Consider the following 115,343-nt stretch of genomic DNA (forward strand, 5'->3'; position numbering starts at 1 on the left):
GCGGGGAAGACGACGCGCCAGAACGTCTGCCAGGCTGACGCGCCGTCCATGAGCGCGGCCTCCCGCAGCGCCGGGTCCACCGCCTTCAGCCCGGCAAGGTAGAGGATCATGACGTAGCCGGCCTGTCGCCAGCTGGCCTCGACGAGGAGGGCCCAGAGGTTGAGTGACGGGTCGCCGAGCCAGTCGATGAGGTTGTCGTCGCCGGTACGGTGCAGCAGCGAGTTCACCAGGCCGAAGTTGGGTGAGTAGATGAGCTCCCAGATGATCCCGATGAGGGCGAGGGAGAGCATCACGGGCAGGAACAGGATGCTCTGGTAGATCCTGGAGCCGCGGATGCCGCGGTCGATGACGACGGCGAAGAGCATGCCCAGTGGGGTGGCGAAGCATGCGAAGACGAGCAGCCAGATGATGTTGTGCTGCACGGCCGGCCAGAAGTCGGGGTAGGTGGTGAACGCCTGCTCGTAGTTGCGGACACCGTTGAGGCAACCGGGCTGCGGGATGCCGGGCACGGACGGCAGCGAGTCGCAGGACTGCAACTGCACGCCGCCGACGCCGGTCCACTTCGTGAACGACAGCCCGACCGAGGCGAGGGCCGGGCCCCAGATGAAGACGACGTCGATCAGCAGCGGGATGCCGAGCATCGCCGCGACGACGAAGCCGTCGCGGCGGGCGAACGCGTTCACTTGGTGAAGATCGTCTTGGCCTGGTCCTCGGCGCTCTTCTGGATCGACGCGATCGTCTCAGACGTCGGACTGTCCACAAAGGTCTGGATGAGCTTGATGACGGCGGTGGCCATGTCGGGCACGGTGTCACGGTCCATGAACTGGGACACGTTCTTGCACTTGGCGATCTCCGCGACGGACTTCTTCTGGATCTCGTTGTAGGTCGGCGCGACGAGACCGTTGGCGAGCCCGACGTCCCAGTGATCGGTCTCCAGGAACTTGGTCTCGGCGGCGGCAGTGCCGATGTACTCCAGGACGGCCTTGGCAGCCGCCGTGTTCTTGCCCTTCTTCGGCAGCATGAAGCCGTCGGTCGGGGCGTCCATGTAGTACTGGCCGTGCTCGGGGTTGATCGCGGGGTAGGGGAAGAAGTCCAGGTCGGCGAGGTTCGCGGGGGAGTAGTTCGCGGCGACCTGGTTGGAGCCCTGGAACATCATGCCGGCCTGCTTGTTCTCCAGGGTCTTGGCCGCGTCCTGCCAGGTCCGGCCGTTGGCGCCGTTCTGCAGGTACGGCATCAGCTCCCGCCACTTGTCGAACACGGCGGTGACGCCCGGGTCGGTCCACGGCACCTCGTGCTTCATGAGCTTGATGTGGTAGTCGTAGCCGTTGACGCGCAGGTTGATGATGTCGAACGTGCCCAGCGCCGGCCAGCCGTCCTTCTCCGCGAACGCGAGCGGGATCAGCCCGTCGGTCTTCATCTTCTTGCACAGGTTGATGAAGTCGTCCCAGGTCGCGGGCACCTGGTAGCCCTTCGCGGCGAAGACGCTCTTGTTGTAGAAGACGACCCACGGGTAGTTGTACAGCGGCACGAGGTAGTGCTTGCCGTCAATGCCCTTGGAGAGGCTGCGGGCGGCGTCGTTGAAGTTGCCGCCGATCTTCTCCCACACGTCGTCGATCGGTGTGAGCAGGCCCTGCGCGGCGAAGAACTGCAGCCGGTAGCCGGCGAACCAGGTGGCCAGGGAGTCCGGCGTGCCCTGCAGGTAGCTGCTGATGTTGTTCTGGAACGTGTTGTGGTCGGTGGTGTTGACCGTGATCGGCACCTTCGTCGCCGACGTCGCGGCCGCGCACAGCGCCGCGAACGCCTGCTTGGTGGCGTCGTCGGAGTAGTTGGACCCGAACGTGATCGGGTCCGTGGAGGAGCCGGTGGCGGCGGGCGCGTCCGCGTCGTCGCCGCAGGCGGACAGCAGCGCGGAGGCGCCGAAGAACGCGGGTGCCGCGGCGAGCCCCCGCAGGGCGGCACGGCGGGACAGCCGGAAGTCGGTCATGGGACTTCTCCAGGGGGTGAGGGGGTGTTGGAACTTGAAACGGGCATTCAACAAGTTCCAACTCGGTGACTCAAAAGTCACCACAGCAAATCGACAACATGTCATCGTTGTCAAGCGGTCGGAGAAGATCGACTTCGACGAATTTGGCGTGGCAAAGCCGATCCTTGACACTGCCATGATCAAGATGTTCAATGTCCGCAGAGTCGCGCATGTATCAACGTAAGTCAACGCCGCCGTGGTTGACAACGTTGACATCCGATGCGACGCCCAGCTCGCCCCCGTCCGAGGTTCCGCCAACCCCTTCCGGAGGACGACCCCATGCGACATCACAAGTCCCTGCTCCGCGGCACGCTCGTGCTCGCGGTGCTGACCGCCGGCATCGCGTTCGCGATGAAGCCCGCGGCGGCCGCCACCAGCTGGACGGTCACCGGACCGTCCGCCGGCTCCCCGACGTCGGCCCAGGTCACGCTCAACGACAACGGGACCCTGAGCTTCTCCGTGGCCAACCAGGGCCGCACGATCCTGTCCCCGTCGGCGATCGGCATCGTGACCGGCGCCGCCGACCTGACGAAAGGCCTGACCTTCACGACCCGCACCAACCGGACCGTCACCGAGGCCTACTCGATGACCACCGGCAAGCAGCGCAACCGGTCGACGACCTACTCGGAGTCGACGCTGTCGTTCACCGGCGCCGGCGGTGCCCGGCTCGACGTGGTCGTCCGCGCCTCCGACACCGGCGCGGCGTACCGGTACGTGCTGCCCGGCAGCGGGACCGTGACCGTGCAACGCGAGGCGTCGTCCTGGACCGTGCCGACCAGCACCAACACGTGGCTGGTGCCGTCACATCGCGAGGACCAGGGCTACTGGTTCCAGACGACCGCCGGCGCGGCGGCGACCGCCACCTTCCGCAACCCGGCACTGTTCGACGTCGCCGGGACCTACGCGCTGGTCGCCGAGGCCAACCTCGACGGCCGGTACGCGGCGATGAGCCTGGCGCACCAGAGCGGCTCCGGCACCTACACCGCTTCGCTCGGCAGCGCGATCACCACCAGCCTGCCGCTGTCCACGCCGTGGCGCACCGCGGCCGTCGGCTCGCTGGCCAGCGTGACGACCTCGACCATCGTCGACGACCTCTCCGCGCCGTCCCGGGTGGCCAACCCGTCGTGGGTCAAGCCCGACACCGTCACCTGGTCCTGGCTGACCGAGCACGCCAGCCCGTCGGACGCCAACCGGCAGAAGCAGTACATCGACTTCGCCGCCCGCAACGGCTGGGGCTACGTGCTCATCGACGAGGGCTGGCAGTCCAGCTGGGCGCCGGACGTGGTGTCGTACGCCAGGGCCCGCAACGTGCAGGTGATCCTGTGGTTCAACTCCAACGCCCTGTGGACCTCCCAGCAGCGCGAGCAGTGGCTGCCGCTGATCAAGAGCTGGGGCGTGGCCGGCGTGAAGGTCGACTTCTCCTTCGAGTTCACGCAGCCGACCCTGCAGTGGTACGACGCGATCCTCGCCCGCACCGCGGAGCTCCAGCTGATGATCAACTTCCACGGGTCGGCGACCCCGCGCGGCATGCAGCGCACCTGGCCGCACGTCATGACGGCGGAAGCGGTGCACGGCGCCGAGCAGTACCTGCGCGCCGGGCTCAACACGATCCTGCCGTTCACCCGCAACGCGATCGCCAGCATGGACTTCACGCCGGTCATCTTCAGCCCCTACAACCGGGACACCACCAGGGCGCACGAGCTCGCGACCGCGATCGTCTTCGAGTCCGGCTGGCAGCACCTCGGCGACAACCCGGAGAGCTACGAGTCGCAGCCCGAGGCGATGCGGATCCTCAACCAGCTGCCGACCGCCTGGGACGAGACCCGCCTGCTCGGCGGCAGCCCCGGCCGGGAGGCGTACTTCGCCCGGCGCAACGGCGGCACGTGGTACCTCGGCGGCATCTCCGCCATCGCCGCCAAGACGTACCAGACGCCGCTGTCATTCCTCGGCGCCGGCCAGTGGTTCCTGGAGACCGTGCGGGACAACGGCGGCAACCTGCTGCGCGAGACCCGGACCGTCACCAGCGCCGACACCCTGTCGGTGCCGCTGCTGGAGCGGGGCGGGTTCGCGTCGGTCGTCTGCCCGTACACCGCCGGCATAACCACCTGCGGGACCCCGCTCAGCGGCTCCGTCATCCGCGGCGTGCAGTCCGGACGCTGCGTCGACGTGCCCAACAACACCACCACCAGCGGCACCCCCGTCGCGCTGTGGGACTGCAACGGCGGCGCCAACCAGCGATGGGTGGCGACGGGTTCGCGGCAGCTGCAGGTGTACGGGACCAAGTGCCTGGACGTGGTGGGCGCGTCGACCGATGACGGGGCGGCCGTGCAGATCTGGGACTGCAACGGCGGCGCCAACCAGCAGTGGACGCTCAACAGCAACGGCACCATCGTCGGCACCGGCTCCGGCAAGTGCCTCGACGCGTTCGACAACGGCACCACCAACGGCACCAAGCTGATCATCTGGCCGTGCAACGGCGGCACCAACCAGCAGTGGACGAGGAGCTGACCTCCCCGTCACGACCCCGGCCGGGCCACCACCGGCCCGGCCGGGATCGACGCGGGCCCGTCTGCCGGCCGGCTCAGCCGGTGTACGGCGGGCCGGCGGTCATGCGGACCGTGTAGCCGGTCGCGGCCCGGTGGAGCGTGATGTGGCTGCACGACTGGTGGGCGATCCACAGCCCGAGCCCGGCCGACGTGGTGCTGTTCGTCGGCAGCAGGCCGGCGAACGGGTTCCTGGGGCCGGGCCCGCCGTCCTCCACCGAGACGACCATGCGGCCCCGGCCCGCCCAGATCCGCATCCGGACCGGCGGCAGGCCGTGCACGAATGCGTTGGTGACGATTTCGCTGACCGACAGCACCAGCTCATCGACCGGCCGGCCGGCCAGGCCGTCGCCGGCCGAGGCCGCGGCGGTGCGGACCGCGGCGCGCGCCTCCAGGGGCCGCGGGTCGAACAGGTCCGCGACCGGCGGCGCGTGCTCGATCGGGTCGGTGACGGCCGGCCGGTCCTGCAGCAGGAACTCCTCTGGGGAGACGTACTGCGGGCTCGGCACGTGCCGGTCGTGCGGCAGCGCGGTGCGGGGGTGGGTGCGGGCGACGTCGGCGAGGACGGCCGGCGGGGTGGTGCGCTCGTCGTAGGCGCACATGCTCCACAGCGGGAACTCGTCGTAGGCGTGGTTGATCGCCGACTCGTACCGCGCCCATGCGTCCCAGGTGGCGCCGAACTGCGCCGCGGACAGCTCGCCGACGATGCGGATCTGGCCGGCGCCGGCGCCGGCGTGGTCGGCGAGGAGGTTGCGGTAGGAGCGGATCGCCCCGACCGGCCGGGCGTAGACGTCGCCGCCCTCCAGGAACGTCACCGGGCACCCGGCCGGCAGGGCAGCGCGGACCAGCTGGGCGTTGCGCTCGCCGAAGGCGACCATGGTCGGCTCGCCGGCCGCGACGCCCCCGAGCAGGAACGGCAGCACGACCGCCAGGAGGTGCTCGTCGGAGTCGTAGCGGATCGCCTCGTGGAAGTAGCCGGTGTGCCCGGCCGCCGCGCCGGTCCTCACTGGACCCGCTCCACCCGGACGCGGCCCGCGCCGACGATGGCGGCGAGCTCGGTGACGGTGCCCAGCGACGTGCGCAGGACCGCGTCGGCGCCGGCGCGCTCCGCGTAGCGGTGCAGGTGCAGCAGCGCGCGGTGGTCGATGAACCGCAGGCCGGCGGCGTCGAAGACGATGGTCCCGCCGGTCGGCTCGGGCCGGACGTGGGCCAGGGCGGCCGGGAACAGCTCCTCGGCGGCCACGTCGAGCTCGCCGGAGAGGATCGCGGCCGGCCCGTCGGGCGGTCCGGCTCGCAGCGTGAAGGACACGCCGCCGGCGTTGCTCGCCGGGTGGAGGCAGGCCAGCTCGGCGATCGCCCGGTCGCCGAGGACGCCGCGGTCGAACCCGCACACGGCGTGCACCGGGGCGGTCGCGATGAAGCGGTCGACGAGCGCCTCGTAGGCGGCGAACACGGACAACAGGTCGGGGGTGGCGACGAGCGGCGTGCAGTCGGCGACGACCCGCAGCCCGGCGAAGCCGTCGACCACCGCGGTGGCCGACGCGACCGTGAAGGTGCCGACCTGCGCCGGCGGGTCCAGCGGCTGCCCGACCTGGTACGTCTCCTCCAGCGGCACGAACCGGACCGCGCCGGGGTGCGCCAGCGCTGCCTCGTCCAGCCAGCCGCCCAGCCCACCCGGGCCGTCGGCCCGCGCGTACCAGATCCGCTCACCGGCGGCGAGACCCTCGGCGAGGAACGTCCTGGCGGACGCTTCGAACTGCCGCTGGTCCTCATACGACCAGCAGGAGTGCTTCGCCGTCGCCACCGCCGTCACCGGGTGCGCCGCCCAGGTCTCATTCCCGAAGCATAGCCGCTGATCAGTGACGCGCTCGCGGGCGATGAGCGACCGGCACCTTCGGCCGAGGCGCCACAGGTGATCGGCGGTGCCGCTGTCGTCCCACCGGGTGACCTGCCCGCCGTCCTGCGGCGACCCGCCGTCGACGGCCTGGTGGCGGATGGCTCACGGGCGGGCGTGGTGGGGGCAGGCGTGGTGCTTGATGCCGCCGACCTCGGCGAAGGTCTCGGTGCCCGGCAGCAGCAGGTCGCCGGCCGGCGCGCCGTTGAGCAGCAGGCGGGTCTGCTTGTCGCCGAACGGCGACCGGTACCGAACGCTCAGGTCGAACAGCCCGCCCGGTCCGCCGGGCACGGTGATGGTCACGGTGTCGGCCGGGTCGTCGAAGCCGGCCACGTATCCGGTGCCGGAGAACCCCGGCACGGCGACGGCGACGGTGGGCAGCACGAGGGCCGCGGCGAGCACGATCGAGATATGAGGCCGCACAGAACGCTCCCGAGATCCGACAGCACCGATCAGGATCGATCGGGGTCGAACCGTATGGGTGAGTTTTCCGGACGGTCAAGGTGGGCGGAAGGATGGTCCGAAACGCCGCACGGATCGCATGAAAGTCACAGCGATCGATACATTGCCGCCGTGGCGACAGCGGGTGGCTGCGGCCTTGATGTCGACGCGACTCGTCGCGTTCAACCGGTCCTCATCTCGCCGGCGCACTGTACGCGCATGTGGCTGCGGGAGTGGCGGCGTTGGCTGGGGGTCGCCCTTACCGTGGCCGCGGCGGCGGTGGCGTTCATGCTGCTGCGCGGGTCGCTGCCCGCTCCGGGCACCGTGCTGCGGTCGCTGCTGGCGGCCCAGTGGTGGTGGCTCGCGGCGGCACTGCTGGTCCAGGCCGGTTCGGTGCTCATGTACGCGGTGCAGCAGCGCCACCTCCTGGCCGCCTACGGCGGCGCGATGTCGACCGGCCGGGCGGTGGGCGTGTCACTCGCCCGCACCGCCCTGTCCACGGCGATGCCGGCCGGGGGCCCGGTGTCGACCGCGTTCGCCGTCCGCCAGTTCCGCGCGCACGGCCTGACGAGCGCGGCCGCCCTCGCCACCACGGTCCTGGCCAGCATCCAGGCGAGCGCGGCGATCGTCCTCGTCTACCTCGCCTGGTGCGCGGTGGCCGTGTCCACCAGCGCGACCGGCCTCCTGGCGGTGTCGGCCGCAGGGGCGCTGCTCGGCGCGGCCGCGGTCGTGCTCCGCCGCCGGCTCCGCGGCATCCGGCCACGCACCGTGCCGGAGCACCCCGGCGCCCCGCCGGCCGGGGGCAGGCGTGCCCTGATCCACACCCTGGTCCGCCTCGGCGTGGACACGACCCGGGCCTGCTGGTCGCTGCCGGCCAGGTGTTGGCTCACCGCCGGCGGCGCGGCCGCCGCGCGCAGGGTGTGCGACCTGGCGTGCTTCGTCGCGGTCGCCCAGGCGTTCCGCCTCGACACCGGCACGATGGCGCTCGTCGGCGCCTACCTGACCGGGCAGCTCGTCCGCCAGATCCCGCTCGTCGCCGGCGGCGCCGGCCTGGTCGAGGCGAGCCTGCTCGCGTCGCTGGTCGCCGCGGGCGCCGGCGACTCCGCGGCCGCCGCGGCCGCCGTCCTGACCTACCGGCTGCTGTCCTGCTGGCTCATCGCGCTCGTCGGGCTGCCGGTCGTGGTGGGCCTCAGCGCGACCGGGCAGCCCGCCGCCCTGCTCCAGCGCCCCCGCGGCCTGCGCTCCCGCCTGCCCGCGCCGCTGGCCGTGGGCGACGGCAGCGCCTAATTGGCGGCGGGCGGTGGGCGGCGGTAGTGCCTAGCGGCTCGGCGGCGGGCCGCTCGGGCGCGGGCCGCCCGAGCCGCCCGGGCCGCCGCCGGGAGGGGCTCCGGACGGGGCGCCGTCACCGCCGCCGCCGGGAGGGGCGCCGCCACCGGTCGGGGTCGTCGTGGTGTCGACCTTCGCCGTCAGGGAGACCGCGTAGCCGGCGGTGACGTCGCCGGTGACGGTGCCGAGCTGGAGGGCGCCGCCGTCGTTGCCGAAGACGTTGTCGTTCTGCAGGGTCACCTGGGACAGGTTCTGCACCGAGGCGGAGTAGCCGGTGGTGGCGTACACCTTGTCGCAGACGTCCTTCGGCAGGGCGACCTGGGAGGTGGCGATGGCCTTGGACGCGTCGGCGATGCTCGCCTGGTCCGGGTACACCTCGAAGTGGATGTGCGGCCAGCGGCCCGAGTAGCAGGCGGGGAAGACGCTGGTGAACTTCACCTTGCCCTGCGCGTCGGCGATCTGCACGCCGCGCAGGTAGTTCTGGTCGGTGACGCCCTCGGAGTACAGCGAGTACCGGCCCTCCCGGTCGCAGTGCCAGACGTACACCGCCACGCCGGCGAACGGCGTGCCCGCGCCCTTGGCGAGGTCGACGATGCTGAGCTCCAGCGTCATCGGCACGCCCGCCGCGGTGCCGCTCGCGGTGCCGAAGGACGAGCGGATGTCGCTGCGCACGACGCCGCTCGTGGTGAGCACGTTCGGCCCGTTGGAGCCGTCGCCCGGGTACGGGCCGGCGGTCTCGTCAGGGATCTCACCGGTGGTGGACGTCGCACCCGACGAGCTCGCGCCGGCGGTGGGCGTGCCACCGTCGCCGCCGGAGTCGCAGGCGGCGGTCAGGCCGATCGCCGCGGCGCCGAGGCCGAAGACCCGCAGCAGCTGCCGGCGCCGCACCATCGTGCCGAGGTCGAAGCCCAGCCCCTGGTCGTACAGGTCCTCCTCGGGCCGGGTGAACGCGCGTCCTTCGTATGACGGTGCCTGCTGTTCCACGATCGAAACCTCCCTGACGGTCGTCTGCCCCCACAACCTGACCGTCGAAGCTGGCAGCCACCTGGCAACCAGCTGCGACCGGCCTGTCTACCGTATTGGGTGATTTGCGAATTTCGTGTGGTACGGCGAATGCCGTCGCTCCGATGCGGGTCGGACGACTTGCAGGCGGCCCGAGTATGCGTCAGTTCCGTCAAGATTTGACATAGATGCTTGCGGATTTGATTGATACGCCTTCCGCGGTGTTGGAAAATGTTGCAATTGACGTATTGACTTGTACGGATCGTCACCGCGTAAACGCTTTTTGTGCCGATCTTCCAGGACTGCGGCGCATTCATCAGGCATTCCATCGGTCTTGACGGCGGTGAACGGTTCTGTGCAATCTTTACGGAACATGCGCGTTCATCGGCCGTCCGCCAACCCGCCGACACCCCCAGAGGTCTGACCATGTCGCAGCGCAGCCGTGCCCGGAGCTGGGTGGCCCTCGCCGCCCTGTCCGCGGGCCTGTTCACCGTCCTGTCCGCCGCGCCCCCGGCGACCGCCGCCGCCACCGGCTTCAGCTCCGGCTTCGAGGCCGGCGACCCGCAGCCCACCTGGACCAACAGCGTCGACAGCAGCGCCGGCGTCGGCGGGTACTGCTGCGGCCTCACCGGCATGGAGAGCGGCACCCGCAACGAGTCCGCGCACACCGGCACCGCCGCGCTGATGTACTCCGGCGCCGACACCAGCGCCACGACCAGCTACTCCTACAACCGGGTGTTCGACGTCGACATCGCCGTCGGCGCGGCCACCACGCTGTCCTACTGGGTGTTCCCGCAGAGCGGCGGCAACCTCGACGTCGCCGTGGACCTCGTGTTCACCGACGGCACCCGGCTGCGCGACTCGGGCGCCGTGGACCAGCACGGCGTCCGGATCCACCCGCACGACCAGGGCACCGGCTGGGTCCTCAACTTCGACACGTGGAACTACGTGACGTCCGACATCGGCGCGAAGGTCGCCGGCAGGACCATCGACCGGATCCTCGTCGGCTACGACAAGCCCGAGGGGACCGGCACGTTCCGCGGGTACTTCGACGACATCACGATCGCGGCCAACACCGCCGGGCGGCTGTCGGACCTCGTCGACACGCGCCGTGGCTCCGACTCCACCGGCGACTACTCGCGGGGCAACACGTTCCCGGGCGCGACCGTCCCGCACGGGTTCAACTTCTGGACGCCGGTGACCAACGGCAACAACGACGGATGGCTGTACGAGTACAAGGCCACCACCGTGCAGGGCTTCGCGATCAGCCACCAGCCGAGCCCGTGGATCGGCGACTACGGCCAGCTGCAGATCATGCCGATGACCGGCGCGCTGAAGACGACGCCGGACGCCCGCAAGTCCACGTTCAGCCACGCCAACGAGGTCGCGAAGGCGCACTACTACAAGACGCGCCTCGACACGTACGGCATCACCGCCGAGATCGCGCCGACCGACCACGCCGGCGTCATGCGCTTCACGTTCCCCACCGCGTCGGACTCGACGATCCTGTTCGACGTCGTCGACAGCGCCGCCGGCTCGTTCGCCGTCGACACCGCGAGCCGGACGATCTCCGGCTACGCCGACCACCGCGGCGCGAAGCTGTACTTCTCCGCGACCGTCGACACCGCGATCGCCGCGTCCGGCACCGGTGGCACCGGCTGGGTCCGCTTCGCCACCGGCGCGAACCAGCAGGTCACCCTGCGCGTCGGCACCAGCTGGATCAGCGTCGCGCAGGCCGCGGCGAACCTGAGCCAGGAGGTCGGCGGCAAGTCCCTGGACACCGTGCGGGACGAGGCGCAGGCCCAGTGGGACGCGACGCTGGGCAAGATCCGCCTCGAGGGCGCGTCCGGCGACCAGCTCGTCACGTTCTACTCCAACCTGTACCGGACGTTCATGTACCCGAACAACCGCGCCGAGATGGTCGGCGGCGTGCGGCGTTACCACAGCCCGTACGACAGCCAGCTCCACGACGGGCAGATGTACGTCAACAACGGCTTCTGGGACACCGCCCGCGCCGAGTGGCCGCTGCTGACGCTGCTGGAGCCCACCCGGGCCGGGGAGATGCTCGACGGGTTCGTCAACGTGTACAAGACCGTCGGCTGGACACCGAGCTGGTCGGGGCCGTGGAACCGGGCCGCGATGCCGGGCACCAACCAGGACCTCGCGTTCGCCGACGCGTACATGAAGGGCGTCCGCAACTTCGACGTGAACGCCGCTTACGCGTCGATGGTGAAGAACGCCACCGTGTACTCGCCGATGATCAACGGCCGGGTCGGGCTGGACGTGTCGACGTTCAAGGGCTACCTGCCCTCCGACGTCCGCGGCGACTCGGCGTCGTGGACCCTGGAGAGCGCCACCAACGACTTCGGCATCGCGCAGATGGCGCAGGCGCTCGGCCGCACCGACGACGCGGCCTACTTCCGCAACCGGGCCCTCGACTACACGAACCTGTACTCGCAGTCGGTCGGGTTCTTCCGCGGCAAGCAGAGCAACGGCGCGTGGCGCACCAGCGACGCCGACTTCAAACCCAACCTGTGGGGCTGCGAGTTCGTCGAGGGCGCGCCGTGGCACTACGCGACGCCGGCGCCGCAGGACCCGCAGGGCATGGCCAACCTGTACGGCGGCCGCGCCCAGCTCTCCGCGAAGCTCGACGGCATGCTCGCCGCGCCCCGCGACTACCTGCCGGGCTGCTACGGCGGCACCATCCACGAGATGCGCGAGACCTACGACGCGAACATGGGCCAGTACGCGCACGCCAACGAAGAGACGCACCACATGCTCTACATGTACAACTACGCCGGCACCCCGGCGAAGACGCAGAACGCGGTCCGCACCACGCTGCAGCGCTACTACAACTCCGGCGCCGGGACCGGTGGCGGCTACCTCGGCGACGAGGACAACGGGGAGATGTCCGCCTGGTACATCTTCTCCGCGCTCGGCTTCTACCCGGCCCGCATGGGCAGCACCGACTACACGATCGGCGCGCCGCTGCACGCGAAGGCGACGGTCAACCTGGAGAACGGGCGCACGTTCACCGTCAACACGCCCGGGGTCAGCGACACCAACCGGTACATCCAGAGCGCCACCCTCAACGGCGCCACCTACACGAAGAACTACCTGACCCACGCCGACCTCCTCGCGGGCGGCACGCTGAGCTTCGTGATGGGGCCCAACCCGTCCTCCTGGGGCACCGGCGCCAACGACGTCCCGGCGTCCATGACCACCGGGAGCGCCGTGCCGGTGCAGCAGAAGGACAAGGCGACCGGCAGCACCGTCACCGTCACCGGTGAGAACCCGCCGGGGGAGAGCAAGGCCGCCCTCACCGACGACAGCTCGATGACCAAGTGGCTCGCCTTCGCCGCCACCGCCACCATCACCTGCCAGCTGCCCGGCGCGACCACGGTCCGCCAGTACACCCTGACCTCCGCCGACGATCTACCCGGCCGCGACCCCAGGAACTGGGTCCTGCAGGGCTCGAACGACGGGGTCACCTGGACGACGGTGGACGCCCGCGACAACGTCGACTTTGCCGACCGTCGACAGACGCGGGCGTTCACCGTCCCGGCCACCGCGACCTACTCGCGGTTCCGCCTGCAGATCACCGCCAACCACGGCGCCGCGGAAACCCAGCTCGCGGAGCTGCAGCTGCTCGCCTGACCCGGGCCCGACCGCGCCGGCCGTGCCCGTCAGCCGGCCGGCGCGGCGCGCTCGGACCCCACCGATCCGGTCAGCTCTGCGGTGGGATCGCACGGACCCGTGGCGAAGTCCGCCGACGCGGAGGCCCTGCGGGTGCTGCAGGGCCCCGCCTGGTGCCGTGACCCGTGCCGTGACCCGCGCGCCTACCGGGACTGCGCCAGCAGGTGGTCGAGGACCGACGCGGAGAACGTGGCGGACAGCGCCGGCACGTGCCCGCCGTCCTTGATCGTCCACAACGTCACCAGGCTGCCCTGCCGGCAGCCGGCCTGATACGTCGTCACTGTGGTCTCCGCTCCGGGGAGCGTGGCGTCGAGGTCCAGCGGCGCCGACGCGGCCGCGGCCTGGTCCGTGCAGCCGTCGTACTTCCGCCACCGCTCGACCGAGGCCGCGGCGGACGGGTATGCCTGGCCGCCGTTCGTGCCCCCGTCGAAGCGGATGGTGTCGTCCGCGGTGCCGTGGATCTGCAGGACGCCGACCGGCCGGGACGGCGCGCACCCGGCGGCGTCCAGGTCCACGGCCCCGGCGAGCGAGACGATCGCCGTGACACTGTCCGCGTGCTCACACGCCATGCGGTAGGCCATGAACCCGCCGTTGGAGTGCCCGACGAGATAGACGCGGCTCGCGTCGACGGGGTGCGCGGCCTTCACGGCGTCGATCAGCCGTTGCAGGTAACCGGAGTCGTCGACGCCGGAGCGTTCGAAGTCGCAGCACGCGCTCGTCGCGTTCCAGAACCGCTGGCCCCGGGCGTTCCTGGTCCCGTCCGGCACCGCGAGGAGAAACCCGCGCCGGTCGGCCTCGGCGGTGAACCCGAAGTACCGCTCCGCCTCGGCCCCGTCGGACCGGTACCCGTGCAGCAGCACCACCAGCGGCAGCTTCGTCCCCGTGGCGTACGAGGTGGGCAGGTGCAGCTGGAACGGCCGGCCGTCGAGGGCGACGGTCAGCGTCGCCCCCGGCCCGTCCGCCGGTCGCTCGACCGGCGGCGCCGCGGAACACGCCGCCAGCCACCACACCAACCCGACGATCAGCACCCCGACTCTCGTCATTCCGCCGATCCTGCCCGGCCGGACGTTGTCAAGGGAAGCCCTTTACCTCGTCAGCAGCTCGCCGGTCGTCCATTGCGTGTTGCCGATCCGCATGTGCCCGACCCAGCACGAGTTGTACGAGATGTACTTCGCCCGGCTGCCGTACCGGGTGCCCGGCACGGTGATCGAGCCCTGGTACACGAGCTCCTTCGCCGTCCCGCACGCCGACAGGTACAGGCTGATGGAGCGGTCCGGGCCGGAGTTCTTCTGGTACGACGTCATCACCGTCGCCGTGCTGTTCAGCGCGCCGTTGACGCTGATGCACAGGGGCGAGCCGGAGATGTCGTTGCACCTGGCCCAGCCCGCGGCGACGGTGACGTCGCCGGGCTCCGCGGCGTGGGCCGGCGTCGCGAACACGGTCAGCGGCAGGACCGCCGCCGACGTCAGGGCGACCGCCGCGCGGGCGCCGATGTGCGGTTTCATGATGCTCCGTCCTGTGGTCCGTCGAGGTCGTGACCACGACGCTACGGTGGGGACCTGGACGTCCATCAGGTCCAAGTCCGCGGGGTTCGACCAGACCAAGTGGAGGTGGGCGGTGGAGCTCTTCCTCGACCCGGACGACCCGCGCAGCAACACCCGGCAGCTGTACGAGCAGATCCGCGACGCGATCGACAGCGGCGGGCTCGAACCCGGCGACCGGCTCACCCCGACGCGGACCGTCGCCGCGGAGTTGAGGATCGCGCGGTCGTCGGTCACCGAGGTGTACGAGCGGCTCACCGCCGAGGGACACATCGAGGGCCGCGCCGGCGGCGGCAGCTTCGTGCTGGCGGGCGCCGACCCGGTCCCCAGCGGGCCGCCCCCGGCCGCCCTCGAGCCCCTGTTCCGCATGGACCGCGACGGCCGCGTGATCTACATCGGCACGTTCAGCAAGACGCTCGGCGCGGCCGTGCGCGCGGGGTTCCTGGTCACGCCGCCGACCCTGGCACCGGCGATCACCGCCGTCCGGCAGGCCGTCGACTGGTGCCCGCCGCCCCTCATCCAGGACGCGCTCACCGCACTCATCGCCGGCGGCCACTTCGGCCGGCACCTGCGGCGCGCCCGGGCCGCGTACAGCCGCCGCAGGGACCGGCTCTGCCGCGAGCTGCGCGCCCGGCTCCCGGCCGGATACCACCCGCTGCCCGCGCAGGCCGGGCTGCACCTCACCGTCGTCGGCCCCGGCACCCCGCCGGACGCCGCCTTCGACGGCCTGGCGGAGGACCACGGCATCCTGCTGAGCTCGCTGCGCCGCACGTACCAGCGCCGGCACCCACGGGACGGGTTCCTCGTCGGCTTCGGTGGCCTGCCGACCGCCGACGTCACCCCGGCGATCACCGGGCTGTGTGCGTGGCTGTCCGGGGAGCGGCCGCGCTGAATCGCCTGCGGCCGGGCGGTCCGCGGGGCACAGTGGAGCTGTGGTCGCAGGGGTCGAGCAGGTGCTGCCGCTCGACTTCTGTGTCACGTTGGTCCGCGGCGCGGGGCCGGACGAGGTCATCGGCATCCTCGGCGGGGCCGACCCCGTCCCGATCGTGTCCGCGCAGACGGCGCTGCTGGCCGAGGACGCCGTGCGGGAATGGGTCGACGAGGGCGGGGCCTCGCACCCCACCGACCTCAAGTACGTCGTCGCGACGCGGCTCGGCGACTGGACGATGGTCATCGAACCCAACGGGTACCTGTGCACGGACCGCGACGTGGTCCGGGCGCTGTCCGCGGCCGGCGAGCTGGTGTCGTTCTACTACAACGAGAACACCACACCGAGCTTCACGTGGGCGGCCGGCGGCAGCGAACTGGTGTGCTTCAACCCGGGGTACCCGGACGACCCGTACGGCGCCGAGCCCGGGCGGCTCGACGGGCTGCTCACCGAGCTGGGCTTCACGTTCGGCGGCTACGGCGAGGACCTCGACGACGACGAGAACGGCTTCGACGCGGACTTCCAGGGGCGGACGTTCGCGTTGATGGAGCGGATGACCGGCGTACGGTGGGACATCGAGCTCCTGGACGCCGCGACCTTCCACTGCGCCGGCGTCGGCGGCCCGGGCAGCCGGGTCGCCACGGAGCCGTGGTACGCCGAGGTGCGGGAGGAGCTTACGGCCTGCGCGCAGGACCCGTACGGCTGGAACGACCACGACTTCGGGGACTTCGCAGGGTGGCGGCGGCGCGGGGTCATCGACCCACGGGTCAAGCGGGCGCTCGGCCACGCCGGGACGACCGTGCTCGACGAGGACCGTGCCCTGGCGCTCGCGCTCGCGTTCGCCCCGGCCGAGCTCATCGAACGGATGGATCTGTGGGTTCGGCAGCAGCCGTACCGGGTCGTCGGGCGCCTTGACGAACCCTGGCACGGCCCGGCGGAGGACCTGTGCTGGCAGCTCGCCACTGCGGACGGGGGCGGGTCCACGGCGGAGCGGATCGCGGACCTGTGGCGAGACTTCCCCGAGCTGCGCGACGTCGTGATCCCGCCCCCGCAGCCCCCGCCGACCGAGCGCGCCGCCGTGCGCCGCAAGCGGGAGGCGCGGGAGCGCGACGAGGAGCGGTGGCGGCTGGAGGACCTGCGCACCACGTGGGGCGGGCGGATCCCCACCGATCCGCGGCTGTTCGAGCCGGACGTGCAGCTCTACACGCTGGGCCTGGTCCCGTACGACCGGGACCTGATCGACCGGATCGCCGGGTCCGACGCCGGGACGCAGCGCGCGATGGCGTTGTGGGCGGCACGGTTCTGCTGCACCCGGTCCGGCCTGATCGACAAGGACTGGGCCGAGGCCGGGCTGATCGCCCTGGAACGCGGCGCGCCGTCACCGTCCTGGCTCGCCGACCACGACGCCGCGTACGCCCACTGGCGCGGGGTGCCGCGGGAGTCCATCGTGCACGTCGGGAGGCTGGGTCTCAGCGGCGAGGAGCCACCGCCGCCCGACCCGGAGCTCGCCGCGCTGCACGCGCTGGTTCACGCCCACCACGACGACCCACTGATCGCCGCCATGGCCACCGTCCGCCCCGCGGTGCAGTTCGGCGACCCGCCCGCGGTGATCGCCGCCTTCCGGGCGGCGTTCGACCTGCCGTAGGGGCGTTACGAGGGCTTGTCGGCGATCGCCGTCCCGCTTCTCCGTGGGTACTGACGACTCGCACCGCCGCGAGCGAGGCGGCGGGTCAGACGCGGTGGCGGCCGGCGGTGGCGGGGCGGGCGGCCGGCTCGGCCGGGATGCTGGCGACGCCGCGGGGGCGGGCGCCGGTGCGGAGCAGGGCGGTGAGGTGCTCGGCGGGGGCGGGCAGGCCGAGGTGATAGCCCTGCGCGAACCGGACGCCGAGCTGCCGCAGCGCCTCCAGCTGCTCGTCGGCCTCGACGCCCTCGGCGGTGACGTCGATGCCGACGCTGCGGCCCAGGTCGCCGAGGAGCTTGACGACGGCGAAGTCGCTGCGGTTGTCGAGCATGCCCGCGACGAACGAACGGTCGATCTTCACGCCGGTGACGGGCAGGGCGGAGAGGTTGCGCAGGGTCGCGGAGCCGGCGCCCATGTCGTCCAGGACGATGCCGACGCCGGTGTCGCGCAGGTCCCGCAGCCGGCCGGCGGCGTCCTGCAGCTGGGCGAAGTCCGCGGACTCGGGCAGCTCGACCCGCAGCCGGCTGGGCGCGGAGCCGTTGCGGCGCAACGAGTCCAGCACGAGCGAGGTGAGCTCGGCGGCGCCGAGCGTGTCGATGGTGAGGTTGACGTTGACGCACCGCGGCGCCCGGTCGCCGAGCACCGCGTCCCACCGTGCGACGTCGGCGCAGGCGCGGTCGAGCACCCAGCGGTCCAGCTGCGGCAGCTGCCGGAGCCGGCGCAGCTCCGGCAGGAACCGGTCCGGCGTCAGCAGCCCCCGTAGCGGGTGCTGCCAGCGGACGAGCGCCTCCACCGACCAGACGCGCCCGTCGTCGATGCCGATGATCGGCTGGTAGAACAGCCGCAGCTCGCCCCGGTCCATCGCGGCGAGCACGTCGTCGTCGCGGCCGTCGGTGAGCGCCCCGACGCCGTGGACCGTCTGGACGCGGTCGGCGCCGGCCTGCTTCGCGCGGTACATCGCGGCGTCGGCCTCCCGCAGCAGGGTCGCCCCGTCGGCGCCTGGCCCGGCCACCGCGACCCCGACGCTCGCCGTGCTGTGCGCGCCCGCGGGCAGCGCCGGATCGGTCGCGGCGACGGCCCGGCGGAACCGCTCGCCGAGCGCGAGCGCCGCATGGTCGTGGCGCGGGCCGGCGACGCGGGTGAGCACCGCGAACTCGTCGCCGCCGAGCCGTGCGACGACGCTGCCGGGGTCGGCGGCGGCGGTGAGCCGGTGCGCGACGGAGACGATCAGCCGGTCGCCGACCGTGTGCCCGAGCGTGTCGTTGACGTGCTTCATGCGGTCGAGGTCGAGGTACACGACGGCGAGGCCGGTCTGGTCGCCGTCGCGGCAGGCGGCGGTCAGCCGGTGCAGGAACCGCGTCCGGTTCGCCAGGCCGCTCAGCGGGTCGCGGATCGCCTGGACCGCCATGAGCGCGGCGAGCGTCTCGTACAGCCGTGCCGCGGACACCCGCGCGAGCCGGCCGTCGGGGCGGCGGACCAGCACGTCGTCGTAGCGGCGCACCTGGTCCCGGCGGCTCACCTGCTCGCACACGTCGGCGACGAGCGCGGTCTCCTCGACGATCATCGGGGCGGGGTCGGCGGTCCGCCCGGCCGGGGTCCTCGCCCACAGCGCCCGCCCGTACCCGAACGGGCCCGACATCAGCTGGGCGAAGCGGCTGCGGCTGATGAGCCCGATGCCGCCGTCGAGGTACATGACCGCGACGCTGTGCAGCGACGGGTCCGCGCGGAACATCAGGTCGAGGTCCTCGCACCGCATGGTGGACTCGACAACGCCGACCGGCCGCGCGAGTGGCCCGACCGTGTCGGACGGCATGGCGGCATCCCCGTGATCCACGGCGTCAATCATCAGCGAGCAAACCCGTGGCACCAAGGGCTGCACTCGCCGGTAATCGGCCTGTCACCTGCTATTCAACCGGCGCAGCGGCCCGCATGCGGACGGCCACCGACGGTGCTCGGAAGCGGGCCCGGAAACAACGAAAGGCAAGGAGATAACCCCTCGCCACTCTTAACGTATACCGCACCGGGGGTCTTGCGGCAAGACCCGGGTCCTGGCGCAGAATCGTCGGCCGGAGCGAGGGGGGATTCGGAATGCCCGAGCAGTACGTGCTGGGTCTGGACGAGGTCGACGAGGCGAGCATCGATGCGGTCGGTGGTAAGGGCGCGCACCTGGGCGCGCTGATGAGGATCGGCGGCGTCCGCGTGCCGCCCGGCTTCTGCGTCACCACGGCCGCTTTCCAGCGGGTGATGGCGGCGGTACCGTCGCCGGACCCGGCGGCGCCGAACGCGCGGATCCGTCGCACGATCGAGGACGCCGCGATCCCGGACGACGTGGCGGCCGCGATCACCACCGCCCTGGGACGGTTCGGCGCGCAGGTGACGTTCGCCGTCCGGTCCAGCGCGACCGCCGAGGACCTGCCGTCGGCGTCGTTCGCCGGCCAGCAGGACACCTACCTCAACGTGCCCGCCGCCGAGGTGCTGCGGCACGTCAGCCGGTGCTGGGCGTCGCTGTTCACCGACCGCGCCGTGCTGTACCGGCGACGCAACGGCATCCCGGACGGCGCGGCGCACATGGCGGTGGTGGTCCAGCGGATGGTCCTGCCGGAGGCGTCCGGCGTCATGTTCACCGCCGATCCCGTCACCGGCGACCGGCGGTCCGTCTGCGTCGAGGCGGTCAACGGACTCGGCGAGGCGCTCGTGTCCGGTCTGGTGAACGCCGACTCGTACACGGTGCGCGGCGGGACGATCGTCGCCAGGACGATCGGCGTCAAGCGGCTCGCCGTCGACCCCGCGCCGGCGGGCGGCACGTCGGAACGGGAGATCGACCCCGACGATCAGGCCCGCCCCGCGCTCGGCGACGCGCAGGTCGTGCGGCTGGCGGAGCTCGGCCGGCGGATCGAGGCGCACTTCGGCCGCCCGCAGGACATCGAGTGGTGCCTGGCCGGCGACGACCTGCACGTCGTGCAGAGCCGGCCGATCACCACGCTGTTCCCGATCCCGGAGACCACCGACGGGGCCAACCACGTGTACCTCTCCGTCGGCCACCAGCAGATGATGACCGACGCGATGAAGCCGCTCGGGCTCTCGTTCTGGCAGATGACGACCCCCGCGCCGATGGCGGAGGCCGGCGGCCGGCTGTTCGTCGACGTGACCGCGCGGGTCGCCGCGCCGGCCGGCCGGGCCGCGCTGCTGGAGATGATCGGCAGGTCCGACCCGCTGACCGGCGACGCGCTGCGGACCGTCCTGGACCGCGACGGGTACATCGCGCCGGCGCCGGACGGGGCGGCCCCGCCCCTGCTGCCGGCCGGCGCCACGCCGGAGGAGCTCCCGACCGACCCGGCCGTCGTCGTCGACCTGATCGCGCAGCACCAGGCCTCGATCGCCGAACTGCGGGAGGCCATCCGCCCGCTGTCAGGGACGGCGCTGCTCGACTTCGTCCAGGCCGACCTCCAGGAGCTGCGGCGGCTCCTGTTCGACCGGCGCAGCCACCAGGTGTTCATGTCGGCGATGGAGGCCGCCTGGTGGCTCAACGAACACCTCGAGACGTGGCTGGGGGAGAAGAACGCCTCCGACCCGCTGACCCAGTCGGTGCCGCACAACGTCACGTCGGAGATGGGCCTGGCGCTGCTCGACGTCGCCGACGTGATCCGCCCGCACCCGGACCTGGTGGCCTACCTGGAGCACGCCGAGTTCTCGTTGGAGGACATGGCGAAGCTGCCCGGCGGTCCCGAGGCGCGCGACGCCATCGAGGCGTGGCTCGACATGTACGGGATGCGCTGCGCCGGCGAGATCGACATCACCCGCCCGCGCTGGAGCGAGGAGCCCTCGACCCTGGTGCCCGTGATCCTCGGCAACGTCAGGAACTTCGAGCCGGGCGCCGCCGCCCGGCGCTTCGAGGAGGGCCGGCGGGACGCCCTCGCGAAGGAGCACGAGCTGCTGGAGCGCCTGCGCGCCCTGCCGGACGGCGCCGCGAAGGCCGGCGAGACCAAGCAGAAGATCGACCGGGTGCGGACGTTCATCGGGTACCGCGAATACCCGAAGTACGGGATGGTCAGCCGCTACTTCATCTACAAGCAGGCACTGCTGGAGGAGGCCGGCCGCCTCGTCCGCTCCGGCGTGCTCCGCGACCGCGACGACATCTACCAACTGCGCTTCGACGAGCTGCACGACGTCGTGCGCACCGGCCACGCCGACGCGTCGCTGATCGACCGCCGCAAGGAGGACTTCCGCTCGTACGCGACGCTCACCCCACCCCGCGTGCTCACCTCGGACGGCGAGGCGATCACCGGCGCGTACCGCCGCGACGACGTCCCGGCGGGTGCGCTGGCGGGACTGCCGGTGTCCGCGGGCGTCGTCGAGGGCCGCGCCCGCGTCGTGCTGGACCTCGCGCACGCCGACCTCGAGCCGGGCGACATCCTCGTCACCGCCTACACGGACCCGAGCTGGACCCCGCTGTTCGTGGCGATCGCCGGACTGGTCACCGAGGTCGGCGGCCAGATGACCCACGGCGCCGTCATCGCCCGCGAATACGGCCTTCCGGCGGTCGTCGCCGTCGTCGGCGCCACCACCGCCATCGAGGACGGCCGGCGCATCCGCGTCCACGGCACCGACGGCTACGTCGAGATCCTGTCCTGAGGCCGGGTGCCCGATTCGTTCAAGCGCCGTCCCCGCCGGCCGCCGTACCGTCGCAGCCATGACGCAGACGACGGCGGCCGGCTGGGCGGCGCTCGCCCGGGTCGCGGACGAGGTGGCGCTGCCGGGGTCCGCCCGGTTCGAGGCGCTGCGGCGGCCGGCCGACCCACGGTTCCACCACGTGCGGCCCCTCGCGGTGGTGCGGTGCGGCACGCCGGCGGCCGTGGCCGCGACGGTCGCGTTCGTCCGGGAGGAGGGACTGCCCGCCGTCCTGCGCGGCGGCGGGCACGACTTCGCGGGCCGCTCCACCACCACCGGCGTGGTCATCGACCTGGCGCCGATGCACGCGGTGGCGGTGGGCGACGGCACGGTCCGCGTCGGCGCGGGGGCGACCCTCGCCGGCGTGTACGACGCGCTCGACGGGACCGGCCAGACGATCCCGGCCGGCTGCGGCCCGGGCGTCGGCATCGCCGGCCTGACCCTCGGCGGCGGGCTCGGCGTCCTCGGCCGCCTGCACGGCCTCACCTGCGACCGGCTGCGCGCCGCGGAGGTGGTCCTCGCCGACGGCCGGGTCGTCACCTGCGACGAGCGCACCCACGCCGACCTGTTCTGGGCGCTGCGCGGCGGGACCGGCCGGTTCGGCGCCGTCACCGCGCTGACGTTCGCCACGGTGCCCGCACCGCCGATGCTCGGCTTCCGGCTGACCTGGCCGCTGCGTCACGCGGCCGCCGTCGTGCGGGTGTGGCAGGCGTGGGCGCCGTCGGCACCCGACGAGCTCGCCGCCAGCCTGCACCTCACCGTGCCCGCGGACCCCGCCCTGCCACCCGCCGCGTCGGTGGTGGGCACGATGGCGGGCCCGCCGGCCGCGGCGGACGCCGTCCTCGACGAGTGCGTCGCGCTGGTCGGCGCCGCGCCCGCGTCCGACGAGCGGCGGGCGGCGTCGCACCGCGAGACGAAGCGGCTGCTGGCCGCCGGCGCGGACCACACCGGCCGGCACACGTTCAGCAGGTCGGGCTTCTTCGCCCGCCCGCTGCCCGGCGCGGCGGTCGACGCGCTGCTCCGGCAGCTGACGGAGGGCCGCAGCCCGGGACAGTCGCGGACCCTGGACCTCATGCCGATGGGCGGCGCCTACAACCGCGTCGCGCCGCACGCCACCGCGTTCGTCCACCGCGCCGAACGGTTCCTGCTGCACCACGTCGCCGCCGCCGACCCGGGCGACGCACCCGAGGCGCTGCGGTGGCTGGACGGCTCCTACCGGCTGCCCGCGCCGTGGCGGTCCGGTGGCGTGTATCAGAACTTCCCCGACCCGGACCTGCCCGACGCCGCCGAGGCGTACTTCGGCGCCAACCTGCCCCGGCTGCGGGCCGTCAAGGCGGCGTACGACCCGGACGGGTGCTTCGGGACCCTGTAGATCACGGTGCCGGGTGCTCACCGTGGATCGCGGGCCTGACAGGATGATCGTCCACGGCGAGGGGGCGACATGGTGGAAGTACTCGACGATCCGGTGGGGCAGTCGCTGCGCGGCGCGCACGCGCACCTGGCCCGGCGGGTGGGCGACGCCGCGACGTACCAGGAGGGCGTCTCGACGTTCGTGGCGGTGCCCGTGCGGCCGACGGCGGCCGACTGGGACGACCTGGCGCGGCTGCTGGGCAGCGGCGGGTTCGCCGACCTGTTCAGCGCCGACGTCACGCCGCCGGCGTCGTGGGAGCCGGTGTTCGAGCTGGACGGGTTCCAGATGGTCCTCGACCGGGCGGAGCCGGAAGCTCCCGCCGATGGGGTGGTGGAGCTCGGCCCGGGCGACGTCGAGGAGATGCTGGCGCTCACCGAGCAGGCGCGGCCCGGGCCGTTCTGGGCGCGGACCGCCGAGCTCGGGGCGTTTCACGGCGTGCGCGAGGACGGCGCGCTGGTCGCCATGGCCGGCGAGCGCCTCCGGCCGCCGGGATGGACCGAGATCAGCGCCGTGTGCACCGCCCCGAGCGCCCGCGGCCGTGGCCTCGCCGCGCGCGTGACGAGGGCGGCCATCGACCGGATCACCGGCCGTGGCGAGCGCCCGTTCCTGCACGTCGCGTCGAGCAACACCGGCGCGATCCGGGTGTACGAACGACTCGGCTTCGTGGTCCGCCGGCCCGTCCGGTTCCACGGCTACCGCGTGCCCTGAGCGTGTACCGCGCCGTGTACCCCCGCGGCGGCGGGACGGGCATCCGCCGGTGCGGCATCGCCCGGTCGCGATGTTCCAGACATCCACCGCCGTCGCGGTGGGCGGCGCGCGCCGGTCGGCCGCGCCGGCGAGCCGTGGGGGCGGGCCGCCCGAGCGATGGGGCGGGGCGCCCGAGCCGGGCGGGCGCCGGGTGGTGGCCCGTCGCCCGATGACCGTCCGCAACCGCCGTGCCACGCTCGGCTCACCAGCGGACGGGAGACGGCGATGTCGGGTTCACCGGGAAGCGTCAGGAACGGCACGGACAGCTTCAGCATCTGGCGGGTGCCCAACTTCTTCTTCCAGCCCCGTGGCATGTACCTCGGCGGGCTCGACGAGGCGATCGGCGGGCTGAACCGGCTGCGCTCGCTGCTGGGCCTCGCGACGCTCATCGTCGTCGCGATCGTCTACCAGGGCTTCGGCCGGGTCGTGAGCGCGCCGTACCAGCCGGGGCAGGCCAAGCCCGAGGCCTCCAACGCCGTCGTCAACGGCCGCGTCTACACGTTCGCCGCCGCCGAGGACCGGCTCGGCGAGATCGCGCTGTCCGCGATCCTGACCGCTGTGGCGGGCATCGGGGTGTCCGTGGTGGTGAGCCTGGCCCTCGTCGTGGCCGCGCGGCGGGGCGCCCGGCTCGCCACCGCCCGCCAGCTGCTGTGGCCGATCGGCACGGTGGTGGTCTTCGTGGCCTACTTCTGGAGCTTCAGCGTCGCGTTCCCCTGGCTGGACGCCCGCCTGCCCGGCATCGTGAACTTCCTGATCCTGATCCTGCCGGTGATCTGGTTCTTCAAGTCGATCTGGCTGGTCGTCACCGGCCTCTTCCGCGCCGACGACGGGCATCCGCTGCTGGCGCCGATCACCTCGACGATCACCGCCTGGATCTTCGGTGTGCTGGCCGTGCGCGGGGCGCAGCCGGTGGGGATGCCGCACCCGGTCTGGCTGGTCACGGTGCTCGGCGGGCCGCTGTCGATCACGGTCGTCGCCTGGATCGCGACGCGGCGGCTGAAGCGGCTGTACCCGGAGAGCTATCCGTTCCGCGACGGCCCGCTGGCGTGAGCGGGCTGCCCGCTGGCACCGGCGGAGCGGGGCGGTGCTGAGGGTGTGGCGGCGCGGCGGGTGCGCAGGAGGGCCCAGCCGACGAGGGCGGCGGCGGCCGTCGTCAGCGTCAGGCCGGCGACGGTGACCGCCCCGTCGAACTGGGCGGTCTGCGCGGCGCTCCAGTGCGGGGCGGTGATGGTGCCGGTGAAGAGGGCGGCGAGGATCGTGCCGGTGACAGCGATGCCCGCGCCGGAGGTCACCTCGGTGGCGGTGTCGGTGAGGGCCGCGCCGATCGTGGTGCGCTCCGGCGGCAGGCCACGCAGCACGTTCACGCCGGCGACGACGCCGACGACGCGCAGGCCCGCGGCGACCAGTACCAGCGCGCCGGCGACGAACACGTAGCCGGCGCCGTGCAGGAGGGTGAAGACGGCGAGCCCGGCCACGACCGAGGTGGCGCTGATCCAGGCGGCCCGCTCGAGGCCGGCCCGCCGCACGAACGGGTCGACGAACAGCCCGCCGGCGATGAGGACGGCGACCTGCGGCAGCATGCCGAGCGCGGCGTGCGCGGGCGTCCAGCCCCGGCCGAGCTGGAGGTCGAGGGTCACCATGTAGCCGAGGCCGGCCGTCGCCAGCCCCGCGGCGGCCTTGTACGCCAGGCCGCTCGACACCAGCGGGTGGGCGACGAGGCGCAGGTCGAGCAGCGGGTGCCGGGCGGTCCGCTCCCGCACGACGAACAGGGTCGCCGCGGCGACGGCCCCGACGGTCGCCGCCCACCCGGCCCGCGGGCCGTCCTCGACGAACAGGGTCGGCGCGAGCAGCGTCAGCACGATCGTGGCCGTGCCGAGGACCGCGCCGGGGACGTCGACCGGGTCGCGGTGCAGCCCGGCCGGCGTGTCCGGGGCGATGCCGGCCCGGACCCCGACGATGGCGAGCACCGCGATGGGCGCGTTGACCAGCAGGAGCGTCTGCCAGGGCAGGGCGGCGAGCACGAAGCCGCCCAGCGAGGGGCCGACCGCGAGACCGGCCAGTCCGACGGTCGAGATGAGGGTCATCGCGCGCACACGCAGGCGGTCGTCGTCGAACAGCCGGAAGGCGAGGGCGGCGGAGCCGGGGGTCGTCATCGCCGCGGCGACGCCCATGACCGCCCGGACGGCGATGAGCTGCCCGGCGGTCGTGACCAGCACCGTCGCCAGGCTCGCGGCGCCGAGCAGGGTCAGGCCGGCGAGCATGACGCGGCGGCGGCCGAACCGGTCGGCGACGGCGCCGAAGGCCAGCATCAGCCCGCCGAACGCGACCGAGTACGCGCCGGTGACCCACTGCAGCGCGACGGTGGAGGTGTGCAGGTCGCGGCCGATGGTGGGCAGCGCGACGGTGAGGATCGAGTTGTCGAGCATCTCGAACAGGAACACGGCGGCGAGCCCGGTCAGGGCGGGCCACGCCTGGCGGAGCGAGGTGGGGGCCATGGGTAGAGCGTAACCCAAACTTAGAGTCCACCCTAGAAATGTGGTGCGGTACACTTCAGGGATGGCTGGCACCGGACTCCGTGACCTGAAGAAGGCGCGCACGCGCCGGCTCATCGCCGAGACCGCCGCCCGGCTCTTCGCGGAGCGGGGCTACGAGCGGGTGACGGTGAGTGAGGTCGCCCGCGCGGCGGAGGTGGCGGAGCAGACGCTCTACAACTACTTCCCGACCAAGGAACACCTGGTCACCGACCGTGAGCAGCAAATACAGGACCAGCTGGGCGACCTGATCCGGGCCCGGCCGGCGGGGACCAGCCCGGCCGCCGCCGTCCGCGACTTCGTCCTGGAGACGGTGGCGGCGATCCGCGACATGCCGGCCGAGCTCGCCCGCGGCAACCTCGGGTATCTGGCGGCGATCAGCCCGGCCGTGCACCGGCTCGCCCTGGAGATGAGCGACCGGCAGGCCACCGCGCTCGCCGCCGCCATCGCCGAGACCTCCGGCGTCGCGCCGGAGGTCGCCCGCCTGCAGGGGATCGCCCTCGCCGGCGTCTTCCAGATCCTCATCAGCGAGTCCGGGCGCCGCACCCGCGACGGCGCGTCGCCCGCTGACATCGCTGACGCGCTGTATCCGCAGGTGGACGGCCTCCTGGCCGAGCTGGACCGCTGGCTGCGGTAGCCGGGATCTGCGCGCTGTCAGTGCGCTGTCAGCGGGGCTCGCGATGGTCCTTGTGCACGCCAGAACGGCGGGCACACGGACCAGGGAAGCGAGCCCACCATGCAGACGTTCGACACCCCCGCCCCCATCTCCGCCGTCCTCGACATCCCCGCCGGCCGCGTGCGGTTCATCGCCGGCGACCGCGCCGACACGACCGTCGAGGTGCTGCCGGCCGACGCCGCCAAGGGCCGCGACGTCAAGATCGCCGAGCGGACGATCGTCGAGTACGCCGACGGCGTCCTGCGGATCGAGGCCGACGCCGGGCACCAGATCCTCGGGGCGTCCGGCTCCGTCGACGTGACCGTCCAGCTGCCGGCCGGGTCCCGGCTCGAGGTGAAGGCGGCCAGCGCCGACCTGCGGGCCGCCGGCCGGTTCGGCGACGTCGCCTACGACGGCGCGCACGGCGCGGTCGACCTCGACGAGGTCGGCAGCGTCCGGCTCACCACGCTCGCCGGCGACGTCAGCGTCGGCCGCCTCAACGGCCCCGCACAGATCAGCACCGCCAAGGGCGACATCCGCATCACCGAGGCCGTCCGCGGCGAGGTCGTGCTGCGCACCCAGGCCGGCGACGTGACGGTCGGCGCCGCGCCGGGCGTGTCCGCCGCCCTGGACGCCGGCACCAGCCACGGCCGCATCCACAACGCGCTGAGGAACACCGGCACCGCCGACCTGACCATCCGCGCCACCACCGCCATCGGCGACATCGCCGCCCACAGCCTGTAGAAGGAGCCACCACCATGACGAACCTGGCCATCGCGGCGCACGGACTGCGCAAGTCCTACGGCGACAAGCTCGTGCTCGACGGCGTCGACCTCGAGGTCCCCGCCGGCACGATCTTCTCCCTGCTCGGACCGAACGGCGCCGGCAAGACCACCGCCGTCAAGATCCTCTCCACGCTCGTCTCGCCCGGCCCGGGCTCCGGCGGCATCCGGATCGGCGGACACGACCTCGCCGCCGACCCGCAGGCCGTGCGCGCCGCGATCGGCGTCACCGGCCAGTTCTCCGCCGTCGACGCTCTGATCACCGGCGAGGAGAACATGCTGCTCATGGCGGACCTGCACCACCTGTCCAAGCGCGACGGCCGCCGGACCGCCGCGCAGCTGCTGGAGCGGTTCGCGCTCACCGACGCGGCGCAGAAGCCCGCCTCCACCTACTCCGGCGGCATGAAGCGCCGCCTCGACCTCGCCATGACCCTGGTCGGCCACCCCCGGGTCATCTTCCTCGACGAGCCCACCACCGGCCTCGACCCGCGCAGCCGGCACAACATGTGGCAGATCATCCGGGAGCTCGTCGACGACGGCGCCACCGTCTTCCTCACCACCCAGTACCTGGAGGAGGCCGACCAGCTCGCCGACCGGATCGCGGTGCTGCACGGCGGGAAGATCGTCGCCGAGGGCACCGCCGGCGAGCTGAAGCGGCTCGTCCCCGGCGGGCACGTCCGGCTCCGCTTCACCGACCCGGTCGCCTACCAGGCGGCGGGCCTGGCGCTGCGCGACGCCGCCCGCGACGACGAGTCCCTCGCGCTGCAGATCGCGAGCGACGGCAGCCAGCGGGACCTGCGGTCCATCCTCGACCGGCTCGACGCCGCCGACGTCGAGGCCGACGAGCTGACCGTCCACACGCCCGACCTCGACGACGTGTTCTTCGCCCTGACCGGCGACGCCCGCACCGACGCCCACACCGACGCCCACACCAATGACAAGGAGACTGTGTGATGAACGCCCTCGCCATCCGGGATTCCGGCACGATGCTGCGCCGCAACCTGCTGCACGCGCGCCGCTACCCGTCGCTGACCCTGAACCTGCTGCTCACCCCGATCATGCTGCTGTTGCTGTTCGTGTACATCTTCGGCGACGTCATGGGCGCCGGCATCGGCGGCGGCCGCTCGGAGTACATCGCCTACCTGCTGCCGGGCCTGCTGCTGATGACCATCGGCAGCACCGTCATCGGCACCGCGGTCTCCGTCTCCAACGACATGACCGAGGGCATCATCGCCCGCTTCCGCACGATGGCGATCCACCGCGGCGCCGTCCTCATCGGCCACGTCATCAGCAGCGTCCTGCAGTCGGTGGCGAGCGTGGTGCTCGTCGGTGCCGTCGGCGTCGCGATCGGCTTCCGGTCCACGGACGCCTCGGTCCTGGAGTGGCTGGCCGCGTTCGGGCTGCTGGTGCTCTTCGCCCTCGCGGTCACCTGGATCGCGGTCGGGATGGGCCTGATCAGCCCGAGCGCCGAGGCGGCCAGCAACAACGCGCTGCCGCTGATCCTGCTGCCGCTGCTGTCCAGCGCGTTCGTGCCGATCCACGCCATGCCCGGCTGGTTCCAGCCGATCGCGAAGTACCAGCCGTTCACGCCGGCCATCGAGACCCTCCGCGGCCTGCTGCTCGGCACCGGCATCGGCTACAACGGGTGGCTGGCGGTCGGCTGGTGCGCCGGGCTCGCGGTGCTCGGCTACTTCTGGTCGACCTCGAAGTTCAACGGCGACGCGCAGTAAGCGATGCGGTACGCGATCGAGGCCGGCGGTCTGGTCAAACGGTTCGGGGACGCGGTGGCGCTGGACGGGGTGGACCTGCGGGTCACCGCCGGACAGGTCACCGCCGTCCTCGGCCCCGCCGGGGCGGGCAAGACGACCCTCCTGGCAGTGCTGGCGGCGTCGGTACGACCTGACGCCGGCTGGACGAAGACGGCCACGCCGGTCCTGCTGCTCGACGAGCCCGCCGCCGACCCCGCCGATGACCCCGCCGATGACCCTGCCCGGGCCGGCACGGTGCTGTTCACGACGCGGGACCCCGCGCAGGCCGAGCGGTGCGCCGACCGGATCGTGGTCCTGGACCGGGGCCGCGTGCTCGCGGAAGGCCGGCCGGGGGAGCTGCGGCGGCGCGTCGGCGGCCAGATCCTGCACGTCCACCCGTCGGTGCCCGCAGACACGGACGCGATCACCCGGATCCTCACCGAGCTGACCGGCGCCGTCCCGGCCCGCGACGCCGGCGGCCTGCTCACCGTGCCGGCCACCGACCCGATGCTGCTGTCGGCGCTGGTGCGGCGGCTGGACGCGGCCGGCGTCACCGCCGACGAGCTGGGCCTGCGCAGGCCCACCCTCGACGAGGTCCTCGCCGCGCTCACCGGGTCGCCGGAATGACCTCCCGCGACCGCCGGTCAGCCGGTGTTTCGGCCGGTGGTTCAGCCGGTGGTTCGGCCGGTGGTTCAGGCAGTGGTTCGGCCGGTGGTTCAGCCGGTGGCGAGGGCGACGACCCGGGCGATCGCGTCGGGTCGCGGCGTGCCGGCGCCGCGCCGGAACGCCTCGGCGTAACCCTCGTCGCCGAGCCGGACGGTCAGCCGGTCGGCGAGGGCGCGCAGCTCGGGCTCGCCGTGGTCGAACTCGCCGCGGATCACCTCGCTCATGCCGAGCGCCGCGGCCGCGTCCCCGGGGCGGTCCCGCAGCGCGAGGAGCCCGGCGAGCAGCTCGGCCGCCCACGCCAGACCGGCGCTGTAGCCCTGCGCGACGAGCGACGCGACCGCCTCGGGCAGCAGCGCCGCGGCCGGCGTCACGTCCCCCTCGGCGAGACGGTTCTCCAACCGGGTGCTGACGATGAGGTCGCGGGCCAGTGGCTCGGGGATGGCGCCGCGCCGCACCAGCGCCTCCAGCTCGTCGAGGGTCCGGTCGGCCTGCGCGAGGTCGCCGGCGAGGCGGTGCACGTTGGCGAGGCCGACCAGGATGTTGACCTCCATCCGGCGGTGGCCGCGCTCGCGGGCCCGGCGCTGCGCGGCCCTGATGTCGCGCAGCGCGCCGTCGATGTCCCCGCTGCGCCGGCGTTCCCGGGCCAGCCGCGCCCGGCTCAGGTACAGGTAGTCCTCGACGCCGAGCTCGGAGCTGAGCACGACGGCCCGCTCGAACGCGGCGATCGCCGGGCCGTGCTCGCGCCGCAGCGAGTGGTCGCGGCCCAGCGGCAGCAGGCTCAGCACGAGCCCCCACCGGTCGCCGACCGCCTCGAACCCTTCGAGGGCGGCCCGCCGGGACGCGGCGCCGGAGCGCAGGTCGCCCTCCTCGGTGAGCAGGAAGTCCTTCGCCCAGTGCGCGCTCGCCCGGATCCACGGGTCGGGCGAGTCCAGCGCCTCGAGCAGGTCGGACTCCTCGGTGGCGTGCGCCAGCTGCGTCATGCGCATCAGCGGCCGCGCGGGGTGGAACTCGCGGGCGCCGGCCGAGTCGACGTCCATGCTGGCCCGCACCACCCCGAACGCCGTCCGGGCCTGCTGCGGCAGCGCGCCGCCGTAGCGCAGGTACGTCTCGAACTGGGCCGTCATGCCGCTCATGCCCCAGTACCAGAACATCGCGCCGACGAACCGCTCGGCCGTCGCCGTGTCGCCGGCGTCCACGGCCAGCCGTAGCGCGTGCGCGAGGTTGTCGTGCTCGGCGTCGAAGACCGCGATCGCCGCGAGCTGGTCCCGGGTGCGCAGCAGCGGGTCGTGCTCCTCGGCGAGGTCCCGGTAGTAGCGGCAGAACCGCTCGCCGATGTCGTCGCCCTCCTGGCGGGTCAGCGCGTACGCGCGGACCGTCTCCAGCATCCGGTACCGGTCGCCGGACCGTCCGGCGATCGACTTCTCCACCAGCGCGTCGAGCACGTAGAAGATGTCGCGGGCGGGCAGCGTACCGTCGGCGCAGACCGCTTCCAGGGCCGCCGTGGTCGCGCCGCCAGGGAAGGTCGCCAGCCGGCGGGCGAGGACCCGCTCCGGCTCCTCGAGCAGGTCCCAGCTCCATTCGACGACGGCGAGGAGGGTGCGCTGGCGGGGGAGCGCGGACCGGCTGCCGGAGCTGAGCAGGCGGAACCGGTCGTCGAGCCGCCGGGCGATCTGGTCCACGCTCATCGACCGCAGCTTCGCGGCGGCGAGCTCCAGCGCGAGCGGCATCCCGTCCAGCCGCCAGCAGATCTCCACCACGTGGTCGACCGTCGACTCGTCGAGCGCGAACCCGGGCCGCACCGTCGCCGCGCGGTCCACGAAGAGCCGCACCGCCGCCGCCCGGGCGGCCTCCTCGGGCTCCACCGAGTCGCGGGGCACCTCGAGGGGCCCTAGGTGGCACAGCGCCTCACCGGTGATGGCGAGGGGCTCGCGGCTGGTGGCGAGGACCCGCAGCCGCGGCAGCCGGGTCAGGAGCTGGTTGGCGAGCTCGGCGGCGGCGTCGACGAGGTGCTCGCAGTTGTCCAGCAGCATGACGGCGTCGCCGACGTCGAGCAGCTCCACGACCCGGTCCAGGGTGGTGTGGCCGCCCTCGTAGAGCCGGCCGTCGGAGGCGTTGAGGGCGGCGACGACGGCGTCGGCGAGGTGGTCGGGGTCGCTGACCGCGGCGAGGGACACGAACCACACCCGCTGCCGGGCGACCCTCGCCGCCTCCAGCACCAGCCGCGTCTTGCCGGCGCCGCCGGGACCGACGACGGTGACGAGCCGGTTGGCGTCCAGGAGCGCGGCAAGCTGCGCCAGCTCCGCGTCCCGGCCGACGAAGCTGGTGAGCTGCGCCGGCAGCCGGTTCGGCGCGACCGTCTCGGCCCGCTTGGCGGGCTGCTCCATCTCGCCGCGCAGCAGCGCCAGGTGCAGCTCCTTCAGCGCGGCGCCCGGGTCGACGCCGAGCTCGTCGCCGAGCCGGCCCCGGATCTCCTCGTACACGGCGAGGGCGTCGCTCTGGCGGCCGGTCGCGGCCAACGCCTGCATCCGCAGCCCGGCGAGGCGCTCGCTCAGCGGGTGCTCGGCGGCCAGGGCGCCCAGCCGCGGCAGCACCTCGGCGGGCCGGCCCAGCTCCAGCTCCACCTGGAACAGGTCCGTGGCGACGTCCCGCCGGCGCTCGTGCAGCCCGGCGGCGACGGTCCGCGCGAACGGCGCGTCCTGCAGGTCCGTCAGCGCCGCGCCCCGCCACAGGCCGAGCGCCGCGTCGAGGGTGACGGCCGCCTGCGCGGGCGCTTCCCGCCGGCCCTGCGCGGCGAGGTCCTCGAACCGGTGCGCGTCGACGTCCTCCCGACGCACCGTCAGCCGGTATCCGCCGGCGACGAGCTCCACGCCGCCGGCGTCGCCCAGCGCGCGCCGCAGCCGGGACACGAGCCCCTGCAGCGCGGCCGCCGCCCCGGCCGGCGCGTCCTCGCCCCACAGGTCGTCGATCAGCAGCTCCGCCGACACCGGCCGGCCCGCCTCGAGCGCCAGCCGGGCGAGCAGCATCCGCAGCCGCACCCCGGCGATCTCCACCGGCGCCCCGGTCTGCGTATGGACCTCAAGTGGACCAAGGACGGCAATTCGCACGGCGCAAAGCTAACCAGACCGCGCCTCGTCGATGCCGTGAGGTGCGCACAGCACGCTCCGCAGCGCGGCGGACGCGGGGCGTTCGCCGGAGCCGTCGGGGGCGACGGTGACATACACGATCTTCGCGGCGCAGGTCTCGACGCCGTCGCGGCGGACGCCTTCCACGGCATGACGAACGCGTCCATGACTGACGATCCTGCCGCACGGCGCTCCGGTGGTGGGGTGCCGCCCGTCACGACGGGGCGGTCGGCGAGGTGGCGATGTGTTACAAAAGGCGTCCAACGGGGGGAGGGCACGGCATGCGCCGTCAGTTCGTGGTGCTCGCAGCGGTGGTGATCGGCCTGGCGGGCTGTGGTTCGGGCGGGGGCTCGAAGGCGTCGCAGGGCGCGTCGTCCTCGCCGTCGCCCCAGCCGCCGCCGAAGGTCGCGGGCAAGCTGCTCGTCACGACGACCGGCGGGCTGAAGCTGCTCACCCAGGAAGCCGACGGGCACCTGTCGATCGCGCCCTTCGACGTGCCGCGCTCCTCCGACTTCGAATACGAGGTCACCGCCGACCACAAGACGTTCGTCTACCGCAGCGGCAAGGTCGTGACCGCCCGAACCATCGCCGACGGCAGCGAGCGCAAGGTCGCCGGGGACGCGTCGACCAACAAGCTGTGCCTGCGCACCTCGCCGGACAGCAAGCGGGTCTCGTACCTGCGGGGCGAGGAGCTCGTCGTCGCCGACTTCGCCGGCAAGGTGACCGTCGTCGACAAGGTCAAGTCGGCGAAGTACACGCTGGGCGCGACGACGGTGACGGCCACGACCGAGCTGGACTGCGGCGAGTGGCTGGACGACACGCACCTGAAGTTCGACCGGCGCAAGGCCATCCCGGACAGCATCTCGGTCGACATCACCGCCACGGCGCCCGTCATCAAGGCCGACACCACGACCGTCGCGGTGCTCGGCGGCAAGACCCCGAAGCTGGTGGACTCGCCGGGCATGTGGCACCCCACCGCCGAGTGCGGCAAGCGGGTCGTGGCCACGGCCGGCTCCACCAAGGACGCGCTGCACCTGCGGGAGCGCACCGGCGACGCCGAGCTGAGCAAGGCCGGCACCTTCACCGGCTCCGACATCGCGCTCGCCGGCACCACCGGCGGCACCCACAGCGTGCTCTTCGTCCCCGGCAGCTGCCGTCCGCTGCTCTACACCATGGAGAAGCGCACGTTCCAGTCCATCGACCCCGCGACGCGGGCGATCGGCGCCGAGCCGACCGTCACCCTGCCCGACGGTGGCATCGACGTCCGCCTGTACGACGACCCGCAGACCTGGCAGCCGGTGAAGGACGCCGAGGTGCTCGCCGCGGTCGTCGACAAGCAGATCGTCATCGTCGACCTCGCCGCCCGCACCGCGAAGCTGGTCCCGGCGGACGGCCTGGACGCCTCCGCCCGGGTCATGGCCTGGCTGCCCTGACCGCAGCGGGGTTTTTCCGCTCCCGACCCGGCGACGAACCGGCCGTCGCGATCGTTGGCCGTTACGGGTGGGCGTTCGCGGGGTACCCCGTGCGGCATCCGGACGAGGCGGGAGCGAGCTCATGACCGACGCGGTGCATCTGCAGATGTCGCTGGATCTGCCGCGGGAGTCGGCACGGGTGGGGCAGACCCGCCGCATGCTGGACGGTGCCCTGGCCGGGGCGGGCGTCGAGCAGGCTTGCCGCGACGACATCCGGCTGGCGCTGACCGAGGCGTGCACCAACGTCATCGAGCACGCCGGCCTCGCCACGACGTACCACGTCGATGTCAGCGTGGACGGCGACCGCTGCGTGATCGAGGTGACGGACGACGGCGGCGGCTTCGACCCGGCCGGCGTGCGGCCCGGCGACCTGTGGTCGGACTCGGGGCGAGGGCTGCAGCTGGTCGCGGCCGTGGTGGACGGGCTCGACGTCGTGTCGGTCGACGGGACCGGGACGCTGCTGCGCTTCACCAAGCAGCTCACCTGGCGGTGACCGCCCAGCTGGGGACCGTAGGATGCCGGGCGTGACGACGGCGGCGCGGGCGGCGGTGGCGAGCCTGCCGAAGACGCCCGGTGTGTACCGGTTCCGCGACGAGAGCGGCAAGGTCCTGTACATCGGGCGCGCCACCGACCTGCGGCAGCGGGTCGGCTCGTACTGGTCGGACCTGCGCGGCAGGCGGCACCTCAAGCGGATGGTGACGCAGATCGTGCGGGTCGAGGCGGTCGTGTGCGACTCGGTGCACGAGGCGGCCTGGCTGGAGCGCAACCTGCTGGAGCGGTCGAAGCCGCGCTGGAACCGGATCCGCGGCGGCCTGGAGGTGCCGATCTACCTGCGCCTCGACCGCCGCGGCGGGGTGCCGCGGCTCGTTGTCGACTACGGACCCTTCACACCCGATGTGCAGGACGTGTTCGGCCCGTACCTGGGCGGGACGAAGGCGCGGCTGGCGCTCAATGGGCTGGGCCGGGTGCTGCCGCTCGGGTACACCGGCGACCGGCTCACCGGCTCGGAGCGCGACATGGCCCGCATTCGCGGGGTCGACGCCGCCGACCGCGACACCCTCGTCGCCACCACGGCCGGGGTGCTGCGGCGGGAGCGGGCCGCGATCGACGCGGTGCGGGAGCTGCTCACGCGGCAGCGGGACCGGGCGTCGGAGGGTCTCGCGTTCGAGGTCGCGCAGCGTGTACAGGAGGAGCTCGAGGCGATTGACTGGCTCGTCGCGGAGCAGAAGGTGACGGTCGACGGCGCCGCCGACTGTGAGGTGTACGGCTGGGCCGACGACCTCCTGGTCCGCTTCCACGTCAAGGGCGGCCGGCTGTGCACCTGGACGCAGCGCGACTGCCGGGAGGCCAACGCGCAGCGGTTCCTGGAGCGGACGCCGCAGGCCTGGGCGCCGTTCGCGGCCCGCAGCGCCGAGCTGGCGAGCCGGCTGGCCGTCGCGCACGCCCGCTGATGGACCGGCCGCGCTTCCAGGATCCGCAGGTCAGCCTGTACGAGCTGGCGGCGGACGACATCCTGGTGGTGTGCCCGCGCTGCGGCGGCCGCGCCGTGAACGCCGCTCGGCCCACCGGGAGCCGGTGGGTGGCGTCGTGGCCGCGCCGGCTGACGTGCGCCGCCTGCTGCCACGCCGCCGCGTGGGAGCCGGCCGGGGCGACCTCCGTGTGGGGCGGCCCGGTCGACCCGTTCTTCGGCGGGCCGCTGTGGTTGCGCGCCGAGTGCTGCGGCGGGCGGGTCCTGTGGGCGTTCAACCGTCGGCACCTGGACATCCTCGGCGGCTTCGTCGGCGCGAAGCTGCGCGAGCGCGGCCCCGGCCCGGGCGGGTTGACGCTGGTCGCGCGGCTGCCGGCCTGGATGACGGCGGCGAAGCACCGCGCGGAGATCCTGCGCGCCGTCGACCGGCTCCGGGCGACGCTGGAGAACTGACGTCGCACTGGGTGTGCGCCGTCTGTGAGCGCGACGTGACCCGGGGCTTTCGAGCGCGCAACATGTTGGTAACAGGCACTCCGCAGACTCGACCCGCACCGGAAACGTCCGAGCAATCAAGCCTGCGGCGCCCCCCTGATCCATTCCTGAGCCGCCCCGGAGGAGCAACGCTGTGTCGTATGTGACCCCACCTGAACTCGCCAAGAAGATGATCGACGCCGGTGAGGCGAAGGTCTTCATGTCCACCCGGGACACGCTGATCCGGGCGTACATGGCGGGTGCGATTCTCTGCCTCGCCGCCGCGTTCGCGGTCACGGTCACCGTGCAGACCGGCCAGCCGATCGTCGGGGCCCTGCTCTTCCCGGTCGGGTTCTGCCTGCTGTACCTGCTGGGCTTCGACCTGCTCACCGGCGTGTTCACGCTGGTGCCCCTCGCGCTGATCGACAAGCGGCCCGGGGTGCGCTTACGCGGTGTGCTGCGCAACTGGGGGCTGGTCTTCGTCGGCAACTTCGCCGGCGCGCTGACCGTCGCCGTGATGATGGCGGTGATCTTCACCTACGCGTTCACGGTCGAGCCGAACGCCGTCGGCCAGGCGCTCGGCAAGATCGGTGAGAGCCGGACGGTCGGCTACGCCGACCACGGTGCCGCGGGCATGCTCACCCTGTTCATCCGTGGTGTCCTGTGCAACTGGATGGTCTCGACCGGCGTCGTCGCCGCGATGATCTCCAGCAGCGTGTCCGGCAAGGTCATCGGCATGTGGATGCCGATCCTGGTCTTCTTCTACATGGGCTTCGAGCACTCCATCGTCAACATGTTCCTCTTCCCGTCCGGGCTGATGCTCGGCGGCGACTTCTCGATCGCGGACTACTTCATCTGGAACGAGATCCCGACCGTCATCGGCAACCTCGTCGGCGGCATCACGTTCGTCGGCCTCACCGTCTACTCGACGCACGCCCGCACCGGCGCCTCCCGCCGCGCGCCCGTCGCCGAGCAGGCGGCCGAGGAGGCACCGGTCCTCGTCAAGTAGCTACGGGTACCCGCCGAACGAGTGGCCGCCACCACCCATGCTGCTCGGCCAGGTGGTGACGTGCACACCCGACCGGTAGCGCTCCGGGGGCGGCTCGTAGGGCGGCCACGGATCGTCGCGCCCGTTGCGCTCGGCGACGGTCCGGAAGTGCTCGTGCTCGTACGGGTGGCGCCGCTCGGCCAGGGCGGCGCGCAGCTTCGTGCCGTCGGGGTCCTCCCGGTCGTACCGGTCGAACTGCTCGGTGAGGAACAGCAGCGGGAGCAGGGCACGCTCGTCGTCCTCGGGCAGGTAGCCCGCGTCGACGACGGCCGCGACCGCCTCCGGCTCCAGCTTCACCGCACGGGCCAGGACCCCCCGGCGCATCCACAGGCGGCGGAGGTCCTGCAGCGAGTCGCCGGTCCCGGCGCCGAGGTCGCGCAGGGACCGGCGGACCGCCGCGGCGACGTCCTCGGGCGGGTCGGTGTCCAGGAGCGCCAGCACCAGGCCGACGACGGTGTCCTCCCTGATCTCCGGCTTGTCGAGGGCGCACGCCAGCTGCAGGACCCGCCCGTCGGGGTCGTGCTCGCGGTACGCGTCGAACTGGCGGGTGAGCAGCAGCAGGCCGGACGTCCAGGCGGACCGGTAGCCGGCGTCGCGGGCCGCGGCGGCCGCCTCGGGGTTGCCGAGGACCGCCTGGTCGCACACCACCGCGACGGCCTTCGGCGACGTGAACCCACGCAGCGCGCGGCGGCACAGGTCGAGGGCGTCCTCGGGCAGGTCGGTCCCGGCGTACTCGACGAGGCGCCCGGCGAGCGCACCCTGGTCGAACGCGGGCAGCAGGTCCGGCCGCTGCTTCAGCACCGCGAGCAGCGCCAGGTCGACGTCGCCGGGGTCGGCGGGCGGGCGGGGCAGCTCGGGGTTGGCCAGGACGATGCGCAGCAGCGCCCCCTGCTCGCCGAGCCACATGTCCTGCCGCGCGTCCCGCCCGGCCGGCGCGGTGCCGATGAACCGGTGGCCCGGCCGCGCGTACGGCCGGACCGCGACCTCCACGGCGTCCAGCAGCCCGGGCTGGTCCGTGCCCGCCAGCAGGTCCGCCAGTCGTTGCCGCAGGCCCTCGTCCGGGAACCCGACGGCGGCCTCGACGATGCGCTGGACATACGGGTCGCCCAGGTACACGCCGCTCGGCGGGTCCGCGGCGGTCTGCGGCAGGCACGCGGTCAGCCGGACCTGCGGCCGGTAGGTCGAGGTGGGGTCCGGCTCGAGCAGGAACTCCAGCACCGGGGCGACCCGCGCCGGCTGCTCGTGGTTGCCGAAGCGGAACGACGCCGCGCTGAGCAGGAACCACGCCCCGCGCCACACCTTCTCGCGGTCGTCCCCGCCGGCCGCCCACCACCGCTCGACCCGCTCCCGGGCCCGGCGGTCGCCCTCGTACACCGCGGCGGCCAATGCGTGCTGGACCCGGTCCTGCCTGCTCGATCGACGGAACACCATCGTCCCATCATGCTATCCGCGCAGCCGCCGCGCCCCGCGGTCGTGCTTTACCGGGACGGCATTCATCGGCATGCTTGAATGATGGACGACGCCGTCAAATTGGGGGCACTGCGCAGGCGGCTGGCCGAGGAACTGATGGAAGCCCATCGGGAGGCCGGGGAACCTTCGTACAGTGTGATCGCGGGACAGGTCGGGATCTCGAAGTCGACCGTGTTCCGGGTGCTGAACGGGATCGGTGAGCGGTCGCCGAAGTGGCACCACGTCGACGACATGCTCGAGGTCTTCGGGCGCAGCGACCTGGAGGTCGAGCGGCTGCGCGCGCTGTGGGTCGAGATCCGCGCGCTGGAGAAGGCCGCCGGACCGTAGTGACGGGCCGGAAAGCGGCCGCGCCGCCGCAGCCCGGGACCGGCTGCGGCGGCGCGACGTTGGTCAGGCGAGACCGTTCAGGCGTCAGGCGAGACCGTTCTTGATGGCGGTGATGAGCTCGCCGTTGCTGGTGTCGCCGGAGAACTCCCAGAAGAAGGCTCCGCCGAGGCCCTGCTGCTTGGCGTAGGTCATCTTCCCCGCGATGGTGGCCGGGGTGTCGTAGCCCCACCAGTTGCTGCCGCACTTGGCGTAGGCGGTGCCGCCGGCGGTGCCGGTGGCCGGGCAGGAGTTCTTCAGGACCTTGTAGTCCTCGATGCCCTGCTCGTACGTGCCGGGCGCCGGGCCGGTCGCGGTGCCGCCCGGGCCGGCCTGGGTGACGCCGGTCCAGCCGCGGCCGTAGAAGCCGATGCCGAGGAGCATCTTGCTGGCCGGGACGCCCTTGGACTTGAGCTTCTGGATCGCCGCGTCGGACCAGAAGCCCTGCGTCGGGATGCCCGAGTAGGAGTTCAGCGGCGAGTGCGGGGCCGTCGGGCCCTGCGGGCTGAAGGCGCCGTAGTAGTCGTAGGTCATCGGGAAGACCAGGTTCAGCTTGGAGATGCCGGCGGCGTAGTCGGCGGCGTCGAGCTTGCCGCCGTTGGAGCCGTCGGCCGAGATCGCCGAGGTGACCAGGAAGTTCTGCCCGAACTTGTTGCGCAGCGCCGTGATGACGTTGTTGTAGCTGGCCGGGCCGCTGGAGTCGCAGCTGAGGCCACAGGCGTTCGGGTACTCCCAGTCGATGTCGATGCCGTCGAAGACGTCGGCCCAGCGGGAGTCCTTGACCAGGTTGTAGCAGGAGTTCGCGAAGCCGGTCGGGTTCGCCGCCGCCTGCGTGAAGCCGCCGGACCAGGTCCAGCCGCCGAACGACCAGATCACCTTGATGTTCGGGTACAGCCGCTTGAGTTTGCGCAGCTGGTTGAAGTTGCCGCGCAGCGCGCCGGTGTCCCAGGTGTCCGCGACGCCGTCGACCGAGTCGGCCGCGGTGTACGCCTTGTCGTAGTCGGCGTACGAGTCACCGATGGAGCACTGCCCGCCGCTGGTGTTGCCGAAGGCGTACAGGATGTGGGTCAGCTTCGCCGCCGAGCCACTGGTGACGATGTTCTTCACGTGGTAGTTGCGGGCGTAGACGCCCCACTCGGCGAAGTAGCCGACGACGTTCTTGCCGCCGGGCGGCGGCGGCGAGGTGGGCGGCTGCGACGTCGGCGGCTTCGAGGTCGGCGGCGGGGTGGTCGGGTCGGTCCCGCCACCGCAGACCCCGTTGTCGGCCCACACGCCCCACTGGCCGCTGGCGGTCGGCACCTCGTTCGTGGTCCACCACTTGGCGGTGTAGTTGTGGCTCTGGTACGAGACGACGTTGTCCTTGACGTAGACGGCCGACGCGCTCCATGCCGGAGCGCATGCGGCGGCGGCGTTTGCCTGGACCAGTGGCACGATAGCGGTCGCTCCGGCCACGGCGGCGACGACGGCCCCGACCAGGAGGACCTGGCGAAGGGATCGTTTCACGTTCACCTCACCAACAGTTAGGAAACTTTGTTAAAAGCGTGTTGAGACGGTAGACACATCAACAACCGTCAGTCAAGACGGCGATCGATTTCGGCACGCCGCGGCCCGGGGTCAGGGCAGGGACAGCACGATGCGGTCGACCGACGGCGCGTGCCCGTCGGGGTTGGCGACCGAGATGGTGTTGCCGCCCTTGCGCAGCTGGACCTTCAGCGTCGACGCGGTGCAGCACGTCGAGCCGCCGTCGAGCGTGACCCGCTGCGGGTCGCGGCCGTCGACCGTGACGACGGCGGTCCTGGTGCGCTCGTTGTCGATGTTCACGTGGTAGAGCTTCAGCGTGTACGCGCCGGCGACCGGGACGTCGACGTTGTTGAACGTCAGCACGCCGTCGCCGGCGCGGCTGCCCCAGTCGCCGAGATTGCGCACGATCGAGCCGCCCGAGGCGCCGGGGTAGCGGTCCACCCGCGCCGAGCCGCCGAGCGTGTTGCCGGGCGCCTCGGCCTCGAACGAGACCGGCCCGAATTTCGGCGGCGGGGACGTCGTCCGCGCGGCGGCCGGGGACGGCGACGCGGGCGCGGCCTCCGACGGCGTGGCCGGCGCGGGGTTTGGCGTCAGGGACGGCGCGTCGGTGGGTGACGGGGCCGGCGCGGGCAGGCCGACCGGCGGGGTGACGGGAGCGGGATCGTCGTCGCCGAAGTACGCCGCCACGGCCAGGATCACCAGCAGCGACACGGCCGCGGCGACGCCGGCCACGATCAGCCGCGACCGCCAGAACACCCACAGCCCGCGCAGTTCCGACGGTTCGTCGGCGACGTGCCAGCCGTCGCGGTCCGGCGCCGCGGCCCAGTCCGCCGCGTCGCCCGGCGTCTCATCTACAGGGACGGGCTCGTCCTGGATTATGGGAACAGGAGTGGCTGCGTCGGCCGGTTCGGGGCGGAAGGTCCCACCGGCCGCGGGACGGTCCGGATCGGCGCCGAGCCCGGCGAGCCACGGGGGCACGCGCAGCGGTTCGGCGTCTCCGTCGCCATCCGTCATGGACCACGAAGATAGTCACCCCGGTGCCCCTTCGCCAGCCGGGAGACGCGCCGTCATGCCCGCAGCACGGCCGCCGCCTCGGGGGTGCCGGCCAGGTCCGCGGGGTGCTGCCCGCGGTGGTTCACCGCCCGCGGGTCGGCGCCGGCCCGCAGCAGCGCCTCGACCAGGTCGGCGGCAGCGTCCGACGACGACCTCGCCGCCGCGTGCAGCGGTGTGTCGCCGGTGTTGGTCCGGGCGTGCACGTCCAGGCCGAGGGCGAGCAGGCGGGGCAGCATCCGCGCGTGGTCGAGCGAGCCCAGGGCGTGCAGGAGCGTGCCGCCGCCCCGGTCCGCGGCCGGCGGGAACCCGTCGCCGAGCAGCCGCAGGACGCCGTCGGTATCGCCGTACGCCACCCGCTGCCAGAGCTCGTCGTGCAGGTCCTGGACCGGCGGCGGCAGCAGCCCGGAGTCCGCCCGGCTGCCGGTCCGCCAGCCCAGCAGGACGCCGGCGCAGCCCTCCGCCGGTCCGCCGAGCGCGGCCAGGGCCTCCTCGCGGGCCAGGTCCCGCAGGTCGTGGTCCAGCGGGTGCCACTGGCCGTCGCGGGCGGCCAGCCGGTGGACCCGCCCGCCGCACTCCACCGGCACGACGGCGGGCACCAGCGGCCCGTGCCTCGGCGGCGACTGCGGACGGCCGGGCAGGAGCGCGTCGTGGACGAGCGGATGCAGGGCGTCGGGATCGATGAGGCCGTGGCGGACGAGCTCGGCGTCGAGCGGCTCCTGCCAGTCCGAGATCTGCAGCAGCGGCGCGTGTCGCGGCGGAGGCCCGGCGACGATCGTCGGCCGCTCCCTGAGGTCCAGCCAGCCCTCGCCCAGGTCGACCGTCCCGCCGGGGCTGCTGTGCCGGTGCAGCAGGGCGCGGGCGGCCGGCACCAGCCTCGACCAGACCAGCGGGTGGCTCGCCAGGCTGTCGTCCGACCCCTGCCCGGCCAGGCCGGTGGCGTCGATCCCGGCGGCCGCGGCGGCTTCCCGCTGCCGGCCGGTCGCGTGCGGGCAGGCCGCGTCGGTGCTGACCGGCTCCGGCCCGCACAGCCCGCGCAGCCCGGGCGCCTGCCGGACGTCCCACAGGTGACGGTCGACCAGCGGGGCGACGGGGGAGACGCCGCCGAAGCGCAGCCGGAACAGCCGCCGGCCGCCGCTCCTCGGCCCCGAGGCCAGCAGGATGCCGAGCCCGCCGGCGAGCCGGGTCATCGGGACGGGGCGGCTGGCGGCCGGCCACGAGTGGTGGCCGTGCAGCGGCTCGTGCCAGCGCAGCAGGTCCGGCGCCAGGTGCCGCAGGTCGTCCTCGACCGCGGCGGCGACCTCGCGGCCGTGCTCCCACTCGACGGCGCGCAGGTCGATGTCGGGCGTCACGTGCGCGGCGGCGCAGGCCCGGCGCCAGTCCCCGGCGAGCCGGCGCTCGGTCGCCGCGTCGATCATGGCGGGCGGCACCCCGTACCGCCGGTGCCGCAGCCACCTGCGCACGGTCTGCGCGCTGGGCGGCATGGCGGACATCGGCGCTCCCGGGGTGGTGGACGGCCGCCAACGCTATCGCGCCGGGTCCGGATCTTCGTCGTGTAGCTTCGGGTTGAGCACCACACCCGACGTGAGGACGACCGTGAGCACTGCACTGCCCACCGCGCGCACCGCGGACCCCCAGGACGCGCCGCCGATCAAGTGGGGCGTCATCGCGCCCGGCTGGATCGCGGACCAGTTCGCGGGCGCCGTCCACCGGCACTCGAGGTCGCGGGTGGTCGCCGCCGGCTCCAGCTCGCTCCAGCGCGCCGAGGAGTTCATGGCCCGGCACGGCGGCGGCCGCGCCTACGGCTCCTACGAGGCGCTCGTCGCCGACCCCGACATCGACGCCGTCTACGTCGCGTCGCCGCACAGCCACCACCACGAGCAGACCCTCCTCGCGCTGCGCGCCGGCAAGCCGGTCCTGGTCGAGAAGGCGTTCACGCAGAACGCGGCCCAGGCAGCGGAGCTCATCGAGCTGGCGCGCGGCTCGGGGCTGCTGCTGATGGAGGCGATGTGGAGCCGCTTCCTGCCGCACTACGACGTCGTGCGGCAGCTGCTCGCCGACGGCGCGCTCGGCGACGTGCAGACGGTGATCGGCGACCACGGCCAGCACTTCGACATCCCGCCGACGCACCGGCTGCTCAACCCGGCCCTCGCCGGCGGCGCCCTGCTCGACCTCGGCATCTACCCCGTCTCGTTCACCTCGTTCGTCCTCGGCGCCCCCGAGGAGATCCAGGCGACCGGCACCATGACCACGACCGGCGTCGACGCCCAGGTCTCCGCGGTCCTGCGGACCGGCAGCGCCCACGGCATCGTCTCCACCACCCAGACGGCCGCGTCACCGACCACCGCGAGCATCTCGGGCACCGCCGCCCGGATCGAGCTCGCCGGCCCGTTCTACCAGCCGCAGGCCGTCCGCCTCACCACCGTCGCGGGCGACGTCAGCGAGTCCGCCCCACCCGCGATCACCGGCCACGAGGGCCTCGTCCACCAGGCGGCCCACTTCGCCGACCTGCTCACCGCGGGCGCCACCGACTCGCCGCTGCTGCCCCTCGCCGAAACCCTGACGATCATGCAGACCCTCGACGAGATCCGCCGCCAGATCGGCCTGACCTACCCCAACGAGTAACACCGCCGCTCACCGTCCACGCATGGCCGTCGACCTGCTCATACGCGGGCGGCGGCCATCTGCGTGCGGTCCGGCGCCTTCCGGCGGGCAGGCCTGCCCACCGGAAGAGGCCGATGCTCCGCAGACTCCTCGTCGGAGGCCGCGCCAAGGGGTCTCCGACGCGGGAGGACACGAGAGGAGCAGCAATCATGCGATCGATCCCTCGGAGGTTGGGCGTCTCGCTGGGTGCGCTGGCGGTGGCGGCCGGGCTGGTCGTGACGGCGGGAGCGGGACCGGCGTCGGCGGCGGGTGAGCGGAAGTCGATGTGCTCGGCGTACACCAACTTCACCATCTGGCAGACGAGCAACGAGTGGGCCCGGGTCAGCGAACGGACCTGCATCGACTGGATCAACTACGGCAACCAGGTGCGGGCGCGCGGGGAGTTCCGCATCGACTGGCCCGTCGACTGCAGCGTGTCGCTGCCGCCGGGGGCGAGCTGCCCGTTGAGCCGGCTCACGAAGGCGAAGAACCTGGCGCTGCACGAGCTGCAGGTCAGCATCGGCTGGAACCTCGCCGGCCGGGTCAGCCAGGGCACCTGCACGTGGAAGAAGCAGTACCGCGCGCCGAGCGTGCTGACGACCACGGCGCCGACGTTCAACTGCCAGTCGAACTGGTACAGCCACCCGCGCGGCACGTACACCGCCTGGACCAGCGCCATGGGCGACGTGATGAGCGACGGGGACGGCTGGCGCACGCTGCCCCGCGACCAGTACGGCGTCAGCTTCGGCTAGCGCCACCCGGAGGGCAGGCCGCGCGGACGGAGTGGTCCGCGCGGTCAGCCCGTGTACTGGAAGGCCAGCTCACCGGCGCTTTCCGCCTGCATCTGCAGCTGCCACCGGCTGTCCGCCGGCACCGCCGTCGACAGCGTCACCCAGGCACCGCCGCCCGGCAGCGCCATCCACGCGCTGCAGCCGGTGACCGTGGCGCCGTCGGGGGTTTCGGTGCAGGACCGCGCGTAGGTACGGGCCGGCGCCGAGGTGAGCCTGATGTGGATGTCGCGGCACGCGGCGCTGGTGAAGTTCGGACCTCTGGCGACGACCTCGTTGGCGGCGACGTTGAAACCGCCGTCGACGGCCGTGGCGTAGCAGCCGTCACCGTCGTTCGACGAGACGGGCTTGCCGGTCGCGGGGCCCGGTCGCGGGGGACTCGGGACGGTGATCGTTCCCTGGATGGTGCTCGCCGAGATGAGCGTCGGCAGCGGCGACACGCCGACCGAGGGGGTCGGACTGGCGGTCGCCGACGGTGACGGTGCCGGCGACGCGGTGGCGGCCGACGATGCGACGACGACTCCTGACGCCGGATTCGTGGCGGCCGAGTCGGGCGCGGCGTCGCGGGTCGGTGAGTTCAACCACCAGGCCGCGGCGCCGGCGGCGAGCACCGCGACTCCCGCCGTCGCCAGCGTGGCGGTCCGGCGGCGCCTCGCCGGCGCCGGCCGGCGACCCGCGGCAGCCGGCACCGCCGTCCGCGGGCCCACGCCCTGCGCCGGCCGCTGCGGGTCCGCAGGCGGCACCGGCTGGCGCGAGCCGGCCAGCGCGGCCCGGAAGGCGGCGACGTCCACCGGACGGTCCACCGGCCGCGCGGACGATGCCCGGGTCAGCAGCGCGTTGACCCGTTCGAGGTCATGTGGCGCGAAGAGCGCGTCGATGACGAGCGCCGCGGCGTAGATGTCGCTGCGGACCGTCGGCTGCCCGGCCGCGAGCTCGGGCGCCAGGTAGGGGCCGGTGCCGGCGAGGTTGTGCTCCGTGTGCGCCGCCACCGCGGCCGTCACGCCGAGGTCGCAGAGCTTCGCCCGGCCGCCGTCCAGCAGCACGTTCTCGGGTTCGATGTCGCGGTGCAGGTGACCGCTGCCGTGGATCGCGCCGAGGCCGGCGAGCAGGTCGTCGGCGATCGCGAACGCCTCCTCGACCGGCACGTCGCCACGGCGCAGCCGGGCGGCGAGGGACTCCTCGCAGAGGTCGCTGGCCAGCCACATGGTCGCGGCTCCGGGCGCCGCGGCGGCCCGGAGCCGGATGATGTTCGGGTGGCCGGCGAGCGTCTCGAGCACCGCCACCTCCCGGCGAAATCGTTCCCTGGTCTGGTCAGCACGGCCAGCGGCGCCGGCACGCTGCACGCCGAGCCCCGGGCCTGCCCGTCGCGCCTGCGCCGCAGCGGCGGCTCCGGCGGGTTCCCCGGCGTCGCGATCTGCAGCTCGTGCGTGGTCGACAGGTTCCGCACCCAGAGTTCGTCGCCCCATCGCCAGATCTCCCCGGCGACCCGCGCGAGCGCTGTGCCGTTGTGCGCCGACCAGATCACGATGTCGCAGGCCCGGTCGTCGCGTCCGAACGTCCTGCGGTGACCTTCGGCGTCGAACTCGTGCAGCTCGTCCTGGCCGGGGTCGTCGGGATCAACGATGTTGGTGACGGTCAGCAGCGGCGTTCGCATGGTCGTGGCCCTTCAGATCCGAGGACACAGGTGTGGCACGACCTTGCACCCGGCGACGGCAGCGCGGTGGGCAGCCCTGCCCGTCGGCAGCTGGCTCTGGAGCGACACGGCGCAGGCAGTCATGACCTCCACGACTACCAGGCACCGGCCTTGTCCAGGGTCCGCCGAACCGGCACTCCGGCGGCGCCGTTCGCTGATCGCCGACCCCGCCCGAGCAACCTTCCGCGCCGTCTGGCAGGTTTCTGCTCCATGGGTTTCATGGCGGGGCTGGGCGGCTGGTGCTTCCGGAACCGGTGGTGGGTGCTCGGGGCGTGGCTGGTCGCGGTGATCGGCGGGATCCTGGCGGCGGGGCCGCTGCTGGACGCGATCTCCGAGACCAACAGTGTGCGCAAGAAGGTCGAGTCGATCGAGGCGTACGACCTGATCAGCACCGCCGAGGACTCGTCCGGGCAGGTCGTCGGGCTGGTGGACGCCGTCGACCCGAAGGCGGAGGACGTGCGGGCGGCCGTCGACGCGGCCGCCGGGCGGCTGCGCGGGGTCGAGCACGTGCGCAAGGTCGACGCGACGGCGGTGTCGGCCGACGGCCGGGCGCTGCTCGTGGTGGCCACGCTGGAGAAGGTCGACAAGCCGACCCGCAACGCCGCCGTCGACAAGGTCGAGGCCGAGCTCGACCGGCTCCGCGGCGAGCTGCCCGCGGGTGCCGCGGTCCGGGTCGGCGGGTCCGCGACGATCAGCCGGGACGCCGGGCGGACCCTCGACGGCGACCGGAGCCGCGCCGAGCTGCTGTCGCTGCCGTTGACGCTCGTCGTGCTCGTCATCGTGTTCGGCGGTCTCATCGCGGCCGGGGTGCCGGTGCTCGCCGCGGTCGTGTCCGTCGCCGCCGTCTTCCCCGTCCTGTACGTGTTCACCACGTTCACCGACGTGGACTCCAACGCGCTGACCGTGGCGTCGCTGCTCGGGCTGGGGCTGTCCGTCGACTACGGGCTGCTGCTCGTGGCCCGCTACCGCGAGGAACTGGCCGCCGGGTTCGACCCCGGCGACGCGATCGGCCGGGCCTGGGCGACCGCCGGGCGCACCATCCTGTTCAGCGCCCTCACCGTCGCCGCCGCGCTCGCCGGGCTCCTCGCCTTCTCGGTGCGGCAGCTGACCGCGCTCGGCGCCGCCGGTGTGTCGATCGCGCTGGTCGCGATGCTGGTGTCGCTGACGTTCACGGCGGCGCTCATCGGCCTGGCCCGCAAGCGGCTCAAACCGGCCCGCCGCGCCCGGCGGGACGAGGCCGGGCGCGGGTTCTTCGCCGCCCTCGCCGCGCTGGTGCAGCGCCGGGCGGCGCTCGTCGCCGTGGTCACCGCGGCGCTGCTGCTCGCCGCCGGCCTGCCGCTGCTGTCGGCGACCGTGAAGCTGCCGGGCCTCGAGGGTTTCCCACGCAGCATCGAGTCGGTGCGGGTCGCCGACGAGCTCAAGACCCGGTTCGGCCGGGCGTTCGCCCCGACGCTCACGGTCGTCGCCCGGACCGGCGCCGCGGAGCTCGACGCCTACGCCGCCCGCTGGTCCGGCGATCCGGCCGTCGGCAAGGTGCAGCCGGCGAAGCCCGTCGGTGACGGCCTCGCCGCCGTCGAGCTGAGCCTGCGCGGCGGGGCGCAGGACGACGCCGCCCAGGAGCTCGTGCTGCGGTTGCGCGCGGACCGGCCCGCCGGGGTGCAGTCCTGGGTGACCGGTGACGCCGCGGTGCTGGTGGACCTCGTCGACCTCATCGTCGACGACCTGCCGCTCGCGCTGGGCATCACCCTCACCGCCATGCTCGTGCTGCTGTTCGCCATGACGGGTTCGCTGGTCGTGCCGGTGAAGGCGATCCTCGCCAACGTCGTCTCCCTCGGCGCGACCCTCGGCGTCATGGTCGCCGTGTTCGAGCACGGCTGGCTCGCCGGCGTCCTCGGCACGCTCACCGTCGGCGGTCTCGACCCGTTCGTCGTGGTCATCCTCTTCGCGTTCGCGTTCGCCCTCTCCATGGACTACGAGGTGTTCCTCCTCGGCCGTGTCAAGGAGTACGTCGACGGCGGCGACGACACCGACACCGCCGTCCGCCGCGGCCTGCAGCACACCGGCCGCGTCATCACGTCCGCCGCGCTGCTCATGGTCATCGTGTTCGGCTGCTTCGCGGCGGCGCAGATGGGCAGCATCGAGCAGATCGGCCTCGGCCTGACCACCGCCGTGCTCATCGACGCGACCGTGGTGCGCTGCCTGCTCGTGCCGGCGACGATGACGCTGCTCGGGCGGTGGAACTGGTGGGCGCCGGGACCGCTGCGTCGCCTGCACCAGCGGGTCGGCCTGAAGGAGACGACGCTGCCGGAACGGGAACCGGTGACGATCGCCTGAGCCGGCGCCCGGACAGCTGCCCGTCGGGCCCGGAGCGCCTGCGTCAGCGGCCGAACAGCTGCTCGTCGAGCCCGGAGGGCCGGATCGTCTCCGGGCACGACGGGGAGTAGTAGTTCATCGTGAGCACGGCGCGCACGGCGTCGTCGCGTCGCAGCGGCTCGACGTAGTGGGCGTGCCGGCGGGCGTCGAAGAAGTACAGCTGGCCCGCCGACGGGTAGATCCGCATGGCGTCCGCGTCGACGCCGGCGACGTCCCGGGCGGCGCCGTCGCGGGCGACGACGAGGCCGCCGCCGGTCTCCTCGGTGCACGACGTCAGGTACAGCAGCCCCTGCATGGGGTTGCTGTCGACGTGGCACGGGTACCGCATCGTGATCCCCTGCTGGATGTTGAGGCTCAGCGCGCGGTTGTCGCTGCTGGTCTCCTCCAGCTTCTCCTCCGCGGTCCGCTCGCCGAGCTGCTTGAACCAGCCGCTGTACAGGTCGAAGGTCCACGGCGCGGCCCGGCGCAGCACCTCGCCGTCGACGCTGTGCATCGGGATCTCGGCGTCGGGGACCTCCCGGGCGGTGGACATGGTGGGCCGGAAGACGCGCCGGACGGCGTGCCCGCGGGCCACGTCGAGCAGCGCCGCGTCCCAGCCGTCGGGCAGCAGGTGCCCGACGTCGTACACGTGCCAGTGGAAGGGCAGGTCCTGCGGCGGCTGCCAGGCGGTGCCGGTCATCGGTGGGTCCCTCCGCATGCCTGTTGCTCGGCCATCGACTCGTGGTGGTCCTGCACGGCCTGCCACAGCCGGGGGAAGCGCATGTGCGCGACGAACCGGTCGAGCACGCCGACGGACCGCCCGGTCAGGCTGAGCGGAGCGGTGCCGTCGTCGAGGGTCGGGTGGCCGCCGAGGCGGGCCCACACCATCCGCTGGTGCTCCTGCTGCCAGCCGAGCATCGCGTCGTCGAGGTCCAGCATCTCCAGCGCGACCGCCCGCAGGTCCGGGTGGGCCTCGCCGGCGTCCAGCAGCTCCGCCTCCGACGCCACGCCGGCGGACTCCATCGCAGCGCAGAAGCAGCGCCACAGATGCCGGCACGCCTTGTGCAGGTTGCGCATACCGGGTGAGTCCAGGCCGCTGCCGCCGTCCGGGAGCGTCGCCCGGATCTGCAGGAACTCGGTCTGCGGAATGCCGGACCGGACCTGGCCGAGATGGGTGACCGTCAGCCGCTGCAACTCCGTCGCGCGGCGCACCAGGCGGTGCGCGGACCGGTGATTCCCGGCGCGCAGATCATCTGCGGCGCGGACGATGTCGAAATGCATGTTGTACCAGAGCAGTTCCGCGGTGAGATGCAGCGTCTGGAACAGCAGGAAATCGGGGTGCGGTATTTCCGGCAGCGGGCGTAATGCCCTGACCGCGTCGGTGAACCGCACCACTTCGTCATATGCGGTCGGCCCGCCGACGGCGAAGACCGGCCCGGACATTCCGTGCTCATGCTGGTTGTCGCCGGCCATATAAACGGTCCGCTCCGCTTCTACCGCATGAAGCAATACGCCGTTCACGCGTATTTAACAAGCATCACTTGATGCATTTCCGGGCGTCACGCTACCGAGTTTTAGTGACGGGTGTCAATGATCGGATACTGCGTCCGCATGACCTTGGACTCGGGGAACCGGTTCGGATTACGTAGCCGGCCGCCCGGATGCGCACGACGACACGGGACACCCCCGGACGGCATCGTCAAGGCTTCCAGAAGATCCGGATTGGAGACCTCGTGGCGGCGATGTTGGCTCGGCTCGGCCGTTGGTGCTTCAGACGCCGGGGACCGGTGGTCCTCGCCTGGCTGGCCGTCCTCGCGGGGGTGGTCGTCGCGGGGCTGACCGCGCCGCCGGCCCCCGACGACGACTTCTCCGTGCCCGGCGTCGAGTCGCAGCTGGCGTTCGACGTGCTGCGGGAGCGGTTCCCCGGGATCACGGCCGACGCCGGCGGCGCGACCGTGGTGTTCGTGGCGCCGGCGGGCCGGCAGGTGACGGACGAGCCCTACCGGGCGGCCGTCGAGGCGGCGGCCCGGCGGCTCGCCGGCGGCGGCCAGGTGGCGATGGCCGGCGACCCGTTCGAGGACGGCGCGGTCAGCGGCGACGGCTCGGCGGCGTACGTCAACGTCACCTACACCGTCACGGCCGCGCGGGTCAGCGCCGCCAGCCGCGCGGAGCTCGCCGCGGCGGCCCGCGAGGCCAGGGTCTCCGGGCTCACGGTCGAGGCCGGCGGCAGCGCACTGGAAGGGGAGGGCGGCGGCCCGGCGGGCACCGCGGAGCTCGTCGCCGTCGCCCTCGCGGCGGTCGTCCTGCTGATCACCCTGGGGTCCCTGGCGGCGGCGGGCCTGTCGCTGCTGACCGCGCTGCTCGGGGTCGCGGTGAGCATGCTGTCGATCCTCGCCCTCAGTCACGCGTTCGGGCTGTCCGCGACCACCGGCACGCTCGCCCTCATGCTCGGCCTCGCGGTCGGCATCGACTACGCGCTGTTCGTCATGACGCGGTACCGCGAGGAGCGCGCCCGCGGCCTGCCCGCCGAGGAGGCGGTGTTCCTCGCCGCCGGCACCGCCGGGTCCGCGGTCGCCTTCGCCGGCCTGACCGTCGTGATCGCCCTGGCGGGCCTGGCGGTGGTGGGCATCCCGATGCTGACCAAGATGGGCCTGACCGCCGTCGGTGCGGTGTCGGCGGCGGTACTGGTGGCGCTGACCCTCGTCCCCGCCGTCCTCGGGTTCGCCCCGGAGCGGGTCCTGTCCCGCGCCGCCCGCCGAGCCCCCGCGATGGCCTCAACCGGCCGCGGCGACCCCGCGATGGCCTCAACCGGCCACGGCGACCCCGCGACGGCCTCAACCGCCCACGGCGACCCCGCGACGGTCGAGGCCGGACGCGGCGGTGCGAGGTGGGCCCGGTTCGTGCTGCGCCGCCCGGTCGCCGTGCTGCTCGCCGGGGTGGCGCTGCTCGGCGCCCTCGCCGTGCCCGCCGCGGGGCTGCGGCTCGGCATGCCGGGCGACGAGGCCCGGCCGGCGACGACCACGCAGCGCCGCGCGTACGACGCCCTCGCGACCGCGTTCGGGCCGGGGTTCAACGGCCCGCTGATGTTCGTCGTGGACGCCAAGGGCGCGCCCGACCCGCAGGCCGCGGTCGCCGCGATCGCCGGCCGGGTCGCCGCGACGGCCGGGATCGTGTCCGTGTCGCCGCCGCACTTCAACGACGCCGGCGACACCGCGATCCTCGACGCCGTGCCGTCCACCGCCCCGACCGACGCCGCGACCAAGGACCTCGTCCGCGACCTGCGCGCCGCCCGGACCCGGCTGGCCGCCGGCACCGGCGCGACGTTCCAGGTCACCGGCACGACCGCGGTCAACATCGACCTGGCCGGCAAGATCCAGGGCGCGCTGCTGCCGTACCTGGCCACCGTCGTCGGGCTCGCCGTGCTGGTGCTGCTCGTCGTGTTCCGGTCGATCCTGGTCCCCGTCAAGGCGGCGCTCGGGTTCCTGCTCTCCGTGCTGGCCGCGCTCGGCGTCCTGGTGCTGGTGTTCCAGCGGGGCTTCGCCGCCGACCTGCTCGGTGTCGCGCAGACCGGTCCCGTCATGAGCGCGGTGCCGATCTTCCTGATCGGGATCGTGTTCGGGCTGGCCATGGACTACGAGGTGTTCCTCGTGTCGCGGATGCGGGAGGCGTACGTCCACGGCGAGACGCCGCACCAGGCGATCGGGACCGGGTTCCGGCACAGCGCCCGCGTCGTCGTCGCCGCCGCGCTGATCATGATGGCGGTCTTCGGCGGGTTCATCAGCGAACAGGACCAGTTCATCAAGATGATCGGGCTCAGCCTGGCCAGCGCCGTGCTCTTCGACGCGTTCGTCGTCCGGATGGCGATCGTCCCCGCGGCCCTGGCGCTGCTCGGTCACCGCGCCTGGTGGCTGCCGCGCCGCCTGGACCGGATCCTGCCGAAGGTCGACGTCGAGGGCGAGCGCCTCACCCGCGACCCGGTCACGCCGGAGCTGGTGTCCAGTCACGAACGGTGAACCCGGACCGGGCCCGTCCCGGCCCGGGAGATACTCGACGTCGGCGGCACGATGAGGAGCGCGGATGGTCAGCCTGGAGTACGCGGAGCGGCATCCGCGGCTGACCGACGGCGTCATCGCGGTCGCGCTGCTGGCCGGCGCGGTCCTCGGCGCGCACCTCGTCGGCCCGGGCGAGGGCCGCGCCGAGCACGTCTGGGTCGCCGACGTGCTGGCCGGGCTCGCCTGCCTGGCGCTGCTCAGGGCGCGGGAGCACCCGCGGGCCACGGTCGCCGTCACCGCCGCCTGCGCCGTCGTGCTGGGTGGCCTCGGCTACCTGCTGACCCCGCTGCTGCTGGCGCCGGTGATGGTCGCGCTGTACTGGCTGGCCGCCTCGACCTCGTCGCGGACGGCGTGGACCTACGGCGGCGTGACGACCGCGCTGGTCGTGTGCGCCGCCGTAGGCGTCGACCACCTCGACGGGACGGTGCTGCTGCGGGTCATCGGGCCCGCGCTGTGGCTGCTGCTGCCCCTGTCGATGGGCAGCCGGTCCCGGCTGCGCCGCGCCTACCTCGACGCGGTCCACGCCCGCGCCGAGCACGCCGAGCGGACCCGCGAGGAGGAGGCGCGGCTGCGGGTCACCGAGGAGCGCATGCGCATCGCCCGCGACCTGCACGACGTCGTCGCCCACCACATGGCCGTCGCCAACGCGCAGGCCGGCACGGCGGCGCACCTCCTCGACGGCGACCCGGCCCTCACCCGGAAGCTCCTCGCCGACCTGCAGGTCACCACCTCGTCGGTCATGCTCGACCTGCGGCACACCGTCGGCGTCCTGCGCCAGGCCGGCGACGCCGACCCCCTCGAGCCCACGCCCGGGCTCGCCCGGCTGCCGGAGCTGCTGGAGGTGTGCGGGTCGGCCGGGCTCACCGTCGACCTCGCGGTCGAGGGCGAGCCGCGCCCCCTGCCGCCCGGCGCCGACCTGACCGCCTACCGGATCATCCAGGAGGCCCTGACCAACGCCACGAAGTACGCAGCACCGGCGACCGCCCGCGTGCGCCTGCGGTACACCGGCGGCACCCTCACCATCACGGTCGCCAACGCCACCCGTACCGGCGGGAAGGCAGCGGACGGCGCGGGCTTCGGCATCGTCGGGATGCGCGAGCGGGCCCACGCCATCGGCGGTGACCTGCGGGTCAGCGACGGCGGCGGCGGGTTCGAGGTCGTGACCACCCTTCCGCTGCGGGCCCGGGAGGCGCCGTGACCATCCGCGTCCTGCTCGCCGACGACCAGGCGCTCCTGCGCGGCACGTTCCGGCTGCTGATCGACTCCTGCCCGGACCTGTCGGTGGTGGCCGAGGCCGCCGACGGTGCCGCCGCCGTCGAGCTCACCCGCCGGCACCACCCCGACGTGGTCGTGATGGACGTGCGGATGCCCGGCACCGACGGCCTGGCCGCCACCGAGGCCATCTGCGCCGACCCGGCCCTCGCCGGCACCCGGGTGCTGATCCTCACCACCTTCGAGAACGACGAGCACGTCGCCCGGGCCCTGCGCGCCGGCGCCAGCGGGTTCCTCGGCAAGTACGTCACCACCGACACGCTGCTGGAGGCGATCCGCGCCGTCGCGGCGGGCGACAGCCTGCTGTCCCCGGGAGCGACCAAGGCCCTGATCGCGCAGTTCCTCGCCGCCCCGCGGCCGGTGCCCGTCGTCACGCCCGAGCTGCGGGACCTGACGAACCGTGAGCTGGAGGTCATGAAGCTGGCCGCCGACGGCCGGTCCAACGACGAGATCGCCGCCGAGCTGCGCCTCAGCGTCCTCACCGTCCGCACGCACGTGCAGCGGGCCATGACCAAGCTCGGCGCCCGCGACCGGGCCCAGCTGGTCGTCCTGGCGTACAAGAACGGCCTCGTCCCACCGTCCGCGCCGGGTTAGCGCCCCATCGCGTCCGCGACGGTCGTCAGCAGCTCGTCGCACCACGCGGCGAACGGCTCGCGGGGTGTGCGGACCGGGTGGATGCGGTTGCTCAGCACCACCACGCCGTAGCCGCGGGCGGGCTCGAGCCAGATCCGGTTGCCGACGAACCCCGACATGCCGTAGCCGTCCGCGCCCGCGCGGGGCCCGCCCAGCCCCCGGGTGGGCGCGAGCCACCAGCCGAGGCCGAAGCGCTCCCCGCCGCCCTCCGCCCAGCACTCGCGCACCGACCGGTGCAGCGCCGGGGTGCTCACCCGCTCGCACAGCCAGTCCTGCCCGATCCTGGCCACCTGCCCGATCGTCCCGAACGCGCCCGCGTGCCCGGCGACGCCACCCATCGCCGCGGCGTTCTCGTCGTGGACCTCGCCGCAGATCAGCCGGCCCCGCCAGGCGCACCGCTCGGTGGCGACCGCGGGTCCGGGCAGCGGCGCGTACCGCAGACCGTGCCGCCCGGCCGCCTCGGTCAGCGGCCGGCCGGTGAGCGCCTCGACCATCGCGCCGAGGACGATGAAGTTCACGTCGCTGTACGCGGCCCCGGCGCCGACGGTCCGCGTCCGCAGCGCCGCCGCCACGACGTCGGCGCCCTCCCTGAAGAACGGGACGGTGGCGGGCAGCCCGGCGTCGTAGCTGAGCAGCTGTGCGATGGTCGCGCCGGCGAACGGCGCGTGCCGCGCGCCCGGCCACGCGGCGCCCAGCGGCTCGTCCAGCCCGATCCGCCGGCCGGCCACCAGGTCCAGGACTGCGGGGACCGTCACGAGGACCTTGGTGAGGCTCGCCAGGTCCCACCAGTCGTGCCGGGTGGCGGGCCGGCCGGTCTCCAGGTCGGCGACCCCGTGCACGACCTCTTCCAGCTGCGCGTCCCGGGTGAACACGGCCACCGCGACGGCCGGCATCGGCGCCTGCCGCACGAGCGCGTCAATGGTCATCGTTCGAGTCTGCCTCGCCTCGGACGCGACGGGCGTCGTGCCCGCCCGGCCGCCCGGCCGCGTCACTGCAGTGCGTCGGCATGGACGACACTGCCGGGCCCGACGTCTGCGGTGCCGCGGGCCGGATGTGGCTGCCGTCAGCGCAGGACGTCGTCGAGGAAGTCGGCGCCGGCCTCGGTGAGGGTGCCGACCTCGACGGTGGCGCCGGTGAAGACGTGGCCGGCGCCGTCGACGGGGAGGACGTCGCAGCGGACACCCTGGGCGCGCAGCGCCTCGGCGAAGCCGGTGGCCTCCTCGAACGGGACGGTCTCGTCGTCGGTGCCGTGGACGAGCAGGAACGGCGGCGCGGCGGGGTGGACGTTGTGCAGCGGGCTGGCGTGCCGGGCGAACGCCTGCCGCTCCGCCAGGGGGCCGCCGAGGAGGATCGCCGGGAACATGAACGGGTCGTCCTGGCGCGGGACCGTGGAGAGGTCGGCCGGGGCGTACCAGAGGATGACGGCCTGGATCGCGGTGTCGCCGGTGCCGGTGAGGGCCGCGACCGCCGCGATCTGGCCGCCGGCGGACTCGCCGAGCACGGCGAAGCGGGCCGGGTCGAGGCGCAGCGCGGCGGCGTGGTGGCGCAGCCAGCGGACGGCGGCCTCGACGTCGGCCTGCTGCGCCGGGTAGGTGGCCTCGAGGGCGAGGCGGTAGTCGACGTCGGCGACGGCGTAGCCGCGGGCCACCATCCGCTCGTGGAACCGCTGGTCGACCGTCCACACGCGGCTGCCGGTCATCCAGCCGCCGCCGTGGATCCACAGCACCACGGGAAACGGGCCGTCGCCGGGCGGCACGTGCAGGTCCAGGTGCAGCGGCCGGTACCCGAGCGGCGTGGAGACCACGCAGTTGGCGTGGGTGAGCGTCTTGCGGGGTTCGGGCACGGGATGGAAGGTCACGGCGCCTACCCTACGAGAACGCGTCGCGGCGGCGCTGACCCTACGAGAACACACCGAGGGCCGCGGCGATGCCGACGGCGACGACCGCGCCACCGGCGAGCTCGCGGCGCCAGGTCTGCTCGCGCTCCTCGCCCTCGCGGCCGAACAGCTCGACGAGCGAGAACACCAGGCCCGGCAGGGACAGCAGGACGAAGCCGTTGACGATCCGTGCCGCCGGGTCGTCCAGCAGCCAGGCGAGGGCGAGGCCGGAGACGGTGCCGACGAGCATCATGAAGACCGTCTTGACGACGCGCTTCGGCAGGACGCGGAAGAGCCGCGGCTTGTTCGGGAACGCGTCCTCGTACACGCCGAGGACCTGCGGCACGAGGAACAGCGCGGCACCCGCCCACAGCTGCCACGGCATGCCCAGGAACGGGACGGCGACGAAGACGAAGAGCGCGGTGCGCAGCCCGATCGCGGCGAGCCGCTGCACCTTGCCGGGCTTGGGCAGCTTCTCCGGCCGGACGGCGCCGAGCCGCGCCGGGTACGCCCAGCCGGCGACGCCCTCCAGCACGATCCGCACGGCGATGGCGGCGAGCGCCGCGAGCGCGATCCGGTCCGCGGACCCGGCGATCGGCAGCTCGTGGCCGGCGAGGCCGTCCAGCGCGCCGATGCTCTTCTGCACGGCCCAGCCGCCGGTGAGCGACGCGATGAGCACGTCGCCGCCGCGGGTCCACCAGTCCAGCCCGCGCCGCGGCGGCGGGCGCCGGAACGGGCGCACGACGCCGGCGAGCAGCGCGATCGCGAACCACAGCGCACTCACACCGAGCAGCAGGCGCAGCGTGCCGGTCGAGGTGACCCCGCCGCCGGCGGCGACGACCGCGCCGAACGCGACGGCCGCGGCGAGGCCGGCGAACGCGTCGAAGATGCCGAGCACGACGAGCGCCAGCATGAGTCCGGCGGGCGGCAGCGGCGAGCCGTGGCCCTGCACGCCGGCGACGGCGCCGAGGACCGCGCCGGCGGCCGGCACCGCCCACCAGGCGCCGCCGAGCATCGCCCGCAGGTAGGAGCCGTCGGTGAGGAGCCTGGCCAGCAGCGGCGACTTCGGCGCGACCCGCTGCGGCAGGTCCAGGCTGCGCCGGTCGAGCCAGCCGGTCGGCAGCAGCCGCCAGCTGGACGACTTGTCGCCGCGGCCGCTGCCGTCCCACTGCTCCTTGAAGTGCTTGGACGAGCCGGAAGCGATCTTGCCCGCCTTGCGGGATTCGGCCTTCGTACGGACGGTGCCGCCGCCCGCGACGGCCACGCCGCCCGCGCCGGCGGTGATGGCGAGGAGCGTGAAGCCGGCGACGGCGGTGTCGACGACCGCGTCCGCGTGCGCGGCGGGCAGGTACGCGGGGAACTGGGCGAGCACGTCGACGGCGGCCGGGAGGGCCGGCGCCGCGACGGCGGGCCGGTCGACGCCGGGCGGTGCGACGGCGACGGGCGACACCGCGGGCGCGGAGGGGATGTCGGCGAGCAGCAGCCCGACGCTCAGCGACCGCTGCGCGCCACCGGCGGTGACGCCGTTGACCTGCAGCGCGTGCCGGCCCGTGGGCAGCGTCGCCGGCACCGGCAGCTCCGCCGTGACGGTGCCGCGCTCGTCGGTGGTCACCTGCCCGATCAGCACCGGGTCGGAGAACAGCCACACGTCCGTGCGGGTCTTCGCGGCGAACCCCGTCATCGTCACCGACACGCGGTGCCCGCGGTCCACGACGAGGTTCCCGCCGGCGTCGAGCGGCTGCCGGGTGGAGTCCGCGCCGACCGCGGCGACGGAGGCGGTGAAGCCGCTGCCGGTGAGCGTGACGCCGCCCCCGGTCGCGGGCGCGAGCGTGACGGCCGCCGGTACACCATCCACAGTGGACATCGTGGCGTTGGGCGCGAGCGAGGGCCGGGCCCCCGTCGCCGGGTCGGCCACCGGCACCGCCGCCGCCTGGGCGACGGTCAGTGTCGCGACGACGGGGGCCGCGACCCAGTCGGGGTTGTCGAGCGTGGCCACGATCCGGTACGTGCCCGGCGCCGACGGGACCCGGGCGCGGGCGTCGTAGGTGACGGCGGTCCCGGTCAGCCCGGCCGGCGTCGTGCTCACCCGCACGGCCCGCGGGCCGCCGTCGGACACCTGCGAGAGCCCACCCACATGCAGCGTGGCGGTGCCGGGGGAGACCGGGACGGTGGCGGTCGCGGCGGTCGCCGGCAGGTGCGACTCGTCGCCCGGCTGGGCGGCGGTCACGGTGCAGGTGCCGGTGTGCACGGGCGCCAGCGCGGTGCCCAGCGCGCAGGGGCCCCCGACGGTGACCTGGACGGGCAGCCCGGCGCTGGACGTGGCGGTGACGGCGCCGGCCGGGCCGCCGACGGTGAGCCGCCGCGGCGCGGTCAGGGTCACGGCCTGCACGGCGCGGGCCACCTCGACGGAGCGGACCACGGCGGGCGCCGCGAGCCGGTTCGCGTCGCCGTCCTGGTGCGCGGTGACGGCGCACTCGCCGCCCCGCACGAACGCGAGCTCGCCCGCGCGCACCTCGCACCCGCCGGTGGCGGTGAACCGGACCGGCAGCGCCGACGAGGCGGTGGCCCGCAGCGGGCGCGGCGCGTCGCCGAACGTCGCGGCGTCCAGGCCGGCGAAGTCGACGGTCTGCGCGGCCTTCGCGACCGTCAGCGTCGCGGTGAGCGTCCCCTGGTGGTGGGCGCCGTCGACGGTGGCGACGACCCGGTAGGTGCCGGCGGCGGTCGGCGGCGTCCTGGACCCGTCATAGGTGATGTCGACGGCACCGGCGGTGGACGGCTCGACGGTGACGGTCGCCGGCCGGGGCGCGCCGCTGTACACCTGCGACAACCCGCCGAGCGTGATCGTGGCGGCGCCCTTGGCCACGGCGAACGACCGCGTGACCGGCGCGGCGGCGAGACGGTCGGCGTCGCCGGGCTGCGTCGCGGTCACCGTGCACTGGCCGACGCCGGTGACCGACAGGGTCACGCCGTCCACGGTGCAGGGGCCGCCGGCGTCGAACCGGACTGGCAGCCCGGCCCCGGTGGACGCGGCGAGGCGGACGGGTCCGGCGCCGTACCTGCGGCCGGTGAGCTCCGGGAACGTGATGGTCTGCGGCGCCCTGGCGACCACGAGGGTGCCCGAGGCGGTGCCCGTGTGCGTCGCCGACGTGTACGTCGCCCGCACCGCGTAGCTGCCGGCGTGCGCCGGGGCGGTGGCGGCGCCGTCGTAGGTGACGGACATCGTTCCCGTGCCAGGATCCGGGTCGGCGGACGCGGTGACGGCGCGCCCGGTGCCGTCGTACGTCTGCGTGAGCCCGGCGAGGGCCACCGACACCGGCGCCTTGGCCACCTGGAAGACCCGGGTCACGGGCGGCGCCGCGGTGTACGTGCCGTCGCCGGCCTGGCTCGCGGTCAGCGTGCAGGCGCCGACGGCGGTGACGGTCACGGTGTCGCCGGACACGGTGCACGCGCCGGCGGCGGTGAGGGTGACCGGCAGCCCGGACGACGCGGCCGCGCCGGCTGGGAACGGCGCGACCCCGTAGACGACGTCGCCGGGCGCCGGGAAGTCGATGGTCTGCGCGCCGGGCGCGCTCGGCTGCCCGCCGCGGACCCGGTGCACGTACCGCCCGCCGGACCTGTGCACCAACCCGGTGCCGGTGTTGGCGTCGACCAGGGCGCCGGCGACCCCCGAGCCCGGGTACACGTAGGTGAAGGTGCCGTTGGAGTAGCCGACGGTCAGCCCGCCGACCGGCTCGTATGCCAGCCGGTCGTAGTTCATGACGATGTCGAAGTTCCCGGCGCCGGTGTCCGACCGGTCGACGAGGACCAGCTGCGAGCTGTTGAGCCGGTCCGAGCCGTTGTTGTAGTAGCCGACGTCGACCCAGTTCACGCAGTAGGCGGGCCGCCCGGCGTACGTGATCGGGCCGAACGACACGGGCTTCGTCCCGGCCGCCCGGGTGTCGACGTCGAAGAACGCGACCGCGATGATCGGGCTGCCGAACGCGGCCAGGTCCAGCCCCGAGAACCCCGTGTACGGGCCGCCGAACGTGACGTCGCCGTTGTTGTTGACGTACATGCTGTCGTACGTCGTGCCGAAGAAGTTGACCGGGAACCCGAGCGGCACCGGCCCCGACGACCCGTCGTCCGTGCGCGCCGCGACGGTCGTGAGGCAGCCGGGATCGGTGACGACCGCGCCCGGTCCGGCCGCCGCGGCCGGCCCCACCCCGGTCCCGAGGCCGATGCCGAGGAGCGCCGCCTGCGTCGCGAGCAGGACCAGCGCCAGGAAACGGTCTCGACGGGTCATAGGCGCCGTATCGGCACCCTGCCCCGCCCGCTTGATCGTCCAGCGGTTGCGTGCTCGGTGCCGGGCGGTTGCCACCGCCGGGCGTCGATCCTCCGGACCCGCTCACCCGCGCGGGGTGATGATCATCGGCGGCCCGCATCCGACGCTGGCGCAGTGAGTCTGAGCGATTTCGAGCGGGAGCGCCTGTTGACGGATGCACTCATGTACGAGGGGCAACAGCACTGGCTGCACTACCGGCACATCGAGCAGGAGCGCAACCAGTTCCTGGGGTACTTCTTCACGCTGCTCGTCGCGATCGTCGGGTTCTTCGTGGCGATCAGCGCGCAGATGGCGAACTGGGAGGACGTCGCGGTCGGGGTTTCCTCCATGGCCTGGGCGCTGGGCCTGGTCAGCCTGCTGATCCTCGCCAGCGTGCGGAAGTTCGGCGCGGCGCTGCGGGCGTACGACCGGGACATCGCCCGCATCCGGGCGTCCCTGTTCGCCGACGCCGACGGGAAGCGGACCCATCTGGCGACGGACCGGGTCACCGTAGGGGGCGGGGTACGGCCCACGACGCTGCACCGGATGTTCGATCCCCAGTTCACGGCGGAGGCGATCGTCGGCACGACCATCGCGGTGGCGTTCGGTGTGCAGGTCGTCGTGGCGGCCGGCACCCTGCTGTCCGACTCCTTCACGGTCACGCAGCGGGCGTTCGCGTGCGGCCTCGTGCTCGCCAGCGTCGCCGGCGCCGTGGCCGCGGTCCGGATGTGGCTGCGGCCCGGGGAGACCCACCTGGCAGGTCAGGGGTGTGACGGCGGAAACATGTTCGAAACGCGGACGTACAACGGGTGAAACGCATTGCCGCGACGCTGCATGCCACGCGATCAACGGCGATCACGGACCACACCCGAAGAGAGAGGGTCCCGTCGATGCCGGAGGGGTTCAGCTCGGGCGACACCGCCTGGTTGCTGGTGAGCGCGGCGCTGGTGCTGCTGATGGTGCCGGGGCTGGCGCTGTTCTACGGCGGCATGGTGCGCATCAAGAGCGCCCTCAACATGCTCATGATGTCGTTCGCCTGCCTCGCCGTCGTCACCGTCGTGTGGGTCGTCGCCGGCTACTCGCTCGCGTTCGGCAAGGACACCACCGGCGGCCTCATCGGGTCCCTGGAGCACGTGGGCATGGCCGGGATCGGCCCCACCGACCTCACCGGCTCGGTGCCGACCATGGCGTTCGCGGGTTTCCAGCTAATGTTCGCCATCATCACCGCGGCACTGCTGAGCGGGGCGATCGCCGACCGTGCCAAGTTCGGCGCCTGGGTGGGGTTCGTCGCGCTGTGGGTGCTGCTGGTGTACGTCCCGATCGCGCACTGGGTGTTCGGCGGCGGCTGGATCGCCACCCACCTGCGCATCCTGGACCTGGCCGGCGGCACCGTCGTGGAGGTCAACTCCGGTGCGTCCGCGCTCGCCCTCGCCCTGGTGCTCGGGCCGCGGCTGGGCTTCCGCACCGAGGCCATGCGGCCGCACAGCCTCCCGCTGGTGATCCTCGGGGCCGGACTGCTGTGGTTCGGCTGGTTCGGGTTCAACGCCGGGTCCGCGCTGACCACCGGCGGCGTCGCCTCGACCGCGTTCCTCAACACGCAGGTCGCCGGCGCCGCCGCGGTCGGCGGCTGGCTGATCGTCGAACGCTGGCGCGACGGGCACCCGACGACCCTCGGCGCGGCCTCGGGCGCGGTCGCCGGCCTGGTCGGGATCACGCCGTCGTGCGGCTCCGTCAACCCGCTCGGCGCCCTCGTCATCGGCGCCGTCGCGGGTGTGGCCTGCTGCTACGCCGTCGGTCTCAAGTACAGGCTGGGCTACGACGACTCGCTCGACGTCGTCGGGGTGCACGGCGTCGGCGGCCTCATCGGCACGGTGCTCATCGGGGTCCTCGCGACCGCGGTGGTCACCGGCGGCGAGGACGGCCTCGTGTTCGGCGGCGGCGCCGGTCTGCTCGGCCGGCAGGCGCTCGCGGTGCTGGTCGTCGCCGTCTACGCGTTCGGCGCCACCTGGCTCGTCGCGAAGGCCGTCGACCGCACCGTCGGCTTCCGGGTCGCCCCGGAGCACGAGCGTGGCGGCCTCGACCTGGTCATCCACGCCGAGAGCGCCTACGAGCAGCACCCCACCACCGGCGGGCGGATCAGCCACCTCGCGTAGCCGTCCCATCGCGCCGCGCGGCGCCCGCAGGTGCCGCGCGGCGGCGGCCGTCCACTGTGGATGGCCGCGGGCTCCGCCGGCCGGCGGTTCAGTGCCGGCGGCTGTCGATGAGCAGGCCGACGCCGTCGAGGATGCGGGCGAGGCCGAAGTCGAGCGCCTGATCCTGCCCTCCGGTCGTCCGGATCGAGGCGAGGGCGGCGGTCACCGCCGGGAACCGGTCCTCGCGCCCGGCGAGCACGGCCTGCATCGGCCCGCCCAGCTCGCTCTCCAGCCCGTCCGGCGCGGACGCCGCCGACATCTGCTGGGCCAGGTTGCGGACGTGGCCGCTGAGCGTGGCCGCCACGTCGAGCATCTCGCCGCCGTGCAGCCCGGTGCCGGTCAGGGCGGCGACCGCGCGCTCCAGCCAGGTCAGCTCGCAGGGGCCGAGCACGCGCGCGCCCACGGCGGCCTCCAGCGTCCACGGGTGCTCGCGGAACCGCGTGAACAGCGCCTTCGCCCAGGCGTCGAGGGTCTCCCGCCAGTCCGCGCCCGGCACCGGGTCCGGCGGCGCGCCGACGGCGGTGTCGAGCATCAGGGCCACCAGCTCGGTCTTGCCGGGGACGTACCGGTACAGCGCCATCTTCGTCACGCCCAGGCTCTCGGCGACGCGCTGCATCGTGGTCGCCGCCAGCCCGTCGGCGTCGGCCGCGGCGATCCCCGCACCGGCGATGGCCGCCAGCGTCAGCGTCGGCCGCGGCCCCCGCCGCGGCGGCTCCGCCGGCTCCCACAGCAACGTCACCAGATCTCGCATGGTTGCCTTCCTCTCGAAACTGTGTCTAGCATACTCTGTATCCGACGGACACAGTTTGGAGAATGCCATGTCCACCACCGCGCTTCGTTCCCTCCGTGTGCTCGTCAGCGGTGCCGGGGTCGCCGGGCCTGCCCTGGCGCTCCGCCTCGCCGAGCACGGCGCCCAGGTCACCGTCGTGGAGGTCGCACCCCGGCTGCGCAGCAGCGGCTTCGCCGTCGACTTCCGCGGCCCGACCCACATGGCCGTCCTGGAGCGGCTCGGCGTCCTGGCCGAGCTGCGCGCACGCCAGACCCACGGCGGCGCCATGACCTGCGTCGGCGAGGACGACCGGGAGATCTTCACGCTGCCCGCCGCGTTCGCCGGGGGTGACCTGGAGGTGTTCCGGCGGGACCTGTCGCGCGTCCTGTTCGACCGCGGCGCGGACCGGGTCGAGTACCTGTTCGGCGACACCGTCACCGGTCTGCACGACACCGGATCCGAGGTGCGGGTCCAGTTCCGCGCGGCCGGCCCCCGGACCTTCGACCTCGTCGTCGGGGCCGACGGCATGCACTCGGCCGTCCGCCGGCTCGCGTTCGGTCCCGAGCAGGACTTCGTCCACCGGCTCGGCTACCACATCGCCGGATGGGAGCTGCCGAACACGTTCGGGGCGCCGGCCGGCGCGAGCCGCTACTTCACCGTGCCCGGCCGGACGGCGAGCATCTCGGCCGACCCGCACGACCCCTCCCGCGCCACCGCGCTGGCGGTCTTCCGCACCGGCGACGCAGACGGCGGCGGGGACGTCGACTGGCACGACCAGGACGCGCAGAAGAAGCTCGTCGCGCACGTGTTCGCCGGCCTGCCCTGGCACGTGCCGGCCCTGCTCGACGCGCTGCCGGACGCCCCCGACCTGTACTTCGACGCGATCGCCCGGGTCAGCGCCCCGAGCTGGACGCGCGGGCGGATCGCGCTGCTCGGCGACGCGGCCTGGGGTGTCACCCTCGGCGGCATGGGCGTGGGGACGGGCCTCGTCGGCGCCCACGTCCTCGCCGGTGAGCTCGCCGCCGCCCGGGGCGAGCACCGGACCGCGCTCGCCGCCTACGAGCAGCGCATGCGCGCATACGCGGGACGGTGGCAGAAGGGTGCCAACCCCGGTCGGTTCCTGGCACCCGCCACCGGCTGGGGGCTCGCCCTGCGCAACCGGCTCTTCGCCACCAGACTGGTGCAGCGGTCCATGGTCGCCGGCACGAAACGCCTGGCCACCGATGCCGCCCTCCCCACCTACCCGTGACGTTACGGGTCGCCGCGGGCGGGTAGTGCGGCGCCGGAACCCACGCAGCCCTGGAGGCAGGACATGGTGGATGCCGAGCCGGCGTTCCGGCCGGTGCGCCCGCGGGACGGATTTCCGGCACTGGAGGATCTCGGGCTGATCGGGGACGGCGCGACCGCCGCGCTCGTCGGGCTCGACGGCGGCGTCGTCTGGCTGTGCGTGCCCGGGTTCGACGCGGAGCCGCTGTTCTGCGGGCTGCTGGACCGCACCGGCGGCGGGCGCTTCGAGGTGGCGCCGGACGGTGTGGTCGAGGCGCGGCAGCGGTACCTGGGAGACACCGGCGTCCTCGTGACCGAGCTGCGGACCGCGACCGGGCTGGTGCGGCTGACCGACGCCCTCGCCCTGCGCTCCGGGGCGGACCTCGCCGACGACACCCCCGCCGACCGGGGTGAGCTGGTGCGGCTCGTCGAGGTGCTGGACGGCACCGCCGCGCTGCGGGTCGACCTGGAGCCGCACGGCGGCGCCATCGCCCGGGCCGCGCTCGGCGGGCTGGAGATCCAGGCGGCGCTGCTGCCCGGCGTGCGGCTGCACCTGCGGTCCAGCCACCCGCTCAACGGCGGGCTGCGCAACCGGTACACCTTGCGCGGCGGCGACCGGATGGAGCTGGTGCTGTCGTGGGGGCGGGTCCACCGCCACCACCGCCTCGACGCAGGCGAGAGCCTCGATCAGACGGCGGCGGCGTGGCGGCGCTGGATGACCGGCTTCGACTACGCCGGGCCGCAGGAGGCGCTGGTCCGCCGGGCCGCCGTCACGCTCAAACTCTGCGACCACTGGGTCAACGGCTCGATCGTGGCGGCGCCGACGTCCTCGCTGCCGGCGCCGGTCGGCGGCGTGCGCAACTGGGACTACCGGTACACCTGGATCCGCGACGCCGCGTTCGCCGTCTTCGCGATGCGCCGCATCGGCTTCGGCGGGGAGGCCGACGCGTTCCTCGGCTGGGTCCTGGACGCGTTCGAGCAGAGCCGTCGGCCGAGGATCATGTACACGCCGGCCGGCGGGCCCGTGCCCGACGAACGGGTCGACCCGGGACTGCGCGGCTACCGCGACTCCGCGCCGGTCCGCTGGGGCAACGGCGCCGCCGACCAGCGCCAGCACGACGTCTACGGCGAGATCCTCGACTGCGCCGACCAGTGGTCCCGGGCCGGCGGCAGGGTCGAGCCCGGGCTCTGGGACGGCCTCGCCGGCCTCGCCGACGCCGCCGCCCGCACGTGGCGGCAGCCCGACCAGGGCATCTGGGAGGTCCGCAACGAGGGGCACGTCTACACGTACTCCGCGGCCATGTGCCAGGTGGCGCTCGAACGGGCGGCCGGCATGGCCGAGCGGCTCGACCTGCCCGGACCGGCGCCGCGGTGGCGGGCGACCGCCGACAGGATCCGCCGGGCGATCGTCGAGGACGGGTGGGACGACCGCGCGCAGACCATCACCGAGCACCTCGGCAATGGCGGCGGGGTCGACGCGAGCCTGCTCGCCCTGCCGCTGCGACGGGTGATCCCGGCCGACCACCCGCGGATGGTGGCGACCACCAGGGCCGTCACAGAACGGCTCGGCGCCGGCGGCGGGCTGCTGCACCGGTACCGCCACGACGAGTCCCCCGACGGGATCCCCGGCGACGAGGGCGCGTTCCTGCTGTGCAGCTTCTGGCTCGTCGACAACCTCACCGGCCAGGGCCGCCTGGAGGAGGCCGCCGCGCTCTACACGTCGCTGTGCGACCGGGCCAGCCCGCTCGGGCTGCTGCCCGAACAGATCGACCCGGCGACCGGCGAGTTCGCCGGCAACTTCCCGCAGGCGTTCAGCCACATCGGCGTGATCGCCAGCGGGGTCAACCTGTCCCGAGCCATGGCGGGAGTCTCGTGATGCTTGGTGAGCTCGTGATCCTCGGCGCGACCGGGGACCTGACCGCCCGGTTCCTGCTGCCGGCCCTCGGCGCGCTGCGCTCCGGCGGGCACCTCGGCGACGGGTTCCGGGTCACCGGCGTCGGCCGGGAGGACTGGACCGACGACGCCTTCCACGCGTGGGCGGCGCAGCAGCTCGACCGGCACGCCCCCGACATCCCGCCGGCCCGCAGGCGCGAGGTGGTGGCCGCCTCCCGGTACCACCGGGCCGACGTCACCGACGCCCACGCCCTCGCCCCGGTGATCCCGCACGACCGGCCGGTCGCCGCGTACCTCGCGCTGCCGCCGTCCATCTTCGCGGCGACGGTGTCGGCGCTGCACGCGGCCGGGACCGCGAGCGGCAGCACCGTCGTGCTGGAGAAGCCGTTCGGCGAGAGCCTCGACGACGCCATCGAGCTCAACCGTCTGTTGTCGCGGCTGTACCCGGAGCGCAGCATCTTCCGCGTCGACCACTTCCTGGCGATGGGCACGGTCCTCAACCTGCTCGGGGTCCGGCTCGCCAACCGGGTCCTCGAACCGCTCTGGAGCAGCGCCCACATCGAACGCGTCGACATCGTCTGGGACGAGTCCCTCGCCCTGGAAGGCCGGGCCGGCTACTACGACGGCGTCGGCGCGCTCAAGGACATGCTGCAGAACCACCTGCTGCAGCTGCTGTGCCTGGTCGCGATGGAGCCGCCGATCAGCCTCGGCGACCGGGACCTGCGCGACCGCAAGATGGACGTCCTGCGCTCGATCCGCCCGCTGACCCTGCACGACGCCGCCGAACGGTCGCGGCGGGCCAGGTACACCGCCGGCGGGGGAGTGCCCGCCTACGTCGACGAGCCGGGCGTCGACCCGATGCACCGCACCGAGACGTTCGCGGAGCTGCGGCTGGAGATCGACAACTGGCGGTGGCGCGACACGACCTTCCGGCTGCGGACCGGCAAGGCGCTGCGCACCGCCCGGCAGGAGGTCGCGATCCACTTCCGGGAGGTGCCGCACCTGCCGTTCGCCGGCGACGTCCAGGCGGTGCCCAACGTGCTGCGCTTCGGCCTCGAGCCGGAGTCGGTGTCGCTGCACCTGACCGGCACCACGACCAGCGGCGACGTGCTCACCCCGCTGACCCTCGCCGCCACGCCCGCGCCCGCGCACCTGCCGCCGTACGGGCGGCTGCTGCTCGACGTGCTCAACCGCGACCCGGCGCTGTCGATCCGCGCCGACGAGGCCGAGCAGTCGTGGCGGGTGGTCACGCCCGTGCTGGAGGCCTGGGCCAAGGACCTCGTGCCGCTGTCGGAGTACCCGGCCTTCGCCTGGGAGGTGTGACCGTGGACCTGCGCAGCCGGCAGTGGTGGGACAACCCCGCCAACCCCGACATGACCGCGCTGTACCTGGAGCGGTACCTGAACTTCGGCCTCACCCGCGCCGAGCTCCAGTCCGGCCGGCCGGTCATCGGCATCGCGCAGACCGGCAGCGACCTGGTGCCCTGCAACCGGCACCACGTCGAGCTGGCCGACCGGGTCCGCGACGGGATCCGCGACGCCGGCGGCATCCCCCTGGAGTTTCCGGTGCACCCGCTGCAGGAGACCGGCAAACGCCCCACCGCCGCCCTCGACCGCAACCTCGCCTACCTGGGTCTGGTCGAGGTCCTGTACGGGTACCCGCTCGACGGGGTCGTGCTCACCACCGGCTGCGACAAGACGACCGGGGCCTGCCTCATGGCGGCCGCGACCGTCAACCTGCCCGCGATCGTGCTCTCGGGCGGGCCGATGCTCAACGGGTACATCGGCGGCGAACGCGCGGGGTCGGGCCTCGTCATCTGGCAGTCGCGCCGGCTCCTCGCCACCGGGAAGATCGACTACGCCGAGTTCATGGACCGGGTGGCGTGCTCCGCGCCGAGCGTCGGGCACTGCAACACGATGGGCACCGCCCTGTCGATGAACAGCATCGCCGAGGCGCTCGGCATGTCGCTGCCCGGCTGCGCGGCGATCCCGGCACCCCACCGGGAGCGGGGACAGATCGCGTACGACACCGGGCGCCGCGCGGTGGACCTCGTCAGGGACGACGTCACGCCGCGCTCCATCATGACCCGGGAGGCGTTCGAGAACGCGATCGCCGTCACCGCCGCCATCGCGGGCTCCACGAACTGCCCCATCCACCTCAACGCGATCGCCCGCCACGCCGGGGTCGCCCTGACGAACGACGACTGGGAGGCCGTCGGCGGCGGCGTGCCGGTCCTCGTCAACTGCGCCCCGGCCGGGACGTACCTCGGCGAGGACTTCCACCGCGCCGGCGGCATCCCGGCCGTGCTCCACACCCTGCTCGCCGCCGGGCGCCTGCACCCCGACGCTCTCTGTGTGAACGGCCGGACGATCGCCGAGAACGCCGCCCCCTCCTCGGACCCGTCGGTGATCGCCACCTCGGTCGACGACGCGTTCTCGCCGCGCGGCGGCTTCCTCGTGCTGCACGGCAACCTCTTCCGCTCGGCGATGATGAAGATGTCGGTGGCCACGTCGGCCTTCCTGCCCGCACCCACGGTGACGTGGCGCGCGGTCGTCTTCGAAGGGCCCGAGGACTACCACCGGCGCATCGACGACCCGTCGCTGGACATCGACGAGGGCTGCCTGCTCGTCGTGCGCAACACCGGGCCGATCGGCTACCCCGGCTCCGCCGAGGTGGTGAACATGCAACCGCCCGCCGCCCTCATCATGCGGGGCGTCCAGGCGCTCGCGACGCTCGGCGACGGCCGGCAGAGCGGCACGTCCGACGCCCCGTCGATCCTCAACGCCAGCCCGGAGGCCGCGATCGGCGGCAACCTGGCGATCCTGCGCACCGGCGACCGGGTCACCCTCGACATGCCCACCCGCCGGCTGGACGCCGAGCTCACCGACGACGAGATCGAAGAGCGGTGGAGCGCCTACGTGCCGCCGCCGCGCGTCGACCAGACGCCCTGGCAGGAGCTCTTTCGGGCACACACCGGCCAGATGGACACCGGCAGCTGCCTGGACTTCGCCGTCGAGTATCAGGACATCGTGCACACGAAAGGACTGCCCCGTGACTCCCACTGACTTCGCCCCCGGCGCCTCGGGTGCATCGGGCACGATCATGATCGCGGACTCCGACTTCGGCGACGTCTCGATCGAGCGCGACATCGCCTCCTCGGCCGGCTTCCGCCTGGAATCGCGCCAGTGCAAGACCGAGGAGGACGTCATCCGTTACGGTCGATCCGCCGACGGCATCCTCACCCAGTACGCCCACATCGGCGCGACCGCCATGGCGCACCTGCCCAACTGCCGCGTCATCGCCCGCTACGGCACCGGCGTCGACATCGTGGACGTCGACGCCGCGACCCGCCTCGGCATCCAGGTCACCAACGCCCCCAACGACTGGTGCGCCGACGAGGTCGCCGACCACGCCATCGCCCTCTGGCTGTCCGCTGTGCGCAACATCGTCTCGTACTCGGAAGCGACCCGCGCCGGCACCTGGCAGTGGCAGTCCGGCGCCCCGATCTGGCGCCTGCGCGGCCGCGTCTTCGGCATCCTGGGCTTCGGCGCCATCGCCCAGCTGATCGCCGACCGTGCCCGCCCGTTCGGCGTCGAGCTCATCAGCCACGACCCGTTCGTGGAAGCCGAGGTCCTGCGCGCCGCCGGGGTCCGCCCGGTCGCATTCGACGAGCTCGTCGCCGACTCCGACTACCTCGTCATCCAGGCCCCGCTGACCCCCCACACCCACCACCTCTTCGACGAGGCGACCCTCGCCCGCATGAAGCCGACCGCCGTCCTCGTCAACACCGCCCGCGGCCCCATCGTTTCCGACACGGCCCTGGCCCACGCCCTCACCAACCACACCATCGCCGCGGCCGCCCTCGACGACCTGGAGGAGGAGCCGGCCAAGCAGCGCGACTGGCAACCGGACAACCCCCTCCTGCACCTGCCGAACGCCATCGTCACCCCGCACGCCGCCTACTACTCCGAACAGTCCATGCGCGCCGTCCGCACCCTCGCCACCGAGGAGGCCGTCCGCGTTCTGACCGGCCGGCCCCCGCACTCTCCGGTCAACACCCTGGGCCCCAACGAACTGTGAACCCGGCTCCGGCGGCGGTGAGACTGCGTGGAGAACCGGACCCGGGATCTCAGCGCTGGGGCGCGACCAGCCCGGCGTCGTACGCGGCGATCACCAGCTGCAATCGGTCCCGGGCACCGAGCTTGGTCAGCAAACGCGCCACGTGCGCCTTCGCGGTGGCGACGCTGACCACCAGCTCGGCGGCGATCTCGCCGTTGGACAGGCCGCGGCCGACCAGTGTCAGCACCTCCCGCTCCCGCTCGGTCACACCGGTGAGCACCGGGCGCGGGCGGGCCGGTGTGGGCCGACCGGCGAACTCGGCGATCAGCCGGCGCGTGACGCTCGGCGCGAGCAGCGCGTCGCCGGCAGCCACCACCCGGACCGCCCCGAGGATCTCCTCCAGTGCCATGTCCTTGACCAGGAAACCGCTCGCCCCGGCCCGCAACGCGCCATAGACGTACTCGTCATCGTCGAACGTGGTCAGCACCAGCACCCGGGTCGCCCCGCCGGCCGCGGTGATCCTCCGGGTGGCATCGATGCCGTCCATGCCCGGCATTCGGATGTCCATGAGCACCACGTCCGGCCGGAACTGACGAACCAGTCCCACCGCCTCCGCGCCGTCCGACGCCTCGCCCACCACCGCCATGCCGGGCGTGTCGTCGATGAGCACCCGCAGGCCCGCGCGGATCAGCGGCTGGTCGTCGGCGAGCACGACCCTTACGTGTACGGCGCCGCCCGGCGCGTTCACGCGACACCCGCCGGCGTCGGGAGCCGAGCGAATACCCGGAAGCCTCCGCCCGGGCACGGACCCGCGCTGAGCTCTCCACCGAGCATCGCGGCCCGCTCCCGCAAGCCGGCGAGCCCGAAGCCCGGGGCCGCCACCGCGTCGCCGTGTCCCGGGCCGTCGTCGGCCACCTCGACCGCCAGGTCCCGCTCGCCATAGTCCACGGTCACCCGGCAACGGGCGGCGCCGGCGTGGCGTACCACGTTCGTCAGCGCTTCCTGCACGATCCGGTACGCCGACAGTTCGATCTCCGGTGGCAGCAACCGCTGCTCGCCGCGCCGGGAGAGCTCCACCCGCACCCCGGCATCCGCAGTGGACTCCGCGAGCCGGTCGAGGTCCGCCAGACCCGGCGCCGGGTCCCGAGGCGGCACGTCCCCCGTGGCGTCCGGACCGGCCCCGCCAGCCGGGCGGCGCAGCGACACGAGCGTGCGGCGCAGCCCGGCGAGGGTCTCCCGGCTGGTCGCCTCGATCGTGCGAAGCGCCAGGCGGGCCTCGTCCGGCCGGGTATCGATGACCCGGGCACCCATGCCGGCCTGGATGGCGATGATCCCGACGCTGTGCGCGACCATGTCGTGCAGTTCGCGGGCGATGTGCAACCGCTCAGCTGTCACCGCCCGCTCGGTCGCCTGCGCCGCGATCGCGGCCGCGTGCTCGCGGCGCTGCCGCGCCGAGTTGCCGATCGCCCACGCGGCCACCCCGGTCAGCGCGACGATCGCCACGGTGCTGCGGTAGAGCTGGTCACCGGTGGCGTAGAAGCTCACCGCGGCGACCTGAACGGCGACGACCATCGCGGCCGCGGCCAGCGACACCCGTCGCGGCCGGGCCGCCGCCGTCACCGCCAGCGCCACGTCCACCGCGAGGACCTGACTGTATGCGACCCCCCATACATGCGCGGTCACCGTGACCAGCCACGAACCGGCCAGCATCAGCGCCAGCACCGGTAACGGGTACCGCCGCAGCAAGCCGGTCGGCAGCAGCAGTGCCAGCATCGGCAGCAGCGTCCCCCGGTACTCCGGCACCATGGTCAGCAGCACGACCGGGTACGCCGCCGCGCCGCACCAGGCCAGCACCGTCCAGGCGAGCGAGGCGGGCGGGCGCGTCGGCGATCCGGGGTCGGGCATGCGGCGATGCTATGCGAGGCGGCGGCGCCCGGCATCGGCCTGCGGGCGTACGCCCACGGGCTACCCCTGCGCCGGCCGTTGTGTGCCGCGGCCCGATGCCCGGAGCAGGATCACCCGGCACGGTGAACAGCGTGATCGAACTACGCCACCTCACCAAGCGGTACGGCCGCACCACCGCGGTCGACGACCTCACCTGTACCATCGGGCCCGGCCACGTCACCGGCTTCCTCGGCCCCAACGGCGCCGGCAAATCCACCACGCTCCGGCTGATCCTCGGCCTGCACGAGCCGAGCGGCGGGACCGTCACCGTGAACCGGGTCCGCTTCCGGGACCACGCGCGAGGGCTACGCCACGTCGGCGCGCTGCTCGACGCCGGCGACGTGCACGGCGGACGCAGCGCCACCGCGCACCTCACCGCGCTCGCCGTCAGCAACCGCATTCCCCGCCGCCGGGTGGCCGAGGTGCTCGCCGAGGTCGGCTTGAGCGCTGCGGCCCGGCGCCGGGTCGGCGGGTACTCCCTGGGCATGAAGCAGCGGCTCGGCATCGCGGCCGCGCTGCTCGGCGACCCGCCCGTGCTGCTGTTCGACGAGCCGTTCAACGGCCTGGACCCTGAAGGGGTGCGCTGGGTGCGGGAGCTGTTCGGCCGGCTCGCCGCGCAGGGGCGGACCGTGTTCGTCTCCAGTCACCTGATGAGCGAAATGGAGCACACCGCCGACCGGCTGGTCGTCATCGGCCGGGGACGCCTGATCGCCGAAGAGCGCTTGGCTGACTTCGCCGCCCGCAGCGCCAACCCTAGCGTCACCGTACGTACGTCCGCCCCGGCCGCGCTCGGGGCGGCGCTGGCGGGGGCCGGCGGCGCGGTCGACACCGACGGCACCGGCACCCTAACGGTGACCGGCCTGGCCGCGGAGCGAATCGGCGAGCTCGCCGCCGCCCGGGGCATCGCCGTGCACGAGCTGTACACCCGCACGTCATCATTGGAGGAGGCGTTCATGCGGCTCACCGCCGACAGCGTGGAGTACCAGGCCGGGGAGGAGCGATGACCGCCGAGCGCACCCGGACGGCCTCGCCCACCGCCCGGCCGGCGGAGACGGAACCGCGCGCCCGCTTCGCCGACCTGCTCGCCGCGGAGTGGATCAAATTCTGGTCACTGCGCTCCACGGCCGGCGGCCTGGCGCTGATCGCGGTGCTGATCGTCGGCTCGGCCGTGCAGCAAGCGATGTACGACCGGGACAACTGGGGCCGGTGGAGTCCCGAGGAACGGGCCGCGTTCTACCCGCTGCGCGACGCGTTCGTCCACAACTCGTACCTGGTAGCCATGCTGGCCGCCGGCGCGATCGGGGCGGTGACCCTGGTCAGCGAATACGGCAGCGGCCTCATCCGCACCACATTCGCCGCGGTGCCCGCCCGGCGTTCCCTGCTCGCGGCCAAAGCTTGCGTCCTGGCCGGCGTCATGTCCGCCGTCGGCGCGTTCATCGCGGTCTCGGCGTTCCTCGCCAGCCAGGCCATCCTGGCCGACCACCGCGCCGGGCTGTCGATCCGCCATCCCGGCGTACCCCGGGCGATCACAGGCTGCGCGCTGCTGCTGCCGGTCTGCGCGCTGGTCGGCATGGGCATCGCCGCACTGCTGCGCCACCCCGCCAGCACCATCGTCACCACCACCGGGGTCCTGCTGTTCCTGCCCCTGTTCTTCAGCCCGGAACATCGGTGGAGCCGGGAAGCACGAAACACCATGCCACTCGTGGCCTACGACCGGCTGACGGATATCAACCCGCACCCATGGGGCCTGTACCCGCCAAGCCTGGCCGAGGCGTGGGCCGTGTTCGCCGCCTGGCCGCTCATCGCGCTGCTGATCGGGCTGGCCGTCGTGCACCGCCGGGACGTCTGACGCCGGCCGGCGAGTGCGGGGACGCACCGGTGGAAGCCGGCGAAGAACCGGGGCCGGACCTGGTGCCACCCCGTGATGCGGCACCAGGCGCAATCAGGGGTCAGAGGCGGGCGGCCACGGCGGAGCGGAGCTCCGGGAGGCGGGCGTGGAGCAGGCCTGGGCACTGGGTGTTGTTGAAGTCCTTGTGGCCGTAGATCTCGGTGGCGGGGATGCCGTACTGGTGGCAGGTGAACGCGCAGAAGGCGATCAGGCTCGACCACAGCGCGGCCGGGGGCTGTTCGGTGAGGTAGGTGCCCTCGTTCTCGATGCCGATGGCCTGGTCGTTCTGGCCGACGCAGTGGGCGCCCTGGACCATGGTCTGGCTGTGCAGCAGCGCGTACAGGCTGCCGTGGCGGCCCTCGGTGAGCCAGCCGCCGCGGCTGTTGGTGAAGTGCTGGCCGCTGTCGATCCAGCCGTTGCCGTCCATGTGCAGGTCCTGGATCTCGCGGGAGGCGGCGAAGGCGTGCGCGCGGGACGTGTCGGTCGAGTTGGCCAGCGCCGTGTGGTGCACGATGATCTTGTTCGGGCGGTGCTGGACGATGGTGAGCGGGCCGGCCGGTGGGCGGGCTCCCCAGGCCCCGCAGCTGTCGATCGACGGCTGGTCGGGTGCGGCCAGCGCCGCGCCGGCGGAAGGGTCGGCGACGGTCAGCAGCGCCGCGGCGCCGCCGAGGAGGACGGCGCCGCGCAGGGCGTCGCGACGGGTGAGACGGGCCATGGCGCGAGCCTCCCGGGAACGTCGGTGCTAACTTACCGGATCCATTGAAGTTCGTAAACTTCCTGCACCGCGGCACATTACACCTGCTCAGCGCGCTGTGTCCATCGAAGTCTGTCACGACAAATTTAGATGGATGCCTATTGAAAGTTTCCCACCACCGTGAGCTAATCGGCGAAGCTATCTGCCACCCCCCGGAGCAAGGAGGCGCATCGTGTCCAAGAGAGCCCTGGCGGCACTGTCCCTGGCGGCCGCCCTCGTCACCACGGTCCTCACCGGCAGCCCGGCCTCTGCCGCCACCGTCACCTACGGCCAGGACGTCTCGGGCCATCAGGGCAACGTCAACTGGGCGGCGCAGTGGAACGCCGGCTCGCGGTTCGCGTACGTCAAGGCGACCGAGGGCACCTACTACACGAACCCGTACTTCGCCCAGCAGTACAACGGCTCGTACAACATCGGCATGATCCGGGGCGCCTACCACTTCGCGATCCCGAACGGCGGCGGCGGGGCCGCGCAGGCCGACTACTTCGTCGCGCACGGCGGGGGCTGGTCCAAGGACGGCAAGACGCTGCCCGGCGCGCTGGACATCGAGTACAACCCTTACGGCGCAACGTGTTACGGGCTGTCGCAGGCGAGCATGGTGAGCTGGATCCGCGCGTTCCTCAACCAGTACCACACCAGGACCGGCCGCTGGGCGACCATCTACACGACGACCGACTGGTGGGTCACCTGCACCGGCAACTACAGCGGCTTCTGGGCCAACTCGCCGCTGTGGCTCGCCCGGTACAGCAGCAGCCCCGGCACCCTGCCCGCCGGCGCGCCGACGTGGTCGTTCTGGCAGTACTCGAGCACCGGCCCGTTCGCCGGCGACTCGAACCAGTGGAACGGCGCCCTCGACCGGCTCAAGGTCCTGGCCTGCAACGGCCCCTGCTGAGCCCAGCGCCCGCGCACGGCACGAACGCCGGCGCCTGACAGCACCGCACCTGCGCCGAGCCACCGCGTCACAGCGGCAGAGGGATCCCCTCGCCGCAGCGGGGCTCGGCGCAGGCCCGCATCAGCCCGAGGACGCGCACCGACGTCCCGTCCAGCGGGTCCGCGGACGGTGCGGCCGGCGTGGACGGCGCGACCGGTCCCCGCCCGCGGGACCTGCGGGCGGGGACCGGCCTGGAGGGGGAGTAATGCCTCAGCCGGGGCGGACGCCCGTGCCGTCCCTGTGGTGACGGCCCGGCGTTCGCCGGCATGCCGGGCGCCGTTACAACGGAACGGTCCTCCTCACGGATGGGTCGCCTTCAGGACACCCTTGTAATAGACCTCGACACCGCCGGACTTGTACGACGTGCCCAGCGTGCAGCGCGCGTAGGAGCCCCGGGTGTCGCCGGCCCAGCGGAACTGGCCGTAGTACGGCTTGCTGCCGCTGGACTGGGCGGCGCACTTCACGAAGCCGCGGTACTGCCAGTCCGGTCCGTTGCCATCACACCAGCCCCCGTATTGCTGCGGATGACACTCACCGATCCAGCCCTGATCGGCGTGCGCGGTGGCACCCCCTGCCACCGTGAGCGCGGCGGCCGCGGCCACCGCGACGCACGCCCCTGCGATCCGTCGAATCATCGACACCTTCCTTCCCGGTGGACGGCAATGCCCTGGTCGGCGGATTGCCTTGCCTCGTCCACCATGGACGGTGCGGGAATTGACCGACAGTGCACCGGGCGCCGGACAAACAACGCCGGACAACCCGCGGTATCGTGCTGACCCCAGATCGCGGAGGTGCAATGGTGGGCCGACCCGAGAAGCCGGTGGATCCTCAGGCCGGTCCGGTGCAGCGACTCGCGTGGCAGCTGCGGCAGCTGCGCGAGCAGGCCGGCAGCCCGAGCTACCGGACCCTGGCCCGCCGGGCCCACTACTCGGCCAGCACGCTCGCCGAGGCGGCGAAGGGCGACCGGCTGCCGTCGCGGGAGGTCACCGTCGCCTACGCCGAGGCGTGCGGCGGCGACCCCACCGAGTGGAACGCCCGCTGGGAGGCCGCCGCGGCGGACCGGCCGGCGCGGACCGCGCAGGTCGAGGAGCACTGCCCGTACCGGGGCCTCGCCGCCTTCCAGCCGGAGCAGGCCGAGTGGTTCTTCGGCCGGGCCGAGCTTATCGACCGGCTCCGGGCGAAGATCGACCGGCTGCCGGTCGTCGGCGTGTTCGGGGCGTCCGGCAGCGGCAAGTCCTCCCTGCTGCGGGCCGGCCTGATCGGCACCCTGCCGAAGACGTGGCGCACGATGCTGATGACCCCGACCGAACACCCCCTCGACGCGTTGTCCGACCTGGTCACGAAGTTGTCCGGCGCCGACCGGCACCGCGTCCGGGAGGAGCTCGGCAGCGACCGGGCCGCCCTGGATGTCGCCGTGCGCGGCGCGCTCGCGGCCGCGCCGCCGGACACCCGGGCACTGCTCGTCGTCGACCAGTTCGAGGAGGTGTTCACGCTGTGCGCCGACCCGGACGAGCGCCGCACGTTCATCGCCGCGCTGCTGGACGCCGCCCGCGGCGAGGACCGCCGCACCACGGTCGTGCTGGGCGTGCGCGCGGACTTCCTCGCGCACCTGAGCCGGCACGCGGACCTCGTCGACGCGCTGCGCGACGAGGCGCAGCTGCTCGTCGGGCCGGTGACCGGCGGCGAGCTGCGGGAGATCATCACCCGGCCGGCCGCGCTGGCCGGGCTGAGCGTCGAGCCGGACCTGGTCACCACGGTCCTCGCGGACGCGGCCGACGAGCCCGGCGCGCTGCCGCTCGTCTCGCACGCGCTGCTGGAGACCTGGCAGCGCCGCGACGGCGCCACCCTCACCCTCGCCGCGTACCACGCCGGGGGCGGGGTCCGCGGCGCGATCGCACAGACCGCGGAGCGGGTCCACGCCGGCCTCGACCCGGCCGAGCAGGCGGCGACCCGCCGGATCTTCCAGCGGCTCACCGCCCTCGGCGACGGCACCGAGGACACCCGCCGGCCGATCGCCCGAGCCGAGCTCGACGGCGTCGCCGACCCGGGCGTCACCGCCGTGGTCCTGCACGAGCTCACCGACGCCCGCCTGGTCGTCCTCGGCGACGGCACCGTCGAGGTCGGGCACGAGGCCCTGATCCGGGCCTGGCCGCGGCTGCACCGCTGGCTCACCGACGACCGCGCCGCGCTCGTCGCGCACCGGCGGCTCACCGACGCTGCCCACACGTGGCGGACGCTGCACCGTGACAGCGGCGCCCTGTACCGGGGGGCGCAGCTCGCCGCCGCGCAGGGCCTGACCGGGCTCAACCAGCTGGAGTCGGCGTTCCTTAAGGAGAGCAACGACCTGGCCGAGGCCGAGCAGGCCGGGGTCCGGCGGCAGGCGCGCCGGCTCAAGCGGCTCGTCGCCGGCATGGCCGTGCTCCTGGTGCTCGCCGTGCTCGGCGGCGCCGTCGCCACCCGGCAGCGCCAGGACGCGCGCCGGCAGCAGGTGGCGACGCTGGCCGAGGAGGTGTCCCTGCGCTCCCGGTCGCTGCTGGCCACCGACCCCGAGCTCGCCGGGCTGCTCGCGGTCGAGGCGGAGCGCCTGCACTCGACCACCGAGTCCCGCGGCGCCGTGCTCAGCGCCGCCGTGGCACCGCGCCGGCGCGAGCTCAACGTCGGCGGGCCGTCGATCTACGCCGTCGCCTTCGACCCCGGCCGCACGCTGCTCGCCTCCGCCGCCGGCGACGGCGCGATCGGCCTGTGGGACCCCGTCCGCGGCACCCGCACCGGCACGCTGACCGGGCACACGGGGCGGGCGGCGAGCGTCGCGTTCAGCGGCGACGGCACCCGCCTCGCGTCGGTCGGGATCGACGGCGCCAAGGGCTCCGTCATCGTCTGGGACACCGCCACCCGGCGGCAGCTGCACCGCTTCGACGCCGACGGCCTCGGCTCGGCGATGGCGTTCAGCCCCGACGGCATGACCGTCGCCGTAGCCAAGGGCGCAACCATCGCGCTGTTCCACGTCGGTACCGGCGGCACCACCGTACTCACCGGACTGGGGCACGCCGTGGCGTCGGTGACCTTCAGCCACGACGGGTCGCTGCTCGCCGCCGCCGGCGGTCAGGCACCCAAGGTGTGGGACGTCGCCGCGGGCACGGTCGTGGCCGAGCTGCCCACGCAGCACGTGTTCTCCGTCGCGTTCGCCGAGGAGGGGTTCACTCTGGCCGCCTCCTCGGAGGACCGGGGCGTCACCATGTGGGACGTCACCGGCGGGCGGGCCACGGCCCTGCCGGCGCTGCCGGGCAACGGCGGATACTCGTGGGCCATCTCCGCACCGGCCGGCGGCCGGCTCGCCGTCGCCGACGAGAACGGCGCCATCACCGTCTGGGACCTGCGTCGCCGCGAACCCCTCGAGACGCTGCAGGACCGCGGCCGCACCGAGACGGTCACCGTCGTGCTGAGCCGGGACGGCACCTACCTGGCCTCCGCCGGCTTCAACGGCACGATCGTGGTGCACGACCTCGCCGCCCGGCCGTTCGGCGCGTTCACCGCCCGGGTGCACGACGTCAAGGTCAGCCCCGACGGCACCACCGTCGCGTCCGCCGGCAGCGACGGGACGGTCCGGCTGTGGGACACCGCCGGGAAGGCGTCGACCGTCCTGAGTGGACACGGCGACGAGGTCCAGGCCGTCGCGTTCCACCCGGGCGGACAGATCCTCGCCGCCGTCACCCGAACCAACACCGTCACCATCTGGGACGTCCGGCTGGGCAAACCCGTGACGGCGCCGCTGCGCACCAACGGGTCGGGGGTCACCACCGACCTCGCCTTCGACCCCACCGGCGGGTTCCTCGCCGCGGCGACCCTCGGCCCCTCGATGTGGGACGTGCGCGACGTCGGCGCGCCGGTCGACCGCACCGCGTCGCTCGACCCGCGGATCGTCACGTCGCTGGTGTTCACCCCCGACGGCCGCCGCCTGGTCGGCGCGAGCGCCGGCGGCTACGTCAACACGTGGGACACCGCGACCGGACGCCTGCTGAGCCGGGTCAACACCGGGCAGAGCGCGGTGCAGGACATCGCCGTCAGCCCCGACGGCGGCCTGCTCGCGACGGCGGGCGACACCCGGACCGTCAAGCTGTGGGACACCGCGACCGGCCGGGAGCTCGCCGTCCTCAGTGGACACACCGCGCCGGTGCAGGTGCTCGCCTTCGACCGGGACGGCCGCCGGCTCGCGTCCGCGGGCGACGACCACTCCGTCATCGTGTGGGACGTCGCCGGCCGGCGGTCCGTCGCCACCCTGACCGGCCACACCGCACGGGTCCGCGGGCTCGCGTTCACCGCGGCCGGCGCGCTCGTCTCCGGCGCCGAGGACGGCCGGATCGTCAGCTGGTCGTTCGACGTCGTCGCCGCGCGGGACCGCATCTGCGCCGGCCGCGCGCTGACCCGGCAGGAGTGGGCCTCGCACCTGCCGTCGGCCCCGTTCCGCCCGACCTGCGGCCGGTGAGCACTCGGAGGGCAGGCCGGGACGCCGAGCTGGATCCGTCGATCGTCGCGGCGGTCCTGGCCCTCGCACGGCCCGCGCTGGAGCTGGCGGTGCTCGAGGACTGGGAGCACGAGGACGACGAGATCGCCGACGGCGGCCGGTACGCCGGCAGCTACGGCGGACTGCCGCGCCTTCCGCCCGGCGTCGACTGGCCGGCCGTCGGCGGCGAGCCGCTCACCCTCCTCGCCCAGCTGCGCTGCGACGCCCTCGCCGGCCTGCTGGGCGCGGAGTGGACGCTGCCCCGTGACGGCCTGCTGCTGTTCTTCGCCGCGGTCTGGCGCGACGAGCCCGACGCCGGCAGGGTGCTCCACGTGCCCGACGCCGCGCCGGTACAGCAGGCGCCAGAACACGCGGAGGTCGTCCCGGCGCAGCCGCTCGGCGCGTGGCCGGTCCGGTCCGTGCCGGAGCTCGACGACCCGGCGCTGCGCACCCTGCTGCACGCGACGGGCCCGGCGCTCATCGACGTGCTCCGGGCGCTCGCACCGGAACACACCCCGCACCAGGTCCTGGGCCGGCTCGGCGACGGCTACCACCCGCCGCGGCCCGGCACCAGGCCGCTGCTCCAGCTGGAGGGCGAGGAAGGCACCGCGTGGGGCGAGCTGGTCCGGCTGGCGTTCGTGGTCCCCGACGACGACCTGCGGCAAGGCCGGCTCGACCGGGTCCGGATGACCTACGAGGTCGCCTGACCGCTCGCCGGCCTCGCATCGCCGGGGTTGCCGTCGCGGCGCAAGTCGGGTGCGCGCATTCAGGTGCCGGCCGGACCGCCGATCGTGCCCGGCGTGACCGCCGACCATCGCGCCCCGCTGCGCCACGTCGCCGCCACCTTCGGCGTCACGGCCGCGGGGCGCGCTCTGGTACGTGCTGTGGACGGTCACCGGCATCGGCCCGGCCACCGTGTCCTACCTGCCGCTGCCCCTCGCCGCGGCCGGCGCCGCCGCGGCGGTGCTCGACCTGCTGCGCCGCGCCCCGCTCACCCCGCCGGCCGTCCGGTTCTGGCGGCTGATGCTGGTCGCGTTCGGCCTCGTCGGCGCCGGGTACACGGTCCTCGCCGTCGCCGGGTTCCGCGACACGTCGATCCTGCCGCCGATGCCGCTGCCGGCGGCAGCCCTCGCCGGCGCCGGCTTCCTCACCGCGATGTGGGCGATGGTGCGGGTCCCGCTCGGCATCGCCAGCGCCGGCGAACGCTGGCGGCAATGGCTGGACCGCGCGATCGCCTTCCTCGGCTGCGGCACCGTCCTGTTCCACTTCGGCCTGGCCCCGGTGATGACCGCGGCCACGGCGTCGCCACCGCACCCGCCGGCACCCCGCTGGATCGAGCTCGACCCTCCCGGCTCCCCGGAAGCCGACGCCAGGCAGGCCGTCGCCCGCGCGGTCGTGCAGCTCTCCCTGGCCCTCGGCCTGGACACCGTCGCCGAGGGCATCGAGAACGCCGCGCAGGCGGACCGCCTCATCGAGCTGGGCTACTCGCTGGGCCAGGGCTACCACCTGGCCCGCCCCATGCCCGCCGCCGAGATGACCCAGCTCCTGTCCACCCAGCGCGACCTCGTCTCCCCGTCCTGACCCTCCTCGGCGACGAGTGCTCGCCGTTGCGCGATCAGCGAATCCTGAGAGGCAGCGGCCAACGTGTCAGGACGAGTCACGTCAGGCCGTTGCTCGCGCGGGCTGGTATCGCAGGGCGACCACCCCCGACCGGAACTCATGGCGATCCACGAGCTCGAGCTGGATGCGTTCGCGCAGGCCGGTGAGCAATGTCGGTCCGTGTCCGGCGAGGACAGGCTGTACAACGAACACGTACTCGTCGATCAGTCCCAGGTCTGCCAACGCCAGGGGGAGTGTCACGCCACCCACGAACAGGCCTTCGCCTGGCTCCTGCTTGAGCCGCTGGACCGCTTGCCCCAGGTCGCCTCGCACCAGCTCGGCGTTCCAGTCGGCCCCGTTCAGCGTGCTCGACACGACGTACTTCTTCGCCTGGTCGATGGTCTCGGCGAACGGGATCTGCCACTCGCCCATCCAGTCAGGCCAGGTGCCCGTGGCCGGCTGCCGCCACGCCGACTCCATCATCTCGTAGGTCACCCGGCCGAACAGCAGGGCATCGGCTCGTGCCATCTCGGCGGTCCAGTAGCGCATCGACTCCTCGTCCGGGGCGATCCCTGCCTCGTGATGACAGCAGCCGTCGAGTGTGACGTTGATCGAGTATCGAAGTGGTCTCATCTCGTTGCTCTCCCTTGATCCGCGCAGCGCGTTTTCACCGGTCCGTACTCAGACGGCTGCCGGCGCCATTTCTCATCGGTGCCCGATCCCACCTCCTCAACGCCGTCGTGGTGCGAACCAGACCGCAGACCGAGCGCGCGACCGATTCGGCGATCTGCTCAAGCCGCGGTCAGCCGGCGGCTGTCCCAGAACGCGCGGACGAAGCGGCTCCATCACATCGCCGACCGCCGGCGCCCTGGCTGGGACGCGTCGCGGCTCTCGATAGAGCAACCTGACCTGATCACCGTAGTTGTAGGCTCCCAGAGCCACACACCGTCGACGCGTACTTCGACGTGCCGTTCGCCCCCGAGACGGTGGACCCGGTTCTGGGTGGGCGTTGATTCTTGGTCGGTGCGTCGATGCCGCCGGGGGCGGTCGGGGCAGCGGTGTCTCCGCAGGCGGAATTCGTTTCCGTGACTCGTGTCAGGCCTGGGATCTTGGTTTGGTGAGTCAGTACTTCCAGGTCGGCGATCTCGTGCTGTGGAATCCGGCCAGCACGGTCGCGAAGCTGTTCGCGCGCATGACCGAGGCGATGGTGCCGGTCGCCGGGTGCCCTTCGGGCGTCGGACCGGACTTGGGACGGGATGAGTATGAGGTCGACCCAGACGCGTTCGCGGCGTTCGTGGACGCGTTGACCGCACGGTACCTGGCGACGAACCATCCCATCCTCACCGCGATGCTGGAGGGCTACCTGCCGGCCGCACTCGTGATGGTGCGGCGAAGCGGCCGTGACGTGCCGGCGCTCGCGCGGCCGGTCGCGCGGGACAACCGGGACATATCACTCAACCGCGACGCGTTCGACCCGGGCGGGGAGCGGCAGCGCCTCTTGACGCTCGCCGAGCATCACGAGCAGGCGATGCCGCGCTGAGACGGTGCCGCGCTGCGACGATGCCGCGCTGCGACGATGCCGCGCTGCGACGATGCCGCGCTGAGACGGTGCCACGGCGGCAGCAGGGAGTCCCGCCGGGAGCGCCGGGCGTCCACGGTGGTCGGGCGGTGGGTGGGATATCGCTGACCGCGAACGTCTCGGGCGGGCGGCGTACGGGGTGCATGGGGCAGCATGGGAGGGATGGAGGTCGGGGGGTCCGCGGGGTTTCTGGTCCGGCTCGGGTGGCAGATCAGGGGCAGGGTCGCGCTCGGGGCGATGTTCGGGTCGCTGTGGTTCATGGGGCTGGCGTTCATGCCGTTCCTGATCTCGCAGGCGATCGACAGGGGGTTGCAGTCGCGGCGGCCGGTGGCGCTGGCGGGGTGGGCCGGGGCGGTGCTGGTGGTGGGGGTGGCGAGCGCGGGGCTGGGGATCATGCGGCACCGGAGCATGACGAAGTTGCGGATGACGGCGGCGCTGCGGACGGCGGATCTGATCATGACGCATGCGACGCGACTGGGGGCGGCGTTGCCGCGCGGGGTCACGGCGGGGGAGGTCGTCACGATCGGCATCTCCGACGTGTGGACGATCGGGCGGGCGATGAACGTCGGTGGGGTCGGGGTGGCGTCGACGCTGGCGTACACGGTGGTGGCGGTGCTGCTGGCCCGGACGTCGGGGACGCTTGCCGTGGTGGTGCTCGCCGGGGTGCCGGTGCTCGTGCTGCTCGTCGGGCCGTTGCTGCGGCGCACGCAGCGGGCCGGGCTGCGGTACCGGGACCGGCAGGGTGAGCTCAACGCGCGGCTGGTCGACGTGCTGGGCGGGCTGCGGATCCTCAACGGCCTCGGCGGCAAGGACGTCTACCACGGGCGCTACCAGGTCGGGTCCGCGCTGCTGCGGGACCAGGGCTACCGGGTCGGCGGCCCGTCCAGCTGGATCGGGGCGCTCGGCGGCGGGCTGCCGGTGGTGTTCCTCGGGCTCGTCGTGTGGCTCGCCGCGCGGCAGGCCGCGGCGGGGGAGCTCACGGCCGGTGAGTTGGTCGCGGTCTACGGGTACACCGCCATGCTCGTGATTCCCGTCGATGTGATGATCTTCTGTGCGTTCGATGCGACGCGGGGGCTCGTCGCGGCGCGGCGGGTGGTGGACTTCCTGAAGCTGCCCGTCGACGACCCGGGCGGGAAGGCCGCGCCGGACGGGCCGGCCACGCTGCGGGACCCGGAGTCCGGGGTGGTCGTGGAGCCGGACCGGCTGACCGCGCTGGCCGGGGCGCGACCCGAGGAGTCGGCGGCGGTGATCGACCGGCTCGGGCGGTACGGGCCGACCGACGTCACCTGGGGGGACCGGCGGCTCGCCGAGATCGCGCAGGCCGAGGTGCGGGCCCGGATCCTGGTCGCCGAGCACGACGCGGACCTGTTCGCGGGGCCGCTGCGGGAGGTGGTCGCCGGCCGCGACGAGCCCGACGACGACCTGGTCAGCGCGGCGATCCGGACCGCGGTCGCGCACGACGTCGCCGCCGAGCTGGACCGCAGGGTCGAGTGGGGCGGGCGGAACCTGTCCGGCGGGCAGCGGCAGCGGGTGCGGCTCGCCCGCGCCGTCCACGCCGACCCGGAGCTGCTGCTGGTCGTCGAGCCGACGTCCGCGGTCGACGCGCACACCGAGGCGGCGATCGCGGAGCGGTTCACGGCCGCGCGGGCCGGGCGTGGCACCGTCGTGGCCACCACGTCGCCGGTGCTGCTGGACCACGCCGACGTGGTGCACTACCTCGTCGACGGCAGGGTCGCCGCATCCGGTACGCACCGCGCGCTCCTCGCCGCCCAACCGGGCTACCGGGCCCTGGTGACCCGCGCGTTCGGCGACGACGCATGACGACGACCCTGCCGATCGCCGGCCAGCGGGTGGTCGGGCGGGCGGCGCTGCGGCTGATCGCGGCCGACAAGCCGTCCGTCGTCGCGATCCTCGTGCTCAACTCCCTGGCGGCGGTCGCCGGGCTCGGCGCGCCATGGCTGCTCGGCCGGATCGTCGACACGGTGACCGGCAAGGGCGGCGCCGTCGACCGGCTCGCGCTCGCGGTGCTGGCGTGTGCCGTCGCGCAGCTGCTGCTCACCCGGTTCGCGCTCGCGATCGCGTACCGGTTCGGCGAGCGTACGGCGTTTCGCATCCGGGAGGACTTCCTCCGGCGCGCTCTCGCCCTGCCGGCGGCCGTCGTCGAGCGGGTGCCGGCCGGTGACCTCGCCGCGCGGGGCACCACCGACATCGACGCGGTCGCGTCGACGCTGCGCGACGTGCTGCCGGGCATGACGGTCGGCGCCGTGCAGATCGTGTTCATCTGCTCGGCGCTGCTGGTGATCAACCCGCTGCTCGGTGTGGTCGGCGTGCTCGGGCTGTCGGGGATCTGGTTCGTCACGAGGTGGTACCTGCGCCGGGCCCGCACCGCGTACCTCGCGGAAGGGGCGGCCAACTCGGTGCTCGCCGACGAGCTGAGCGCCACCACGGCCGGTGCCCGCACGATCGAGGCGTTCGCGCTGCGGGAGCGCCGCCTCGCCGCCGGGCACGCCGCGATCGCCGAGACCCACCGCACCCGCCTGGCGACGCTCGGGCTGCGCACGGTGTTCTTCCCGCTCGTGGAGACGTCGTATGCGGTGCCGGTGGTCCTCGTGCTGCTGGTCGGCGGCATGCTGTCGATCGGGGGCCGGGTCAGCCTCGGCACGGTCGTCGCCGCCGTCCTCTACCTGCGGCAGCTCGTCGGCCCGCTGGACAGCATCCTCATCTGGATCGAGCAGCTGCAGAGCAGCAGCGCGTCGTTCGCCCGCGTCGAAGGCCTCGCCGCGATCCCGGCGGCGGCCCCGGCCGCGACGGAGGCGCCCCGCGACGACCGGATCGAGGTGCGCGGCGTGCGGTACGCGTACGAGCCCGGACACGACGTCCTGCACGGCGTCGACCTCACCATCCGCCCCGGTGAACGGCTCGCGATCGTGGGCCTGTCCGGCGCCGGGAAGTCGACGCTGGGCATGCTCGTCGCGGGCGTGGACCGCCCCACCGCCGGCACCGTCACCGTCGGCGGCGTCCCGATCGCCGACCTGCCACCGGACGAGCTGCGCCGGCAGGTCGTGCTCGTGACGCAGGAGCACCACGTGTTCCGCGAGTCGCTGCGCGACAACCTCATCGTGGCCGCCCCCGACGAGGAGCTTCACGAGGCGCTGAAGACCGTCGGCGCCGACTGGGCCGACGACCTCGACCGCGACCTGGCGCTGCACCCGCTGGACGGCGCCCAGGCCCAGCAGGTCGCGCTGGCGCGGGTGGTGCTGTCGGACCCGCACACCGTGATCCTTGACGAGGCCACCGCGCTGCTGGATCCGACGGCCGCCCGGACGGCGGAGCGGGCCCTCGCCGCGGTGCTGCACGAGCGGACCGTCATCGCGATCGCGCACCGTCTGCAGACGGCGCACGACGCCGACCGGGTCGCGGTGATGGAGGACGGCCGGATCATCGAGCTCGGCACCCACGACGAGCTCGTCGCCGCCGGCGGCCCGTACGCCGCCCTCTGGCACTCCTGGCACGACGGCGTGTGAGGCACGCCAGCGTGTGAGGCACGACGGCGTGTGAGGCACGACGGCGTCTGATGTTGGGCGGCATGACCGTCAGCGACGACGCGGACCGCCGGTTCGTCGCGGCCGGCCAGCAGACCCTGATCCGGATCGCCGCGGCACCCAGCGAGCCGGCTCAGCGTTCTACGCCGACGGGATACGGGCCGAGCGGACCGGCGGCTGGAGCGGCCGGCCGGTGCGGAACACGGCGAGGGGTGCCTCGTCGGGCGCCAGGCCGAGGCGCTCGGCGAGCCGGGTGCCGGTGGCCGTGCAGTCCAGGAGCTGGCTCAGCGGGTGGACGGCGAGGCCGCGCTCCGACAGTGCCAGCCACACCCGCACGAGGGCGCGCCCGTGCTCGATCACCTCCTCCGGGGTGACGGCGCTGCCGACGAGGACGAGGACGCTGCCGTCGTACCGCAGCAGACCCTTCGACGCGGCGGCCAGCAGCGCTGGGCCGCCGAGCCGGCGGGTGACCCGGTAGGCGCGCGGCCCGATCATCGCGGCCAGCCCGGACGCCTCGACGCGGGACATTGCCATCGCGCGGTCCGTGAGGCCGTCGAGCCGGTACCGCGGATGCTTCGGCGACAGGCGCATCCACTCCCGCAGCTCGGCGACGACGGCGGGGGTGCCGAACATCCACCGGTCCGCCGCCGCGAGCGGCTTGACGAGCGAACGGCTGGGCAGCTGCCGCAGGTCGGCGCCGAGCCCGGCCAGCGCGGCGAGCGTCGCGGTGTCCAGGGTTCCGGGCGCATACCCGCCCCGCGCGCAGCCGCGCTGCCGCACCGACGCGAGGGTGAAGGGCGTCTCGTACACGGCGGAATCCGGCACCAGACGGGCGGCCCGTAGCGAGGCGCGGTCGACGGACACCGACGCCCGCACCGGCAGGCCCGCGTCCGCCGCGACGATCAGGCAGGTCTCGACGAACGCGCCGAGGGAGAGGAACAGGTCCCGCCGCGTCGGGTCCGAGTCCGGCAGCGCCCGCGAAGGGTCCCAGTGCACGTCGACCGAGTCGTCGCCGTACCGCAGGACCCACGGCTGCGTGTTGTGCGCGCTCGGCGCCCGCCGGCAGTCGTCCTCAAGCGCTTTCAAGTCCGAGACCCAGGTCATGCCGTCACCTCCGCTGCGCTCCGGCGCCGGCCTGACCGAAAGACTGCGCCCATGATTCGCAGCCCTCCGCTGCGCTCCGGCCCGCTCATGCCACCGCCCGTTCGTAGAAGGTGTAGCCGTGCAGCGGGCGGCCGCCCATCCGCCGGTACTGCGCCGCGGACGCCGGGTTGTCGCGCTCCACGTACGTGCTGCGCAGCGTGCGGTAGCCGCCGGCGCGCAGCCCCCGGTACAGCTCGCGGGACAGCAGCGTCAGGTAGCCGCGGCCCTGCTCGTCGGGGACGGTGCCCTTGATGATGAGGACGGCGTCGCGGCGGTAGCGGTTGCGGGTGGCGAGCAGGCGCAGCTGGTTGAGCACGCCGAGCCGGCCGCCGACCTTCATGAAGAACTCCGACACGTCGGGCACGGTGACGATGAACGCGACGGGCCGGCCGGCCTTCTCCAGCCACAGCAGCAGCGCCTCGTCGAGCAGGAACGACAGCCCGTCGGTCTGCTTCGCCAGCTCGTCGGCGTCGATCTCGGTGTAGTAGCCGAGCTGCGCGAACGACGCGTTGAGCATCTCCCGGAGGATCGGCAGCTGCGCCTTGAACCGGCGGCGGGAGCCGTGCCGCACTACGAGGTCCTCGGCGGCGATCCGCGCGTCGTCGAAGGCGAACTCGCCGCCCGCGCCGACGTCGCACAGCCACGTGTCGGCCTCGAAGCGGCGGGTGAAGCCGTGCCGCTCGTACGAGACGGGGTAGTGCGGCGGGTTCCAGGCGGAGTCGATGAACCCGCGCTCGTCGAAGCCCGACGTGATGACGCCGCCGGTCTGGTTGGGCAGCAGCCCGACCGGGCCGAACAGCGCCTCCGTGTCGCGGCCGCGCTCCGCGACCAGCTCGAACAGCGCCGAGGCCGCGGCATCGTCGGCGAACTCGGTGAGGCCGAAGAGCTGGTGCCGCCGGCCGAGCTTCGCGTCGAACTTCGCGTTGCGGTGGACGCAGGTGCGGCCGACCACGGCGCCCGAGTCGTCGCGGGCGAGGAACAGCTCGGCACCGTCGCCGGTGAAGCCCGCGATGCCCGAGTCGGCGAGGGGCACGTACCGGTCCCGCGGGTGCAGCCGCAGCGGCAGGTCGCAGAACGCGCGGAGCCCGGCCCGGCCGGTCACGGGCTCGATGTGGACGGTCACGACGCCGGCCGGTGCACGGCTGGGCCGTCCGTCTCGCGGGACAGCGGCGTGTAGGTCTCGATGTGCGCCATCGTATTGCCCTCGGCGCGCCAGACGCCGTTGGTGTAGCCGCTCTCCTCGGCGTTGTAGAGCCGGATGTAGCCGCCGGTGGCGTTGCGGGTGCCGTTGTCGGTGATCCAGCACATGAGGTCGCGGTGGTGTTTGGTGCGCGCGAACTGCAGCAGCGCGTCCCGGTCGCGGAAGAACGCGATGGTGCCGAGCGTGAACGGCCACTGCCAGTAGACGGTGTGCCAGCAGTATCCGGGCAGCCGCTTCATCTGGCGCACCATCTTGAACCAGGTGAACGTGAGGATGAAGATCGAGTGCGGGCCGCGGTAGCGGGTGGCGCCGACGAACATCGCGGTCGCCTGCCCGACCGGTGGCACCTTCGAGAAGTCGGTGGTCCTCATGCGGCGCTCCTGGCCAGGTAGACGTTTTTGATCTTACCGTTGCTGGCGGCGAACGGTCCGGCGCCGTGCTCGTGGACGCGCACGCGCAGGTCCGCCGCGCTGGGGTCCTCGGCCAGTGACTCGGCGAAGTCGCGGCTGACCTCGGCGAGGTAGCGCACCACGCCGCGCCGGCACACGTCGGCCAGCTCCTCCTGTTGCTGCTGCGTCAGGTGTACGGCCTCGCGCAGCTGGATGTGGATCACCGGGCGGCTCTCGAGGTCGGTGTGCTCCTCGAGCGTGAGGCAGAAGCTCTGGATCTGGTGGGCGAGGGGGTTGTCCTGGTACAGGCCGTTCTCCACGTCCTGCGGGTAGATGTTCGCGCCCATGTACGAGATCGTGCTGTCCTTCCGCCCGAACAGGAACAGCAGCGGCAGCTTCATCCGGTCGCCCTCGAACGCGCGCTGCATCTCGGCGTCCTTGCCCACGATGCTGGTCAGCTCCGCGTAGGACATCAGCTTGCCCTCGTCGCCGATGTTGTAGCGCACCTTCGGGTTGAGCACCGCGGTCGTGTTGATGGTGCAGAGGATCTCGCCGTCGGCGGTGGTCTCCAGGTACGTCTCGAGCGGGTTGTACTGGAAGATCATCGGCAGCCGGTGCTCGTCGGCGCCGAGCAGCGCCTCCCGCAGCGCCTGGTCGGTGCGCAGGCGGCGGCGCAGCCACACCGTCAGGTCGGTCTCGCCGCCCATGCCGATCGTCAGGTCGCTGGCGCCGTAGCCGGAGCGCACCTTCGTGAAGCGCTGCTCCAGGTAGTCGCGCAGCGCCTCGGTCATGCCCTCGCCGCCGACCAGCGCGGACAGCTTGTAGGGCGCCCAGTCGAAGCCGACCGCGTCCATCTTGTCCAGCAGGTGCTTCAGGAACGGCGGGTAGGCGGTGATGACGTAGTCGAAGCCGGGCCCGAAGTGCCGCAGCGTGTCGATGATCTTGTCGAGGTCGGGCCCGGTGTTCTTCACCATCGCGACGCGGGCCATCGCGATGCCGGTGTTGGTGCCGGTCGCCCACGCGCCCATCGAGTAGGCGTTGATGACGAACCGCCGCTTCGACGGGAACACCAGCGTGGTGTAGCCGGCGAGGTTCTTGTGCACCGTCCCGAGCTCTTTCTTGCTGCGGATCCAGTTGTACGGCTGGCCCGACGACCCCGACGACTCGTCGACGACGCTGCCGGCGATCTCGATCCGGCCGTGCCAGCAGCGCTGCTCCTCCGGGTACGCCTTCACGTAGGTCAGCTTCGCGGTCGGCGGGTAGGAGGTCAGGTCGAACCAGCGGAACCGCCAGTCGTTGCGGCGCAGGAAGTCGCCGTACGCGGGCACGTCGATCGCCGCGAACTGGCACGTCATCCACGCGTGCAGGCGGGCGAACCGGGCCATCCACGGCCGGTAGTTGCGGGCCATCAGCCGCCACACCGCCGGGTGCACCCGGTAGATCGCGTACAGCCAGGTCAGCCCGAAGCTGCTGATCCGAAGCACCCATTGGCGCACGAACGTCACGACCGTTCCCTTCCTCCCTGACCATCCACACGGACCGTCTACATCCTCGGCTGCCGGCCGTCGTGGCGCCTGAGCCGTCCTACTCGCATCCGGGTAAGTATTGTTGCCGCATGGCCGGGACACTCATGACCGGAGCGACGATCTGGGCCGGCCCGACCTGCACCCCGCAGCCTGGCTGGCTGCTGGTCACCGGCGACAGGATCACCGCCACCGGCGCGCACGACACACCGCCCCCGCCGGCGGACACCATGATCGACGTCGCAGGGTGTCACATTCTGCCCGGGTTCGTCGACACACACCTGCACGCCACCGTTGTCGGGTGGCAGACGCTCGGCGTCGACGGCTCCGCCTGGACCTCGCTGCCCGCGGCGCTCGCCGCGATCGGGGCGGCGGCCGCGGCCGACCCGCACGCGCCCTGGCTGCTGGTTTGGAACGCCCGGCCGTTCCGGTGGCCGCAGCGGCGCCTGCCGACCGCCGCCGAGCTCGACACCGTCGCGCCCGGCCGTCAGATATTGGTCAGCGGCGTCGACGTCCACCGCGGCACCGTCTCCTCCCAGGCGATGCGGGCGCTCGGCATTACCACGCGGAGGGCCCAGGACGGCGACGTGAGCCTCGACCGCCGGGGCCGGCCGACCGGCGAGATCTGGGAGCAGGCCTACGGCGAGGCCCTCGCCCGCGCGCTCGCCTCCGCCCCCGGCGACCCGGTCGCGCTGACCCGCCAGGCCCTCGACCGGTGCGTGTCGCTGGGCATCACGCACGCGCACGAGGCGTACGTCCCGCCGCAGCACCACGAGCGGATGCTCGGCCTCGCGGCGCCCGCATCGCCGCGGCTGTCGTGGGCGGTCGGTGCCGGCGAAGGGCTGCTCAGCCCCCTGGAAGGGCCGTCGGTCGCGCCGGACGGCGACTACGGAGCGAGCGGGCGCGAGGCGAAGCTGTTCCTCGACGGCGGCGACCGGTGCGCCGTCTGCATGCCGGCCCGCGCGCTCGGCCGGCTCACCTGGCAGGCCGTCAAGGAGACCGTCGCCGCCCGGCACCCGGGCCCGCTGCGCGACGCGATGCGCCGGCGCACCACCGTACAAGGGCGGACACTGCGACTGGAGTACCTGCGGTACTCGGACCGGGAGCTCGCCGACCTGCTGTCCGCGTACCTGTCGGCGGGGCTGCGCCCGCGGATGCACGCGCTCGGCAACCTCGCCGTGCGGCAGGCCGCGACCGCCCTGCGCGCCGTGGGAGCCCCCGCCGGCGCCGCCGTCATCGACCACCTGGTGCTCCTCGACCCGGCGGCCGTCGACCTGGTCGCGGCGAGCGGGGCGTGGGCGACGGTGCAGCCCGGCTTCCTCACCACGTTCGGCACGCAGATCGTCGACGGCGGCACCGACCGCTTCCTGACGGTCGTCGGCGGGCGGTCGCTGCTGGACGCGGGCGTGCCGCTGACCCTCGCCTCCGACCACCCGGCGGGGCCGCTCGACCCGCTCGGCAACCTCAGGCTCGCGGTGCGGCGGCCGATCCAGCCGGCCCAGGCGCTGACCCCGGCGGAGGCGGTGCGGGCGCTGACCGTGACGGCGGCCGCGTCCCTCGGCGCGCCGGGCGCCGGCGGCCTCGCCGCGGGGGAGACCGCCGACCTGGCGATCTGCGACGGCGACCCGTTCGACCCCGCGACCCGCGTCACCCAGACCTGGATCTCCGGCCGCCGCGTTTGGCCCGCGGCCGCCACCGGGTAAGTTGCTCCGATCGACGGGTTCGCACTGGGAGACCACGGATTGACCGAGGCGCTGACGCCGCGCTGGCAGGAGGCCGACGAGGCGGTGCATTCGCTGGTCGCCGTCCTGGTGGCGGAGGCCGCCCGGACCGCGGACCGCAGCGCCCGCAAACGCCCCCGCGGCCGGACGCGGTCGAAGAGCACGCGCCGGCACATCGCCGAGGTCGTCCGCGCCCACAAGCTCGCGCCGGGGCTGCGGGTGGACCGGAACATGGTCGCGGCGCTGATGCTGGGCCACCGCGACCTCATCAGCAACCCGGTCCTCGTCGTGGCGGTCGCCCAGGCCTGCGGCATCATCACCGGCCGGAAGCTGGCGCCGAAGCGGGCCGCCCGGCTGCGGGCGGCCAGCGTCCGGGTCGGGAAGCTCATCGCCCGCGCGAACGCCGAGACGATCCGCGTGCCCGCACCCCGGCCCGCTCCGGTGCCGCCCGCTCCGGTGCCGCCCGCGCCTTCGGTTCCGTCCGTGCCTTCGGTTGAAGTTGCGCCTGCCCTCGACGTTTCGCCTGTACCTGACGCCGCCGTGCCCGTGCTGGGGGCCGCATCCGTCCCCGAGTCCGCGCCCGTACCACACGACACGCCCGTGCCGGAGGCTGTGCCCGTGCCCATGCCCGTGCCCGTGCCCGTGCCCGGGGCCGCGCCGGTCAAGGTCGAGGCGCGGCCGTCCGCGAGGAGGGCGTCGCGAGCCGCGGCGAGGGTGGCGGCACGGAGGCGTCGGCGCCGCCGCCAGCGGGCCCGGCGGAGGTGGCTCCTCGTGGTCGGCGCGCTGCTGGTGCTGGTCGCGGCCGTCCTCGTCGGCCTGGCGTCATGAGGTTCACCCCGCTGCCGTGGCCCGGGCTGCGCAACGCCCGCGACCTCGGCGGCCTGCCGACCGCGGACGGCGGTCAGGTCCGGCACGGCGCCGTGGTGCGCGCCGACTCGCCGCACCGGCTCACCCCCGACGGCGTGGCCGCGCTGCGGGCGCACGGCGTCACCCGCGTCATCGACCTGCGCAGCGCCGACGAGGCGGAACTGCGGCCGAACGTCCTGGCCGCCGACCCGATGTACCGGCTGGTCCCGTTCACCGACCCCGACGACGACCCCGCCGACGAGCTGTCGGACCTGGCCGGCATCGACGAGCTGTACCGCTGCCGCATCGCCGGCGACGCCCGGCGCATCACCACCGCGGTCGCCGCCGTCGCCGTCGCCCCGCCCGGCGCGGTCCTCGTGCACTGCCAGGCGGGCCAGGACCGCACCGGCATGCTCGTCGCCCTGCTGCTCCGCGTCGCCGCCGTGCCCGACGACGTCATCGTCGCCGACTACACGTTCTCGTCGGTGTGCTGGGAGTCGCCGGGCGAGTGCGAGCCCGAGTCGATCCAGGCGGTGCTGGACCTCGTCGACGAGCGGTGGGGCGGCGCCGAGGGCTACCTGCTCGCCCACGGCCTGTCACCCGACCGTCTCGCCGCCCTCCGGAGCAGGCTGCGCGACTGACCCGCCCGCCGACCGGCGGCGGCGTGGGGGAGTGGGCGGCGTCGCGTCGGTGAGGTGGGCGAGGACCTTGTCGGCGATGCGGCCCAGCGCGGCGACGTCGGACTCGTCGAGGACGTCGATGAAGTGGCGGCGGACCGAGGCGACGTGGTGGACGGCGGCGTCCTGGACCGTGGCCCAGCCGTGGTCGGTCAGGATGACCGTGGCGCTGCGCCCGTCGGCGGTGGAGGGGCCGCGGGCGACCAGGCCGCGCTGCTCCATGCGGCTGACCTGGTGGGACAGGCGGCTTGTCGACCAGCGGATCGAGGCGGCCAGCTCGCCGAGGGGGAGGCGCCGGCCGGGGGCCTCGGAGACCGCGGTCAGCACGTCGTAGTCGGCGTCGGACAGGCCCGAGTCGGCGCCGAGGTCGCGGGTGAGCTGGAGGTCGAGGAGGCCGCGCATGCGCCGGTACCCGCGCCAGGTGTGCATCTCGGCGGTGGTGAGCCAGCGCGGTTCCGTCATGCCGCCAAGCCTAGGCGATCTGCTTGACGTGTCAAACTCAAGCGAGCTAGCGTGCATGACATGTCAAGCATCAGGGTTGGGGTCGACGTGCCCGCGTCGACGGCGGTGGACCCGGTCGCGGCGGCCCGCGCCGCCGAGGCGCTCGGGTATGACTTCGTGTCCACGTCCGACCATCCGAGCGGCACCGATCCGAGCCACGAGAGCTGGACGATGCTCGCGTGGATGGCGGCGCACACCGAGCGGATCGGGGTCATGCCCAGGGTGCTCGGGGTGCCGTACCGGCGGCCCGCCATGGTCGCCAAGATGGCCGAGACCCTCGACCGGCTCAGCGGCGGCCGGCTGATCCTGGGGCTCGGCGGCGGCTCGTCCGACGAGGAGTTCCGCGCGTTCGGCATTGACGTGCCGTCGCCACGCGACAAGGTCGACGGCCTCGCCGAGGCGATCGAGATCATCCGCGGCCTCTGGACCGGCCCCGCCACCACGTACACCGGCCGCATCCATCACGTCGCCGCCGCGCCGATGGAGCCGAAGCCGGACCACCGGATCCCGATCTGGCTCGGGACGTTCGGGCCCCGCGCCCTCGACGTGACGGGGCGGCTGGCCGACGGGTGGATGCCGTCGCTGGGGTACGCGTCCCTCGAGGCGCTCCCCGCGATGCGTGACCGGGTCCTGGCCGCGGCGGAGCGGGCGGGGCGCTCGCCCGAGGACATCACCTGCGCCCTCAACGTCGAGGTGCGGGCCGGCGACGACACGGCGGACCGGCTGCGGGCGCTCGTCGCGATGGGCTTCACGGTGCTCAACCTGAAGGTGCCCGGCCCGGGCCGGGACGAGCAGGTGGAGCGCCTCGCCCTCGAGGTGCTGCCGCAGCTGCGCTAACGGCGCAGGTCGTGGCGGCGGTGGGTGGCCTTCGACACGAGCGAGGACGGCATGAGGCGGCGCAGCGGGAAGACGACCGGCGCGTTGCTGCCGACGGCGTAGAACGCCTTCGGCCGTGGCGCCTCGACGGCCTTGACGATGGTGGCGGCGACCCGCGCGGCCGGCACGCCCTTGTGCTCGTTGCGGTCGAGGGCGGCCAGCATCCGCTCGAAGTCCGCACGGTGCGGGGAGTCGTCGGCGACGTACTTCGTGCGGCGCTCGCTGATGCCGGTGCTGATCGAGCCGGGCTCGACGGTCGTCAGCCAGACGTCGAACGGTGAGTACTCGTGCCGCGCCCCCTCCGCGAAGCCTTTCAGGGCGGCCTTCGACGCGACGTACGACGAGCGGTACGCCAGCGGGAAGGACGCGAGCATCGACCCGACCATCACGACCCGGCCGTGCCGGCGCGCCCGCATGCCGGGCAGGAGCAGCTGGGCGAGCCGGACGGGCCCGAGGACGTTGACCTGGAACAGCCGGCGCAGCGCGTCGGCGGGGAGGTCCTCGAACGGGCCGGACTGGCTCTCCCCGGCGTTGTTGACCAGCACGTCGACCTGGCCGGAGGCCGCGGCGAGGGCCTCGATGGACGCGTCGTCCTCGAGATCGAGCGGCAGGAGCTCGACCCCCTCGGGCGGGTCCTGCACGGACGCGGGGTGGCGGCTGGTGCCGACGACGCGGTAGCCGCGCGCGGCGAGGGCGGCGGCGGTCGCCTTGCCGATGCCCGACGATGCCCCGGTGACCAGCGCGGTGCGATGCATCGCTGCACCATATCGCCGTCAGGCGGCGAGGGCGATCTCGGCCGCGACCCGGTCCGGCTCGTCTCGCTGTCAGGCGTCGAGGGCGATCTCCGCCGCGACCCGGTCCGGCTCGTCGAGGGGCAGGAACGTGCGACCGCCCGCGACCTCGACGAGGTCGGCGTCGGGGAACGCGTCGCGCAGCCGCCGGGCGAGGCTCAGCTTGAAGAACAGGTCGGCGTCGCCCCAGACGAGGCGGACCGGCTTCGTGAAGGTGTGCAGCCGGGTCGAGACGTCGAGCAGCTCCGCGGGCGAGATCCCGCGCAGGAACGCGGCGGTGTCGCGACGGATCGCCGCGTCGGCGCGCAGCGGCGCGACCCAGCGGGCGGTCAGGGCGGCGTCGAGGGGGTCCCGGGCCAGCCCGCCGTAGCCGGCGATGGAGTGGCGCAGGGCCTTCGCCCGTACCGACGCCGCCAACATGCGCAGCCGAGCGGGCCGCCGACCGGCCTTGACGAGCAGGCCGATGGGCGCCGGAGGGAACTGGTCGAACGCGTCGCAGTTGGTCAGGACCAGCCGCCCGATGCGCTCGTGCCCGGCGTCGATGAGGAACTGGCAGATCGCGCCGCCGGTGTCGTTGCCGACGAGCGTGACGCCGGTCAGGTCGAGCGCGGCGATGAAGTCGCCGAGGAGCGCCGCGATGCCCCGCGGGGTGAGGTCGGTCCCGGGCGGCCACGGCACGCGGTGCGACCCGAGCGGCAGGTCCGGCGCGTAGCTGCGGATGCCGCGGGCGGCGAGCGCGTCGGCGGTGCGGGTCCACAGCTCGGCGTTGACGAGCAGGCCGTGGACGAGCACGACCGGCGGCAGCGCGCTGTCCTCCGGGCCGGTCACGCGGTATTCGATGCGCCCCTGCGGGATGTCGACGGCGGGCATGGCGCCTCCTCGCGATATGTTCAGTGCATGGCACAAGAAACATACGTACTGTCTGTATGAAAAGCAACCGCCGAACCCAGGAGCAGCGTTCGGAGGCGACCCGGGCCGCCCTCATCCAGGCGGCCAGGCCGCTCTTCGCCGCGTCCGGCTTCGCCGCCGTGGGCACCGAGGCGATCGTCCGCGCCGCCGGCGTCACGCGTGGCGCGATGTACCACCAGTTCGCCGACAAGACCGACCTCTTCGCCGCGGTGTTCGAGGCGGTCGAGGCGGACCTGACCCGCCGCATCGACGACGCGGTGGGCGGCAGCGGGCTGACCGACCCGATCGCCCTCATGCGCCTCGGCGCGGCGACCTGGCTGGACGCGTGCGCCGAGCCGGAGGTGCAGCGCATCGTGCTGATCGAGGCGCCGTCGGTCCTCGGCTGGGCCCGCTGGCGGGAGATCAGCCTCCGGTACGGGATGGGCCTCGTGCAGAGTCTGGTCAGCTACGCGATCTCGGTCGGCCGGATCGCCGAGCAGCCACCGGAGCCGCTGTCGCACGTGCTCATCGGCGCCCTCGACGAGGCGGCGCTCTACCTGTCGCAGGCCGCGGACCCGGTGCGGGCCCGCGCGGACATCGGCGCGGTCCTCGACCGCGTCATCGACTCCCTGGCGGTGTGACGTGACCTCCTATCAGGAGCTCGGCGAGGCCGCCTGGGCGTGGACGCTCGCCCAGGTCGGCACCGACGACGACGGCCCGGTGCTGCCCGGGCCGGACCGCGACCGCGAGACGGTGTACGCGGGCGTGCCCGGCCTGGCGCCCGTCCTCGCCGAGCTGCGCCTGCACCGGCCGCTGACCGGCGCCGAGGCGGCGCTCGTGGACGGGATCGTCGCGCGTGTGACGGCCGGCGTCCCGGACCGGGTCGAGCCGTCGCTGTACGACGGCCTCGCCGGCGACGTCACGGTGCTGCGCCTGCTCGCGCCCGGCTCGGAGCGGATCGCGCTGGAGCGGCTCGCGCACCTGCGCACCCCGGACGGCTGGGAGACGACGTTCGACATCAGGCCCGGCAGCCGCGCGCCGCTGACCGACGTCGTCATGGGCACCGCCGGGATCGTGCACGCCGCCACGTGGGCCGGCGGCGACCTCGCCGACGCCATCATGACCACGGGCGGCGAGGCCCTGCTGCGGGCCGCTGAGCCGACGGTCCACGGGCTCGACTGGCGGATGTGGCCGGGGCACCGCTCCAGCAACCCCAACTTCTCGCACGGCACAGCCGGCGTCGCCGCCGCCCTTGCGGTGGCCGGCCGGGCGCTGGACCGGGCCGACTTCGTCGACGCGGCGCGGCGCGGCGGCGAGCACCTGGCCGCGATCGCGGACCTGTCCGGCGACGGGTTCGCCGTCGAGCACACGATCCCGCGGTCGCAACGGGAGGTGGAGCCCGTCACGTACAACTGGTGCCACGGCCCGGCGGGCACCTCACAGCTCTTCCCGGCCCTCGCCGTCGCCGGCATTCCCGAGGTCGGCGGCTTCCCGGTCGACGACCTGCGCCGCCGCTGCCTGCACTCCGTCCTCACCTCCGGCGTCCCGGCCCGCCTGCGCCCCGGCTTCTGGGACAACGACGGCCGCTGCTGCGGCACCGCCGGCGTCGGCGACATCCTCCTCGACGCCGCCCAGTCCACTTCGGACGTTTCGCTGCTCGCGGCCGCCCGCACGATGGCCGACGCGTTGGCGGAGCGCGCGCTGTTCGACGAGGCGGGCGCCCACTGGCGGTTCGTCGAGCACCGCCAGGACCCGCCGCTGCTGCCGCCGAACCCCACCTGGATGCAGGGCTCGGCCGGCATCGCCGCATTCCTGCTCCGCCTCGCCCGCGTCGACCGCGACGGCCTCACCGCCCCCGCCGTCGACCGCCCCGACCAGTGGTGGACCGTCCCGCCGGCGGTGCGGGCCGCCTCGTGAACCCGCCGCGCCGGGCAGTGCCACGCTCGCCGGGGTCCGGACTCCGTCAGGCAGGGGCTCCAGCAACCGTGGTTGCGGCACTGGCTGCTGTCGCACCAGCCGGACACGGACCCGCCGCCCGACCTGGGCCACCTCGCGGCACTGGCCGGCGCCGCCGCGGTCCGTGCCGGCACGGACGCGTGGCTGTGGGTGCCGGTCCGCGACGGCGTGGTCCACCTGCCGGGGCTCGGCAGCGCCGTGACCGGTCCCGCGCCTGGCGGTGCCACGCTGTCGGTCACCCCGGTCGGCTTCACCGTGGTGGCGTCCGGGCAGGCACCGGTCGCCGTGTCGTGGCTGGAGGACCGGCCCGCCGCGGGGCCGGGCTGGTTGCCGGCACGGCACGCCGGACCCGCCGGCTGGCGCGTGCTGCTGGACGACCTTGACCCCGGCCGGGACTGCCACGGCTGGGCTGTCACCGGCCGCCTCGGCGACGCCGACGTCACCGCATGGGACGGGCGGCTCAGCGAGGCGTGGACGGTGCTCGCCGAGCAGGCACCCGAGTACCTTCCCGCGTTGCGCGCCGGGGTGCGCACCGTCGTGCCGCTGCGGGCCGACCCCGGCGGCGCCCTGCGCGGCGCCACCCACCGCGACGCGTTCGCGGCGGTCGGGTTGGCCGAAGCGGGCGGGGCGCAGACGGCCGTGCGGTCCAGCAGTTCTTCGACGACCTGTCCCGGGAGCTGCGCCGGCTGCTGGGCATCGACGGTGAGCGCAGCGTCGGCTTCCTGGACTGGCCGAGTTCGTGTCCCACATGCCGCAACTCATCAGTGAGGCGGTCCGTCAGTACCTGAAGAACGCACCGTCGAGATCCTCGCGCCAGATCCCGTCGCGGCGGTTGCGCCTGACCACCGGCGAGCAGTCGTCCGACCCCACCTTCTGAGAGCGAGTCGATGATGGATCGCAACGGTCAGGTGATCACCTTCTACTCGTTCAAAGGCGGCACCGGCCGGACCATGGCGCTGGCCAATGTCGCGTGGATCCTCGCCGAGCGGGGCAAGCGTGTGCTGGTGGCGGACTGGGACCTGGAGTCGCCTGGCCTGCACCGGTTCTTCAACCCGTTCCTGGACGAGGCCGCGGTCCGGCAGCGTGCCGGTGTGATCGACATGATCCGCGAGGTCGAGAACAGGGCCATCAACGCCCAGCAGCCACGGGCGTTGCCGGCGGGCTGGGAGGCGCACTTCGCCAACACCCAGAGGTTCGCGTTCTCGATCGAGTACGACTTCGCCGAGGGCGGCAGCATCGACTTCCTGTCCGCCGGCCGGCAGAACCAGGACTACAAGCCGACCGTCGGCGCGCTGGACTGGGACGCCTTCTACGACAACCTCGACGGCGGCAAGTTCTTCGACGCGCTGCGCGCGGACATGAAGCGCAACTACGACTACACGCTGATCGACGGCCGCACCGGCCTGAGCGACGTCGCCGACATCTGCACCATCCACCTGCCCGACATCCTCGTCGACTGCTTCACGCTCAGCGAGCAGGGCATCGACGGTGCCGCGTCGGTCGCCCAGGCGGTCAGCCAGCAGTACCACAACCGCAAGATCCGGGTGCTGCCGGTGCCGATGCGGGTCGACCTCGCCGAGAAGGACAAGGCCGAAACCGGGCGCTCGCACGCGAGGCTGCGCTTCGCCGGCCTCCCCAGCGGGCTCAGCGACGCGGACCGCGACCGCTACTGGTTCGACGTCGAGGTGCCCTACCTGGCCTGGTACGCCTACGAGGAGACACTCGCCACCTTCGGCGACCAGCGCGGGGCGAAGACGTCGCTGCTCACCGCCTACGAGAACATCACCGCCGAGGTGACCGACGGCGAGGTCACCTCCATGCCGCGGCTCGACGAGACACTGCGGACGCAGTGGCGGGACCGGTTCCAGCGCAAGCGGGCCGTGTGGACCGCCGAGATCGTGCTGCGGCACGCCCCGCGGGATCAGGTGTGGCACGAGTGGATCGAGCGGCTGCTCGCCGCGAGCGGCGTCACCGTGCTCGACCCCGCGCAGGCGCAGCGGTCGACCCGGCCGCCGCGGTCCATGGTGATCGTGTCGTCGTCCTATCTCGAGGCGGGCCTGCCGCTGCCGGAGGGCTCGCTGGCGGTCTACGTCGACGAGACCACGCCGCTGCCGGAGCTCGCCGCGGACACCTCGGTGTTCCTCAGCGGGCTGTCGGCCAGGGACGCGGTCGAGAAGGTCACCGGCCTGCTCGGCCGGCCCGCGCCGGACGCCGACGCCGGGCGCTATCCCGGCAGGGGTCCGGACGTCACCAATGCGCCGGTCGCCAACGTGCAGTTCACCGGCCGGGACCTGACGCTCAGCGGCCTGCGCGCGGCGCTGCGTCAGGCCCGCCCCGGCAACCCGGCCGTCGCCGTGCTGTACGGGCTCGGCGGCGTCGGCAAGACCCAGGTGGCGCTGGAGTACGTGCACCGCTTCGGCGCCGCCTATGACCTCGTCTACTGGATCAACGCCGAGCCGAAGATCCTCATCGACAGCGCCTTCGCCGACCTCGGCGAGCGCATGGGCCTGCCCCGCCTGCAGAACGTGCCGCTGAGCATCCGCGCCGTCCTGCAGGCGCTGAGCCGCACCACCGACTACGCCCGCTGGCTGATCGTGTTCGACAACGTCGACGAGCTCGCCGACATCGAGAGCTTCCTGCCGTCCGGCGGCCACGGCCACGTCATTGCCACCACCCGCAACCAGACGTGGGGCGACAGCGCCGAGACCCTCCCGGTCGAGGTGTTCACCCGCCAGGAGAGCGTCGCGCACCTGCGCCGCCGGGTGAAGGACATCTCCGTCGACGAGGCGGGCCAGATCGCGGAGCTGCTCGGCGATCTGCCCATCGCCGTCGCTGTCGGTGGCGCGCTGCTCGCCACCAGCGGCACGACGCCGGCGCAGTACCGGGAGCAGATCGCCGCCGGTGAGACCGACGCCGCCGTCAACGCGCTGTGGGAGCTGTCGCTCAACCAGCTCCAGACCGAGTCGCCGGGCGCCTACCGGCTACTGGAGGTCTGCTCGCTGCTCGCCCCGGACATCGCACTGGACCTGCTGAACAACAACTCGATGCTGGACCTGCTGCGGCGCACGGACGCGACCCTGCTCGGGCGCCCCAGCGCCGCCAAACTCATCCAGCAGCTCAACCGGCTGGCACTGCTCAAACTCGACAACAGCGCCCGCCGCATCCAGGTGCACCGGATCCTGCAGAACGTCGTGCGTGCCCGGATGCCGCGGGAGGAGATCGAGTCGACCCAGCGCGACATCCTGCAGGTGTTCGCCAAGGTGCGCCCCGAGGACGACGTGGACAACGCCAGCACCTGGGACCGGTACCGGATGCTCTGGCCGCACCTGGAGGTCGAGGCCGGGCCCGAGTCCGCGGTCAGATCGCTGTTCGACATGGCCCTCGTGTCCGACGACCCGGCCGTGCTGGAGTTGATCGTCGACCGCATCCGCTACGTGTGGGTCCGCGGCTCGTTCATGCAGAGCCACGACCTCGCCGTGCGGATCGAGCAGGCCTGGCGGGAGCGGCTTGCGTCGCTGACCGACGCGGCGGAGCGGGAGCGGCTGCTCGTGCCGCTGCTGCGCGCGCAGTTCAACCACGCCAACGCGCTGCGCGACCTCGGCCGGGTGCTGGAAGCCCGCGACTTGGACACCGAGACGCTGCGGCAGCAGACCGAGCTGCTCGGCGACACGGCGTCCGACACGCTCATGACGGCCGGTGGTCTCGGTGCCGATCTGCGCGCGCTGGGCTACTACGGGCAGGCGCTGGAGCGCGACCGCACCACGTACGCGACCTGGTCCCAGGAGTACGGTGAGTACTACCCCAAGACGCTCGCGGCGCAGCACAACCTCGCCTCGTCGCTGCGCCTGGCCGGCCACTTCGCCCTGGCCCGCGAGCAGGACGAGCAGGTCGTGCAGCTCGGCGAGGTCGTCCTCGGCCGCCGGACGTTCTTCCACCTCTTCTCGCAGGGCTCGCTCGCCCGGGACCTGCGCGAGCTCGGCGACTACGACCGGTCGATCGGCATGCTGCTGGAGGTCGTCGCCGGATTCGGGGAGCTCCGGGGCGACGAGGCGGTCTGGACGCTCAGCGCCCGGGTCAACCTCGCGGTGTCCATCCGCAGCGCCGGCCGTGCCCACGAGGCCCAGCCGATCCTGGACGACTGTTACCGGACCCTGGACCGCCAGTTCGGCGCCGACAACCCCGACACCCTCGCCTGCCGGCTGAGCCGCGCCACGAACCTGCTGTCGCTGCAGAAGACTGCCGAGGCGCGGCGGGAGACCGACGCGGTCCGCGCGGCGTACACCAGCGCGCTCGGCCCGAAGCACCCGCACACGCTCGTGTGCGAGAACAACCTCTCGGCGATCGAACGGGTGCTCGGCAACCTCGACGCCGCGCTGGTCGCCGCCGAGGCGGCCTGCGAAGGGCTCACCGCCGCGCTGCACGACCGGCACCCGTTCCTGCTCGCCGCCCAGATGAACCTGGCGGTGATCCTGTATGAGACCGGCCGCGTCGAGGAGGCGGTTGCCCTCGCGCTTCGGGTTGCCGACCTGACCGCCGACGGGATCGGCGTCAGGCACCCCGACGCCCTGCGGGCCCGCGCCAACGCCTCCCTCATGGACTCACCCACGGGCGTCGACCCGCAGGTCCTCGCCGACCTCGATGCGGCTCTCGGCGACCGGCACCCAGTAGTGAAGGCGGTGCAGGAGGGCAGGCTCCTGCACCGCCTTCTGGACCCGCACCCGTTCTAGGCCGGACGGGCGCCGGGCTCGTACGCTGAGCGCCGTGAAGGCGGTGGCAGTGGTGGCGGCGGTGCTCGCGGGGTCGGCCTTGCTCGCCGGGTGCGGTGCGGAACCGCCGCCGGCGCCAATGTCGCCGTCGGCCGGTCCGTCGACCGGTCCGTCGGTGGGGCCCGCGTCGCCGTCGGGGCCCGCGTCGCCGTCGGTGCCGGTGGAGCTGACGCTCGCGTTCGGCGGGGATGTGCACTTCACCGAGCGGACCGCCGGGCTGTTGAAGGACCCGGCGACCGCGGTCGGGCCGATGGCCGAGGTGCTGTCGGCGGCCGACCTCGCCGTGGTCAACCTGGAGACGGCGGTCACCACGCGGGGGACGCCGGAGCCGAAGGAGTTCCACTTCAGGGCGCCCGTCACGGCGTACGACGCGGTCAAGGCAGCCGGGATCGACGCCGTCTCGATCGCGAACAACCACGCGCTCGACTACGGCAGGGTCGGGTTCGCCGACACGCTGGACGGTGCGGCCGCGAAGGGCATGCCGGTGTTCGGGGGCGGGCGGACGATCGACGAGGCCTACGCGCCGCTCATCCTGACCGCGCGCGGGGTGCGGGTGGCGATCGTCGGCTTCAGCCAGATCCACACCCTCGCGGAGAGCTGGAAGGCCGGGCCCGCGACGCCCGGGATCGCCGTCGCGTGGGACGTGCCGCGGGCCGTCGCCGCGGTGAAGGCCGCGCGCGAGCGGGCCGACGTCGTGGTCGTGTTCAACCACTGGGGCACGGAGCGCGAGTCGTGCCCGAACGACAACCAGAAGACCTTCGCAGCCGCGCTCGCCGAGGCCGGCGCCGACATGATCATCGGGGCGCACGCGCACGTGCTGCAGGGCGACGGGTGGCTCGGGCGGACCTACGTCGCCTACGGGCTCGGCAACTTCGTCTGGTACGTGGGGTCCGCCGACACCGGGGTGCTGAAGGTGCGGGTGCGCGGCCGGGACGTGGTCGGGGCGGAGCTGGTCCCGGCGGTCGTGTCCGGCACCGGCCAGCCGAAGGTGCTCACCGGTACATCGGCCGCCGCCGCGACCAAGCGCTTCGCCGACCTGCGGCGCTGCACCGGGCTGGCGCCCGCCCCGCCCGCGGCCTGAACGACGGCCGGGGCGGGCACCAGGGTTTCAGACCGCCGCGTTCGCGCTGACGAGGAAGCCGGTGTTCACCCGGGCGCCGCCGCTGTCGTAGCAGGCGACGTCGCGCACGATCGTGTCCGTGGCGCTGTGCACCCACGGCGCGAGCAGGTTGCAGAACTCCGACGTGCCGCCGGACGCGGTCACCTGGACGGTGTCGGGCAGCCCGACCAGCCGCGGGAACGTGACGAGCGACAGCCCGACGCCGGCGCCCATGAGCGTGTTGACGCCGAAGCCGGCCTGCGAGTTGAAGTTCGTCGACGGCGGGCCGACCGGCGGGCGGAACCACAGGTACCCGAAGTAGCGCGGCGGCCAGCCCGCACCCCACAGCGACTGGTTGTACTGGTAGGACAGCGTGAACCGGGTCTTGAACGGCGCGCCGGTCGACGTGAAGCAGGCGACGTACGCGACCTGGCCGGCGGGGCTCGACGTCCAGTTGCGCACCTTGCACCGCGCCGGGGTGCTGTTGACGGCCGTCACCTGGAGGCTGCCGTCGATCGGGCCGGCGGTGCTGAGGCCGGGCAGCTTGACCTCGTAGACGCCGCCGCCGAGCGGGGTGACGCCGTTGACGGCGCCGGAGGAGTTGAACTGGTCGACCATGGTCCCGGTCGCGTCGTTCCAGTCCACGTAGCCGAACCGGCCGTTGATCGCACTGCTGATGGGGGCGGAGCTGCTGTCGAACAGGGCGGTGAAGGCCGTCGCCACGAGCGCGCCGCCGGGCTGGGAGCACTGCACGACGACGATCTCGTCGGTGCCGGACGGGCCCCACTTGACCGCCTGGCAGAAGCGCGGCCCGGAGTTGATCGCGGTGACGTGCACGACGCCGCCCTTGGCGGCCTGACCGGGGAACTTGATCGTGTAGATGCCGACCGGACCGGGGGAGACGCTGGTCGCCGCCGGCCACGTGCCCGACGGGACCGTGGCGGCGCCGTTCCACAGCACGAACCCGACCGCGTCGGGCAGCGCCGCGGCAGCGGGCGAGACGGCGCCGAAGACGGCGGCGAGCGTGGTGACCAGGGCGATGAGCGGGGCGGGAAGCTTCCTGCGCATGTTGACCCTCCTCCTGGCGGAAAGGAGTGGACAGGACACCGCGAACGCAATCACATCTATCAATATCTTGGGAGTGATCAGACGCTATACCGACAGTGCCGTTCCGGCGGCTCCGGCCCGACCCGAGGAGCCGGGTCGCGGCCCGTGGAGGCACGATGGTGGCCATGGACCTTGGGGGCGTGGCGTCGGCGCATGAGACGACGGACCAGCTGGCGGTGCGCCGCGCCAACCTGAGCCGGACGCTGCGCCACATCCGCGCCAACGGGCCGAGGTCGCGCGCGGCGATCGCCGCGGCCACCGGGCTGCACAAGACGACCGTGTCGAGCCTCGTGGAGGAGCTGCTCAGCCGGCGGCTGGTGCGCGAGACCGGGCTCGAACGCTCCGGCAACGCCGGCCGTCCGGGCCGGGTGGTGGCGCTGTCACCGGAGCTGGGCGCGGTCGGCATCGAGATCAACGTCGACTACCTGGCGGTCCACGCCTGCGACCTCACCGGCCGGACCGTCGTCGAGCGGCGGGTCGGGTTCGACGCGCGGCGCCGCGACGTCGAGGGGTGCCTGGACGACCTGGCGGCGGCCGCCGACCGTACCCTCGCCGAGCTCGCCGACCACGGCGTGACCCCGGTCGGCCTGACCGTCGCGGTCCCCGGCCTGGTCGACGTCGCGCGCGGCGTGGTGGTCGTGGCGCCGAACCTCGGCTGGCACGACGTGCCCGTCGTGTCCCGTCTCGCCGCCGGCCTCGACCCCGCGCTGCAGGTGGGGGTGGACAACGACGCGAACCTGGCGGCCCTGGCCGAGTACACGTGGGGTGTCGCCGCAGGCACCGCCGATCTCGTCTACCTGACCGGCTCGGTCGGCGTCGGCGGCGGGGCGATCGTCGACGGCCGGCTGCTGCGCGGCGCCGACGGGTTCTCCGGCGAGATCGGCCACCTGCCCGTCGAGCCCGTCGGCGACCCGTGCGGCTGCGGCCGGACCGGCTGCTGGGAGACCAAGGTCGGCCTCGCCGAGCTGGTCCGCCGGATCACGCCCGAGTTCGCGTACGGCCTCGGCGACGGCCCCGTCCCCGACCCCCGCGAACGCATCGCCGAGGTGCGCCGCCGGCTCGACGCCCGCGACCCGGCGGCCCTGGAGGCGGTCGCCGGGATCGGCCGCTGGCTCGGCCACGGCGGCGCGATCCTGGTCAACCTGTTCAACCCGCGGGTGGTCGTGCTCGGCGGCTACTTCGCCGACCTGGCCGACCACCTGATCCCCGCCGCGCAGGCGCAGCTCACCCGCCTCGCCATGGCCTCCCCGGCCGCCCGCTGCCACTTCGTCGCGTCCAACCTCGGCTTCACCGCCGCCGCCCGCGGCGGTGCCGGCGCCGTCATCGAGCGGATGATCGAAGTCCCCACTTGAGCAGAACGCCGGTCGATCGCGGCATCGCCGGCTGTCACAATGTCCGGATGACGGGCCTCCCCGGTGCTCAGGGCGTCCAGAACGGCGACCACGATGTCCAGTGGGACTTCTGGTGGCACGACCGGCACATCGACGCGGCGACGCCGGCGCTGTCCGCCGAACGCGTCCGCGAGCAGCACGCCGCCGGCGCCGCGATCGGGGCGTTGTACGAGCGGATGCACGGCACGACGGGCTGGCTGGGCCTCCCGACGTCCGGCGAGGTCGACGCCCGGGCGGAGCCGGTCGAGGAGTGGTGCTGCTACGCCACGTTCGAGGGCGGGGCGATCTACTGGAAGAGCGCCCACGGCGCCGTCGCGGTGTCGAGGGTCGTGGCGGACCTGCTGGCAGGCGATGCCGAACTGGCCCGGAAGCTCGGCTTCCCGGTCGCCGCCGAGCGGCCGATGCTGCACGACGTCGACGACGGGGTGCAGCACTTCGAGCACGGGGTGGTGACGATCCGCGGCGGTGTGGCCGAGGCGTGGGTCCGGCCTTAGGGGGTGTCTCACTTGGTGAGGTCCTTGCCTCGGGCATGATCTTCTGTTTGTGGCGGATGTTGTCGAGGATATGATCCAGACCTGGGCGCCGGACGACCTGTGGCAGGTCGCGCAACCGTTGATTCCGGTTGCTGCGAAACGACCTCAGGGCGGCGGGAAGCGCCGCGCGGACGACCGGGCGGTGCTCGCCGCGATCGCGTACATGGTCCAGGCCGGGTGTTCGTGGCGGAAACTCCCTGCGGTGTTCTTCGGAGTGTCCCGGCCGACGGTGCACCGCCGGTTCACCGAGTGGACCCGGCACGGACTGTGGGAACAGATCCACCACGAGCTGCTGCACCGGCTGCAGGTCGCCGGTGGGATCGACTGGACCCGGGCGATCGTCGACTCGATCAGTGTCCGGGCTGTGAAAAGGGGGACCTGACCGGGCCAAACCCGGTCGACCGTGGCAAACCGGGCTCGAAGATCCACGTCTTGTGCGACCGGCGCGGGATACCGCTGCAGGTGCTGATCTCCGCTGCGAACACCCCGGACGCGCAACTGCTGTTCCCGCTGCTGGACGCGTTCACGCCCGTACGCGGACGGCGTGGCCGGCCCCGTCACCGTCCGGAGAAGCTGCACGCGGACAAGGCCTACGACCAGAAAGCGATCCGGGCCGAGGTCGAACGCCGCGGCATCCGGGTTCGCATCGCCCGCAAGGGCGTGGAGTCCTCCGAGCGGCTGGGCCGGCACCGGTGGATCGTCGAGTCGTGCCTGTCCTGGTTCACCAACAACCGGCGCCTTGTGCGCCGCTATGAACGCAAAGCCGAGCACTTCCAAGCCTTCACCGACCTCGCAGCCATCCTCATCTGCCACCGACGACTCACCAAACTCACCAAGTGAGACACCCCCTTAGGGAGTCGGGTCGAGGCCGAGGTTGCGGTACCAGACGCCACCCGCGGGCGGGGTCGTGAAGGCGGTCGCGGCGACGGTGTTGCCCTCGAGGTCGTTGTCGTGGACGCGGGGTGACATGCAGGTGCCGTGGGTGGTGGTGCGCAGGCCGTGCGTCTGGGTCCGGTGCCCGCCGCGGTCCCACACCCGGTTGTCCCGGATCGTCGGCGTGTCGGTGCGGGCCCCGAGGGTGATGCCGGCGCGCACCGGTGGCGCGTCCGGCAGCCGGTACGCGGTGCCTTGCCGCGGCGTGGCCTCCGGCCAGGCGGTGGCCGCGCCGGGGCGGACCGGCGCGAGGACGAGCTCGGTCGCGGTGTTGGCCACGACCACGGCCCGCTGCGAGCCCGCGGCGACCATCTTGCCGGCCTGCCCGTCCGGCACCCAGCCGGCCGACGCGTCGCGCACCGACAGCCGCTCGTACACGACGGACGCACCGCCACCGGTGGACGCGGGCGACACCTGGCGGCCGTTGCCGCGGACCCGGTTCCCGGCGATGCAGGCGTCCACGACGGGGGAGTCGACGAACACGCCGTCGAGGGCGTTGCCCCAGATGTCGTTGCCGGTGACGGTGATGTCCGCGCACGAGTGGTCGGCGTCGCCGGGCAGGGGCGGGACGCCGCGGACCGACGGTCCGAGGTTGTGCTGCCAGTACCCGTAGCGGCCGTTGCGACTGATGCGGTTGCCTTCCACGGTGTACGGGCCGGGCGTGTTGCCGATCGCGACGCCGTCCCACACGTTGCCGTCGATGACGCAGCCGGTGGCGATGCCGCCGCGGCCGGCGACGGACGACGTGCCGAGCGCCGACACGTCGAAGCCCGCCTGATGGTTGGCGGTCATCGTGCACGCCGACACGACGAGCCCGTCGGCGCCCCAGTCGGAGATGCCGAAGCGGTTGCCTTCCGCGTGGCAGCCGACGACGCGGATGCCACGCGGCGGGGTCCAGTGCCACTTCTGCAGCTCGAAGAAGATGCCGCTGGTGCCGTTGCCGACGGTCGTGCACGCGGTGACGGCGAGCCGCTCGGTGTCGCCCCAGCCGCCGATCCCGATGCCGATGCCGGCGCCGCCCTCCTCCTCGCCGTTGTTCAGCCGGCCGCAGCGCACGGCGCGGACGGCGTCCACGACGGTGTCCTGCAGGAAGTCGCAGCCGAACCCGGTCGCGCCGGTGTCGTGGATGTACAGGTCGTGGAATCGGCCCCGCAGCACGTACTGCAGGAACAACCCCTTGGCCGCCACGTCGTAGGCGGGCAGGGTGACGCCCGAGCCGTCGATCTCGAAGTGCGCGAAGGTGCAGTCGGCGAGGTGGTTGTCGCGGCCCGCGCCGTGCTCCCGGGTGGTGAAGACGGCGAGCGGGGTCGGCCCCGTCGGCCGGGACGGGTTGGCCAGCAGGAACCGGGTGGCGCCCGGCCCCGCACCGATGAGCGACACGCCGCTGCGCCACCTGATGCCTTCGTCGTGGATGGCGTACGCCCCAGCCGGGCAGACGATGGTGCGGGGCTGGCCGTCCGCGGCGTAGGCGGCGCCGAGGCTCTCGACGAGCGCGGCGAGCGCCGGCCGGTCGTCGGTGGTCCCGTCCCCGGCGAGCCCGTGCGTCCTGGCGTCGGCGACGAGTGGTTCGGCGATCCGAGTCACCGCGGTCGCCTACCCACCTGACCGTGCGCAAACGTGGTCAGCCCGCCCAGGCGTGAGCGGCACCGCAGCGGGCATGGAGTGAGGGCATCGCAGCGGGCGGGAGTGGGCATGAGTGGGGCGAAGGGTGGGCTCATCCGCCGGATGGTGCTGGCGACCTGCGTGCTGGTGGTGTTCGTCGGCGGGGCGTTCGCGACGCTGCTGGTGTCGATCAGCGAGAACCGGGAGACGGCCCGGCTGTCCCAGCGCTCGCACGAGCTGTTCGCCGCCGCCGACCAGGTCAACCGGCACACCATCGAGCTCCGCGCGGCCCAGGAGTCCTACGCGCTGTCCGGCGACAAGGAGTTCCTCGCCAGGTGGCAGACGGCGCACACCGCCCTGGTCGAGTCGAACCAGCACCTCGAGGCCCTCGCCACCACCGACACCCAGCGGCAGCAGACGCGGCAGATCGCGCAGACCAGCACGGCGTTCGCCGACGAGGTCTCGCGGCCCGCGGTGGAGGCGGCGCAGCGCGGCGACGCCGGCGCCAAGTCGGCATCGGTGCTGCTGGAAGGGGACCGCCGCATCGACCAGCTCCACACCGACCTCAGCGTGCTGCGGGAGACGGAGCGGGACGTCATCCAGGCCCGCGACACGGAGACCGCCGCGACGGCCAACCGGGAGATGATCGCGATCATCGCGGGCATCGCCGGGTCGGCGCTCGCCATCGCGCTCGTCGGCGGCTACCAGACCCGCCTGCTGGTGCAGCCGATCCGCCGGGCCGCCGCGATGGCCGACCGGCTCGCCGGCGGCGCCCTGGGCACCCGCATGCCAGAGACGGGCAAGGCGGAGATCGGCCGGCTGGAGCGGTCGTTCAACGTGATGGCCGAGGCACTGCAGCACAGCGTCGGGACGCAGTCGGCGCTGCGGCGGGTCGCCACCCTCGTCGCCCATGGCGGCACCCCGGGCGAGGTGCTGGCGGCGGTCGTCGAGGAGCTGGGGCGGCTCGTCGGCACGGGCGCGGCGCGGATCGTGCGGTTCGAGGCCGACGGCACCGCGACCGTCGTCGCGGCCTGGGGGGCTCCGGACCCGGAGATGCCGGTCGGCGCGCGCGTGTCCCTGGGCGATGACACCGCCACCGGCATCGTCCAACGCACCGGGCAGACCGCCCGGATGGGCAGCTTCGACGGGGCGACAGCGCTGGTCGCCATCCACGCGCGGGAGCTCGGCGCGCACGCGTCCGTCAGCGCCCCGATCAGCGTGGCCGGCCGCCTCTGGGGCGCGGTGACGGTGTTCGCGATGGGGGACCAGCCGATGCCGCCGGACGCCGAGGAACGCCTCACGGCGGCCACCGACCTCATCGGCACCGCCGTCGCCAACGCCCAGGCCCACGACGACCTCGCCGCGTCGCGGACCCGGGTGGTGCTCGCCACCGACGAGGCCCGCCGGCGCATCGAACGCGACCTGCACGACGGCGTCCAGCAGCGGCTGCTGTCACTCGGCCTCGACGTCCGCCGGATCCAGCACACCGTGTCGGCGCGGCAGCCCGAGCTGCGCGCGGAGCTGTCGGAGGTGGTGGACGGGATCAACGGGACCGTCGACGACGTGCGGGAGATCTCGCGGGGCGTGCACCCGGCGATCCTGACCGAGGGCGGCCTGAAGCCGGCGCTGAAGGCGCTCGCCCGGCGGTCCGCGGTCGATGTGGACGTCGACCTCGACCTGGCGGACCGGCTGCCCGGACCGGTCGAGGTCGCCGCGTACTACGTGGTCGCCGAGGCCCTCGCCAACGCCGCGAAGTACGCGTGCGCCACCCGCATCGAGGTGCGCGGGGCGGTGCGGGACGGCCGGCTCGACGTGTCGGTCCGCGACGACGGCGTCGGCGGCGCCGACCCGGGCCGCGGATCGGGGCTCGTCGGGCTCGCCGACCGCGTCGAGGCGCTCGGCGGCACGATCCGGGTCGACAGCCCCGCGGGCCGCGGCACCCATTTGCGGGTACAGCTGCCGCTTTTGCACACCTGAATGCTCCTTAACCCATTTCGTGCACCCCTTCCCGCTCCCTCGATCATTGCCGCGTGTCAATATCATCTCTGTGACAGCAATGACGCTCACGTATGCTTCGGGCTGTTCGGGCCACGCGTCCCTCACCCGATCGGGGAGCAACTGCCGATGAGTCAGGTCCTCCGCCGTAACGCGGCGTTTCTCGTCCTGGTGGCGCTCGCCGTCGCCTGCGCCGCCGTGGTGTGGTTCGTCCTGCCGCACGACCGCGAGGTCAAGTCCCTCGCGATCTTCCTGTTCAAGCTGCTGCCGTTCGTCTTCGCCGCGGAGGCGATCGCCCGCCTCGACGTCGAGCTGGCCCGGCGGCTGCACCTGGTGCGGATCCTGGTCCCGGCCGCGTTCTGCGTGTTCTTCCTCTACTTCGTGCCGAAGATCTTCTTCTACCTGGACGATTTCCCGACCGTCTATTACCACATTCTCGTGCTGACGCCGATCGTCATCATGTCGCTCACCCTCGCGTACCGGCTCGGCGGCGGCACACCCGGCAACGCCCGCCGGATCGCCTACGCGATGCTGCTCATCATGGTCTCCGGTCTGGAGGACCTGGCGTTCCTCACGGTCAACGACCACACCGACCCGCAGTGGGCGACCAT

Annotated in this window: 94 protein-coding genes (1 of these 94 running past the window's edge); 57 read left to right on the forward strand and 37 right to left on the reverse strand. The window is 73.4% G+C overall.

Annotated features, from left to right (window positions below):
• The coding region (locus tag ABZ321_RS29220; RefSeq protein WP_354897048.1) for a sugar ABC transporter permease at window positions 1–683 on the reverse strand (683 nt) is incomplete at its 3' end.
• On the reverse strand, window positions 680–1,984 hold the full coding sequence (locus ABZ321_RS29225; RefSeq protein WP_354897051.1) for an ABC transporter substrate-binding protein: 1,305 nt from the start codon (window positions 1,982–1,984) through the stop codon (window positions 680–682). The genes ABZ321_RS29220 and ABZ321_RS29225, both read right to left, overlap by 4 nt.
• Before the next feature lie 318 nt (window positions 1,985–2,302).
• On the opposite strand from ABZ321_RS29225, the gene ABZ321_RS29230 reads away from it, so the two are divergent.
• Window positions 2,303–4,531 carry a glycoside hydrolase family 97 catalytic domain-containing protein gene (locus tag ABZ321_RS29230; protein WP_354897054.1) on the forward strand — a complete coding sequence of 743 codons (2,229 nt, stop codon included), beginning with the start codon at window positions 2,303–2,305 and terminating at the stop codon, window positions 4,529–4,531.
• Between the two features lie 73 nt (window positions 4,532–4,604).
• Here the strand turns inward: ABZ321_RS29230 and ABZ321_RS29235 are convergent, their stop codons facing one another.
• The 3 genes from ABZ321_RS29235 to ABZ321_RS29245 form a co-directional block, all read right to left on the reverse strand.
• The gene (locus tag ABZ321_RS29235; protein WP_354897057.1) at window positions 4,605–5,573 is read right to left on the reverse strand and encodes an anti-sigma factor RsbA family regulatory protein; all 969 of its coding nucleotides are present in this window, start codon (window positions 5,571–5,573) and stop codon (window positions 4,605–4,607) included.
• Window positions 5,570–6,370, reverse strand: coding sequence for an MEDS domain-containing protein (locus ABZ321_RS29240; protein ID WP_354897060.1), 801 nt, complete (start codon window positions 6,368–6,370; stop codon window positions 5,570–5,572). The genes ABZ321_RS29235 and ABZ321_RS29240 overlap by 4 nt, the downstream gene beginning before the upstream one ends.
• A gap of 195 nt (window positions 6,371–6,565) precedes the next feature.
• Window positions 6,566–6,883 carry a CBM35 domain-containing protein gene (locus tag ABZ321_RS29245; RefSeq protein ID WP_354897063.1) on the reverse strand — a complete coding sequence of 106 codons (318 nt, stop codon included), beginning with the start codon at window positions 6,881–6,883 and terminating at the stop codon, window positions 6,566–6,568.
• A gap of 237 nt (window positions 6,884–7,120) precedes the next feature.
• Here ABZ321_RS29245 and ABZ321_RS29250 point away from each other — a divergent pair, with 237 nt between their 5' ends.
• Entirely contained in the window at window positions 7,121–8,188 is a 1,068-nt protein-coding gene (locus ABZ321_RS29250) for a lysylphosphatidylglycerol synthase domain-containing protein (RefSeq protein ID WP_354897066.1), read from the forward strand.
• 30 nt (window positions 8,189–8,218) lie between these two features.
• Here the strand turns inward: ABZ321_RS29250 and ABZ321_RS29255 are convergent, their stop codons facing one another.
• Window positions 8,219–9,211, reverse strand: coding sequence for an intradiol ring-cleavage dioxygenase (locus ABZ321_RS29255; RefSeq protein ID WP_354897069.1), 993 nt, complete (start codon window positions 9,209–9,211; stop codon window positions 8,219–8,221).
• Between the two features lie 444 nt (window positions 9,212–9,655).
• Between ABZ321_RS29255 and ABZ321_RS29260 the strand changes: the two genes are divergently transcribed.
• Window positions 9,656–12,886, forward strand: a complete 3,231-nt coding sequence (locus tag ABZ321_RS29260; RefSeq protein WP_354897071.1) for a GH92 family glycosyl hydrolase — start codon at window positions 9,656–9,658, stop codon at window positions 12,884–12,886.
• Window positions 12,887–13,068: 182 nt separating this feature from the next.
• Here ABZ321_RS29260 and ABZ321_RS29265 read toward each other — a convergent pair whose 3' ends face one another.
• Both ABZ321_RS29265 and ABZ321_RS29270 read right to left on the reverse strand, forming a co-directional pair.
• Complete coding sequence (locus tag ABZ321_RS29265) at window positions 13,069–13,968, reverse strand: alpha/beta fold hydrolase (RefSeq protein ID WP_354897074.1); 900 nt, start codon at window positions 13,966–13,968, stop codon at window positions 13,069–13,071.
• 42 nt (window positions 13,969–14,010) lie between these two features.
• Window positions 14,011–14,430, reverse strand: a complete 420-nt coding sequence (locus tag ABZ321_RS29270) for a hypothetical protein (RefSeq protein ID WP_354897077.1) — start codon at window positions 14,428–14,430, stop codon at window positions 14,011–14,013.
• Between the two features lie 46 nt (window positions 14,431–14,476).
• Here ABZ321_RS29270 and ABZ321_RS29275 point away from each other — a divergent pair, with 46 nt between their 5' ends.
• Together ABZ321_RS29275 and ABZ321_RS29280 are read left to right on the forward strand one after the other, a co-directional pair.
• On the forward strand, window positions 14,477–15,358 hold the full coding sequence (locus tag ABZ321_RS29275) for an aminotransferase class I/II-fold pyridoxal phosphate-dependent enzyme (protein ID WP_354897080.1): 882 nt from the start codon (window positions 14,477–14,479) through the stop codon (window positions 15,356–15,358).
• Between the two features lie 40 nt (window positions 15,359–15,398).
• Window positions 15,399–17,039, forward strand: coding sequence for a DUF6461 domain-containing protein (locus ABZ321_RS29280; protein ID WP_354897083.1), 1,641 nt, complete (start codon window positions 15,399–15,401; stop codon window positions 17,037–17,039).
• Between the two features lie 85 nt (window positions 17,040–17,124).
• On the opposite strand, the gene ABZ321_RS29285 is transcribed toward ABZ321_RS29280, so the two are convergent.
• Entirely contained in the window at window positions 17,125–18,909 is a 1,785-nt protein-coding gene (locus ABZ321_RS29285; RefSeq protein ID WP_354897086.1) for an EAL domain-containing protein, read from the reverse strand.
• A gap of 254 nt (window positions 18,910–19,163) precedes the next feature.
• On the opposite strand from ABZ321_RS29285, the gene rph reads away from it, so the two are divergent.
• The 4 genes from rph (at window position 19,164) to ABZ321_RS29305 (ending at window position 24,951) form a co-directional block, all read left to right on the forward strand.
• Window positions 19,164–21,707: a rifamycin-inactivating phosphotransferase gene (gene rph, locus ABZ321_RS29290; protein ID WP_354897089.1), complete on the forward strand. Its 2,544-nt coding sequence runs from the start codon at window positions 19,164–19,166 to the stop codon at window positions 21,705–21,707.
• A 58-nt stretch (window positions 21,708–21,765) separates the two neighbouring features.
• On the forward strand, window positions 21,766–23,115 hold the full coding sequence (locus ABZ321_RS29295; RefSeq protein ID WP_354897092.1) for an FAD-binding oxidoreductase: 1,350 nt from the start codon (window positions 21,766–21,768) through the stop codon (window positions 23,113–23,115).
• 69 nt (window positions 23,116–23,184) lie between these two features.
• Window positions 23,185–23,862 (forward strand): GNAT family N-acetyltransferase, encoded by a 678-nt coding sequence (locus ABZ321_RS29300; RefSeq protein WP_344505228.1) that lies wholly within the window; start codon window positions 23,185–23,187, stop codon window positions 23,860–23,862.
• A gap of 264 nt (window positions 23,863–24,126) precedes the next feature.
• Window positions 24,127–24,951: a hypothetical protein gene (locus ABZ321_RS29305; RefSeq protein WP_344505226.1), complete on the forward strand. Its 825-nt coding sequence runs from the start codon at window positions 24,127–24,129 to the stop codon at window positions 24,949–24,951.
• On the opposite strand, the gene ABZ321_RS29310 is transcribed toward ABZ321_RS29305, so the two are convergent.
• Window positions 24,921–26,396: an MFS transporter gene (locus tag ABZ321_RS29310; RefSeq protein ID WP_354897096.1), complete on the reverse strand. Its 1,476-nt coding sequence runs from the start codon at window positions 26,394–26,396 to the stop codon at window positions 24,921–24,923. The genes ABZ321_RS29305 and ABZ321_RS29310 overlap by 31 nt on opposite strands.
• A gap of 61 nt (window positions 26,397–26,457) precedes the next feature.
• Here ABZ321_RS29310 and ABZ321_RS29315 point away from each other — a divergent pair, with 61 nt between their 5' ends.
• The 5 genes from ABZ321_RS29315 to ABZ321_RS29335 all read left to right on the forward strand — a co-directional run bounded on the left by ABZ321_RS29315 (window position 26,458) and on the right by ABZ321_RS29335 (window position 30,244).
• Window positions 26,458–27,069: a helix-turn-helix domain-containing protein gene (locus tag ABZ321_RS29315; protein WP_354897099.1), complete on the forward strand. Its 612-nt coding sequence runs from the start codon at window positions 26,458–26,460 to the stop codon at window positions 27,067–27,069.
• A 99-nt stretch (window positions 27,070–27,168) separates the two neighbouring features.
• Window positions 27,169–27,831, forward strand: a complete 663-nt coding sequence (locus tag ABZ321_RS29320; RefSeq protein WP_354897102.1) for a DUF4097 family beta strand repeat-containing protein — start codon at window positions 27,169–27,171, stop codon at window positions 27,829–27,831.
• Window positions 27,832–27,845: 14 nt separating this feature from the next.
• Complete coding sequence (locus tag ABZ321_RS29325; RefSeq protein ID WP_354897105.1) at window positions 27,846–28,823, forward strand: ATP-binding cassette domain-containing protein; 978 nt, start codon at window positions 27,846–27,848, stop codon at window positions 28,821–28,823.
• Window positions 28,823–29,599 carry an ABC transporter permease gene (locus ABZ321_RS29330; protein ID WP_344505219.1) on the forward strand — a complete coding sequence of 259 codons (777 nt, stop codon included), beginning with the start codon at window positions 28,823–28,825 and terminating at the stop codon, window positions 29,597–29,599. The genes ABZ321_RS29325 and ABZ321_RS29330 overlap by 1 nt, the downstream gene beginning before the upstream one ends.
• Window positions 29,600–29,602: 3 nt before the next feature.
• Window positions 29,603–30,244, forward strand: a complete 642-nt coding sequence (locus ABZ321_RS29335) for an ATP-binding cassette domain-containing protein (protein WP_354897108.1) — start codon at window positions 29,603–29,605, stop codon at window positions 30,242–30,244.
• 89 nt (window positions 30,245–30,333) lie between these two features.
• Here ABZ321_RS29335 and ABZ321_RS29340 read toward each other — a convergent pair whose 3' ends face one another.
• Window positions 30,334–33,387, reverse strand: a complete 3,054-nt coding sequence (locus ABZ321_RS29340) for a BTAD domain-containing putative transcriptional regulator (RefSeq protein WP_354897111.1) — start codon at window positions 33,385–33,387, stop codon at window positions 30,334–30,336.
• 9 nt (window positions 33,388–33,396) lie between these two features.
• Entirely contained in the window at window positions 33,397–33,552 is a 156-nt protein-coding gene (locus ABZ321_RS29345) for a hypothetical protein (protein WP_354897114.1), read from the reverse strand.
• A gap of 134 nt (window positions 33,553–33,686) precedes the next feature.
• On the opposite strand from ABZ321_RS29345, the gene ABZ321_RS29350 reads away from it, so the two are divergent.
• The 5 genes from ABZ321_RS29350 to ABZ321_RS29370 all read left to right on the forward strand — a co-directional run bounded on the left by ABZ321_RS29350 (window position 33,687) and on the right by ABZ321_RS29370 (window position 37,825).
• Window positions 33,687–34,838: a hypothetical protein gene (locus ABZ321_RS29350; RefSeq protein ID WP_354897117.1), complete on the forward strand. Its 1,152-nt coding sequence runs from the start codon at window positions 33,687–33,689 to the stop codon at window positions 34,836–34,838.
• Window positions 34,839–34,959: 121 nt separating this feature from the next.
• Window positions 34,960–35,370, forward strand: a complete 411-nt coding sequence (locus ABZ321_RS29355; protein WP_354897120.1) for an ATP-binding protein — start codon at window positions 34,960–34,962, stop codon at window positions 35,368–35,370.
• Between the two features lie 31 nt (window positions 35,371–35,401).
• Entirely contained in the window at window positions 35,402–36,328 is a 927-nt protein-coding gene (locus ABZ321_RS29360; protein WP_354897123.1) for a GIY-YIG nuclease family protein, read from the forward strand.
• Complete coding sequence (locus ABZ321_RS29365) at window positions 36,328–36,798, forward strand: hypothetical protein (RefSeq protein ID WP_354897126.1); 471 nt, start codon at window positions 36,328–36,330, stop codon at window positions 36,796–36,798. The genes ABZ321_RS29360 and ABZ321_RS29365 overlap by 1 nt, the downstream gene beginning before the upstream one ends.
• A gap of 172 nt (window positions 36,799–36,970) precedes the next feature.
• On the forward strand, window positions 36,971–37,825 hold the full coding sequence (locus ABZ321_RS29370; protein ID WP_344505205.1) for a formate/nitrite transporter family protein: 855 nt from the start codon (window positions 36,971–36,973) through the stop codon (window positions 37,823–37,825).
• Here ABZ321_RS29370 and ABZ321_RS29375 read toward each other — a convergent pair whose 3' ends face one another.
• On the reverse strand, window positions 37,826–39,295 hold the full coding sequence (locus ABZ321_RS29375; RefSeq protein ID WP_354897130.1) for a hypothetical protein: 1,470 nt from the start codon (window positions 39,293–39,295) through the stop codon (window positions 37,826–37,828).
• An 81-nt stretch (window positions 39,296–39,376) separates the two neighbouring features.
• On the opposite strand from ABZ321_RS29375, the gene ABZ321_RS29380 reads away from it, so the two are divergent.
• Complete coding sequence (locus ABZ321_RS29380) at window positions 39,377–39,661, forward strand: helix-turn-helix transcriptional regulator (RefSeq protein WP_354897133.1); 285 nt, start codon at window positions 39,377–39,379, stop codon at window positions 39,659–39,661.
• Window positions 39,662–39,745: 84 nt separating this feature from the next.
• Here the strand turns inward: ABZ321_RS29380 and ABZ321_RS29385 are convergent, their stop codons facing one another.
• From ABZ321_RS29385 to ABZ321_RS29395, 3 genes are all read right to left on the reverse strand, one after another.
• Entirely contained in the window at window positions 39,746–41,200 is a 1,455-nt protein-coding gene (locus tag ABZ321_RS29385; RefSeq protein WP_354897136.1) for a glycosyl hydrolase family 18 protein, read from the reverse strand.
• Window positions 41,201–41,311: 111 nt separating this feature from the next.
• On the reverse strand, window positions 41,312–42,232 hold the full coding sequence (locus tag ABZ321_RS29390) for a hypothetical protein (protein ID WP_354897139.1): 921 nt from the start codon (window positions 42,230–42,232) through the stop codon (window positions 41,312–41,314).
• A 53-nt stretch (window positions 42,233–42,285) separates the two neighbouring features.
• The gene (locus ABZ321_RS29395) at window positions 42,286–43,761 is read right to left on the reverse strand and encodes an ankyrin repeat domain-containing protein (RefSeq protein WP_354897142.1); all 1,476 of its coding nucleotides are present in this window, start codon (window positions 43,759–43,761) and stop codon (window positions 42,286–42,288) included.
• A 103-nt stretch (window positions 43,762–43,864) separates the two neighbouring features.
• On the opposite strand from ABZ321_RS29395, the gene ABZ321_RS29400 reads away from it, so the two are divergent.
• Both ABZ321_RS29400 and ABZ321_RS29405 read left to right on the forward strand, forming a co-directional pair.
• Entirely contained in the window at window positions 43,865–44,893 is a 1,029-nt protein-coding gene (locus tag ABZ321_RS29400) for a Gfo/Idh/MocA family oxidoreductase (RefSeq protein ID WP_354897145.1), read from the forward strand.
• A gap of 188 nt (window positions 44,894–45,081) precedes the next feature.
• Window positions 45,082–45,663 carry a hypothetical protein gene (locus ABZ321_RS29405; protein WP_354897148.1) on the forward strand — a complete coding sequence of 194 codons (582 nt, stop codon included), beginning with the start codon at window positions 45,082–45,084 and terminating at the stop codon, window positions 45,661–45,663.
• A 44-nt stretch (window positions 45,664–45,707) separates the two neighbouring features.
• On the opposite strand, the gene ABZ321_RS29410 is transcribed toward ABZ321_RS29405, so the two are convergent.
• Window positions 45,708–46,976 carry a protein kinase gene (locus tag ABZ321_RS29410; RefSeq protein ID WP_354897151.1) on the reverse strand — a complete coding sequence of 423 codons (1,269 nt, stop codon included), beginning with the start codon at window positions 46,974–46,976 and terminating at the stop codon, window positions 45,708–45,710.
• On the opposite strand from ABZ321_RS29410, the gene ABZ321_RS29415 reads away from it, so the two are divergent.
• Together ABZ321_RS29415 and ABZ321_RS29420 are read left to right on the forward strand one after the other, a co-directional pair.
• A complete protein-coding gene (locus ABZ321_RS29415; protein WP_344505190.1) occupies window positions 46,953–47,267 on the forward strand; it encodes a hypothetical protein in 315 nt (104 codons plus the stop codon). The two genes, ABZ321_RS29410 and ABZ321_RS29415, sit on opposite strands and share 24 nt — an antisense overlap.
• 335 nt (window positions 47,268–47,602) lie before the next feature.
• On the forward strand, window positions 47,603–49,726 hold the full coding sequence (locus tag ABZ321_RS29420) for an MMPL family transporter (RefSeq protein WP_354897154.1): 2,124 nt from the start codon (window positions 47,603–47,605) through the stop codon (window positions 49,724–49,726).
• Between the two features lie 43 nt (window positions 49,727–49,769).
• On the opposite strand, the gene ABZ321_RS29425 is transcribed toward ABZ321_RS29420, so the two are convergent.
• Entirely contained in the window at window positions 49,770–50,444 is a 675-nt protein-coding gene (locus ABZ321_RS29425) for a 2OG-Fe(II) oxygenase (RefSeq protein WP_354897157.1), read from the reverse strand.
• Complete coding sequence (locus tag ABZ321_RS29430; protein ID WP_354897159.1) at window positions 50,441–51,265, reverse strand: hypothetical protein; 825 nt, start codon at window positions 51,263–51,265, stop codon at window positions 50,441–50,443. Before ABZ321_RS29430 ends, ABZ321_RS29425 begins: the two co-directional genes overlap by 4 nt.
• Window positions 51,266–51,531: 266 nt before the next feature.
• Here ABZ321_RS29430 and ABZ321_RS29435 point away from each other — a divergent pair, with 266 nt between their 5' ends.
• From ABZ321_RS29435 to ABZ321_RS29445, 3 genes are all read left to right on the forward strand, one after another.
• Complete coding sequence (locus tag ABZ321_RS29435) at window positions 51,532–53,757, forward strand: MMPL family transporter (RefSeq protein ID WP_354897161.1); 2,226 nt, start codon at window positions 51,532–51,534, stop codon at window positions 53,755–53,757.
• 64 nt (window positions 53,758–53,821) lie between these two features.
• The gene (locus ABZ321_RS29440; protein WP_354897164.1) at window positions 53,822–54,994 is read left to right on the forward strand and encodes a sensor histidine kinase; all 1,173 of its coding nucleotides are present in this window, start codon (window positions 53,822–53,824) and stop codon (window positions 54,992–54,994) included.
• The gene (locus ABZ321_RS29445; RefSeq protein ID WP_354897167.1) at window positions 54,991–55,662 is read left to right on the forward strand and encodes a response regulator transcription factor; all 672 of its coding nucleotides are present in this window, start codon (window positions 54,991–54,993) and stop codon (window positions 55,660–55,662) included. Before ABZ321_RS29440 ends, ABZ321_RS29445 begins: the two co-directional genes overlap by 4 nt.
• Here the strand turns inward: ABZ321_RS29445 and ABZ321_RS29450 are convergent.
• The 3 genes from ABZ321_RS29450 to ABZ321_RS29460 all read right to left on the reverse strand — a co-directional run bounded on the left by ABZ321_RS29450 (window position 55,659) and on the right by ABZ321_RS29460 (window position 61,859).
• A complete protein-coding gene (locus ABZ321_RS29450; RefSeq protein ID WP_344505183.1) occupies window positions 55,659–56,627 on the reverse strand; it encodes a serine hydrolase domain-containing protein in 969 nt (322 codons plus the stop codon). The genes ABZ321_RS29445 and ABZ321_RS29450 overlap by 4 nt on opposite strands.
• A gap of 137 nt (window positions 56,628–56,764) precedes the next feature.
• A complete protein-coding gene (locus ABZ321_RS29455) occupies window positions 56,765–57,559 on the reverse strand; it encodes an alpha/beta hydrolase (RefSeq protein ID WP_344505182.1) in 795 nt (264 codons plus the stop codon).
• Window positions 57,560–57,599: 40 nt separating this feature from the next.
• A complete protein-coding gene (locus ABZ321_RS29460; RefSeq protein WP_354897170.1) occupies window positions 57,600–61,859 on the reverse strand; it encodes an MBG domain-containing protein in 4,260 nt (1,419 codons plus the stop codon).
• A gap of 153 nt (window positions 61,860–62,012) precedes the next feature.
• Between ABZ321_RS29460 and ABZ321_RS29465 the strand changes: the two genes are divergently transcribed.
• On the forward strand, window positions 62,013–62,690 hold the full coding sequence (locus ABZ321_RS29465) for a hypothetical protein (RefSeq protein ID WP_354897173.1): 678 nt from the start codon (window positions 62,013–62,015) through the stop codon (window positions 62,688–62,690).
• Window positions 62,691–62,767: 77 nt separating this feature from the next.
• Complete coding sequence (locus ABZ321_RS29470) at window positions 62,768–64,030, forward strand: ammonium transporter (RefSeq protein ID WP_354897176.1); 1,263 nt, start codon at window positions 62,768–62,770, stop codon at window positions 64,028–64,030.
• An 88-nt stretch (window positions 64,031–64,118) separates the two neighbouring features.
• Here the strand turns inward: ABZ321_RS29470 and ABZ321_RS29475 are convergent, their stop codons facing one another.
• On the reverse strand, window positions 64,119–64,820 hold the full coding sequence (locus ABZ321_RS29475) for a TetR/AcrR family transcriptional regulator (protein ID WP_344505178.1): 702 nt from the start codon (window positions 64,818–64,820) through the stop codon (window positions 64,119–64,121).
• A 67-nt stretch (window positions 64,821–64,887) separates the two neighbouring features.
• Between ABZ321_RS29475 and ABZ321_RS29480 the strand changes: the two genes are divergently transcribed.
• The 5 genes from ABZ321_RS29480 (at window position 64,888) to ABZ321_RS29500 (ending at window position 72,077) form a co-directional block, all read left to right on the forward strand.
• Window positions 64,888–66,087 carry an FAD-dependent monooxygenase gene (locus tag ABZ321_RS29480; protein ID WP_354897179.1) on the forward strand — a complete coding sequence of 400 codons (1,200 nt, stop codon included), beginning with the start codon at window positions 64,888–64,890 and terminating at the stop codon, window positions 66,085–66,087.
• Between the two features lie 63 nt (window positions 66,088–66,150).
• On the forward strand, window positions 66,151–67,980 hold the full coding sequence (locus ABZ321_RS29485; protein ID WP_354897182.1) for a glycoside hydrolase family 15 protein: 1,830 nt from the start codon (window positions 66,151–66,153) through the stop codon (window positions 67,978–67,980).
• Window positions 67,980–69,320 (forward strand): glucose-6-phosphate dehydrogenase, encoded by a 1,341-nt coding sequence (locus tag ABZ321_RS29490; protein WP_354897185.1) that lies wholly within the window; start codon window positions 67,980–67,982, stop codon window positions 69,318–69,320. Before ABZ321_RS29485 ends, ABZ321_RS29490 begins: the two co-directional genes overlap by 1 nt.
• A 2-nt stretch (window positions 69,321–69,322) precedes the next feature.
• The gene (locus ABZ321_RS29495) at window positions 69,323–71,062 is read left to right on the forward strand and encodes an IlvD/Edd family dehydratase (RefSeq protein ID WP_354897188.1); all 1,740 of its coding nucleotides are present in this window, start codon (window positions 69,323–69,325) and stop codon (window positions 71,060–71,062) included.
• Window positions 71,049–72,077 carry a C-terminal binding protein gene (locus tag ABZ321_RS29500; protein ID WP_344505173.1) on the forward strand — a complete coding sequence of 343 codons (1,029 nt, stop codon included), beginning with the start codon at window positions 71,049–71,051 and terminating at the stop codon, window positions 72,075–72,077. Before ABZ321_RS29495 ends, ABZ321_RS29500 begins: the two co-directional genes overlap by 14 nt.
• A 49-nt stretch (window positions 72,078–72,126) precedes the next feature.
• Here the strand turns inward: ABZ321_RS29500 and ABZ321_RS29505 are convergent, their stop codons facing one another.
• Window positions 72,127–72,804 (reverse strand): response regulator transcription factor, encoded by a 678-nt coding sequence (locus tag ABZ321_RS29505; RefSeq protein WP_344505172.1) that lies wholly within the window; start codon window positions 72,802–72,804, stop codon window positions 72,127–72,129.
• Window positions 72,801–73,961 (reverse strand): sensor histidine kinase, encoded by a 1,161-nt coding sequence (locus tag ABZ321_RS29510; protein ID WP_344505171.1) that lies wholly within the window; start codon window positions 73,959–73,961, stop codon window positions 72,801–72,803. The genes ABZ321_RS29505 and ABZ321_RS29510 overlap by 4 nt, the downstream gene beginning before the upstream one ends.
• A 122-nt stretch (window positions 73,962–74,083) precedes the next feature.
• Here ABZ321_RS29510 and ABZ321_RS29515 point away from each other — a divergent pair, with 122 nt between their 5' ends.
• Both ABZ321_RS29515 and ABZ321_RS29520 read left to right on the forward strand, forming a co-directional pair.
• On the forward strand, window positions 74,084–75,004 hold the full coding sequence (locus ABZ321_RS29515; RefSeq protein WP_344505170.1) for an ATP-binding cassette domain-containing protein: 921 nt from the start codon (window positions 74,084–74,086) through the stop codon (window positions 75,002–75,004).
• Window positions 75,001–75,849, forward strand: coding sequence for an ABC transporter permease (locus ABZ321_RS29520; RefSeq protein ID WP_354897193.1), 849 nt, complete (start codon window positions 75,001–75,003; stop codon window positions 75,847–75,849). The genes ABZ321_RS29515 and ABZ321_RS29520 overlap by 4 nt, the downstream gene beginning before the upstream one ends.
• 100 nt (window positions 75,850–75,949) lie before the next feature.
• Here the strand turns inward: ABZ321_RS29520 and ABZ321_RS29525 are convergent, their stop codons facing one another.
• Window positions 75,950–76,603: a peptidoglycan recognition family protein gene (locus tag ABZ321_RS29525; protein WP_344505168.1), complete on the reverse strand. Its 654-nt coding sequence runs from the start codon at window positions 76,601–76,603 to the stop codon at window positions 75,950–75,952.
• 211 nt (window positions 76,604–76,814) lie between these two features.
• Here ABZ321_RS29525 and ABZ321_RS29530 point away from each other — a divergent pair, with 211 nt between their 5' ends.
• Window positions 76,815–77,534 (forward strand): lysozyme, encoded by a 720-nt coding sequence (locus ABZ321_RS29530; RefSeq protein ID WP_354897196.1) that lies wholly within the window; start codon window positions 76,815–76,817, stop codon window positions 77,532–77,534.
• 338 nt (window positions 77,535–77,872) lie between these two features.
• Here ABZ321_RS29530 and ABZ321_RS29535 read toward each other — a convergent pair whose 3' ends face one another.
• Complete coding sequence (locus tag ABZ321_RS29535) at window positions 77,873–78,208, reverse strand: hypothetical protein (RefSeq protein WP_344505166.1); 336 nt, start codon at window positions 78,206–78,208, stop codon at window positions 77,873–77,875.
• A 164-nt stretch (window positions 78,209–78,372) separates the two neighbouring features.
• Here ABZ321_RS29535 and ABZ321_RS29540 point away from each other — a divergent pair, with 164 nt between their 5' ends.
• The 3 genes from ABZ321_RS29540 (at window position 78,373) to ABZ321_RS29550 (ending at window position 83,655) form a co-directional block, all read left to right on the forward strand.
• Window positions 78,373–82,056 (forward strand): hypothetical protein, encoded by a 3,684-nt coding sequence (locus ABZ321_RS29540; protein ID WP_354897199.1) that lies wholly within the window; start codon window positions 78,373–78,375, stop codon window positions 82,054–82,056.
• Complete coding sequence (locus ABZ321_RS29545) at window positions 82,053–82,781, forward strand: DUF1963 domain-containing protein (protein WP_354897201.1); 729 nt, start codon at window positions 82,053–82,055, stop codon at window positions 82,779–82,781. Before ABZ321_RS29540 ends, ABZ321_RS29545 begins: the two co-directional genes overlap by 4 nt.
• A 172-nt stretch (window positions 82,782–82,953) precedes the next feature.
• Window positions 82,954–83,655 carry an EAL domain-containing protein gene (locus ABZ321_RS29550; RefSeq protein WP_354897204.1) on the forward strand — a complete coding sequence of 234 codons (702 nt, stop codon included), beginning with the start codon at window positions 82,954–82,956 and terminating at the stop codon, window positions 83,653–83,655.
• An 81-nt stretch (window positions 83,656–83,736) separates the two neighbouring features.
• Here the strand turns inward: ABZ321_RS29550 and ABZ321_RS29555 are convergent, their stop codons facing one another.
• A complete protein-coding gene (locus ABZ321_RS29555) occupies window positions 83,737–84,306 on the reverse strand; it encodes a dihydrofolate reductase family protein (protein ID WP_354897207.1) in 570 nt (189 codons plus the stop codon).
• Between the two features lie 484 nt (window positions 84,307–84,790).
• Here ABZ321_RS29555 and ABZ321_RS29560 point away from each other — a divergent pair, with 484 nt between their 5' ends.
• From ABZ321_RS29560 to ABZ321_RS29570, 3 genes are all read left to right on the forward strand, one after another.
• The gene (locus tag ABZ321_RS29560) at window positions 84,791–85,213 is read left to right on the forward strand and encodes a DUF6086 family protein (protein WP_354897210.1); all 423 of its coding nucleotides are present in this window, start codon (window positions 84,791–84,793) and stop codon (window positions 85,211–85,213) included.
• Window positions 85,214–85,489: 276 nt separating this feature from the next.
• Window positions 85,490–87,073, forward strand: a complete 1,584-nt coding sequence (locus ABZ321_RS29565; RefSeq protein WP_354897447.1) for an ABC transporter ATP-binding protein — start codon at window positions 85,490–85,492, stop codon at window positions 87,071–87,073.
• Window positions 87,070–88,776 carry an ABC transporter ATP-binding protein gene (locus ABZ321_RS29570; RefSeq protein WP_354897213.1) on the forward strand — a complete coding sequence of 569 codons (1,707 nt, stop codon included), beginning with the start codon at window positions 87,070–87,072 and terminating at the stop codon, window positions 88,774–88,776. The genes ABZ321_RS29565 and ABZ321_RS29570 overlap by 4 nt, the downstream gene beginning before the upstream one ends.
• A gap of 159 nt (window positions 88,777–88,935) precedes the next feature.
• Here the strand turns inward: ABZ321_RS29570 and ABZ321_RS29575 are convergent, their stop codons facing one another.
• The 4 genes from ABZ321_RS29575 to ABZ321_RS29590 all read right to left on the reverse strand — a co-directional run bounded on the left by ABZ321_RS29575 (window position 88,936) and on the right by ABZ321_RS29590 (window position 93,032).
• Window positions 88,936–89,898: a hypothetical protein gene (locus tag ABZ321_RS29575; protein ID WP_354897216.1), complete on the reverse strand. Its 963-nt coding sequence runs from the start codon at window positions 89,896–89,898 to the stop codon at window positions 88,936–88,938.
• Between the two features lie 85 nt (window positions 89,899–89,983).
• Window positions 89,984–91,060: a hypothetical protein gene (locus ABZ321_RS29580; RefSeq protein ID WP_354897219.1), complete on the reverse strand. Its 1,077-nt coding sequence runs from the start codon at window positions 91,058–91,060 to the stop codon at window positions 89,984–89,986.
• A complete protein-coding gene (locus ABZ321_RS29585) occupies window positions 91,057–91,509 on the reverse strand; it encodes a DUF4188 domain-containing protein (RefSeq protein WP_344505158.1) in 453 nt (150 codons plus the stop codon). Before ABZ321_RS29585 ends, ABZ321_RS29580 begins: the two co-directional genes overlap by 4 nt.
• Window positions 91,506–93,032 (reverse strand): phenylacetate--CoA ligase family protein, encoded by a 1,527-nt coding sequence (locus tag ABZ321_RS29590; protein WP_344505157.1) that lies wholly within the window; start codon window positions 93,030–93,032, stop codon window positions 91,506–91,508. Before ABZ321_RS29590 ends, ABZ321_RS29585 begins: the two co-directional genes overlap by 4 nt.
• A 110-nt stretch (window positions 93,033–93,142) precedes the next feature.
• Here ABZ321_RS29590 and ABZ321_RS29595 point away from each other — a divergent pair, with 110 nt between their 5' ends.
• Genes ABZ321_RS29595 through ABZ321_RS29605 form a run of 3 tightly spaced genes read left to right on the forward strand, consistent with a single transcriptional unit; the run spans window position 93,143 to window position 96,258 of the window.
• Window positions 93,143–94,753 carry an amidohydrolase family protein gene (locus tag ABZ321_RS29595; RefSeq protein ID WP_354897222.1) on the forward strand — a complete coding sequence of 537 codons (1,611 nt, stop codon included), beginning with the start codon at window positions 93,143–93,145 and terminating at the stop codon, window positions 94,751–94,753.
• 39 nt (window positions 94,754–94,792) lie between these two features.
• Window positions 94,793–95,599 carry a hypothetical protein gene (locus ABZ321_RS29600; RefSeq protein ID WP_354897225.1) on the forward strand — a complete coding sequence of 269 codons (807 nt, stop codon included), beginning with the start codon at window positions 94,793–94,795 and terminating at the stop codon, window positions 95,597–95,599.
• Complete coding sequence (locus tag ABZ321_RS29605) at window positions 95,596–96,258, forward strand: tyrosine-protein phosphatase (RefSeq protein WP_354897228.1); 663 nt, start codon at window positions 95,596–95,598, stop codon at window positions 96,256–96,258. Before ABZ321_RS29600 ends, ABZ321_RS29605 begins: the two co-directional genes overlap by 4 nt.
• Here the strand turns inward: ABZ321_RS29605 and ABZ321_RS29610 are convergent.
• Complete coding sequence (locus ABZ321_RS29610; RefSeq protein WP_354897231.1) at window positions 96,214–96,756, reverse strand: MarR family winged helix-turn-helix transcriptional regulator; 543 nt, start codon at window positions 96,754–96,756, stop codon at window positions 96,214–96,216. The genes ABZ321_RS29605 and ABZ321_RS29610 overlap by 45 nt on opposite strands.
• A 60-nt stretch (window positions 96,757–96,816) precedes the next feature.
• On the opposite strand from ABZ321_RS29610, the gene ABZ321_RS29615 reads away from it, so the two are divergent.
• Window positions 96,817–97,632, forward strand: a complete 816-nt coding sequence (locus ABZ321_RS29615; protein WP_354897234.1) for an LLM class flavin-dependent oxidoreductase — start codon at window positions 96,817–96,819, stop codon at window positions 97,630–97,632.
• On the opposite strand, the gene ABZ321_RS29620 is transcribed toward ABZ321_RS29615, so the two are convergent.
• Together ABZ321_RS29620 and ABZ321_RS29625 are read right to left on the reverse strand one after the other, a co-directional pair.
• Window positions 97,629–98,426 (reverse strand): SDR family oxidoreductase, encoded by a 798-nt coding sequence (locus tag ABZ321_RS29620; RefSeq protein WP_354897237.1) that lies wholly within the window; start codon window positions 98,424–98,426, stop codon window positions 97,629–97,631. The two genes, ABZ321_RS29615 and ABZ321_RS29620, sit on opposite strands and share 4 nt — an antisense overlap.
• A gap of 69 nt (window positions 98,427–98,495) precedes the next feature.
• A complete protein-coding gene (locus ABZ321_RS29625) occupies window positions 98,496–99,332 on the reverse strand; it encodes an alpha/beta hydrolase (protein WP_354897240.1) in 837 nt (278 codons plus the stop codon).
• A 56-nt stretch (window positions 99,333–99,388) separates the two neighbouring features.
• On the opposite strand from ABZ321_RS29625, the gene ABZ321_RS29630 reads away from it, so the two are divergent.
• The 5 genes from ABZ321_RS29630 to ABZ321_RS29650 all read left to right on the forward strand — a co-directional run bounded on the left by ABZ321_RS29630 (window position 99,389) and on the right by ABZ321_RS29650 (window position 107,153).
• Window positions 99,389–99,991, forward strand: a complete 603-nt coding sequence (locus tag ABZ321_RS29630) for a TetR/AcrR family transcriptional regulator (protein ID WP_344505149.1) — start codon at window positions 99,389–99,391, stop codon at window positions 99,989–99,991.
• A 1-nt stretch (window position 99,992) separates the two neighbouring features.
• The gene (locus ABZ321_RS29635) at window positions 99,993–101,267 is read left to right on the forward strand and encodes a lanthionine synthetase LanC family protein (protein ID WP_354897243.1); all 1,275 of its coding nucleotides are present in this window, start codon (window positions 99,993–99,995) and stop codon (window positions 101,265–101,267) included.
• Between the two features lie 72 nt (window positions 101,268–101,339).
• Window positions 101,340–102,074, forward strand: coding sequence for a hypothetical protein (locus tag ABZ321_RS29640; protein WP_354897246.1), 735 nt, complete (start codon window positions 101,340–101,342; stop codon window positions 102,072–102,074).
• Window positions 102,075–102,196: 122 nt separating this feature from the next.
• Window positions 102,197–106,033, forward strand: a complete 3,837-nt coding sequence (fxsT, locus tag ABZ321_RS29645; RefSeq protein WP_354897249.1) for an FxSxx-COOH system tetratricopeptide repeat protein — start codon at window positions 102,197–102,199, stop codon at window positions 106,031–106,033.
• A 34-nt stretch (window positions 106,034–106,067) separates the two neighbouring features.
• Window positions 106,068–107,153, forward strand: coding sequence for a CapA family protein (locus tag ABZ321_RS29650; protein ID WP_354897252.1), 1,086 nt, complete (start codon window positions 106,068–106,070; stop codon window positions 107,151–107,153).
• A gap of 27 nt (window positions 107,154–107,180) precedes the next feature.
• Here the strand turns inward: ABZ321_RS29650 and ABZ321_RS29655 are convergent, their stop codons facing one another.
• On the reverse strand, window positions 107,181–108,239 hold the full coding sequence (locus ABZ321_RS29655) for a hypothetical protein (RefSeq protein WP_354897255.1): 1,059 nt from the start codon (window positions 108,237–108,239) through the stop codon (window positions 107,181–107,183).
• Between the two features lie 164 nt (window positions 108,240–108,403).
• Here ABZ321_RS29655 and ABZ321_RS29660 point away from each other — a divergent pair, with 164 nt between their 5' ends.
• From ABZ321_RS29660 to ABZ321_RS29670, 3 genes are all read left to right on the forward strand, one after another.
• Window positions 108,404–109,630, forward strand: coding sequence for an ROK family transcriptional regulator (locus tag ABZ321_RS29660; RefSeq protein ID WP_354897258.1), 1,227 nt, complete (start codon window positions 108,404–108,406; stop codon window positions 109,628–109,630).
• Window positions 109,631–109,677: 47 nt separating this feature from the next.
• Window positions 109,678–110,163 (forward strand): hypothetical protein, encoded by a 486-nt coding sequence (locus tag ABZ321_RS29665; RefSeq protein ID WP_354897261.1) that lies wholly within the window; start codon window positions 109,678–109,680, stop codon window positions 110,161–110,163.
• 70 nt (window positions 110,164–110,233) lie between these two features.
• A protein-coding gene (locus tag ABZ321_RS29670; protein WP_354897264.1) for an IS5 family transposase occupies window positions 110,234–111,042 on the forward strand; the annotation gives its coding sequence in 2 pieces (ribosomal slippage) (window positions 110,234–110,569 and window positions 110,572–111,042; 807 coding nt in all).
• Between the two features lie 9 nt (window positions 111,043–111,051).
• On the opposite strand, the gene ABZ321_RS29675 is transcribed toward ABZ321_RS29670, so the two are convergent.
• Window positions 111,052–112,719: a right-handed parallel beta-helix repeat-containing protein gene (locus ABZ321_RS29675; RefSeq protein WP_354897267.1), complete on the reverse strand. Its 1,668-nt coding sequence runs from the start codon at window positions 112,717–112,719 to the stop codon at window positions 111,052–111,054.
• A 108-nt stretch (window positions 112,720–112,827) separates the two neighbouring features.
• On the opposite strand from ABZ321_RS29675, the gene ABZ321_RS29680 reads away from it, so the two are divergent.
• Both ABZ321_RS29680 and ABZ321_RS29685 read left to right on the forward strand, forming a co-directional pair.
• Window positions 112,828–114,714, forward strand: coding sequence for a HAMP domain-containing protein (locus tag ABZ321_RS29680; RefSeq protein WP_344505139.1), 1,887 nt, complete (start codon window positions 112,828–112,830; stop codon window positions 114,712–114,714).
• 147 nt (window positions 114,715–114,861) lie between these two features.
• Window positions 114,862–115,343, forward strand: the 5' portion of a protein-coding gene (locus ABZ321_RS29685; RefSeq protein ID WP_344505138.1) for a hypothetical protein. 199 nt of this gene lie beyond the right edge of the window; only the first 482 of its 681 coding nucleotides appear in the window; it begins with the start codon at window positions 114,862–114,864; its stop codon lies off the right edge, out of view.

The organism is Dactylosporangium sp. NPDC006015 (assembly GCF_040614215.1).
Classification (GTDB): Bacteria; Actinomycetota; Actinomycetes; order Mycobacteriales; family Micromonosporaceae; genus Dactylosporangium; species Dactylosporangium maewongense.

What these genes read in the sequence shown, in the direction of transcription:
- ABZ321_RS29225 (WP_354897051.1), bottom strand. Translation starts at nt 1,984, where the DNA reads ATGACCGACTTCCGGCTGTCCCGCCGTGCCGCCCTGCGGGGGCTCGCC.
- ABZ321_RS29230 (WP_354897054.1), top strand. Translation starts at nt 2,303, where the DNA reads ATGCGACATCACAAGTCCCTGCTCCGCGGCACGCTCGTGCTCGCGGTG.
- ABZ321_RS29250 (WP_354897066.1), top strand. Translation starts at nt 7,121, where the DNA reads ATGTGGCTGCGGGAGTGGCGGCGTTGGCTGGGGGTCGCCCTTACCGTG.
- ABZ321_RS29260 (WP_354897071.1), top strand. Translation starts at nt 9,656, where the DNA reads ATGTCGCAGCGCAGCCGTGCCCGGAGCTGGGTGGCCCTCGCCGCCCTG.
- ABZ321_RS29265 (WP_354897074.1), bottom strand. Translation starts at nt 13,968, where the DNA reads ATGACGAGAGTCGGGGTGCTGATCGTCGGGTTGGTGTGGTGGCTGGCG.
- ABZ321_RS29270 (WP_354897077.1), bottom strand. Translation starts at nt 14,430, where the DNA reads ATGAAACCGCACATCGGCGCCCGCGCGGCGGTCGCCCTGACGTCGGCG.
- rph (WP_354897089.1), top strand. Translation starts at nt 19,164, where the DNA reads ATGCCCGAGCAGTACGTGCTGGGTCTGGACGAGGTCGACGAGGCGAGC.
- ABZ321_RS29295 (WP_354897092.1), top strand. Translation starts at nt 21,766, where the DNA reads ATGACGCAGACGACGGCGGCCGGCTGGGCGGCGCTCGCCCGGGTCGCG.
- ABZ321_RS29300 (WP_344505228.1), top strand. Translation starts at nt 23,185, where the DNA reads ATGGTGGAAGTACTCGACGATCCGGTGGGGCAGTCGCTGCGCGGCGCG.
- ABZ321_RS29305 (WP_344505226.1), top strand. Translation starts at nt 24,127, where the DNA reads ATGTCGGGTTCACCGGGAAGCGTCAGGAACGGCACGGACAGCTTCAGC.
- ABZ321_RS29310 (WP_354897096.1), bottom strand. Translation starts at nt 26,396, where the DNA reads ATGGCCCCCACCTCGCTCCGCCAGGCGTGGCCCGCCCTGACCGGGCTC.
- ABZ321_RS29315 (WP_354897099.1), top strand. Translation starts at nt 26,458, where the DNA reads ATGGCTGGCACCGGACTCCGTGACCTGAAGAAGGCGCGCACGCGCCGG.
- ABZ321_RS29320 (WP_354897102.1), top strand. Translation starts at nt 27,169, where the DNA reads ATGCAGACGTTCGACACCCCCGCCCCCATCTCCGCCGTCCTCGACATC.
- ABZ321_RS29325 (WP_354897105.1), top strand. Translation starts at nt 27,846, where the DNA reads ATGACGAACCTGGCCATCGCGGCGCACGGACTGCGCAAGTCCTACGGC.
- ABZ321_RS29330 (WP_344505219.1), top strand. Translation starts at nt 28,823, where the DNA reads ATGAACGCCCTCGCCATCCGGGATTCCGGCACGATGCTGCGCCGCAAC.
- ABZ321_RS29335 (WP_354897108.1), top strand. Translation starts at nt 29,603, where the DNA reads ATGCGGTACGCGATCGAGGCCGGCGGTCTGGTCAAACGGTTCGGGGAC.
- ABZ321_RS29350 (WP_354897117.1), top strand. Translation starts at nt 33,687, where the DNA reads ATGCGCCGTCAGTTCGTGGTGCTCGCAGCGGTGGTGATCGGCCTGGCG.
- ABZ321_RS29355 (WP_354897120.1), top strand. Translation starts at nt 34,960, where the DNA reads ATGACCGACGCGGTGCATCTGCAGATGTCGCTGGATCTGCCGCGGGAG.
- ABZ321_RS29365 (WP_354897126.1), top strand. Translation starts at nt 36,328, where the DNA reads ATGGACCGGCCGCGCTTCCAGGATCCGCAGGTCAGCCTGTACGAGCTG.
- ABZ321_RS29375 (WP_354897130.1), bottom strand. Translation starts at nt 39,295, where the DNA reads ATGGTGTTCCGTCGATCGAGCAGGCAGGACCGGGTCCAGCACGCATTG.
- ABZ321_RS29380 (WP_354897133.1), top strand. Translation starts at nt 39,377, where the DNA reads ATGGACGACGCCGTCAAATTGGGGGCACTGCGCAGGCGGCTGGCCGAG.
- ABZ321_RS29390 (WP_354897139.1), bottom strand. Translation starts at nt 42,232, where the DNA reads ATGACGGATGGCGACGGAGACGCCGAACCGCTGCGCGTGCCCCCGTGG.
- ABZ321_RS29395 (WP_354897142.1), bottom strand. Translation starts at nt 43,761, where the DNA reads ATGTCCGCCATGCCGCCCAGCGCGCAGACCGTGCGCAGGTGGCTGCGG.
- ABZ321_RS29405 (WP_354897148.1), top strand. Translation starts at nt 45,082, where the DNA reads ATGCGATCGATCCCTCGGAGGTTGGGCGTCTCGCTGGGTGCGCTGGCG.
- ABZ321_RS29420 (WP_354897154.1), top strand. Translation starts at nt 47,603, where the DNA reads ATGGGTTTCATGGCGGGGCTGGGCGGCTGGTGCTTCCGGAACCGGTGG.
- ABZ321_RS29425 (WP_354897157.1), bottom strand. Translation starts at nt 50,444, where the DNA reads ATGACCGGCACCGCCTGGCAGCCGCCGCAGGACCTGCCCTTCCACTGG.
- ABZ321_RS29440 (WP_354897164.1), top strand. Translation starts at nt 53,822, where the DNA reads ATGGTCAGCCTGGAGTACGCGGAGCGGCATCCGCGGCTGACCGACGGC.
- ABZ321_RS29450 (WP_344505183.1), bottom strand. Translation starts at nt 56,627, where the DNA reads ATGACCATTGACGCGCTCGTGCGGCAGGCGCCGATGCCGGCCGTCGCG.
- ABZ321_RS29460 (WP_354897170.1), bottom strand. Translation starts at nt 61,859, where the DNA reads ATGACCCGTCGAGACCGTTTCCTGGCGCTGGTCCTGCTCGCGACGCAG.
- ABZ321_RS29470 (WP_354897176.1), top strand. Translation starts at nt 62,768, where the DNA reads ATGCCGGAGGGGTTCAGCTCGGGCGACACCGCCTGGTTGCTGGTGAGC.
- ABZ321_RS29475 (WP_344505178.1), bottom strand. Translation starts at nt 64,820, where the DNA reads ATGCGAGATCTGGTGACGTTGCTGTGGGAGCCGGCGGAGCCGCCGCGG.
- ABZ321_RS29480 (WP_354897179.1), top strand. Translation starts at nt 64,888, where the DNA reads ATGTCCACCACCGCGCTTCGTTCCCTCCGTGTGCTCGTCAGCGGTGCC.
- ABZ321_RS29485 (WP_354897182.1), top strand. Translation starts at nt 66,151, where the DNA reads ATGGTGGATGCCGAGCCGGCGTTCCGGCCGGTGCGCCCGCGGGACGGA.
- ABZ321_RS29490 (WP_354897185.1), top strand. Translation starts at nt 67,980, where the DNA reads ATGCTTGGTGAGCTCGTGATCCTCGGCGCGACCGGGGACCTGACCGCC.
- ABZ321_RS29510 (WP_344505171.1), bottom strand. Translation starts at nt 73,961, where the DNA reads ATGCCCGACCCCGGATCGCCGACGCGCCCGCCCGCCTCGCTCGCCTGG.
- ABZ321_RS29520 (WP_354897193.1), top strand. Translation starts at nt 75,001, where the DNA reads ATGACCGCCGAGCGCACCCGGACGGCCTCGCCCACCGCCCGGCCGGCG.
- ABZ321_RS29525 (WP_344505168.1), bottom strand. Translation starts at nt 76,603, where the DNA reads ATGGCCCGTCTCACCCGTCGCGACGCCCTGCGCGGCGCCGTCCTCCTC.
- ABZ321_RS29535 (WP_344505166.1), bottom strand. Translation starts at nt 78,208, where the DNA reads ATGATTCGACGGATCGCAGGGGCGTGCGTCGCGGTGGCCGCGGCCGCC.
- ABZ321_RS29555 (WP_354897207.1), bottom strand. Translation starts at nt 84,306, where the DNA reads ATGAGACCACTTCGATACTCGATCAACGTCACACTCGACGGCTGCTGT.
- ABZ321_RS29565 (WP_354897447.1), top strand. Translation starts at nt 85,490, where the DNA reads ATGTTCGGGTCGCTGTGGTTCATGGGGCTGGCGTTCATGCCGTTCCTG.
- ABZ321_RS29570 (WP_354897213.1), top strand. Translation starts at nt 87,070, where the DNA reads ATGACGACGACCCTGCCGATCGCCGGCCAGCGGGTGGTCGGGCGGGCG.
- ABZ321_RS29575 (WP_354897216.1), bottom strand. Translation starts at nt 89,898, where the DNA reads ATGACCTGGGTCTCGGACTTGAAAGCGCTTGAGGACGACTGCCGGCGG.
- ABZ321_RS29585 (WP_344505158.1), bottom strand. Translation starts at nt 91,509, where the DNA reads ATGAGGACCACCGACTTCTCGAAGGTGCCACCGGTCGGGCAGGCGACC.
- ABZ321_RS29595 (WP_354897222.1), top strand. Translation starts at nt 93,143, where the DNA reads ATGGCCGGGACACTCATGACCGGAGCGACGATCTGGGCCGGCCCGACC.
- ABZ321_RS29605 (WP_354897228.1), top strand. Translation starts at nt 95,596, where the DNA reads ATGAGGTTCACCCCGCTGCCGTGGCCCGGGCTGCGCAACGCCCGCGAC.
- ABZ321_RS29610 (WP_354897231.1), bottom strand. Translation starts at nt 96,756, where the DNA reads ATGACGGAACCGCGCTGGCTCACCACCGCCGAGATGCACACCTGGCGC.
- ABZ321_RS29615 (WP_354897234.1), top strand. Translation starts at nt 96,817, where the DNA reads ATGTCAAGCATCAGGGTTGGGGTCGACGTGCCCGCGTCGACGGCGGTG.
- ABZ321_RS29620 (WP_354897237.1), bottom strand. Translation starts at nt 98,426, where the DNA reads ATGCATCGCACCGCGCTGGTCACCGGGGCATCGTCGGGCATCGGCAAG.
- ABZ321_RS29625 (WP_354897240.1), bottom strand. Translation starts at nt 99,332, where the DNA reads ATGCCCGCCGTCGACATCCCGCAGGGGCGCATCGAATACCGCGTGACC.
- ABZ321_RS29630 (WP_344505149.1), top strand. Translation starts at nt 99,389, where the DNA reads ATGAAAAGCAACCGCCGAACCCAGGAGCAGCGTTCGGAGGCGACCCGG.
- fxsT (WP_354897249.1), top strand. Translation starts at nt 102,197, where the DNA reads ATGGATCGCAACGGTCAGGTGATCACCTTCTACTCGTTCAAAGGCGGC.
- ABZ321_RS29655 (WP_354897255.1), bottom strand. Translation starts at nt 108,239, where the DNA reads ATGCGCAGGAAGCTTCCCGCCCCGCTCATCGCCCTGGTCACCACGCTC.
- ABZ321_RS29660 (WP_354897258.1), top strand. Translation starts at nt 108,404, where the DNA reads ATGGACCTTGGGGGCGTGGCGTCGGCGCATGAGACGACGGACCAGCTG.
- ABZ321_RS29665 (WP_354897261.1), top strand. Translation starts at nt 109,678, where the DNA reads ATGACGGGCCTCCCCGGTGCTCAGGGCGTCCAGAACGGCGACCACGAT.
- ABZ321_RS29680 (WP_344505139.1), top strand. Translation starts at nt 112,828, where the DNA reads ATGAGTGGGGCGAAGGGTGGGCTCATCCGCCGGATGGTGCTGGCGACC.